The sequence below is a fragment of the Microlunatus speluncae genome (assembly GCF_009299835.1).
GTDB classification, from domain to species: domain Bacteria; phylum Actinomycetota; class Actinomycetes; order Propionibacteriales; family Propionibacteriaceae; genus Microlunatus; species Microlunatus speluncae.
Map to the genome: position 1 here is coordinate 171,605 of NZ_VKCZ01000020.1, position 112,844 is coordinate 284,448.

Here is a 112,844-nt window from a genome sequence, read left to right on the forward strand (position 1 = left end):
TCCACCGTGTGCAGCCAGCGTTCTCCCTAGTAGAAAGCGCTTTACCCAGGGGCTGGGGAAGTTGTCCCCAGATTCGTACCCAGGCTGCGCACAACGCTTCCGCGTGTCCTTCACAAGCATCCACCGGTTGTCCCCAGGGCCTGTGGATAACCGACTTTCCGGGTCACCCGGGTGGGGCGTACGGTTGCGCGAGTTGAGCGTGTTCGGGGGACGGTTCAGGTGCTGAGTCTGCGGGGATGTCAGTGCCTGGGCCTAGCGTCATCTGTCCAGCGGTCGTCGCCCTCCGGTGTGTTGTACCGGAACGGGCGGGCTGGCGGTGCGACCGTACTTGAGGAGGTTCCGCGACCCATGCCCGCCCGGATGGTTCCGGTCGGCATGACGTCGCGGACGGGACGGGAGGTGCGATGAGCGTTGCCGAGGTGATGCCGTCCTACAGTGACGGGCCGGCCCGAGGAGCCGACCGCACCCCACCGCAGGATCTGGCCGCCGAGCAGTGCGTGCTCGGCGCGATGCTGATGAGCAAGGACGCGATCGCCGACGTGGTCGAGGTCCTCCGCGGCGTTGACTTCTACCGGCCCGCCCATGAACTGATCTACGAGGCGGTGCTCGATCTGTACGGCCGCGGCGAACCGGCCGACGCGATCACCGTCTCCGACGAGCTGACCAAGCGGGGTGAGGCGACCCGGGTCGGTGGTGCTCCGTACCTGCACACGCTGCTGGCCAGCGTCCCGATCGCGGCCAACGCCGGCTACTACGCCGAGATCGTCCGGGAGAAGGCGATCCTGCGCCGGTTGGCCGACGCGGCGTTGCGGATCAGTCAGCTGTCGTACGCGGGCGAGGGCAACGCCGACGACATCGTGGACCGGGCGCAGGCCGAGGTCTATGCGGTGACCGATCGGCGGGCCAGCGAGGACTACAAGCCGCTGTCGGAGCTGATGCAGCCGACCCTGGACGAGATGGAGGCGATCTCCTCCCGCGGCGGCACCCTGGCCGGCGTGCCGACCGGCTTCGCCGAGGTCGACGAGCTGACCAACGGGCTGCACCCGGGGCAGATGGTGATCGTCGCCGCCCGACCGGGTTGCGGTAAGTCGACCCTGGCGCTCGACCTGGCCCGGGCCGCCTCGATCAAACACGGCCTGACCTCGGCGATCTTCTCGCTGGAGATGAGCCAGATCGAGATCACCATGCGGTTGCTCTCGGCCGAGGCGTCGATCCCGCTGTCGCACATCCGTGGCGGCCGGATGAGCGACGACGACTGGCAGCGGGTCGCCACCAAGATGGGTCAGGTGTCGGAGGCTCCGCTGTTCATCGACGACTCGCCCAACCTGACCATGATGGAGATCCGGGCCAAGGCCCGCCGGCTGAAGCAGCGCAACGATCTGAAGCTGGTGCTGATCGACTACATCCAGCTGATGTCGTCGGGCAAGAAGGTCGAGTCCCGCCAGCTCGAGGTGTCGGAGTTCTCCCGCCAGCTGAAGCTGCTGGCCAAGGAGCTCGAGATCCCGGTGGTCGCGCTGTCCCAGCTCAACCGTGGCCCCGAGCAGCGCACCGACAAGAAGCCGATGCTGTCCGACCTGCGTGAGTCCGGCTCGCTGGAGCAGGACGCCGACCTGGTCATGCTGCTCAACCGGCCCGACCTCTACGACAAGGAGTCCGAGCGGGCCGGCGAGGCCGACTTCGATGTCGCCAAGCACCGTAACGGCGCGACCAAGACGATCACCGTCGCCTTCCAGGGCCACTACTCCCGCTTCGTCGACATGCAGCACTGAGCGTCCGGGCCACGACCGATCCGGTCACGCGCCAGGCTCCGATTTCGGGCCGACCTCGGACAGCGCGGCGATCGCGGCCCGCGCGCCGTCGACCCAGGCGGGGTCGGAATCGTCGAACTCGACTCCCGGCCAGATCGCGTTGAGGTCGTCCGTGATGTTCGAACGAACCCCGGCGTCGTAGGCGCCGATCAGGCTGCGGCCGTGGCGGTTGGCTATCGGGAGGGCGGCGAGGCACTCCTTCAGTCGTTCGACGTAGTACGCGTCCAACCGACCGGCTGGGACGGACGTTGCCAGGGCTCGGCTGCGCTCGGCGAGCTGGGCGTTCACGGAGGCCGCGCGGTCTTGGTGTTGGACGAAGAGGTGTAGCCCGATGATCGCCACCGTCGCCGCCGTCAGGAGCAGGAAGTAGGCGACCCCCAGCGCGAGATCGAACCCCTCGGAGGTCGGCGACCGGTCCGGGGACGACGAGTCACCCCCGCCGGTGAACGGACTGCCGACCGAGGGTTCAGCCTGCACGCCGCCGCCGAGCACGTACGCCAGCAGGGCGGCAGTTGCGCCGACGAGGGCGAGCCAGCCGATCAGCATCCGGCCGCCGTAGGCCCGGATCACGCCCGGATAGGTCAGATGGAGCATGCGCGCACCGATGACCGCTCCGATGGCCAAGATCACGGTCAGTACGAGACTCGCCACGATGGACTGGAGCTCGCTGATCCCGGTCACCAGCCGCTGCCAGAGCCGTTGCCCGATCAGAGTCTCGAAGATCAGCACCAGGCCGATCAGGACGATCGTGAAGACGAGGTGGATCCAGCTGACCCGGTGCTTGATCTCCATCGGGGAGACGCGGCCGAGCTTGCCACTCCGGTAGGCCTTGCCGATCGAGGCAACGGCGCTGCCCAGGGCGATCCGGGGGATTTGCGCGATCTCGCGCACCGCGACCTGGTGCGGCAGGACAACGTCGACGCTGTCGGCGTCGCGATTGGGCTGGAGCCCGTCGGCGAGCCCGATTCGTTTCGCGTGATCGTAGGAGTCGGTGGCCGGGGACACCCGGATGGCCGAGCTCGCATCGCCGCGGATGACCGTGTCCTCGCTGAGGCGGAGCTTGCCGAGCAGGGTGTCCAGCTCGTCCGGCACCCGCGAGACGTGGACTCTGTGCTTCATGATCGACTCCTTCGGATCAGGTTGACTGGAATTCGATGGCTGCTCCGGTCCGCTGCCCCCACGATCTGTACACCGCGCGGAGCGTCGCGAGCTCGACCGGCGTGAGCACTGTGCCGCGGCCCAGTCCGACGAACACGATCCGAACGCCATCGAGGGCCGGGCAGAGAGCCGGGGGAAGACTGTCGACGAACCGGCCGGGAAACTCCGGATCGTTGAGTTGTTGGCGCCGGCATGTCCCGCTGGTCTCCCGGTTCGAGCAGCCGTCGGTGACGACCTGGATGAACCGGCTCCTCGGGAAGAGGGCATGCATCTCGGCGATCGCACCGAGGATGGCCGACCCTCCGCCTGAGGGTTCAGTGACGACGCACTCCTGATAGCGCGAGTAGCGGTCCGACAGAGCGCCGAGAAGATCTCGGCGGAACTCGGCGTCCTCCTCGGGGTTGGCCTGCTTCGCCAGTTGAATCTGAAGCGGAGCACACCTGGCGCCGGCGTTGACGCGGAAGAGATACACGATCACCTCGTCGCCGGGCGCGGCGTTCGCCACGGCCGTGAGGGTCCGCTGCCACCCGAGGTCGTCATGGCCTCCCTCGAGCGCCGAATCGGACACGTCGGTGATGATCAAGGACTGCTGTGCGCCGGCCGGTGGGTGGTCGGTCGATGGTCCGGATCCGGTCGACTGGATGGACGCGCAGCCGGAGATCACGAGGACGCACACGGCGACCAGGATCATGATCGACAGGAGGTGCTGGTTCATGGCCTTCTCCTTCGAAGTAAGGGAATGCGCTGCACTTGATCACCGGTCGCGGGATCGGGCGGCAGGTGACCTTCGAGGGGCTCCGGTAGCGGCGCGAGCCAGCCCAGCTCGGTCGCGGTCGCCCGGACGGCTCGGACGATCGTCAGCTGGCCCAGGTCGAGCGCGCGGGCCGGGACGGTGACCAGCGGGATCGCGACGTCGGTGAGGTGTTCGCGGTGTGGATGGTGCGACTTCCAGGCCGCCACCTGATTGTTGATCAACTGGTTGTACGCGGCCGCGATCGAGTGCAGCACGGCGGCGTGATCTTCGGCGGTGAGCTGGATCTGGGCCGAGGCCTGACGGACCCGTTGCCGAAGATCGGCGATGCGGCGGTGATCACGCTGCACCAGCTCCTCGGCTCGGTCCACCGGTCGGGTCATCGGCACCGGCTCGGTCTCGTACATGCGGGTCAGGTTGGCCAGCACGAACTCGACGCGGTCGCGCGAGGCCCGGATCCGTTCCGACTGTTTGCTGTACATCGCTTCCACAGCACGGATAGCGGTCGTGGTGATCGCCTCCGGCACCCGTGATGGTCTCAGCACGTCGGGATCGCCCCGGAGCCCAGCCTTGGCAGCGGCCCTGATCGCCTTCCGTACCGCCCTGTTGTTGATCTTCCAGACTTCGACGTGGTCCATGGCCGGCTCCTCACGTTTCGCTGTCATTTCCAGCGTTACCCTCGGCGGCTGGATCCCGAAGACGGCGTGAGGCAGCTGTGCACAATTGCGCCGATCTGTGCGTTTTTCTTGTTTCCCTGATCTTCAGGCACCGAGTCATTAGCATCGCGGTATGGCCGCAAGAGATCCTGCCTGGGCGAAATTCAAGGAGCTGCTGTCCACCGCCATGGTGGAACTGGGCTACACCGCCGGAAGCCTGTCGGGAGCACTGGGGGTCAAGCGGTACACGATCGAGAACTGGCGCCGGGGGAGCGCGAAGCCGAATCTCTCGCAACTGCGCGAGATCAGCCGGGCCCTCGGATCCGCTTCGGGCGACTATCGGGATGACCCGCTGCTGCTCCTGCGCGGCATGGGCATCCTCGGTCCGGCGCCGGAATCGGATGTCGTGATCGATACCGCGTTCCGGCTGATGAAGCTGCAGATGAAGATCGAAGAGGCCAGTGAACTCGCGGTGGCATCCGGCCGGAAGGGGGGAGCCGCACGGATCGTCCAAGCCGCTATGGATTCGGGAAAGTGGGCGGCGGCCTGCTGGCCCGCGACCGAGGGTCCACCGGACTGCCGGATGCGGGTCGCCGATCGGATCGACATCAGGCGCGTCGACGGAGCGGACATCGACAGCGACGACATCTGGGCGGATCCGACGATGAAGAAGGCGCTGCGATCGGCTCGTGCCTTCCCGCCCACCACGGCTCCGGCGAGCCCTCACTTGCGGCCCGAACGGTGGCCGAGCCCGGACGACCGGGCCAAGGTGTCGCAGTGGTTCATCAGCCATGTCGGAGCGACGAAGAGCCCCGTGGTGCCGAGTGCGAAGCCCGAGCTGCTGACGATTGCGTTCACCGCAACGACGGTGGACTCCTGGGTCAACGACGTCGCCAGCCTCACCGCGTTGCTGATCGGGTACGGGTTCACGAGCACGCGTGACATGGCCGTGGAGATCACCGGGACCACCTCCCACAGCGATGCCTCTCGGGCCAAGATCCATGAGCGGTATCTGCGTGAGATACCGCGCCGCCGGGTCTGGAGTCATGTGACGGGCACCGGGCCGACGCCGTTCGCCGACGCCGCCAAGGTCGTCAACGACCAGGTCTTCCGGGTCCACCTGGCTGAATCGGAGGACCTGCTCCGGGACAGCGCGACCGAACGCGACATCGACTTCGGCGAGCTTCGCGCGACCGCCGAAGCGGCCCGTCAACAGGCCCTGCGGCTGCAACACCGTGGCCGGCTGATGTTGATCAACACCCGCCTCTGCGAAGATCGGGATTCGCGGTGGCTCCAGGCCCTGAACACCGTGCGCATCGTTTACAAGGAGCTCGCCAAGCGCAGGCTGCTGCCGGACAACATCGCGGAGATCCACCAGACGCAGTGGTTGCGGGAACGGGACATCGTGGAGCCCTTGTTGGGCCATCTCGGCCTGCCCCGCCCGGCGATCACCGGGGTCGGGCCCGGCAGCTGACGCCGGCTACCGGCCACTACCGATCCCGGATCGCGATCAGGGCGGTCACCAGGGCGGCGGCTATCGGCACGATCATGATCAGGTAGGTGGCGCCGGTCGCCGGGCCGAGCGCGGAGAGCAGAGCCGTACGGGATTCTCGGTCGAGGACCAGCAGCGCGGCGATGCCGTCTCCGGCGAGCTCCGGTGCGCCGGCGTTGATCATGATCGTCAGGATGGTGGCGCTGGTCGCGATGCCGAGCGCGCTGGCGATCTGTTGCAGGGTGCCCATGATCGCGGCGCCGTGCGGGGTCTCGGCCGGGCTGAGGCGGCGCAGGGTGTCGGTCATCGCCGGCATGATCGCGGCGCCGGAGCCGACGCCGAGCAGCAGGTTGGCGATCATGATCACCGGGTACGACGCGTTGGCGGCGACGGCGGCGGCGAGGCCGGCCATCCCGACCAGACCGGTGACGATGCCGAACAGCACCACCCGGCGGGCGGAGACCCGGTCGATCAGCCGAGTCGCGACCTGCATGGTCAGCCCGGCGCCGAGGGCGGTGGCGATGCCGAGCGTGCCGGCCTGCAGGGCCGAGTCGCCGCGCACGGCCTGGACGTAGATCGGCAGCACCGTCCCGGTGCCGAAGTAGGCTGCGCCGAAGCCGAACAGCACGGCGGTGCCCGGTGCGAAGCCGGGGGAGCGGAGCAGGCGCAGTTGCAGCAGTGGGCGTTCGACCCGGAGCGAGCGGTGGGCGAAGCCGACCAGCAGGGCGGCGGCGACCAGCAGCGCGAGCAGCACCGGCCAGGACACCGCACCGCGGCTATCGCCGATCATGGTCGCCGCGAGCACCAGCAGGAGCACGCCTGGGACCAGCAGCAGCAATCCGGGCAGGTCCGGCCGCCGCCGTTCCGGAGCGGGCTGCCGGGGCAGCAGCCGGGCGGCGCAGATCGCGGCGATCAGGCCGATCGGCAGGTTGATCGCGAAGATCAGCCGCCAGGAGGCCGCGTCGACCAGCCAGCCGGCCAGGAACGGTCCGGCCAGCGGGCCGATCAGCACCGGCAGTCCGAGATAGCTCATCACCCGGCCACGGCGCTCCGGCGGCACGGCGCCGAGCGCGATCGTCTGCCCGACCGGGTTGAGCAGGCCGCCGCCGAGCCCCTGCAGCACCCGGAACGCGATCAGGGACTCGACGTTCCAGGCCAGCACACAGAGCCCGGAGGCTACGGTGAAGATGATCAAGCCGGCCAGGTAGACGGGCTTGGCGCCGAACCGGCCGATCAGCGCGGCCGAGGTCGGCAGCACCGCGACGATGGCCACGGTGTAGCCGGTGGTCACCCATTGCAGCACCGGCAGCGACGAGCCGAACTCGGCCACCATGGCCGGCAGCGCGATGATCGTCGCGACCATGTCGAGGACGACCAGCAGTCCGCCGAGGACCAGCACGACGGCCAGCCGGCGGACGCCGGTGGTGAGGCCGGGCGAGGTCCCGGTCCGGGGTGCGGCGCTGCTCACGGCTGCCACACGAACGGACTGGTCCGCCGCTGGTGCCGGAGCGCGGACGCCCACCAGCTGAGCTCGCGGATGCCGAGCCGGAGCGCGCGTACGGCCGTGGGGCCGGGCTGCAGCCGGCCGTGCTGATCGAGCAGCGACCATGGCTCGGCGACCCCGACCGCCTTCCGGGTGGTCACCGCGTGCAGCTCGGCGAACACGCTGCGCAGTTGCTCGGCCGCCAGCAGGCCACCGTAGACCCCGTAGGTCACCGGCAGCACCGGCTTGAACATCCACTCCAGGAAGTGACAGTCGATCGCGTGCTTCACCGTCGACGGGCAGCCACGGTTGTATTCCGGCGTGATGATCATGAATGCGTCGGCCGCCTCGAGGCGAGGCGAGATCTCACTCGGCTCACCCTTGCCACCCGGCCGGAGGTCGGTCGGGTCGGGCAGCGTGACCTTGGCCAGATCGATCACGTCGACCGCGAACTCCTCGCTCACCTCGAGCGGCTCGATCGCCCAGTCGGCTACCGCCGGCCCTACCCGCTCGGATCGGACGCTGCCCTGGAGGACGACGATCCGCAGCGGATCCGGCTGATCATGAGTTGGCATGATCAACACCGTAGAACTTCAATGGAGCTTTAAGTCAACAGCCGGTACGGCAGCCGGACCGTGACCGCGATCACCGCTGGTCAGGGCCGGTTACCGCGCGGCCCACCAGGCCCGGAAGCGGTCGAACTCGGCTCGTTCCGGATCGTCCAGGTCGGACCAGGGTTGCAGCTCCGGCAGCCGTCTGCTGGTCGCGGTCCAGTCGCCGCGGACGGCGGCGTCGGCCGTGATCAAGGAGCCGGGCATCGCTCCGCCGTGCACCAACCGGGCCTTGGCTTCGATCAGGCCGATCGAGGTGTCGCGGGAACAGAAGTAGACGTTGTCGAACTCGGGCAGCACGACGCTCGGCCGAGGTGACTGGTCGATGATCGGATCAACGTCGTAGGCCGCACCGGAGCGGCGGTCGGCGACCTCGGTCAGGACCGGTCCGAGCCGGGTCAGTCCGGACCAGTAGGTCGCGTCCGCGACGGTGCGGGGGCCGAACGCGCGGAGGAAGGATCGGATCAGGTCGGCGGTGCCGGCAGCGGCGTCGCCGAGGGGTTCGCCGATCGCCTGATCGGCCAACAGGTATCGGGTCCGGCCCGGGCTCCAGCAGGACTCGTCGGCCAGCTGCACGACCGGCAGCAGCAGCCGAATGGCGAACCCGAGCCGGCGCGGCTCCGGACCCGGGAACGACGGGCTGAGCGCGTCACCGATCTCGGCCCGGGTCAGGCCGGGCCGCTGCCTCAACAGCTCGGTCCCGGCGGCGAGCAGTCGATCATGGTCGACCTGCTGCCACAGGCCGGGACAGAAACCCCGGACCGTCCGCTCCAGCATCGGCTGCAGCGCCGGCCGCCAGGCCAGGTATTGCCGGCGGGTCACCAGGTGCACGGTGCCGCGGAGCAGATTCGCCTTGATTAGTCGGTAGTCCCGCAGGGCCTCGTCGAGCCTGGGCAGAGAAAGCCGAGCCAGCCGGGTCCACAGCCCGACGATCGGGCCGTGGGCGGTTTGGGCGTTGAGCCCGGCCACGGCCTCGACGAGATCCTCGGCCGTACGCCGGGACCGTTGTCCCAGCGCCTGTCGGCGGAGGAAGGATTCGGGTTCGTGCATCGGGCCCATTCTGGGCCACCGGCTGGCAGGATCGGGGTCATGCCGCAAGATCACGATCGGCCGAAACTGCAACGGGTCAGCTCCAGCAGCATTCGCGCCGTCGGATACGACGACGAGCACGGACGCCTGTTCCTGGAATACACCAACGGAGGCCGGTACGTCCATTTCGGCGTACCGGCCTCCGTGTATCGCGACCTGCTGGCGGCCGAGTCGATCGGCGCGTACGTCAACCGGGTGATCAAGCCGCGCTATCCGGTCGGCGACGCCGACTCCTGACCGGCCGGCGATCGGCGGGGTCAGGAGCCGGCCGAGATCACCGCAGCTCGGCGACCTCGGGCTCCGCGGCCGGTTCGCCCGGCTCCTCGGGCTCGATCTTGGTGGTGCGGAGGAAGGCCGCGAGCACGATCGCCGCGATTCCGATCAGCGCGGCGACCCCGAACGCCAGCTGGATGCCCTGGTTCTGGGCCGCCAGGTCGGCGGTCCCGGACGCGGCGGCGGTCTGGGCGCGGATGGTCATGATCGTCACCAGCAGCGCGACGCCGGCGGCGCCGGCGACCTGTTGCAGGGTGCTCAGGACGGCGCTGCCGTGCGAGTGCAGGTGCGGCGGCAGCGGGTTCAGGGCGGTGGTGAAGGCCGGGGTGAACATCGAGGCCAGGCCCAGCGACAGGATCAGGTGCAGTCCGAGGAGCTGCCAGATCGGGGTGTGTTGGTTGACCGTGGTCAGACCCCACAGGACCAGCACCATGACGGTGGCGCCGAACATGGCCAGCGCCTTCGGCCCGTACCGATCGAACAGTCGGCCCACGATCGGGGCCAGGACGCCCATCAGCACGCCGCCCGGCAGGACCAGCAGCCCGGTGGTCAGCGGGTCGAGGCCGCGGATGTTCTGCAGGTAGATGGGGAGCAGGATGATCGACCCGAACAGCGCCATCATCGCTACGCAGAGCAGTCCGACGCCGGCGCGGAACATGCCGTAGCGGAACACCCGCAGGTCGAGCAGCGGGTTCCCGGGCCGGTAGAGCCGGGTCTGGCGCCAGACGAAGATGATCAGCGAGATCACGCCGATGGCCAGCGCGGCCAGGGCGAGGGCCAGGCTGCCGCCGTGGCTGACCTCGCCGAGCTGGCTGAGGCCGAACACGATGCCGCCGAAGCCGGGCACGGAGACCGCGATGGAGAGGAAGTCCAGCCGTGGCTTGGACCGTTCGCCGACGTTGACCAGTTTGAGTGCCCCGTAGGTCAGCGCGATCAGCGCGATCGGCAGCACCAGCAGGAACATGAACCGCCAGGACAGGAATTGCAGGATCAGTCCGGACAGGGTCGGCCCGATCGCGGGGGCGACGGAGATCACGATGCTGACGTTGCCCATCACCACGCCGCGGCGGGCGACCGGGACCAGGCCGAGCACGGTCGTCATCAGCAGCGGCATCATGATCGCGGTGCCGGAGGCCTGGACGACGCGGGCGAAGAGGAGCAGCTCGAAGCCGGGCGACACCGCGGCCAACAGGGTGCCGGCGGAGAACAGTGACATGGCCAGGATGAACACCTGCCGGGTGGTCAGGCGTTGCAGCAGGAACCCGGTGGTCGGGATCACGATCGCCATGGTCAGCATGAACGCCGTCGACAACCACTGACCCAAACTGGCCGTGATGTGCAGCTCGCCCATCAGCTTGGGCAGGGCCACCCCCATGATCGTCTCGTTCAGGATCACGACGAACGCCGCAATCAACAGGGTGACGATGATCTTCGTGTGCGAGGCGGAGTTGCCGCTCGGTGTGGTCGCGTCGACGGGCTGGGTTGGCGCGGTCATCCGGTGGTCCTTCGTGACGTCTGGCTGGGTTGGGTCAGCAACGGCGCTGGTCATGCGTGGTGTGACTGGTCGTCGGACCGAAAGTCATCGGGTTGGAACGTCTTTCCACGGGGATTTAGTCCCGTCGTGGGCCCAGAAGATCTGAATCCGGCCGGCCGGACGTCCGGGCGCGTGACTTTCTCACATGGCGTCAACGATAGGTGCCCCCACCGACAACCGTCACGAGGTTTTCGAAGCCGTCTCCGTGACCCGCCTCACGGGCATCTCCCAGGGAGCCTGCGGCAGTGGCTTGCCGGTCTCGAGCAACGACTTGAGGTTGGCCAGCACGGCCGGCCAGCCGTTCGCGGCGCCCGCGGCGGGATCCATGTTCTCGTGGGTCACGGTGAGGCGCACGATGTCGCCGTACGGCTCGATCTCGAAGCCGACCCGCTCCGAGTCCGCGGTCTCCGGCGCCCCGTCCTCGACCCAGTTGAACAGCAGCCGTCGCGGCGGGTCGGACTCGATGATCGTGCCGCCGCCGTCGTTCAGGCCGCTGCCGTCGATCCGCCGGTGCTCCCAGCGCGAGCCGGCCTTCCAGTCGGTCGAGACGTTGCTGTGGCCCCAGTAGGAAGCGGACAGCTCGGGATCGGTGATCGCCTCCCAGACCCGCTCCGGGGTGCTCTCGATGTAGGTGACGTAGACGTAATCGGGCTTGTTCGTCATCTCGGCTCTCTCCTTCATGGACGCGAGCGCGGCCAGTCGCGGTTGCTCGAACCGGCCGATCCAGCGCTCCTGGATCTCGTTGATCGGCACCGGGTTGAGGTAGTGCAGCTTGTGCCGGCCCCGGCGCGTCGTGCTGATCAGGTTGGCCGCTTCGAGCAGAGCGAGGTGCTGCGTCGCGGCCTGCCGGGTCATCGCGACCCGTTCGCACAGCTCGCCGAGGGTCTGCCCGTTCCGCTCCCGCAGGCAGTCGAGCAGGAACCGGCGGGTCTCGTCCCCTAGCGCCTTGAACACCTGATCCATGGACACGCTTCGACCATAGGCAGGTAAATGCCTGCATGTCAATCAGCGACGCGGCCCCCTTCCCGGCCGAGTTGTCAGAACTGAGTTGTGCCCTGACACAGCTCAGTTCTGACAAGTCGGTGAGACTGGGAGTGGCACGTTTCAATCGGGGCGGGCAGGATGGTGCAGCATGACTCGCCGGCTCCGTGTCGATGATCAGCCCGCACCGCTCGCGGTGGCCGGGGACCAACCACGATTCAGCTGGGTCGGGCCGGCGGACGAGGGGCGGATCCGCGTCTGGCCCGCCGCGAATCCGGAGCACCCGGTCTGGGAGTCGGCGGTGGTCGGCGATCCGGCCACCGGCATCGCGTACGCGGGCGCGCCGCTCGAGCCGGGCACCCGGTATCGGTGGCGGGTCGAGGCCGGGACTTCGACCGGCGCGGCCGAGTTCCGGACCGCACCGGCCGACTTCCCGTCGGTCGGTCGCTGGATCGGTGCCCCGGCCGGTGCCGAGGTCGCCGAGCCGGTGCTGCGCCGCGCGATCCGGATCGACCGGCCGGTGGCCGAGGCGGTCTGGCACGTCTGTGGCCTGGGCCTGCAGCGGCCGGCGATCGACGGCCGGCCCGCCAACGATCACCGGCTGAGCCCGCCGTTCGCCGCGTTCGACCGGACCGTCTGGTACGTCAGCAGCGACGTCACCGGGCTGCTCGACGTGGGCGAGCACGAGCTCGAGATCACCCTCGGCAACGGCTTCTTCGCGCTGCCGACGCCGAACGTCTGGAACTGGCATCAGCCGCCCTGGCTCGGGCCACTGTGCGCCGTCGCCGAGCTCGAGTTGATCTTCGTCGACGGCAGCCGCGAGGTGATCGGCACCGACGACCGGTGGACCGTCAGCCGCGGCGGCACCACGCTGAACTGCTACTACGCCGGCGAATCCTTCGACGCCATGCCGCCGGCCGGTGACCCGCTGCCCGCCGCGGCCGCAGAACCGCCCGCGGGCCGGCTGCGGCCGCAGGCCCATCCGCCGGTCCGGGTGACCTGGACCGGGGCGCCGAGCTGGACCAGGGTCGGCGATTCCTGGGTCGCCGACTTCGGCCGGACCACCGCCGGCTGGGTCCGGCTGCACACCGATCAGGCTGCCGGGCAGGAGGTCATGATCACCTACGCCGAGACGCCGGACGATGACGGCCTGCTCCGGCCGCGGACCGGTCACGTCGAGGGCGACCGGTTCCAGGTCGACAGCTATCGCGGCAACGGCGAGCTTGATCAACAATGGGAGCCGCGCTATTCCTACAAGGGCTTCCGGTACGTGCAGCTGGACGGGCTCAGCCACCTTCCCGATGCCGGCACGCTGATCGCCTGCGAGGCGCACAACGACGTCGATCGGGTCGGTGCCTTCGAGTGTGGCGAGCCGCTGTTCGGGCGGTTCGCGGACGCGATGGCGCGGACGATCACCAACAACCTGCACCATCTGCCGACCGACACCCCCAAGTACGAGAAGAACGGCTGGACCGGCGACGCCCAGCTCGGCGCCCCGACCATGCTCGGCTTCTTCGATCTGCGCACCCTGCTGGGCAAGTGGCTCGATGATCTTCGGGACAGCATGACCGCTGAGGGCGCGTTGCCGGTGATCGCGCCGACCGCCGGCTGGGGTTACCACCAACTGGCGCCGTCGCCGGAGTGGACCACGGTGTATCCGTACCTGTTGCGCGAGTTGTACCGGCACTACGGTGACACCGGCCTGCTGGTTGATCACTGGCCGTCCATGATCAAATATCTGGACTGGGAGCTCGGCAAGCTGGTCGACGGCCTGCCGATCTCCGCCCTGGGCGACTATCTGGCGCCGGGCACCCACGGCGTCGGCCCCGACGACTCGGTGCTGACCGCCTCGGCCTTCCTGATCCGGGCGCTGCGGGCGGCGGTGGAGATCGGCGAGCTGATCGGCCGGCGCGATGAGGTCGTGCGGCTCGGGCATGCCGCTGACGATGTGCACGAGCGGCTGCTGGCCCGCTGCCTCGCGCCGGAGCGGGACGCCATCGTCGTCGGTGATCATTACAGCCAGACCGCGAACGCGACCGCGCTGGTGCTCGGCCTGATCCCCGACGATGCCGCGCCCGCCGTCGCGGCGCGGCTCGCCGCTGATGTGACCGAGCGCGGCAACCATCACAACGTCGGCTGCATCGGCGCCCAGACTCTGCTCAAGGCGCTGACCTGGCACGGCCACGGCGAGCTGGCCCTGGCAGTGGCCCGGCAGCGGACCCATCCGAGCTGGGGCTACTGGTTCGACCAGGGCGCCGACACGATGTGGGAGATGTGGGACGACGAGGTGCGCTCGCGTGATCACTACTTCCACGGCACCGTGGTGCAGTGGCTGATCGAGGACGTAGCCGGGCTGACCTGTGGTGATCATGGATGGCGTACGTTCCGGGTCCGACCCTGGCTGCTCGGCGATCTTGATCATGCCTCGCACGCGATCGACACCGTCCGCGGCCGGGTCGCCGTCCGCTGGTCCCGTGCCGGTGATCAACTCCGGCTCGACGTGACCGTGCCGACCGGCGCTACCGCCGCGGTCTCCGTGCCGGGGGTGGAGTTGACCGCCCCGGCCGGTGTCGAGCGCAACGCCGACGGCGAACAGGTGATCGGCACCGGGACGTGGACCTTCACCGCCACGCTGGGGTGATCATCGAGGTCGGGCTTCGCTCCGGTCACCACAGGTAGAAACGGCTGGGCGGGTCGGGGTTGGTGCGGAAGTCGCCACAGGTAGAGAAATGTGCCGGTCCCGGCTGTTTGGGGGTGCGGAAGTCGCCACAGGTAGAGAAATGTGCCGGTCCCGGCTGTTTGGGGGTGCGGATGTCGCCACAGGTAGAGAAACGTGCCGGTGCCGGCTGTGGGGTTGGTGCGGAAGTCGCCACAGGTAGAGAAACGTGCCGGTCCCGGTTGGTTGAGGGTGCGGAAGTCGCCACAGGTAGAGAAATGGTCCCGGGTCCCGTACGACTGCTTGGTGTCGGACCGGGTCGTGGCCGTCGGCGACCAGGCACGGATCGTCAGGGCGTCGCTCCCGTCGGCAGCGGGAAGGTGGCGCGGACCGACCAGCCGTGGGGGGCGCGGGGGCCGGCGACGAAGGCCCCACCGGCGCGGTGCACCCGTTGGGCCATGCCGGGGAGACCGTGGCCGGGAGTGATCGCGGTGCCCGGCCGGGCCGGGCCGTCGTCGTCGACGGTGAGGACGAGAGTGCCGCCGTCCCGGGCCAGCACGATCCGCGCCGTCGATGCGCCCGAGTGTCGGATCACGTTGGTCACCGACTCCTGGACAACCCGGAACGCATCGTGCGGGATCCGCTCCGGGCAGGCCGAGTCGACCTCGACGGTGATCGCCGGCAGCTGATCGCCGGCCTCGCGGGCCAGCGCCCGGAGTTCGGCCAGCGGCACCGGCGGTGCCGGCTCGTCGGCGCGCAGCAGCTCGAGCAGCCGCCGGATCTCGGCCAGCGCGACCGCCGAGGTGTCGGCGATCGACTGCAACGGCTCGGCGGCCGCGGACGATCGGTCGGCCAGGGCGCCGACCGCCCGCAGCCGGATCGAGCTGAGGTGATGGCCGACCGAGTCGTGCACCTCCCGGGCGATCCGGGTGTGGTCCTCCGCCCGGATCCGGCGATGCGTGGCCTCGCGCAACTGGGCCTGCTCCCGGGCGCGGTCCCGCTGCATCCGCAACACCCAGCCCAGGGTGACCGGCAGCAGTGCCGAGGCCAGCACCATGAACACGTCCGACGCGGCCGGGGTCAGGCGGCCGACCAGGCCGAACCACAGGAAGATCACGATCAGCGCGGCCAGCGCCGGCCGCCACCAGCCGCCGCGGTAGTAGGAGGCCGAGGTCGCGGCGACGAACCCGATCAGGACCGGCAGCCCGCCCCGGAACGTCGGGACGCCGAGCGTGCCGGCGAGCACCATCACCGCCCCGATCGTCACCGTGCTGAGGATCGGGAAGCGGCGCCGGACCAGCAACGGCGCGCACAGACAGGTGACCACCGCGATGTGCAGGCCGAGGTCGCCGGCCGTCCACGGCACCGGGTTCGGCGGACCGGCGTCGGTCAGCCTGTCCAGGGCCGGCAGCAGCACGATGATCAGCCAGGCGGTCGCCGCCAGGATCGCGTCCTGACCGAGCGCCGGCAGCCGGCGCCAGGCAGCCGGAACCCCCGGCCCGTCCCGCCGCCGCTGCCGGATCACCGACTCGCTCACGCCCACCTTCTCCCGATCGCCCCACCCAAGCCGACTTGTCAGAACTGAGTTGTGCCCTGGGGCTACTCAGTTCTGACAAGTCGGCCTTGAAAGTCGAGGATGCGGTCGATCGCGGCTGCGACTGCGGTGGGGCCGGCGGCCAGGGACAGGCGGATCCAGGAATCACCGTGGACGCCGTCGAAGTCGAGGCCGGGGGTGATCGCGACGCCGTGGTCTTCCAGCAGCGCGGCGGCCCAGTCGGCGCTGGTGCTGAACCGGCCCCGCAGTTGATCATGGATCCCGGCGTAGACGTAGAAGGCGCCGTCGACCGGGGCCAGGCCGGACCAGCCGAGGTCGTCGACCGCGTCCAAGATCACCCGCCGGGCTTCGGCAAACCCGGCGACGGCCGTCTCGGCTTCGGCGTACGAGGCGTCGGTGAAGGCGGCGATCGCCGCATGCTGAGCCGGGACCGGCGGGCAGAGGGCGATGTTGCCGGCCAACGCGTCGAAGCCCGGGACGAGATCGTCGGGCAGCACGGCCCAGCCGAGCCGCCAGCCGGTCATCCCCCAGTATTTCGAGAAGGAGGAGATGATCACCGACTGTTGATCATGGGCCAGGGCGCAACTGCCGACCGTGCCGGTGTAGCTGATCCCGTGATAGATCTCATCGCTGATCAGCCGCACCTCATGATCACGGCACCAGTGGGCCAGGGCGGCCAGGTGATCGTCGTCGATCATGGTGCCGGTCGGGTTGGCCGGTGACGCGACGACCAGGCCGGCCACCGGGCCGTCCCGCAGTGCCTGATCGAGTTGCTCGACGCTGGGCTGGAACCGCAGCTCGGGGCCGCAGTCGAGCTCGACCACGGTGCAGCCGAGCGAGGTCAGGATGTTCCGGTACGCCGGGTAGCCGGGCCGGGCCAGCAGCACCCGGTCGCCGGGGTCGAACGCGGCCAGGAAGGTGAGCAGGAACGCGCCGGAGGAGCCGGTGGTGATCGCGACCCGGGCCGGGTCGACTTCGAGGCCGTACCAGCGGCCGTAGTGCGCGGCCAGTTGCTCCCGCAACGGCCGGATGCCGAAGGTCTCGCTGTAGCCGAGCGGCAGCGGCTCGCTCATCAACTCGGCCAGCCGCCGCCGCACGTCGGCCGGCGCCCCCTGCGACGGCTCCCCGGCACAGAGCGAGATGACCTCCCGCCCGGCCGCCCGCAGCTCGGCCACCCGGGCCAGCACGGTCATCACCGTGAACGGCGGGACGCCGGAGCGTCGGGACGGGCCATGGGACTGCATGCCGCCAGCCAACCAGATGCGCCACCGGGCTCGACCATTGAGCGGGTGGTGTGTTGGTTCCGTTCCCTGAGCCTGTCGAAGGGGGGCAGACCACACTTCGCCGTGCTCCAGGGATTTCGGCCTGACGGCCGCGGAAAGACGCGCCAAAGAGACGGGTGGGGTTCGCGGTCGGCGGAGAATCGCGGCCGGGTGCCAGTTTCGATGCCGTTTCCGTGCGGCGGGAGCCGATTCCCGCCGCAAGGTTGCTCTGGGGTCATCGACTGTGACGTTCCCCGGCTTCAGATCGACGATCGGGCCGGGGAACGTCACAGTCGATGAACACCGAACCCCCGATTGACCTGCGAGGGCGCGGGCCCGGTGAATCCGACACGGGCCGCGGTCTGGCTTGCCCTTCGACAGGCTCAGGGAACGAACACGCGCCCGGCCGCTGTAGCCGGCCGACCGCAACAACCTGCCCGCCCCTTGGCGCGTCTTTCCGCGGCCGTCAGGCCGAAATCCGTGAGAACGGCCGCGGTCCGGCTTGCCCTTCGACAGGCTCAGGGAACGAAATCCCCGCTCAGCTCACCCTCGTAACCAGGACGGACCCGCGCAGCCCCCGCCAGCCACGTGCCACGGCGCCCTCCGGTGGATCCAGGGAAGCGAACGCTCCGGTCCGGTCGGCGGCGGACGACTCACCCGCGTCCGGACGCGGTTAGCCCGGGCGGGGGAGGTCCGGTGCGGCGGGTGGCGCGATCGTGAGGGGTATGACGTCGGTTTCGAGCGGTGAGTGGGCCGGATCCCGATCGGCCGAGCGGTTGACGATCGCCGCTGGGGTCGCGCTGGTGGTGATCGCGGCACTGCATCTGATCATGATGAGTCTGCACGGAGGGTGGGCCGGGTGGCTGGCCGGTGGGCTGCGCGGAGCTCCGCCGGGCGATCCCGAAGTCGGCGCGTTCTGGGCCGGGATCGGCGGGTTCGCGGTGCCGGTGGCGCTGCTCGGCGGCATGATCATCCGCACCGCTCGCCGTGGGCTGCGGTGCTCGCCGGTCCTGGGCTACGGACTGCTCGGGTGGGCCGGCTGCTGCGTCTATCTGCTGGGGCCGAGTGGATTCCTCACTTTCGGAGTCCCCGCGGCGTTGTTGATCATCGCCGACCTGCTCGCGCGGTCCGGCGATCGGCACCGCCCTGGAATTCGTCCCCGATCCAGCGATTCGGTCGCGACACGCCGGTGATCACCGGCCGCGGCGCCGACTGGCGGTCGAATTCCAGGGAGTCAGGCGACCACGGGTTGCGTGGCCGCCTCGACCGAACGCAGGGCGGCGAGAGCCGCGACGCGGCCGGCCCGATTGGCGCCGATGGTCGACGCCGACGGGCCGTAGCCGACGAACTGGATCCGCTGGTCCCGCGCGGCGGTGGTCGGGGTGTGCTGGTCCAGCCGGGCGATCAACCGGATCCCGCCGGACTCCTCGCGCAGGCGCAGCGGCGCCAGATGGCCGACCGACGGGCGGAAGCCGGTGGCCCAGATGATCACGTCGGCCGGCTCGAACCGGCCGTCGGCCCAGCGCACGCCGTCCGGCTCGATCGAGGCGAACATCGGCTCTCGTCGGTACGCCCCCAGCTCCTCCGCCCGCCGCTCCTGCGGCCGCAGTTGCAACCCGGTCACCGAGACCACGCTCTGCGGCGGCAGGCCGCGGCGAACCCGTTCCTCGACCAGGGCCACGGCCGCCCGCCCGGCCTCCGGATCGAACTCGGCGGTCCGCCACACCGGCGGCCGCCGGGTCACCCAGAGCGTGGAGGCCAGCGGCGCCAGCTCACCCAGGATCTGCACGGCCGAGGCGCCGCCGCCCACCACCACGACCCGCCGGCCGCGGAATGCCTCCGGGCCCTCGTAGTTGGCGGTGTGCAACTGCCGGCCGCGGAAGGTCTCCTGTCCCGGGTAGTACGGCAGGAACGGCGTCCGCCAGGTGCCGGTCGCGTTGATCAACGCGCGAGCCCGCCAACGGCCCAGATCCGTGTCCACCAAGAGATTCCCGGATGATTCGCCCGCGACCCGGTCGACCCGCACCGGCCTGATCACGGGCAGTCCGAACCGCTCCTCGTACCGGGTGAAATAGTCGGGCACGACATCGCGCGCCGGCACCCGTGGGTCGTGCTCGGGGAGCTCCATCCCGGGCAGTGATGCGACACCGTGCACGTCGGCCATGGTCAGCGTGTGCCACCGATGCTGCCACGCTCCGCCCGGCCGCTGGTCGGCGTCGAGCACCGCGAAGTCCGCGCCCAACCGCTTCAGGTGATAGGCCGCGGAGAGGCCGGCCTGGCCGGCCCCGATCACCAGCACGTCGACCTCGCGAACCTCCACGCCAGCGCAACAGCGCCCGGCCCCGGATTGTTCCGACTGGTTGATCAATCCGCCGGGCCGGGGTTATCGTTGCGGTGGCTGAACAGGCAGCCTCCGGTCCGTGGAAAGGGCGCAGCCCACCTGATTCCTTGATCATGAAAGACGGCTCTTCACGCCTCCTTTCGCCCGGTGACACGGACCTCGGGCACACCGAAAGGAGTCGGCATGCCGACCAAACACCTGCCCGACCGTCCCCAGCTCGATCACCTGCGGAACCAGGCGAAATCCTTGCAGCGCGCCGTTCGCGGCGGTGACACCGAAGCCAACCAGCGGGTCGAGGACTGCTATCCCGGCGGACTGCCCGCCGATCACACCGGTTTCGGCCTGAGCGAGGCCCAGCTCGTCGTGGCCCGCGAGTACGGCTTCTCCAGCTGGACCCGGCTGAAGCGCTACCTACAGACCGTCGCCGACTTCAGCTGGGAGCTCACGCCGCGGGCCGACGGCACACCGGCGGACGAGTTCTGCCGCCTGGCCTGTCTCACCTACAGCCACGAGGACGGCCCGGATCGGTGGGGCCAGGCCCGCGCCATCCTGGCCGAGCAGCCCGGGCTCACCGCCGATCATGTCTGGGCCGCCGCGGCCGCCGCCGATCTGACCGCGGTGCAGCGCCTGATCGAGGCCGAGCCGGCGCTGGCCGGCCGGCGCGGCGGGCCGCACCGGTGGACCCCGATGTTCTATCTGGCCTACTCCCGGTTGGATCCCGAGGTGCCGGCCGACCGGGTGCTCGGCATCGCCCGGCTGCTTCGTGATCATGGTGCGGATCCCAACGAGGGCTACCTGTGGAACGGCGGCCCGTACGCGTTCACCGTGCTCACCGGCGCCTTCGGCGAGGGCGAGCAGGGGCCGACGCGGCAGCCCCGGCACCCGCATTCGCTCCAACTGGCCCGGCTGCTGCTCGAGGCCGGCGCCGATCCGGTCGATGATCAAACTCTGTACAACCGGATGTTCCGGCCGGACGATGATCATCTCCAGCTGCTGTTCGAGTACGGTCTCGGCCGCGGTGATCAACCGGGCCCGTGGCGGGAGCGGATGACCGATCTGCACGCCGACCCGGCGACCAAGCTCCGGGTCCAGCTGCGCTGGGCGATCGAGCACGGGTTCGCCGACCGGGTCCGGCTGCTGGCCGGGCACGCGGTCGACGTGCAGAGCCCGTACGAGGACGGCCGGACTCCGCTGGCCATCGCCGAGCTGTACGGCGGGCCGGCGGTGATCGAGGCCTTGCGCGAGGCCGGGGCGGAGCGGCCGGTCCCGGACAACCCGGCGGATGCGCTGGTCGCCGCGGTGTTCCGCGCCGACCCGGCCGCCGTCCAGACCCTGGTCCGGGACCATCCGGACGCCGCCGAGGCGGTCCGGCGCGGCGGCCGGAACCTGCTGCCCTGGGCGGCGGCCGCGTCCGGCCGGGAGGAGACCATACGGCTGCTGGTCGAGCTCGGCCTCGACGTCAACGCCCTCGGCCGCTCCGACGTGCCGGTCGACGGCGGTTGGATCGAGACCGGCTGGGGCCAGGCCGGCGGCGAGCGGGGCGGCCACACCGCCCTGCACGAGGCGGCCTACCGGGGTGACGCCGGCTTGGTGCGGACCCTGCTCGACCTCGGCGCCGACGCCGGCCGGCACGACACCGACCACGACGCCACCCCGCTCGGCTGGGCGCAGTACGCCGAGCAGCAGGGCGAGGACCGGGAGGCGGTGATCGAGCTGCTCCGGCCGCTGACCACCGCCTGAGCCGAGCCAGGCGGACCGGCCGGGCCGACCGACTGCTGATCCGGCGGTTACAGGCCCGGCCGCTCCGCCTAAGCTTGTGTCCCGTGTCGAAGGTCTGCCAATGTGTTCGCGGCCACCAGCTGCGACCCCTCGGGTCGTTGCCGGCCTGCACTCGGGGAATGCGAACCTGAGGAGACGCCGACCACATGATGCGCACGATGTTCAAGTCGAAGATCCACCGGGCCACGGTGACGCAGGCCGAGCTGCACTACATCGGCTCGCTCACCGTGGACGTCGAGTTGCTCGAGGCTGCGGACCTGCTGCCCGGCGAACAGGTCTCGGTGGTCGACATCACCAACGGCGCGCGGCTGGAGACCTACCTGATTCCGGGCGAACGCGGCTCGGGCATCATCGGGGTCAACGGTGCGGCGGCCCACCTGATCAACGTCGGGGACCTGGTCATCGTCCTGTCCTACGCGGCGATGACGGACCAGGAGGCGCGGGCGTACAACCCGACCGTGGTGCACGTCGACGGCGACAACAAGATCATCACCGTGGGCTCCGATCCGGCCGAGGCCGCGCCGGGTCTGGTGCTGATCTCCAGCGACCGCAGCGGGACGGGTGATGGCTGAACCTGCCCCCTACGGCTCCGCGACCGGGCCGGCCCAGCGCCGGCTCCGGATCGGCGATCTGCAGCGCGCCAAGGAAGCCGGTGAACGCTGGGCGATGCTGACCAGCTACGACCAGTACACGGCGTCGATCTTCGAGGCCGCCGGCATCGAGGTGCTGCTGGTCGGGGATTCCGCCGCCAACAACGTGTACGGCTACGAGACCACGGTGCCGATCACGGCCGAGGAGCTGATCCCGCTGGCCCGGGCCGTGGTCCGGTCGACCCAGCGGGCGTTCGTCGTCGCGGACCTGCCGTTCGGATCGTACGAGAGCGGGCCGGAGCAGGCCCTGGCCACGGCGGTCCGGTTCATGAAGGAGACCGGCTGCCACGCGGTGAAGCTGGAGGGCGGCGTCCGGGTGGCCGCCCAGATCGCCGCGATCACCACCGCGGGCATCCCGGTGATGGCGCACATCGGCTTCACCCCACAGAGCGAGCACGCCCTCGGCGGCTATCGGGTCCAGGGCCGGGGCTCCGGCGCGGCCGCGCTGCTGGACGACGCCCGGGCGGTGGCCGAGGCCGGCGCCTTCTCGGTGGTGCTGGAGATGGTGCCCGGTGAGCTGGCCCGCCGGGTCACGACCGAGCTGGCCATCCCGACCATCGGCATCGGCGCCGGCCCGGACTGCGACGCCCAGGTGCTGGTCTGGCAGGACATGGCCGGGCTGCGGGACGGCCCGCTGCCGCGGTTCGTCAAGCAGTACGCCGACCTGGCCGGCGAGCTGCGACGGGCTGCCGAAACGTACGCCGCCGATGTCCGGGAGCAGCGGTTCCCGGCTGCCGAGCACACCTTCGGCGATCGCCGGATCACCGCCATCGATCGGAGCGCCGGATGAACTCACCGCGGGCCAGCACTGCACGTTTCCGGGGGCCGGCCGATGAATCGGGCCCCTGGAGGCGCTTCGCTCCGCTCAACGTTTCGGAGGGGACACCGATGAAGGTCGTGCACAGCATCCATGAGCTGGAGCTGATCCGGGCGCAACTCGGCGACGCCCAGGTCGGCCTGGTGCCGACGATGGGGGCGCTGCACCCGGGGCACATGTCGCTGGTCGACCTGGCCCGCAAGGTCTGCGACGTCGTGGTGGTGAGCATCTTCGTCAACCCGCTCCAGTTCGGCCCGGAGGAGGACTACGCGCGGTATCCGCGGCCGCTGCAGCACGACCTGGACATCTGCGAGCAGGCCGGGGTCGAGCTCGTCTTCAACCCCGGCGTCACCGATCTGTTCCCGGCGCAGCGCCAGGTCACGGTGCAGGCCGGCCCGCTCGGCTCGGTCTTCGAGGGCTCGGCCCGGCCCGGCCACTTCGACGGCATGCTGACCGTCGTGCTGAAGCTGCTCAACCTGGTGCAGCCGACGATGTCGATCTTCGGCCGGAAGGACGCCCAGCAGCTGGCCAGCGTGAAGCGGATGGTCACCGATCTCAATGTCGACGTCGAGATCGTCCAGGCGCCGATCATCCGGGAGCCGGACGGCCTGGCCATGTCCAGCCGCAACCAGTATCTGTCGCCGCCGGACCGGCAGTCGGCGACCGCGATCTGGCGGGCGCTGGAGGCCGCGAGCACCGAGGTGACGGCCTCGGCCGCGAAGCGGGCGGCGACCGAGGTGCTGGACGCAGCGGCGGCCGCGAACCCGAATTTCGTCCTCGACTATGCCGAGGTCGTCGATCCGGAGACCTTCGCGGTGCTCGACGACGAGGACAGCGGCCCGGCCCTGCTGGCCACCGCGGCGACGGTCGGCGCCACCCGGCTGATCGACAACACCGAGCTGACCCTGGCCGGCCCGCCACGGACCGATGAGGACGAGGACGCCGACGGCGACCGGATCGGCGCCTTCCGGGGCGCCCGGGCCTGAACAACGCCCGGGGGTCGCCGCGCGGCCCACTCCGCCCCGGTGTTCGGAATTCGACCAGGGTCGACTTTCGCGCGGTCGCTTGGCCGGTGGGGCGTACGGAATTCGACCAGGGTCGACTTTCGCGCGGTCGCTTGGCCGCTGGGGCGTACGCAACTCGACCGGGGTCGACTTTCGTGACGCAACGTTGACCTCCGGGCATGCAACCTCGCCGGGGTCGGCTGGCGTAACAGGGGTGTAGTCCGTAACGCTCGGGCAACGGTTGGGGCGGCGGATTCGCATTCCGCGGCCGACGCCGCTCCCGCGTGTTACTCCTGTGCTTTGTGTGACGCCTGAGTTTTCGGCGTCCCGGTCGAGGGGAGGCCGCAACGATGGCCGATCATTGGGTACGACTCCGTGGGCTGAAGCTCCTGTCGGGGCTGGCACTGGCCGGCGCGTTGCTGGTCGCCGGGTGCGGCGTCCCGCTGCACGTCGCCGACCCCCTGCCGCCCGCGGAACGACCGCCGGCCACGGCCGGTCCGACGCCGGATGAGACCGAGCCCTCGGCCACCCCGGCCCCCACCACCTCGCCCGCGTCGCCCACCCCGGAGCCGACCCCCACACCGACGCTCAAGCCGTCGGCGACCAAGCCGCCGGCCCGGCCGATCCTGTCCGAGGGCGACTCCGGCGCCAAGGTGAAGGAGTTGCAGGCGCGGTTGAAGCAGCTGGACTGGTTCGCCGATTCGATCACCGGAACGTACGGCAAGGTCACGGCCCGCGGGGTGAAGGGCTTCCAGGGAAAGCGGAAGCTGACGGCGACCGGCGCGGTGGACCAGCGGACCTGGGAGACCTTGATCGGGATGACCCGGACGCCGACCGAAGCCGAGCTGAGCAACCGCCCCGCGCTGCTCTCCCGCGGCGACTCCGGCCGCAAGGTGAAGGAACTGCAGGCGCGACTGAAGCAGCTTGATCATTTCGACGAGTCGATCACCGGCAGCTATGGTCCGGTCACGACGGCCGCGGTCCGGGACTTCCAGCGGGACCGGGGCCTCGGGGTGACCGGCGCGGTGGACCAGCAGACCTGGGACGCCCTGGTCGGGCGGACCCGGAAGCCGACCGCGGCCGAGCTCGCCGACGCGGTCCCGAGCAGCTCCACCGCCGGGCTGGACGAGCGCTGCCTGACCGGCCGCGCGGTCTGCATCAGCAAGCGCACCAACAAGCTGGTCTGGTTGATCAACGGCACCCCGAAGCTGCGGATGGACGTCCGGTTCGGCTCCGACGAGCTGCCCACCCGCGAGGGCACGTTTTCCGTGCTGCGCAAGAAGAAGGACGTGATCTCGAACATCTATCACACGCCGATGCCGTACTCGATGTTCTTCAGCGGCGGCCAGGCCGTGCACTACTCGGCCGACTTCGCCGCCCGCGGCTACAACGGCGCCTCGCACGGTTGTGTCAACGTCCGGAATTGGGACGCGATCGTCGCCCTCTATGCCCAGACCCGGGTCGGCGACAAGGTGATCGTCTACTCCTGATCATGATCGACAGATCCATGATCAGGAAGCCGGTTCAGGGAAGGTCGGCGTTGACCAGGTCGGCCAACACGGTCTGCCATTGATCATCGGTGAGCTCGCTCAGCATCCGGTCGGGCGGCGGCTCGCTGGTCGTCTTGGGGCATTCGGTGTCTTCGCCCTCGACGACGACCGATCGGATCTGCCGGTGGGTGCGGAGTTCATAGACGCGGACCCGGTAGGTCGCTCGTACCATCGGCACCGAGATCCCTGACCCGAGCCCGGTGGGGCTGTACGGACCGCAGGTCAGCTCATCGGACCGTTGTTCGCCCTCCAGCGAGCCGCAGGCAATCAGTTGCACGGCTTCCGGTTCGTCCGGATCGGCTACCGGCCAGACGGACCCGTTCGGCAGCCCCGGCGTCTCGATCAAGAGTTGACCGGTCTCGGACGGCATCTGGACGGTGACCGGATGCGGAGCGGGACCCGCATAGGGTGTGGCGTCGTCATAGGTGGTGCCGTCGCAGGCCCGGTCCAGCTCGTACACGTCATCGGGCAGGCCGCCGGGAAAGTTGACGACGATGAATGCGGTCCCGATGCCGAACGCCGCGACGAGAGCAATCACGGTGACGGCGATCCGATGCTTCTCCCGCCGGTCTGCCGGAAAGGCGACGGCCAGGCCGACGGCGAAGGCGACCAGGGCGATGCCCAAGATCATCATGATCACTGAGTCGGCCACGAGGTCGCCGTCCGGCCCGTCGTCGCTGCTGATCATGGTCTCGAGGGGAAACCAGACGGCCGCGAGGCCGCCGACCGCGAAAGCGAACACCACCAGCAGCACCAGGACCGACAGAGCGACCTCGCGCAACACCGCAGCCAACGACGACACCTCGCTTCGATCAAGTGTTTCGTTCGCAGCACTCTAAGGGTGCTGCCACCGCCGGTGAAACCTCATGATCACGCAGCCGGACTGGCTTCCAGTGCCGTGCGGATGCCGGCGGCAACCTCGGCCACCGCAACCGGGGACGAGGTGTCGACCCGCACCAACGGACCCATCGCCATCGGCTCCATCTGCTCGGCCAGCGCCCACCAGCCCTCCCGGGATTCCGGTCCCTGCGGATGGATCGCATGCCTGGCCCGGGCCAGATAGCGTGCCCAGGCGAGCTCGGTCGGCACGTCGCACCAGAGCTCGACCAGGTGGTCGACGCCGGCGATCTTCAGGCCACGCTCGAAGTGCCCCCGGTTCCGGGTGGGATTGGCGACGGTCTCGACCAGCACCAGGCCCGGCACCTCGGCGGCGAGCAGCCAGATGGTCTCGCCGGTGACCGCGCCGAGCCGCTGCGTCGGGATGGTCCCGACGCCGACGGCGTCGGCCAGGGCTTCCTTGATCCGGTCCTTGCTCAGCCAGGTGGCGCCGAGCTCGGGCGCCAGCGCTCGGGCCAGGGTGCTCTTCCCGGCGCCGGGAAGGCCGTTGATCAACACCATCGTGGTCGCCATGGTGCACGACGCTAGCGACTTGCTAGAAGCGGATGGTGACGAAGCGGGGCCGGTTGTTGTTGACGTTGTACGAGATCACCAGCTCGCCGGGCTGGCTGATGCCGGGATGGGCGGCGACGTTGTACGGCGCGTAGAGGTTGCCGACGCCGCCCTCGGGGGCGGTGTAGACCGCGGTCCGCGGGCCGAACGGGCCGGCCGGGGTCGGCGCGGTGGCCACGTACACGCGGTGGTCGGTGAAGATCGCCGCCGAGGTGGTGGTGAGCACGAACTGCCCGTTCATCGGGGTCACGCTGTAGGAGGCGCCGACGTCGGTGGTGATCGCGACCGTCGAATCCGGATCGGAGGTCCAGCGCGTGCCGTTCCAGAACTGCCAGTCCTGCCGGGTCAGGTGACCGGCCCGGGCGCGGGCGAGGTGGATGGAGCTGTCCTTGAGGCCGTAGATGTAGGTGAAGCGACCGCACTGCACCAGCTCGGTGCCCCAGCTGACGCCGCCCGCCTTGCCGTAGGTCGTGGTGACGTCCCGGACCTTGAAATCCTTGGTGTACGTGACGATGTCGGTGCTGATCCAGCCGAAGTTCCAGGGCGGCTCGCCGTCGGTCTTGCCGGTCCGGTACTCGAACACCTTCAGCTGGCCGCCGTCGACGATGCCGTCTCCGTTCCAGTACCAGGGGTCGCCGTCGACCGCGCCCGGCGGATCGGCGATCGAGTGCGGGTCGTGCTGGGTGCCGCCGGTGATCGTGGTGTCCGGCAGGCCGTCGGCGCCGCCGAGCACGATCGAGCCGTGGATGAAGCCGGGCTCGGTCATGCTCTCGTCGGCGTTGACCGGACCGAGGAAGGTGTCGTTCATCAGCCACACCACGCCGTAGCCGCGGACCGTCGTGGAATAGACCCCGTCCGACGCCGCCCAGCCACCCTGGTTCGGCCAGCCGCCGCCGCTGTTGCCGAAGGCGCGGAACGCCTCCGTCACCTCGGTGTTGGCGGTGGCCGTCGGGGCGCCGAGCGAGCCGCTGGAATGGTTCGGGGCGCCGGCCGAGCACTGGTCGGCCGGCGGCGTCGCGGGTACGGTCTCGGCCCGGGCCGCTGGGCCGAACAGGCCGAGCGCCGTGACACCGGCGAGCAGGGTGGCGCCGAGGGTGGTTCACGGTCCAGGTCTCATGGGAATCCCCTTCCGGCCCGATCGCGTCCACGGACGCCCCGGCCACGAAATGTCAACGTTGTCAATCGCGTTCGGACGACTCTAGGCAGGCTGGCCGCCGGGTGGCAACACCCCACCTACAATCCCGAGATGAGCACCGATCCGCCCGCCGCGCCGCCGCCTCGGCCGGGGTCGCCGCAGCCGGGGCCTCGGCGGCCGCGACTGCAGGAGGTGTCGGCCGCGACCGGGGTCAGCATCAAAACCGTCTCCCGGGCCCTGCGGGGTGACGCCGGGGTGCGCGAGTCGACCCGGCAGCGGATCGTCGCCGAGGCCGACCGGATCGGCTTCCGGCTGAACGACGTTGCCGCGGGGTTGCGCCGCAAGAGCCAGGCGATGACGACCATCGGGGTGACCCTCGGCGACAGCGCCAATCCGTTCTTCGCGCCGATCCTGCGCGGCATCCATTCCATCGCCGCCGAACACGGCTATCTGGTCCTGACCGCCGACGCCCAGAACGATCCCGGGTTGGAGCGACGTCAACTCCAGGCCTTCTTCGCCCAACGGGTCGCCGGGCTGATCATCGCTCCGGTCGGCGACGACCTGGGCTATCTCGCGCACGAGGCCGCGTACGGTTCCGCGATCGTGTTCGTCGACTCGCCTCCACCCGGGCTCGGCTCCGCGATGGACTCGGTCACCACGACCAACGAGGCCAGCACCCGGGCCGGGGTCGAGCACCTGCTGGCGGCCGGCCGGCGCCGGATCGCCTACCTCGGTCATCCGCGCCGGGGCAGCGGCGCGATGGAACGCTGGGCCGGCTATGTCGCCGCCCTGACCGGCGCCGGGCTGGCTGTTGATCATGAGCTGGTCCGCGACGAATTGGTGACCGAGGACGACGCGCATCGGGCCGCCGAGGATCTGCTGGGCCGCGCCCGGCCGGACGCGATCTTCGTCGACAACAATCGGCTCTGCACCGGCCTGCTCCAATCCCGGGCCTTCGCCGCGACCCGCCCCGACGTCGTCAGCTTCGACGACTTCCCGCTCGCCGCCGCCTTCGGCATCACGGTGATCGACAGCCGCCCGTACGAGGTCGGCCGAGCCGGCGCCGAACTTCTCTTCGCTCGCCTCGCCGACCCGACGGCCGCACCGCAGCGCCGCGAGCTCCCCGCTCAGTTGATCATCAACCGTGACCCGAGCTACTGACCTGGTGCGCTGAGTCCGATCCTCGTAATCTGAAGAGATGCGGCTCCCCTGGCATCGACATCGATCGCAGCCCGAGAGCAGGTCTGCGAGGTATCCGACGGTCGTCCACTGTGACCTTGCCAAGGATGACGCCGAGATCCCTTGGCTCGTCTCGTTCGTGCTCGAGCGCTTCGAGGAGGATCAGGCGGTGGTCGATCGTTATCGGCGCACGCGCGGCCGGGGCCCGCTGCCGCAGCCTCAGCAGAATGTCCTGAACAGCCCCGAGCATGGTCCACCCTCGGCTGACGGCCTCGAGCGCGTCCAGGTGCTCCTTGATCACCAGGCGAGGAGACGGGCTCGGTTCGAGGAGATCGAAGCCGCCATGGTGGCCGAGGGACGGATCACAGACCAGATGTTCGCCGATCTGATGGTCTACGCGGGGCACTTCCGTACTCACCCCGACTTCCTCCGTGCCTGGAGCGTGATCAATTACCTGAATCCGCCGGACGCCGGACGAGCGTGATCGCGGCGAAGGTCTGGCGGTCATCCGAGGGGACAGCGTCGCCGAGCGAGGACGCGATCGCCCGCCGGACCTGACTCCGGAGGGCGATCGCGATCCGGTCGCTAGTCCCGCGGGCCGCCGCAGGACGGGCCGTTGGCGCCGTCAAAGCGGAGGGAGCCGAAGAAGTCGCGGTAGGTGGAGAAGAAGTTGCCCTTGTCGCGCGGGCCGGTGACGGCTTCGCAGCCGGCGTAGTCGACCTCGGAATTGAGGTGGATCCAGGAGTCCGTCCGGTTCCAGTCGGACTTCCCGCGATCGTTCATCGCGCCCAGGTCGGAGACGTCGCCCTGCACGGCGAGGATTTCGCCGCCGCCGTCCAGCCCGGAAAACATGCAGTAGTGATTGTCGGGGCAACGGTCGTAGCCCGTCGCAGCCTGGGCCGGCAGGGCCGGCAAGAACGTCAATGCCGTGATCGCGCCCGCCGCCAGCAATGCCTGAAACTTTCTGCCCACGATTCCTCCTCGGCCGTAATTAATTGCCATCCTGAGGATTGTAAGCAGCAGTTGCGGCAGCCGGAAGCGATTCGGCCAACTCCGATCGTGGCGGTTTCTGCGACACAACCTCACCGGGCCTGCCCTCCGACAAGCTCCTCAGCCCAAGATCATCCGCGCGCTGCTCTTCGCCCACCTTTCGGTTGCTTCGCCCCCGCAACAGACGATGCGTTGGTCGAGTAGGTGGGGCGAAGAACGGTGGAACCAACACTCAAGCGCCCCGGATCAGGGCAGTCGGCCGGCCTCGTGCAGGGCGTCGAAGACCAGCGCATCCACGACCGACACCCGATCCCGATCGGCGTGCCGGAGCCATGCCTTCTCGGCGATCTCCCGCGACGGCACCAACTCGCCCTGATATGCCGCCGTGTAACAGATCATCCGGAACGGCCCGTGGGCCGGATGACCGGGCGGGATCTCCGCGGTGTGGACGTGTCGCATCGTGTCGGGGTCGATCACGACCTGCAGTTCCTCGTCGATCTCCCGGACCAGCGTTTGGCGGTCGGACTCGCCTTCTTCGCGCATGCCGCCGGGGAGATAGAAGAGTTCCCGGCCATGGACCCGGGTCACCAGAAGTTGATCATCCCGGATCAGGATCCAGGCGACCTTCTCCCGGACGCCATGATCATCGATCACGGTCGGAGCCCAAGGTGGTCACGTCCAGTTCGTCCTCCCGGTAGGACCGGCGGATCCGCTTCTTGTCGAACTTGCCGACGCTGGTCTTGGGGATCTCGGCCACCAGGGTCCAGCGCTCCGGGAGTTGCCAGCGGGCGACCTTGTCGGCCAGGAAGGCGCGCAGGTCGTCGAAGGTGATCTGCGCACCCTCACGGAGGACGACGGCGGCCAGCGGGCGTTCACCCCAGCGATCGTCCGGCACCCCGACGACGGAGGCCTCGACCACGTCCGGGTGGGCGATCAGGTGCCCCTCCAGCTCGACCGAGCTGATCCACTCGCCGCCGGATTTGATCACGTCCTTGGACCGGTCGGTCAGCCGCAGGTAGCCGTCGGGGCTGATCACGCCGACGTCGCCGGTCCGCAGCCAGCCGTCGTGGAACTTGTCCGGGTCGTCCGCGCCGTAGTAGGCGTCCGCGATCCAGGGTCCGCGCACCTCGAGCTCGCCGACCGACTCGTCGTCCCAGGGCAGTTCGTCGCCGTCCGGGCCGATCAGTCGCGCCTCGACCGACGGGACGAACCGGCCCTGGGTCAGCCGATAACGATCATGGTCGGCCTCGGCGGCGCCGGCCGGCGGCCGGGCCAGGGTGCCGAGCGGGCTCATCTCGGTCATCCCCCAGGCGTGCAGTGCGGTGATGCCGCGGGCGTCGAAGGCCTTCATCATCGCCTCGGGCAGCGCCGAGCCGCCGACGACCACCTCGGTCAGCGACGACACATCGGCGTCCGGGGCGGCCGCCAAGTGCTGCAACAGGCCGGCCCAGACCGTCGGCACGCCAGCGGCCTTGTTGGGCCGGGCCGCGGCGATGAACCGCGCCAGCGGTTCCGGCGCGAGGAACCGGTCCGGCATCGCCATCGAGCAGCCGGTGGCGAACGCCGTGTACGGCAGCCCCCAGGCGAGCACGTGGAACTGCGGCACCACGCCCAGCAGCAGGTCGCGGTAGGACAGGTCGAAGACGTCGGGCAGCGCCTCGGCCAGCGCGTGCAGATAGATCGAGCGGTGGCTGTAGACGACGCCCTTCGGGTCGCCGGTGGTGCCGGAGGTGTAGCACATCGCGGCCGCGCTGCGCTCGTCCACGTCCGGCCAGTCGTACGTCGTCGCCCGGCCCTCGAGCAGCGACTCGTAGGAGTGCACCGCGACGCCGGCGTCGTCGAGCACGGAGAGGTCGGCGTCGCCGGCCACGATCACGTGCTCGACCGAGGTCAGTGCCGGCAGCAGTTTCGCGAAGCCGGGCAGCAGCGAGTTGTCGACGATCACCACCCGGTCGGCGGCGTGGTTGGCGGTGAAGATCAACTGCTCCGGGAACAGCCGGATGTTCAGCGGGTGCACCACCGAGCCCATCGACGGCACAGCCAGATAGGCCTCGACGTGCCGGTCGTTGTTCCACTGGAAGGTGCCGACCCGATCGCCGGCCCCGATCCCGAGGTCTCGTAGCCCGTGTGCCAGCTGGGCCGCCCTGGCCCCGATCTCGGCGAACGTCCGCTCCCGGAGCCCGTCGTCGGTCGCGGTGATCACCCGGCTCGCTCCGTGCACCCGGGCCCCGTGATCAAGCAGTCGGCGGACCTGCAGCGGGATGTCCATCATGGTGCTGGCGAACCCAAGATCTTCGACCATCGAGGCCTCCTCGTCGAGTGCTACGGCTACCGCAACCATGCCGTACGAAATCGGCTGACGGAAGCACTCCGGGGAGCCGCATCGCGGGACCGTAGGCTGAAGCGATGCGAGTGCGCGCGATCGGTGTTGATCAACTGGTCGAGGAACTCGTGGCCCGGCTCGCCTCGTTCGAGCCGGACCGGTGGCTGCGGGTCGCGGTCGACGGCCAGCCGGCCACCGAGCCCGGCCGGCTCGCCGACGCCCTCGTCGCCCCGCTGCGCGTCCTCGGCCGGGACGTCCTGCGGGTGTCCGCGGCCGACTTCCTCCGGCCCGCCTCGCTCCGGTTCGAGCGCGGGAAGCAGGACGCGGAGGCGTTCTACGAGGACTGGCTGGATGCGAACGCGATCGCCCGCGAGCTGCTCGATCCGCTCGATCCCGGCGGCACCGGCCGGGTGCTGCCGAGCCTGTGGGACACCGAGCGCGACCGCGCGACCCGGGCCGACTACGTCGCCCTGCGGCCCGGCGCGGTCGTGATCCTCGACGGCACCCTGCTGCTCGGCCGCTGGCTCCCGTTCGAGTTCACCGTGCACCTCGCGCTGACCCCGGCGGCCCGCGAACGACGGCTGCCACCGGAGGAACGCTGGACCCTGCCCGCGTACGAGCGCTATGACGATGAGGTCGACCCCGAGACGACGGCCGATGTCGTCGTCCGGTGGAACAGCCCCGACCGACCCACCCTCCTCGACCCCACCTGAGATCCGACACCGTGACATCCGTCCAGGACCGGCTGCGTGATCTTGACGCCCAGCGAACGTTCGATTGGGATGATGTTGGGAGGCCTGCGGAATGTCGAAACCTAGCTACGTCGACTCAGTCGTCCTGGCCGTGATCGGCGTGGTGATCGGGTTCATGTTCGGCGCCTGGTTCGGAGCGCTGGTCGGCTGCTATTGCGGCTGGACGGCCGGGACGGCTTCGGCCAACGGTCGGCTCGTCATCCAGTTGGCTGGCCGCGATCGATGGCTGCGGTCCGAGGGCATGGCCGAAAGCGGCCGCGGTTACGGATCGGTGGCTGGGGCCCTGGCCGCCTTGGCCCTGGTCTCGACCTCGGTCGTGACGGCACCCCTGGGGCTTGCGACCCTCGTCGGCTACGCAGCCGGCGGCGCGCTCGTCGGCGTGCTCCTGTCCCGGAACTTCGGCCGCGCGATGTTCTCGATCGCGTTCATCGCCCTGCCGACGGCCGGCGCCGGGCTCGGTCTCTGGGTCGCCACCTCGCCGGCCGCCTCCCTGCCGTTGTGGTTGAGCATCGTGATCGGGCTGGCGGTCGGCTGCGTGGGAGCCGCGGCGGGCAAGTTCATCGCCGGCTTCCTCAGTGCCGCCGCCGGCTTCCGCGAACCGAGCCTGGTCAGGTACGAGCCGAGACCGTCCTACCTGGGCGACGTCGCCTACCGGACGGACTTCCTGAGCCCGGACGATGGCGATGGCCGCGACGCGTACCGGACGCCCTCCTCGCCAACGACTCCGGTGCCCCGGTCTGCGGCCCCGGTGCTACGCATGTCGGTGCTGCACCTGTCGACGGCGGAAGACCTGCCGCTGCAGTACGAATACGACGGCCTGGCCCGCTCCTTCCGGACCCTCGGCTTCGTCCGCGCGAGCGGCGCCATGATCACCGGGGTCGACCATCCCGGAGCGGACACCCCGGCGGAGCGGGACCGGTTCCTGCACAAGGTCCTCGCCGCACTGGGCGTGCCCGCCCAGCGCGCCCAGCGGATCGTCCGGACGGCCTCCCACCTCAGATAGGTCGACGGTCCAGGGGTCGAGTCGGTCCAGCCCACCTGGACCGACTCGACTCCGGTCAGTCCCCGCTGCCGCGCGGGTCGACCACGTCGGCCGCCCCGCCACCACCGCGGACGGTCTCGGCGGCGGCGGTCATCAGCTTGGGCTCCAGCGAGATGCCGGAGGCGTTGCCGATCCAGGTGGTCGATGACAGCTTGTGGCCGAGGTCGGTCAGGGCGGCGCCGGTCGCGGAGTCGGCCAGGCCCAGGTCGGCCTCCTCGGTGCCGTTGCGGGAGCTCAGCCGGGGGGCGGCGATGGCGTCGACCAGGGCCAGGTCGCGGCCCAGGTGGCCGGCGATGATCTGGGCGACCGAGGTGATGATCGTCGCGCCGCCCGGGGTGCCGGCGGTGAGCACCGGACGCTCGTCCTCGAACACGATGGTCGGGCTCATCGAGGAGCGCGGCCGCTTGCCCGGGCCGGGCAGGTTCGGGTCCGGGACGCCCGGCGTGACCGGCACGAAGTTGAAGTCGGTCAGCTCGTTGTTGAGCAGGAAGCCGTGCCCGGGGACGGTGATCCCGGAGCCGCCGGTCTGCTCGATGGTCAGCGTGTACGCGACCACGTTGCCCCAGCGGTCGACCGCGTTGAGATGGGTCGTCGAGCGGCCCTCGTACGGCTCGGCCTGGCCGTCGCCGGTGCCCGGCGGATCCTCGTAGTCGCCGTCCGGGAAGCCGAACGGGATCGGCCGCGGCTGCGCCTTCACGGGGTCGAACAGCTGTGACCGCTCGTGCGCGAATCCCTTGCTGAGCAGCTCTTTCACCGGTACGTCCGCGATGTCGCCGACGTAGCGGTTGCGATCGGCGAAGGCGGTCGCCGAGGCCTCGGAGAACTGGTGCAGATATTCCAGCTCGCTCAGGTCGGCCAAGGTGCGGCCGGAGATCTCGATGTAGGCGTCGAGCAGGTTGAGGATGGCGCCGACCGCGATCCCGCCCGAGCTGGGCACGCTCATCCCGTACACGTCGAAGTAGCGGAACTTGCTCCGGGTCGGCTGCTGCACCGGCGCCTGGTAGCGGCCCAGGTCCTTCAGGGTCAGCTCACCCGGCAGCACCTCGACGCCGGCCACCGTGGTCGGCTGGCGCGCCTCCTTGATCAACGCCCGGCCGATCTTGCCGCGGTAGAACTCGTTGATGCCGCGCCGCCGGAGCAGCCGGTAGGTGTCGGCCAGGTCGGGGTTGCGCATCGCGGCGCCGACCGCGGGCACCTCACCGCCGGGCAGGAACACCTTGGCGGTCTCCGGGAACTGGGCGAACCGCTCGGCGTTGGACGCGGTGTGGTCGTGGTAGTTCTGGTCGACCACGAAGCCCTTGCGGGCGATCAGCTCTGCGGGCAGCAGCAGGTCGGCCAGCCGCCGGGTGCCGAACTTCCGGGCCGCGACGGCCCAGGTGGCGAGCGTGCCGGGCACGCCGATCGACTGGCCGGAGTTGACCACCGCGTCGAAGTCGAGGGCGTTGCCGTCGCCGTCGGTGAACTGGTCCTCGGTGTAGCTCTGCGGCGCGGTCTCCCGGCCGTTGATCGTCCAGGTCTGGCGCTTCTTGGCCTGGTGATAGACGAAGAAGCCGCCGCCGCCGATGCCGGCGGAGAACGGCTCGGTGACGCCGAGGGTAGCCGCCATCGCGATCGCCGCGTCGACGGCGTTGCCGCCCCAGCGGAGCACCCGGATGCCGACCTCGCTCGCGTACGGGTCGACCGAGGCGACGGCGCCACCGCGGCCGATCGCCTCCGGCACCTTGATCGGCTCCGGGAATGGTCGGCCGCGATCGGCTCGCGCGCTCGGCACCCCCACCACGCCGGCGGCGGCCGTGCCGAGCGCGGCCGAGGCTCCGGCCGCGAGGAGGGTTCGTCGGGAAACTGGATCGGTCATCGCCGGTCTCCTTTGTTCGCAGGCACCCCATTCTTCGCAGACCGGGCGGCCGCTGCCAAGCGAGGGTCCACGCGTTGTCACCCTCGCTCCCTCAGAAATCCCGCTTCCGCGCCGACCGGAGCCGGCCGATGACCGAGATCAACAGGGCGATGATCAACAGCGCCAGGATGGCGACCGCGATCGGGCTGGAGACGAAGACGGCGTAGTCGCCGCCGGAGCTGAGCAGTGCGTCGCGCAGGCTGGTCTCCGCCAGCGGGCCGAGCACCATTCCGATCAACAGCGGCGCGACCGGGAACTCGTAGCGGCGCATCACGAAGCCGAGCAGCCCGATCCCCAGCAGCAGAAAGAGATCGAACACCGACGCCGACGTCGCGTAGACGCCGAGCGCGCAGAAGACGGCGATGCCGGCATAGAGGTACGGCCGCGGGATCAGCAACAGCTTGGCCCACACCTGGGCGAACGGCAGGTTCAGGATCAGCAGCACGATCATGGCCAGGAAGAAGCTGGCCAGCAGCCCCCAGACCAGCTCCGGCGCCCGCTCGAACAGCAGCGGGCCGGGCTGCAGACCGTACTGGCGGAAGGCGGCCAGCATGATCGCCGCGGTCGCCGAGACCGGCAGGCCGAGCGCCAGCAGGGCGCCCATCGCGGTGCCGGTGGTGGCGTTGCCGGCCGCCTCCGGCGCGGCCAGGCCGCGGATCGCGCCCTTGCCGAACTGGGGCTCCGGGCGTCGCCGGTCCAGGGCCCGTTCGGCCCCGTACGCGATGAAGGTCGGCACGTCGGCGCCGCCGACCGGGATCACGCCGAACGGCAGCCCGATGCCGGTGCCGCGGAGCCAGGCCGGCAGCGCCTCACGGAATTCGCGCAGCGACAGGAACGGCCGGCCGGACCGCCGGATCGTGTTCGACGCCGGATCGCGGCGGATCCGGGAAGCGATGTGGAACACCTCGCCCAACGCCAGCAGCGCCACGGTGACGGTGACCAGCGAGACGCCGTCGAACAGGTCGGGGACGCCGAAGCTGAGCCGCTCGGTGCCGGTCACCGAGTCGATCCCGATGGTGGCGATGCCGAGGCCGAGGACCAGCGAGGTCAGTCCCTTGATCACCGAGTCGGCGACCACCGACGAGGTGGCCAGGAACGCGAACAGGGCCAGCGCGAAATACTCCGCCGGGCCGAAGCTGGTGGAGATGTCGGCCAGCACGGGGGCGAGGAAGACGACGACGATGCAGGAGACCATGCCGCCGATGAAGGCGCCGATCGCCGCCGTCGCCAGGGCCTGCGGAGCGCGTCCGGCCCGGGCCATCTTGTGTCCCTCGTAGGTCGACGCGATCGCCGACGCCTGGCCCGGCGTGTTCATCAGGATCGCCATCGTCGAGTCGCCGAACAGCCCGCCGAAGTAGACGCCGGCGAACATGATGAAGGCCGCGGTCGGGTCGAGCGCGAACGTCATCGGCAGCAGCAGCGCGACCGCCATCGACGAGCCGAGGCCGGGCAGCACGCCGACCGCGGTGCCGAGCAGGCAGCCGACCACGACGAACAGCAGGTTCATCGGGGTGAAGGCGTGGCCGAAGCCTTCGAGCAGTAGCCCCAGGGCCTCCATCAGAAACCACCTCCGAGGATCCCGGACGGAAGATTGAGCCCCAGCGCGACGCCGAAGGCGAGGTAGACCAGACTGCTCACGGTCAGCGCCAGGGTCAGGTCGAACAGCGGCCGGCGGCTGCCCATGGCGCGGGCCACGCACCAGAACAGCAGCGCGGCGGCGATGATCCAGCCGGCGAACTCCAGCACCGCGGCGAACGCGGCGAAACCGCCGACGGCCCAGGCGATCGAGCGCCAGTCGGAGAAGGCTCGATAGGGCACCTTGGCCGCCTCCTCGGCCTCCCGGCGCTGCTCCTCCGGCACGTCGTCGTCCTCGGCGAAGGTGGCCGGCCGGGCCGGGGTCGGCGTCCGCAGCCAGCTCACCGCCAGCAACACCGCGACCACGTAGCCGGCGATCGCGATGATCATCGGGAACACCTCAGGCCCGGGCGGATCGGTGCCCTCGGGCACCTCCATCACCGCCACGCCGATGATCAAGTAGGTGGCGAACGCGGCCAGGATGCCCGCCATGATCAGCCCGGAACGTCCCTCGCCCCACGGCCGTACGCTCGCCGCGGTCACAGGCCCAGCTCCTTGATCAGGTCGGCGATCCGTTGTTGATCTTGGGTGATGAACTCGGCGAACTCGTCGTCGGTCAGATAGGAGTCGATCCACTTGTTGCGGCTCAGCGCGTCCTGCCACTCGGCCGAGTTCCGGGTCTCCTCGATGATCGCCTTGAGCTCGGCCAGCTCCTCGTCGGTGATGCCGGGCGGGGCCAGCACCCCGCGCCAGTTGACCAGATCGACCCCGTAGTCGAGCTCGGTCAGTGTGGGCAGGTCGACCCCCGGCAGGCGTTCCGGCGCCGAGATGGCCAGCGCCCGGACCCGGCCGGACTCGACCTGATCGGCGATCTCGTTGTAGCCGGTGACCGCGACGTCGGAGGTGCCGTTCAGCACGGTCTGCATCGCCTCGCCGCCGCCCGACTTGGGGATGAACGTCATCGCCGCCGGATCGACGCCGACCTCCAGCGCCAGCGCCGCGATGATCAGATGGTCGATCGAGCCGGCCGAGCCGCCGGTCCAGGTCACCGCCTTCGGATCCTGCTTCCAGGCCGCGACGATGTCGTCGATGCTCCGGTACGGGGAGTCGGCCGCGACCACCACGGCGTCGTAGTCCTCGGCCACCCGGGCGATCGGCCGGACGTCGCTCAGGTCGACCGGGGAGTCGTTGAGCTCGATCCCGCCGAGCATCGCCGTCCCGGTGGCCATCACGTTGGTCGCCTGCCCGGTCATGGTGCTGAACCGGCTCAGCCCGATCGTCCCGCCCGCGCCGGGGATGTTGACCACCTGGACGTTGTTGACCACCCCGCCGGACCGCATCGCCTGCTGCTGCTCCCGGGCGAAGGAGTCCCAGCCACCGCCGACGCCCGCCGGCGCGATGTAGGTGAGGTTGGACCGCAGGTCGGTGCCCGAGCTCGCCGCCCGGACCGAGAAGACGACGGCCGTCGTGGTGACGGTCACGAAGACGACCGCATAGATGATCATGCCGATCAGCTTCGACCTGGTGCGCGGTGGAGACATGGGACCTACTCAGCGTCGGGTGGGCTCGGCCCCGAGGCCCGGTCGCAGCATCCGCAGTGAACCCCGAGTTCCCGGCAGGCTACCGCGCGCCGCGCGACCGATACCAGCCGACGCGACCACTGCAGCGGTCGCGTCGGCCGACACGGGTCGCGCCGTCTCGACTAACCATATGGTAAGTTGACTGACCACAAGGTTAGGAGCTGCAGATGTCGAAACGTCGAGGCCGGGTCCTGGTGCCTGTGCTGGTGGTGATCGTGGTGCTGATCGGGGCGGTGACCTTCGTGCTGCGGGAGCCGTCACCGGTCGGGCACTTCCGCTCGGCCGAGGGGTACGACAGGTTTGCGGCCGCCTACGATCGGGCGATGGCCGAGCTGCCGGAGCCGGAGCGGACGCTGGAGCTGCGGACGAGCTACGGCGTGGTCCGGCTCTATCGCTGGTCCGGGGCCGAGACGGGGGTCCCGCCGGTGGTGCTGCTGCCCGGCACGTCCGCCTCGACGCCGATGTGGGCCGACAACCTGCCGTCCCTGCTCCGGGTGAGCGACGTCTACTCGGTGGACATGATCGGCGAGCCGGGCCGCAGCGTGCAGGAGCGGCCGATCGTCTCGGGGGAGGATCAGGCGCGCTGGCTGGACGAGGCGTTGGGCCAGTTGCCCGAGGAGAAGCTGCTGCTGTTCGGCTCCTCGCTGGGCGGCTGGAACGTGATGAACCACGTCGTGCACCGCACCGGGAAGGTGGCCGGCGCGGTCGTCCTCGACCCGGCGACGACCTTCAACGACCTGCCGCTGTCGGTGATCCTGCGGTCCATCCCGGTGGCGTTGCCGTTCGCGCCGAAGAGCTGGCGGGACGACTTCAACAGCTGGACGGCCAACGGGGCGCCGGTCGAGGACGTACCGGTCGCCGACCTGATCGAGGTCGGCATGCAGAGCTACGCCAAGCAGTTGCCGTCACCGACCCGGTTCCCGGCCGAGCAACTCGCCGCGATCGACGTGCCGATCCTGGTGATCATGGCCGGGCGCTCGGTCATGCACGACTCGGCCGCGGCCGCCGCCTTCGCCGAGCAGACCCTGCGGCGCGGCACGGTCAAGGTCTATCCCGAGGCCTCGCACGCGATCAACGGCGAATATCCGGACGAGATCGCCGCCGACGTCGCCGAGTTCGCGAATAGTCTGGCCTGATGCCATCACGGAAAGGCTCCGCTCGGGGGGCCGGACGGCAGGCGACCTTCACCGAACAGGCTCGCCGGGCGCAGCTGATCGAGGTGACGATCGAGCTGGTCGCGGCCCACGGTTACGCCCGCTGTTCGCTGCAACGGATCGCCGACGCCGCCGGCATCACCAAGGCCGCGGTGATCTATCACTACGCCAGCAAGGCCGCGGTGATCAAGGCCGCGTACGACTCCGTGATCACCGCGATGATCGAGCACGTCACCGAGCGGATCCTGGCAGCGGAGTCGGCCGAGGGCCGGGTCGAGGCCTACCTGACCGCCATGATCGACTACGTCGCCCGGCACCCGACGCACGCCCGGATGATCACCGAGGCGATCGTCGAGAGCGACGAGACCGGCGTCGCGGACCGCCCGGAATCGCCCGCCCGGCACCAGGAACTTGCCCAGTTGATCGCCGCGGCCAAGACCGAGGGCAGCTACCGCCCCGACCTCGACCCGACGTCCCTGGCGATCATCCTCGGCGGCGCCGTAGACGGCATCGCCAACTCCGCCCTGGCCGACCCCACCCTCGACCTCGCCCCCGCCACCACCCAACTCCTCGACCTCCTCCACCACGGCGCCCGCAACCCCGCCACCTGAACGCCGACTTGTCAGAACTGAGTAGCCCTATGGCACAACTCAGTTCTGACAACTCGGTGGAGATCAGGCGGTGATCAGGTGGTCGGCGGCAGGGCCGGTCGTCCGGTTGTCGTAGCGGTCGCGGGCGTCGAGCACTCGCTCGATGTGTTGCTCGGCCCAACGGCCCAGGGCACCGAGCGGTTCGTGCAGGGTCCGGCCGAGTTCGGTCAGTTCGTACTCGACGCGGGGTGGCATCTCGTTGTACGCCGAGCGGAGGACGATCCCGTCCCGCTCCAGGTCGCGCAGGGTGTCGGCCAGCACCTTGCCGCTGATCCCGTCGACGGCCTGCCGGATCGCGCCGAAGCGCAGCGGCCCGTCGCTGAGCGCGATGACGATCATCGCCGTCCACTTGTTCGCGATCCGGGCCAGCGAGGTGCGGGACGGACAGGTCGCCAGCATCACGTTCCAGTCGGGCGTGGCCATCGAAATCTCCTCGAGCTCGGGCCTTTAGTTACGTTGAGGTAACAGGTAACCGATTGTAATCATTGGATCTGACAAGGGAAATTCGACACCGGAAAGTGAGATCAGGATGTCAGATCAGACTCCGGCTGCGGTGGTCGCCGGCTACTTCGAGGCCCTCGGCCGTGGCGATGTCCCGGCGGCGCTCGCGAGGTTCAGCCCGGCGGTGCTCTGGCGCCAGCCGGGCGCCAACCGGTTCTCCGGTGATCATCGCGGCGCCGAGGAAGTGGCCGCGTTGCTGGGCGGCATGATGGAGGTCAGCGAAGGGACATTCCAGCTCGCGGTCACCGGTCCGGCGATGACCAACGGCGAGCTGGTCGCGGTGCCGGTGCGCTTCTCCGGCCGAACCGCGACCGCGGCGATGGACATGGCCGGAGTCGACCTGTTGACAGTTCGCGACGGTCGGATCGTCGAGGTGCACCTGTTCTCCGCCGACGGTCCCGCCGAGGACACCTTCTGGGGCTGAAGCCGACTTGTCAGAACTGAGTTGCCCTCTGGCACAACTCAGTTCTGACAACTCGGTGGGGGTCAGCCCTTGGTGGCGCCGGCGGTCATGCCGGCGACGATGTAGCGCTGGGTGAACAGGGCGATGATCATGATCGGTACGGTGATGATCACCGAGGCCGCCATCAGGCCGCCCCAGTCGATGCTGGCGTACGCGATGAAGTTGAAGATCGCCACCGGCAGGGTGCGGGTGTTCTCGCCGGACAGCACCAGGGCGAACATGAAGTTGTTCCAGGAGAAGATGAAGGCCAGGATGCTCGCTGTCGCGATGCCCGGCGTGGACAGCGGCAGGGTGATCCGGGCGAACGCGGCCAACGGGGTCAGCCCGTCGACCTGGGCCGACTCCTCCAGTTCCTCGGGGATCTGGTCGTAGTAGCCGATCATGATCCAGACGATCAGCGGCAACGCGACGAACATGTGCGACAGCACCAGCGCCGAGTAGTTGCCGACCAGCCGAAGGTTGGCGAAGACGTAGAACCACGGCACCAGCAGGCTGACACCGGGGATGATCCGGGCCAGCAGCACCACCCCGGCCGAGCCGCCCATCCGGAATCGGCTCATCGCATACGCGGCGGGCACGCCGAGCACCAGCGACAGCAACGTGGACAGGGCGCCGACGATCAGGCTGTTGCCGATGAACGGCAGGAAGTTCTGTTGCCCGAACACGGTGCCGTAGTTGGCCAGGGTCGGGGTGAAGACCAGGGTCCGGGTCGGGTCGGTGATGTCCAGACTGGTCTTGAAGGAGGCCAGCACCATCCAGATCAGCGGGACGGCGAAGCCGATCACGATCGCCGCCAACGCGATCACGCGGCCGACCCGGAGCCACTGTCGCCGAGTCCGGCCCGGCCGCTTCCGCCCGCGGTTCACGGTGCCGCCTTTCCCCGACGCAGGACGAGCACGGCGACCACCGCCACGATCATCAGGAAGAAGATGATCAATACGGCCGAGGACAACCCGTACTCGTTGTAGTCGAAGCTCAGCCCGTAGGCGTAGATGTTCAGGGTCTCCACCTCATGCGCCGAGCCACCGCCCTTGCCCTTGGTCGCGTACAGGATGTCGAAGGTCTTCAACGCATCGATGCTGCGCAGCAGTACGGCGGCGATCACGGTCGGCGCCAGCAGCGGCAGGGTGACGAACCAGAACCGCTGCCAGCTCGACGCTCCGTCCACCCGGGCCGCCTCGTCCGGCTCGCCCGGCAGGGCGGTCAGCCCGGCCATCAGGATCAGCGTGACCATCGGGGTCCACTGCCAGACGTCGATGAAGATCAGCGTCGGCAGTGCCTGGTCGGGATCGGAGATCCAGCCCTGGGCCGGGATCCGGACCAGCTCCAGCAGCTGGTTGGCCGCACCGATCGTCGGCTCGAAGATCAACAGCCACATCATCCCGACCGCGACCGGGGTCGCGACCAGCGGCAGCAGGATCGCCAACCGGACCAGCCCTTGACCACGGAACGGCCGCCACAGCAGCAGCGCGATGATCATCCCGAAGATCAACTCCAGCACGATCGCGCCCACCGTGAACACGGCGGTCCGGCCGACCGCAGGCCAGAACCGCTCCACATCGGTCAGGATCTCGACATAGTTGTCCAGCCCGACGAAGATCTTGTCCGCCCGGACCGAACCCGAGGCGTTGGTGACGCTCAGATAGACGGTCCAGGCCACCGGGAAGGCGATCATGGCGACGACGAAGATCATCGCCGGGCCGGCCAGCACCCACTTCCGGTGCCGGTTGAGATACGTCCCGACGGAACTCATCGGCGCTCCTTGGCCAGCAGTTCGTTGTATTCCTCGGCTGCCTTGGCCGCGGCCGCCGCGATGTCGCCGCCCTCCTGGCCGGTGACCAGCGGACCGCCGACGATGTCACGGGCCTGTGGCACCTTCATCAACCGCGGCCGATCATGGCCGACCGAGCCGGAGAAGCTGTCCTTGATCACCCGGACCAGCTCGGGCGGCAGGTTCGCGGTGCTGGACGGGTCGGCCCAGACGGAGTCCCGGGCACTCGGAGTCCCGGCTTGCTGCATCCGCAACGTGACCTCCGGCGAGGTCGCCCACTGGACGAAGCGCCAGGCGTTGTCCTGGTGGGTCGAGACGTCGTTGATCGCCAGCCCCCACGAGGTCACGTTGTACGGCTTCGAACCGGCGCTGCCGGCCGGGAAGCGGGCGAAGCCGACCTGATCGGCGACCCGCGACTTCTCCGGATCGGTCAGGTTGGCGAACAGGCTGTCCGCGTCGGTCAGGAATGCCGCGCGGCCTTGCTGGAACACCGCGAAGGCGTCCGGCCAGTTCATGTTCGAGGTGCCCGGCGGGCCCACCTCGCGGAGCAGCTCGGTATAGATCTCGTACGCCCGGATCGCCTCCGGCGTGTTCAGGGTCGACCTGGTGCCGTCGTCGAAGTCGCCGCCGCAGGAGAACAGGTAGCTGGAGAACTGGGTCACCGCGGGCGAGCGCTGGCCGCGGGCGACGAAGCCGAACGTGTCCGGCACCCGCTCCTTGACCTGCCGCGCCGCGGTGATCAGGTCGTCCAGCGTCTCCGGCGGTCCGTCGATCCCGGCCCGCCGCAGCAGGTCGGCGTTGTAATAGAGGATCTCCCGCTCGGTGATCAACGGCACCCCGTACACCCGGTCGCCGTCGCTGACCGCGCCCCGGGCCGACTCCATGAAGTCGTCCCAGCGATAGGCCGCGTCCCCGGTCCGGTCGGTCAGGTCGGCCAGCCACTTGTTGTGGATGAACTGGCGACCCTCCTGCAACGGCCGGAACATCATCACGTCGATGTCGTCCGTGCCGGCGTTGAGCTTCACGTTGTACTGGTCGGACAGCTGGTTCTCGCCCAGCGTCGAGACCGTCACGTCCAGCCCGGTCTCGGCCTCGAACTCCGGGATCAGCTTCTGGATCGCCGTGCTCCAGACGTGGTTGGCCAGCGTCACCTTGACCTCGTTGGCGCGGGCGGCCGGATCGCCGCAGCCGGCCAGCGCGGTCACCAGCAGCAGCGCGGCGAGCAGCGCGACCCCTCGGACGTCGGTTCGGCCCACAGTCCCCTCCGATCGGCATCGACCTCAAGAAAATTCCGCCGACTGTACGGAATTTATTTCAGGTTGCTTGCGTTCAGCACCCTAGCGACCCTTGAATCGTCGGGTACGCTCACGCCCGCGCCGAGTCCGGCGCTCACCCACGGCACGCAGGAGCGATCCATCCGTATGAGTGTTCCGTCCGCTCAGTCAGAGATCACCGCCGAACAGAACTACGTCGACACCATCTACGCCCGCCTCGACCACCTCCGCGCGGAGGCCGAGCGCCAGCTCACCAGCACCATCCGCGACTCCACCACCGAAACCGACCAGGGGGTACGGGAGCGGCAGCATCTCGCCGAACGCCTGGCCCAGCGCGCCGCCGGCCTGACCGCGGCCGAACGGGGCCTGGTGATCGGCCGCCTCGACACCGACGACGGTGACCGGCTCTATCTGGGCCGCACCGGCATCGCCGACGACAACCGCGATCCGATGTTGATCGACTGGCGGGCCCCGGTTGCCGCCGCCTTCTATCGGGCCACCCCGGCCGAGCGGCTCGGCATTCGGCTGCGCCGGCACATCCATCTCCGCAACCGGCAGGTGGTCGGGGTCGACGACGACGTCCTCGACTTCACCGGCGTCGACGGCGATGATCAACTGACCGGCGAGGCCGCGCTGCTGAACGCGCTGCGGCAGGCCCGGACCGGCCGGATGGCCGACATCGTCGCCACCATCCAGGGCGAGCAGGACACGATCATCCGCTCAGGCCTGTCCGGGATCCTCGTGGTGGAAGGAGGTCCGGGCACCGGCAAGACCGTGGTCGCCCTGCACCGCGCCGCGTACCTGCTCTACACCCACCGGGATCGCCTGCAGGACAAGGGAATCCTGGTGATCGGCCCGAACCGTACCTTCCTCCGCTACGTCGAGCAGGTGCTGCCCGGCCTGGGTGAGACCGACGTCGTGCTCAGCTCCGTCGGTGATCTCTACCCGCCGCTGCGGACCACGACGATCGATCCGCCGGAGACGGCGATGATCAAGGGCGATCCGCGGATGGCGGGCCTGCTCAGCGCCGCGGTCGCGGATTATCAGCGGGCGCCCGAGGGTGGCCTGCACGTCGTCGTCGGTGAGGACGAGCACGAGCTGGACGCGGACTTCTGCCGCGGCGTCCGGGACCGGGCCCGGGAACGGGCCGGCCACCTGCAGCTCACCCACAACCGGGTCCGGCCGTACGTCGTCGGCCTCCTGCTGGACGAGCTGGTCGGCCGCGAGATGGATCGGCTGGAGCGGATGATCGACGAGGTCGAGGTGCCCGACCTGATCGAGGGCGAGGAGGACAAGAGCCTCAAGGACATGCTCGACCCGGTCGGCACTCGGGCCCTGCTGGCCGCCTCGGACGGTTTCGCGCGAGCGGCCGATCAGGTGTGGCCCGAGCTCACCCCGGAGCGCGTCCTGACCGATCTCTTCTCCGACGCTGAGCTGCGCCGGCGGGTCGGCGCCGACCTGACCGAGGCCGAACGCGCCGCCCTCGCCGATGACCCGACAGCGCCCAGCCGCTTCGAAGGGCAAGCCGGATCCGCGTCGGGTCCGTTCCCTGAGCCTGTCGAAGGGCAGGCCCGATCGACTTCGTCCCCTGAGCCTGTCGAAGGGCAGGCCCGATTCACCTCCGAACCATCCCCCGACCACCGAGCTTGGACCGTCTCCGACGTACCCCTGCTCGACGAACTGGCCGAGCTCCTGGGCCCGGCCCAGGAGCTGCTCGACGCCGAAGCGGCCCACCGGCGGCGGACGGAGTCGATCCGGGAGACCGAGGGGCACGAGCTCGACCTGGCCGCCGAGGAGGCGGCCGAGCTGGCCCTGGAGTACGCCGACGAGGACTACGGCGAGATCCGGATCGAGGGCTCGGAGGTGCTGGCCCGCTACTACGACGCCGGCGTGATCGAACCGCTGGCCGACCGGGCCCGCCGGGACCGGGAGTGGGCCTACGGCCACGTGATCATCGACGAGGCCCAGGAGCTGTCGCCGATGGCCTGGCGGGTGCTCGCCCGCCGCTGTCCGACCGGCTCGATGACCGCCGTGGGTGACCTCGCCCAGGCCTCGTCTCCGGACAGCCCGCATTCCTGGGCCGGCGCGCTCGATCCCGTGGCGGCCGGGCGGTGGCGGCGCGAGGCGCTGACCGTCAGCTATCGCTCCACCGGACCGATTCTGGAGTTCGCCGGCCGGATCCTGGCCGCGAGCGGCTCGGACGGCACGGTGCCGCGGGCCGCCCGGCCCGACGGGGACGAGCCGTGGACCAAGCCGACCACGGCCGAGGCGCTGGCCCGGGATCTGCCGGAACTGCTGACCGCGGAGCGCGACCTGCTCGGCGCCGGGATCGTTGCCGTGATCACGACGGCGGATCGGGTCGAGGCCTGCCGCGAGTTGGTCCGCACCGTCTGTCCGGAGGCGACCACCTTCGCCGAGAAGGGGTTTCTCGACGCCCCGGTCGCCGTGCTCACCCCGGAGGAGTCGAAGGGCCTGGAATTCGACGGCGTGATCATCGTCGCGCCGGAGGAGATCCTCGCCGCCGGCCGCCGCGGCGAGCATCCACCAGGGCCGCTTCGCGGCCACGCCGACCTCTACGTCGCCGCCACCCGCCCCACCCGCCGCCTAGGCCTGATCCCCCTATCCGACTTCACCCTCTGACCCTGCGCCGTCAGTCGCTGCGCCCGACCAGCGCAAACGCGGCAGTTACGCGCATCCGCGGCCGTTGCAACTGCCGCGGATAGCTGTAACTGACGCGTTCGCGGCACTTGTTGGTTAGCAGCTAACCTGTCGGTACGTACTTCTGAAAGGTTAGCTTTGACACTATCGTCGTGATCATGCTGATCGAGGTGTTCTCGGATCCCGTCTGCCCGTGGTGCTACATCGCCAAACGCCGGCTCGACCAGGCGCTGGCCGTGGTCGACCTGCCGGCGGAGGTGGTCTGGCGGTCCTTCCAGCTCGACCCGACCTATCCGGACGATCTCGATTGGACGCTGCCGGAGTTTCATCTGCAGCGGCTCGGCATCGGCTCGGTCGAGAACGATCGCCGGCTGGCGCTGGTCACCGCGCAGGCGCGGGAGGCCGGGCTCGACTATCGGCTGGACCGGGCCCGGCCGGCGAATACGTACGAGGCCCATCGGTTGATCAAGCACGCGAGCGCGCACGGCCGGGGGCTGGAGGTCGCGGAGGCCCTGATGCGCGCCTACACGGTCGAGGGTCGCTGGATCGGTGACCCCGAGGTGCGGCGGGAGATCGCCGCGGCGGCCGGGCTGGAGGTGCCGGCGCCGGATGCGTACCGGGACGCGATCGCCGCCGACCGGGAGCTCGCCGACCGCTACGGGATCCGGGCGGTGCCGACCCTGGTGCTCGACCGGCGGGTCGGCCTGGTCGCGGCCGGGCTGGACGACTTGATCAACGCGCTGGCCGCCGCCTGACGATCACTGGCCGGACGATCACTGGGCCGCGCTGCGGGCCTGTGCGGCGACGATCCGGTCCGACCGCCGGATCACCCAGTCCACCAGGCCCTGGATGTGGACCGACAGCTCCTGCCCCAGCTCGGTCAGCTCGTACGACACCTGGGGCGGGCTGGTCGGCACCACCTCGCGCTCGACCAGTCCGTCGGCGGCCAACTGGCGGAGGTTCTGCGACAGCATCTTCTCGCTGATCCCGCCGACCTGGCCGCGCAGCTCGGAGAAGCGCCGCGGCCCACCCCGCAGCGAGCAGATGATCAAGATGCCCCAGCGGCTGGCCACGTGGTTGAGCGCCATCCGGCTCGGGCAGTCCTGATCGAACGGGTCATCCCGGGACGCTCGCGCCATCATGATCAACTTTCCATCGGAGAGCTACCTGCCGTGAAGTTAGCTCTGCTCGGATTACCGGTCAAACCCGCCGGGCGCCGTTGTCAGTCCCCGGTCCTACGCTTGGCCTCCCGAATCGCGGAAGGGATGGACCGTTGCCCACCATCGAAGACAAGATCAACACCCTGCGGGAGCTGCACGAATCCGGCTGCTTCGTGATCCCCAACCCGTGGGATCCGGGCAGCGCGAAATACCTGGAGTCCGTGGGATTCCGGGCGCTGGCGACGACCAGCGCCGGGTTCGCCTTCACCCGCGGCCGGCCCGACGGCGGCGTGTCCCGGGACGAGATGCTGGCCCACCTGGCCGACATCGCCGCGGCCACCGACCTCCCGGTCAGCGCCGACTTCCTGAACGGGTACGGCGAGGATGCCGATCAGGTCGCCGAAAACGTACGGCTGGCGTTGGCGACCGGCATCGCCGGGCTGTCGATCGAGGACTCCACCGGTGATCCGGAGCAGGCCCAGTTCGACCTCGAGACCGCGACCGAGCGGATCCGGGCTGCCCGGCGCGCGATCGACGAGAGCGGCAGCGGCGCGGTGCTGACCGCCCGGGCCGAGAACTTCTTCGTCGGCAATCCGGATCTCGACGACACGATCACCCGGTTGCAGGCGTACGCGGAGGCCGGCGCGGACTGCCTCTACGCCCCGGCGATCCAGACCGACGAGCAGATCGCCGCCGTGGTGTCGGCCGTCGCGCCCAAGCCGGTCAACGTGCTCCATTTCCGGCCGGACCTGACTGTCGCCGACTACGCCGAGCGGGGTGTGCGACGGATCAGCATCGGCGGCGGCCTGGCCTTCGCGGCCTGGGCGGGTGTCTTCCAGGCGGCCTCGCGGCTGGCCGAGTCCGGATCCTTCGACGGCTTCCCGACCGAGCGCCCGCCGGTGAACCTCAACGCCCTGTTCGGCTGACCGGAACGCCGGCCGCTGGCCGTACGGAATGGAAATAGTCTCTTTCTCATGTCCGAACAGCCCGTCAATCCGGTGATCGCGATCCAGGTCGGTGCCATCTCGTTCGTCGACGAGGGCATCGAACCGGTTCTTGATCAATTCCAGACCCGGGCGGGGGTGAACAACCTGTTCCTGGCCACCCCGACCTGGACCCGCGGCACCGGCGGCCGCGCCGTGCCCGGGCACCCTATCCCGGACCACGGCGGGCAGGCGTACGACCACGACTTCGTCGGCGGCAACTACGCCACCACCCATCCCGAGTACTACCGCAACACCAGCCTGCCGCCGGTGCCGAAGAACCCCGAGCACCCCGACTTCGACCTGCTCGGCGAGGTGATCGCCGAGGCGAAGAAGCGCGGCATCCAGTCCTACGCCTGGATGGAGGAGAGCAGCTACATCCAGGCGGTGCGGGACATTCCGGGCATGCCGGCGACGATGGAGGTCGACGTCTGGGGCCGGCCGTCGTCGCGGCCGTGTTTCAACAATCCGGACTACCGCAACTGGCACCTCGGCATCGTCGAGGACTACGTGCAGAGCTACGACCTGGACGGGCTGGCCTGGTGCTCCGAACGGCCCGGCCCGCTGAACACGACCCTGCAGGGACCGATGTCGGCCACCGGGATCACCTGCTTCTGCCGGCACTGCAGCGCGATTGCGCGGGACCGCGGGCTCGATCCGGAACGGGCCCGGCAGGGCTATCAGGAGTTGCTCGACTGGAACCAGAAACTGCAGGCGGGGGAGCGGCCGAGCGACGGGGCGTTCACCGCGTTCTGGCGGGTGCTGTTGCGCTATCCCGAGGTGCTCGGCTGGCAGAACCTGTGGACCGAGAGCCAGCGCCAGCTCTACCGCGACATCTACGGGGTGGCCAAGGCCGCGAACCGGCAGGTGCAGGTCGGCTGGCACGTCTTCCACGACATCTCGTTCAGCCCGTTCTACCGGGCCGACCAGGACTACGCCGAGCTGGGCAAGCTGTCCGACTTCATCAAGGTGGTCGCCTACAACAACTGCGCCGGCCCGCGCTTCCATCACTGGGTGCACTCGATCTCCCGGTTCCTGTTCGCCGATCTCGGCCCGGAGAAGTCGTACGGGGTGCTGCAGGGGCTGCTCAACTACGACGAGGCCGATCTTGATCAACTTCCGCAGGTCGGCTTCACCGCCGACTACGTGAAACGGGAGACCGAGCGGGCGCTGGCCAGTGTCGGCCCGGACACCAAGATCTTTCCGGGGATCGACATCGACATCCCGGTCGGCTCCGCGCCCGCCGCCGTGGCCGACCGGAAGAAGCGGAACGAGAGCGTCACCGGCCTCGCCCTCAACATCGATGTATCGACCGGCGACGACCTGACCCAGTGCACCCGGGCCAGCGTGAAGGACGCCGTCCTCGCCGCCTTCAACGGCGGCGCCCACGGCGTGGTGCTGAGCCGCAAATACTCCGAGATGTTCCTGGAGAACCTGTCCGGGGCCGGCGATGCCCTGGACGAACTCGGCCTGCGTTAGTGCTCTGTGCCCGGAGCCTGGTGGAGAGAGCGGGGAGAGTTGGTGTGGAGGTCTGGGTCTACGTTCCCTGAGCCTGTCGAAGGGCAAGCAAGATCATCCAAGATCATTTCGATTGGCCCAGGTAACGAACAAGTCGTGCGATCCCTCGGCCCCTTCGACAGGCTCAGGGAACGACACTAGTCTCCGCACTCGAGGTTCCGGGTTCGGCGGCGGCCGCAGCGAGAGCTGCGTCGTCGAGCTCGATCATGGTCTTCATGCCTTGATTGAAGAACAACGCAGGCCGAGCCGCAAGACTTTGTGCGTCAGAAAAGTGGCGACTGATGGACGGGCGGCTCGGGTTCGGCGGGCACGATCAGGCGGCTGCGGGCGGAGCGGTCGAAGCCGTGGCGACGGCGGAGCGGAGCAACGGTGGTGGCCAGCTCCTCCCGGTAGGACTTCGGGGCGTAGGAACCACGGCCGTACAGGGTCCGGTAGCGCGGGACCAGGCCCGGGTGGGTCCGCGCCAGCCAGCCGAGATACCACTCCCGGACGCCGGGCTTCAGGTGCAGGGCGCCGACGTGCACGTTGGTCGCGCCGGCCTCGCTCAGCTGCCCGAGGGCGGCGTCGAGGTGATCATGATCATCGGTGAGGTACGGCAGCACCGGCATCAGCAGCACGGTGCAGTCGAAACCATGATCACGAATCGCCCGGACCAGGCCGAGCCGGGCCTTGGTGGTCGCGGTGTGTGGCTCGGCCGAGGCGCGGAGCTCGTCGTCGCCGTAGACCGCGATCGACACGGCCAGGCTGACCGGCGTCCGGTCGGCGACGTCGGCCAGCAGCGGAAGATCACGTTGCAGCAGGGTGCCCTTGGTCAGGATCGACACCGGCTTGCCGTGGTCGGCGAGTGCGCCGATGATCCCCGGCATCAGCCGGTAGCGACCCTCGGCCCGCTGGTACGGATCCGTATTGGTGCCGAGGTTCACCCCCTCCACCCGGTCGCCCTTGCGGCGCAGCTCCTGCCGCAGCCGGTCGACGATGTTGATCTTGACCACGATCTGGGTGTCGAAGTCGGTGCCGGTGTCGAGGTCGAGATAGCTGTGGGTCGGCCGGGCGAAGCAGTAGACACAGCCGTGCTGGCAGCCGCGATAGGGGTTGATCGTCCAGGCCCCGGGCATGATCGCGCTCTGCGCCGACACCTGGTTGAGCGCCGACTTGGCCATCACCTCATGGAAGGTGATCCCGGCGAACTCCGGCGTCCGGACGCTACGGACCAGCCCACTGAACTGCCCCAGGCCGGGAAGCGCGGAGTCGTCGACCGCATCGACTCGTCGTCCCTCCCAGCGCACCGGACCACCTCACGACCCTCGTCTCCTCCGCGAGATTGAGTCGAACACAAGTTCGAATCGATGTCAATCACGGCCGGGCTCTGGCCGGGGCTCTGGTCCCCCGTCGAGCCAGCCGGCGAAAGTCGGCGCCTCGTCGTCGCCAACCGGCCAGTGCGCCGGCGCCTGCCAGATCACCCGGGCCACGCCGTGCCGTCGCGGTCCTTCGTAGAGCACGAGCTGGGCGCCGGCCGGCGCCCGATCCCGCCACAGCGGGACCTGCTCGGCGAAGGGGACGACGATCACCGCCTTCGCCGGATGACCGCCGGGATGAATCACCTCCCGGTCGAAGCCGAACACCGGGGCCCCGGTCTGATCCGGCGGGGTCATCCCGGCCAGGCACCAGTTCGGCCGATAGCGGAACCGGTCCGTGCGGTGGCTGACGATCGACCGGAGCCGGCCGCCCTCGCCGGCCGAGTGCAGCCAGAGCAGCAGCCCCAACGCGACCGTAGGCGTCATGCCCCGATCGTGCCATGGCCGTGCGGTCTGTCCCTTAGCCCGCCGAAGTGCGGGCCGGGCCGCGCGCTTGTTCTTTTCCCCGAGCCTGACGAAGGGGAGACCAGCGGGTGGCGCGTCGACGCTCTGGTCGCACCATCGAGCGCCGCTGGATGACGAAAGGCGCGCCAGGGACGGGCGGGTTGGGCAGGATCGAGCCTCCACTGCCGACCGTCGGCTGGTTGCCGGAGTCGCCCTTCGCCCTTCGGCGCAGTTCGCTCACCGAGTGGACGCGTTGACCAGCCTCGCGGCAGAAACTCGCGGCCAAAGCGTCCACTCGCGTGCTTCGGAGACCCTCCCGGAGCTGCCGCCACCCGTACCGAACCGGAGGTAGGCGGGATCGGCTCCGTCTGACCGGCCCGCCGTCCTCGGCGCGTCCTTCCCATCCGGCGCACAAGCGCCGGAGGAGCGGGTTGGATCCGGTTCCCTGGCACAGTCCGACGAGTTGATCAGCACCCGTCATCTCCGTGTCGTAGCGGCCGTACGCCCCGGAACGTACCCGAAAGTCGCGATCCGGCGGACGACACACGCCGGCGCCAGGACGATGCTCGGGGGTGATCATCCGTCTGCGCTGGAAGGGGCCCACATGGCGGTCAACGAACCGTTGCATCTGGAGGAGACCGAGGTCGTACGACGATCGCGCTGGCCCTGGCAGCTGTTCCGGGTGATGGTCCTGCTCGAGCTGCTGTCGCTGCTGCTGCAGACGGTGACCGCGGGCCAGTTGCTCGGCCGCGGCACGCTGGGATCCTTGCACGGTGCCGGCGCCACGTTCGTGCACCTCTTCGCCCTGTTACTGGTGGTCGCGGCGATCTTGCTGTTCCGCCCGGGTCGCGGGCCGGCCTGGCCGATCGCGGCGGCCGCGGTGATCTTGGTCGGCGGCATGGTGCAGAGCGCACTCGGTGGCGGTGGCACGATCATGGTCCATGTGCCGCTCGGGGTCTCGCTCATCGTGATCACCACCTGGCTGCTGTTCCGGCCAGGCAGCCCGGCTCCGCTGATCGCGCGGGCCGGCGGGTGACGATCGCCGCCGAGGACGAAGTGCTGGAGTCGCTGCGGCGACGTGGCCAGGAGATCATCGACGCCGAGCTCGGCCGCCTCCGCCGAGCTGCCCCGACCCTCACTGAGCCGATCGTGATCGAGGTCGACCGCACCCTGCAACGACTGCTGGACGGCTGGCTGCTCACCCCGGTGCGGCTCCATCCTGACCGGCTGCGCGACGTCTCGGTCCTGTTCGGTCTGATGCCGCAACAGCCGGGAGAAGATCGGCTGTCTAGAGTGGCCTGACCATGACGACTCTGACCGATCCCTGGCCGCATCCGGGCACCCCCGGACCGGCGATCACCCTGGTCCAGCTCCCGGTCCCGCTGCTGCACGAACTGGCCCGCGGCGACGGCGGGCCGGAGGCCGAAGGGAGCGACCTGCTGACCCCGTACCTGATCGGCGAGGAGTGTGCCTGGCTGTGGCGGTTCCGCAGCGGGCAGGTCGAGACCGAGCCGGCCGACGCGCCGTGGATCAGCCGACTCGCGGTCGTGCCGGGGATCACCGGCGCGGTCGGGATCGCCGGGTTCCACGGCCGGCCGGACGCGCGCGGCATGGTCGAGATCGGCTACCGGATCGACCCGCAGCACCGCCGGAACGGCTACGCCCGTGCCTCACTGGAGACGCTGCTCGCGGTCGCCCGGGACCAGCCGGACGTGGCCGTCGTGCGGGCCACGATCAGCCCCGACAACGTCGCCTCCCGGACGCTGGTCGAGCAGTACGGCTTCGTCGAGGTCGGCGAGCAGTGGGACGAGGAGGACGGGCGCGAGATCATCTTCGAGGTCCCGGCTCGACCCTGAGCGTCGGTCCAGGCTCAGGCTCAGGCCGGAAGCTGGACGGCCAGCGCGGCGATCCAGTGATCACCGAACATCGTCGGTCGCTCCTCCTCGCGCAGGAACAACTGCACCGCGACGAGTACGGCCAGGTCGGGGTGATGGTTCCGCTCGGGATGATCATCCGGTTCCGGGTCCTTGATCATGATCGGCAGATCGAGGGCGGCGGCCATCGCGGCATAGCCGGCCGCGGTCGGATGAAGATGATCACCCGGGTCGAAGGCCGCCCGGAGTCGTGCCGGATCGTTCGGGTCGCGGAGCAGCCGGTCGAAGTCGATCACCGCGTCGAAGACGCCGCTCGACCGGATCCACCGGTTGACCGTACGCCGATCCTGCTCGCCGGCCGCGGTGAAGCCGCCGGAGCCGCCGAACGGGGTCAGCGTCGCCCCGACCACCCTCAAGCCACGGGCGCGGGCCCGGCGGACGAGCTCGGCCTGGGCCCGGATCAGCTGCTCCGGCCGGACGGCGCCGCGGCTGTGGATGATGTCGTTGATCCCCTCCAGGATGATCACCGTCCGCACCCCGGTCTGGCCGAGGACGTCCCGGTCGAAGCGGGTGAGCGCGCTCAGTCCGGCGCCGTCGGAGAGCAGGGCGTTGCCGCTGATGCCGGCGTTGAGCACGGCCGGCCGGTCGGGGAACCGGTCGCGGAGCCGCGCCGCCAGCCGATCCGGATAGCTGGCGTCGGCATCGATCGATCCCGCCTCACAGCAGCCCTCGGTGATCGAATCCCCGAACGCCACCACGGCCCCGGCCGAACGGGTCAGCACGTCGACCCCGGCCAGGAAATAGAAGGACGGCCCGATCGCGGTGAACCGGCCGGACCGCGCATCGGCGCTGGCGTCACCGGCGGCCCGATAGCTGGTCGCCCAGCCGTGCCGGTGCCAGGTGGCGCGGCCGGTCGGGACCGGCAGATACAGGCTGATCACCAGGTGGCTGCCGTCCGGCACCGGCAGCGCGACGGGGTCGGACAGCGCCTCGGCGCCGACCGGGATCGTCGTCGCCGTCGCGCCGTGGAAGGTGAGCCGCAGCGGCTGTCCGGCGGTGCCCGCCCCGGCCGCTCCTCGGCGCAGGGCGACCGTCGCGGCACCGATCCGCAGGTCGCGGTCGCCGAAGACGTTGCTCAGCCGGACCCGGATCCGGTCGCCGCCGAGGGACAGATCGACGACCTGTCGCAGCGTCTGATCGGTGAAACCCGAGGCGGCCGGCTCGGATCGCCCGGCGCGGTCGACCGCGGTCATCCAACTGCCGACCCAGCCCGCCCGCTGCCCGTTCAAACCTTCAACGGGTACGTCATCGACGGCAAGACCGAACGCCTGGGCGGTGGGGATCGCGCCGAACAGGATCACGCTGAACGCGAGGGTGGCCACCGCGACCCGCGGTGACCGGCGGCCGATCCGGGCGAGGTTCCGCAGCAGGGCCGGGCCGTGGAAACGCCGCAGCGACGCGAGAACCGCAGCGAATCGAGCCATCGTGACTCCCCCGTCGGACCAACGGAATCAAGCAGAACCTTAAGCGCTGTTCGGCCGGGTTCCAATCCCCCGAAGCAGGTTCGTTCGCTCCCCGAGCCTGTCGAAGCATGTCCTGAGCCTGTCGAAGGGGGCAAGCCCGATCTGCTACGCCTTCCGCTCCACCGGCATCCGGAACGAGAATCCGGCCGCCACGAAGATCAACACCGCGCCGACCCCGAACGCCACCGGATAGGAGACGTGGTCGGCCAGCACCCCGGCGACCAGCGGCCCGACGATCGCACCGAAGTCGGCGCACATCGAGAACACCGCGACCCCGCGCCCGGCCCGGCCACCGGCGGCATCGCCGACCGCCGCGGCCGGGGCGGTGCCGAGGAAGGCGGCGGCGACGCCGTAACCGCAGAGGATGATCACCAGCAGCACGATGTTCGACGCGAACGGGATCGCCACCACGGTCGCGCCGGCCAGCAGGCAGCCGATGATCATGGCCGGGCGACGGCCGACGGTGTCGGTGATCCGGGCCGCCGGCGCGACCGCGATGGTCTGCACCACCGCGGCGACGGCGAAGGCGATCCCGGTCCAGGCGGGCTCGCCGTGCAGCACGTCGACGATCAACACCGGCACCAGCGAGCTGCGGACGCCGAACGATGTCCACCCCTGGGCCAGGTTGGTCACACAGGCGGCCTGGAACCGGCGGTCGGCGAGCAGGGTCCGCAGCGGCACGGGCTGGATGGCCGCGTCGGTCGACCCCGGTCCGGGCGAGCGGAGCAAGATCAACCCGACCGTCCCGGCGACCACCAACGCCCCGGCGTAGAAGAAGAAGGGAGCGTTCAGCGAGATCGTCGACAGCCCGCCGCCGATCGCCGGCCCGGCCATGCTGCCGATCAGGAAGCCGCCCTGGAAGAAGCCCGTCGCCCGGCCCCGCCGATCCGGCGCGACCGAGGCCAGCAGCAACGTCATCGCCGACACCGTGAACATCGCCGACCCGATGCCGCCGACCGCCCGCAAGATCAACAACTGCGGGTAGGTCTCGGCCAGCCCGGACACGCCGGCCGACGCCGCGACCAGATACATCCCGACGCCGAGCACCAGCCGCTCGCCGAACCGGGTGATCAACCGGGCACAGAGCGGTGCGCTGAGCAGCCGCATCAGCGCGAACGCCGAGATCACCGCGCCGACCTCGAAGTTGCCGACCCCGAACGAGCGCGCGAACACCGGCAGCACCGGCACCAACACCCCGAACCCGACCGCCACGCAGAACGAGATGACGCCGAGCACAACCACAGCCCGCGGCAGACCTCGGCCGATCACCCGTACCCGTGCCTCCTCTTGACTGCCACAAACGCGGCAGTTACAGCGATCCGCGGCAGTTGCAACTGCCGCGAACGAGCGGAACTGCCGCGTTTGGTGTGGTGGAGTGCGGGTTTAGGTACGGGCGGTCAGGATCAGGGGGCCGTCGTCGGTGATTGCAATGGTGTGCTCGGAGTGGGCGCCGCGGGAGCCGTCCTGGCTGCGCAGGGTCCAGCCGTCCTTGTCGGTGAAGATCTTGTCCGTCGTCTCCAGGAACCACGGCTCGATCGCGATCACCAGGCCGGCCTTGAGCGGCAGCCCGCGGCCGCGGCGGCCGTTGTTGGGCACGTGCGGATCGCCGTGCATGGTGCGGCCGACACCGTGGCCGCCGAAGTCGGTGTTGATCTTGTAGCCGGCCTTGCCCGCGATCTGGGCGATCGCGTACGAGATGTCGCCGAGCTTGTGACCCACCCGGGCCGCCTCGATTCCGGCGGCGAGCGCGACCTCGGTCGTCTCGATCAGCTTCAGGTCCGCCGCCCGTGGCTCGCCGACCACGAAGGAGATCGCCGAGTCCGACACCCAGCCGTCGACCTCGCAGGCGAAGTCGACGCTGACCAGGTCGCTCTCTTCCAGCCGATAGTCGTGCGGCAGGCCGTGCAGCACGGCGTCGTTGATCGACGTGCAGAGCACCTTGCCGAACGGGCTGGCCCCGAAGGACGGGTGATAGTCGATGTAGCACGAGGTCGCGCCGCGATCCTTGATCATCTCGTGCGCGATCTCGTCCAACTCCAGCAGATTCGTGCCGACATCGGCCTGGTTGCGCAGCTCGGTCAACACGGACGCGACGAAGCTCCCCGCGGCTCGCATCTGCTCGATCTCTGCCGGCGTTCGGTACTCGATCACACGACGATTCTGCCTTGTCCCGCGCTCGGCGAAGCTTCCGGGGCCTTTCCGGTCGGGGTCGGTCGGGAACGGGTTCCGCCCCGGCCAGGGGTCGACGGCGCCCGAGGTGGTTGTTCGTTCCCTGAGCCCGTCGAAGGGCTGACATGGTCGAGTCCGGCCGCCTGGCTCAGAGAACGAACGTGCATCAGGTCCATTCCCGGCAGCTTACCGCGGCCTTCTTCCTAGACTGGTGCCTCGTGACAGCCGAGACCGTGCTCTGGTCGAAGACCATCCCGGAGATCACCGTCCCGCACCGGATCGACCTCGTCCGCTCCGCCGCCCATCCGCCAGCTGAACTGATCACCTGCGGCTTCGTCGTCGCCACGGAGCTGGGCGGCCGGATCGCGATGACGTTCATCGACCGCCCGGGCCGCGGCTGGGACATCCCCGGCGGGCACCTGGATCCGGGCGAGTCCGCGGCGGAGGCGGCGCTGCGTGAGTTGGCGGAGGAAACCGGGCTGCGCCTCGATCTCGCGGCCCTGCGGCTGCTCGGTTGGACCCGGATCACCCGCGAGCAGCGCCCGCCCGAGGACCGCTACCCGTACCCGGTCAGCTTCATGGTCTTCTTCGCCGCCGCGGTGCCGCAGCCGCTCCCGCTCGGCCCGGAGCCGGGTCACGAGAGCACGGACGCCGCCTGGCTGACCCGCGCCGAGATCCAGTCCCGCTGCACCAACCCGGACTGGCTGCCGCTCCTCCCGGCCTGATGCGGCGCAGCGGAGAGTCGGTTAGAAGAAGAGACGGGAGGCGCCCCAGGCCTTGCGGTGCGGCCAGCCGCGCGGCACCGGCTCGATCGGCGGCGCTTCCGGGCACGGCTCTTGGGTGGAGCGCCAGAACTCCTCGTCTCGCTGCAGGATCCGCCAGGCCCCACAGGCGCAGCGCTGGTAGCTCCGATCGCCTGGCTCGAACGTCGACCCGGCCGACCATCCGTGCGATCCGGCGGGGCGTGGAAACTGATGCGGCGGGAACACACCCCTATCCTCCGGTCACGCCCTTACCCCTAACAACCCTTACATCGGCCCCTGACCTGTGCCTCCGCCAACTCCGCCGGGGTCGGCGCGCGCTGCGGGGAAATTCCTGCCGGTCAGTCACCGGTCAGTCCCGGCGGGATCTTCCCCGATCTCCGGACGACCACGGTTCAGCGGCGACGACACCGCTCAGCTTGGGGTCGCCGGTCGCCGAGGCCGAGGCCGGGACCGGGGTGCGACGGATCCGGGGCTTCTCACCGCGGGTTGTCAGGGGGTGAGCGTCGCCAGGTAGGCCAGGCTGCGCGGCACCTGGGGGGCGACCGAGGGGCTCTCGTCCTCGATGTAGTAGTGGCTGATCGACGAGCGGGCGGCCGCCTGCAGGATCCCCGGCAGGTCGAGTTGTCCGTCGCCCAGGGCGACGTCGTTCTCCTGCGCCGTCTTGCCGGTCAGATCGCCGACCACGCCGCGGCGCAGGTCCTTCAGATGCATCAGGTGGAACCGCTCCGAGTACGTGCGCAGGAGTTGCGCCGGATCGGCACCCGGGAAGTGGGCCCACAGGATGTCCAGCTCGAAGCCGACGGTCTCGGGATCGGTGCTCTGCACCATCAGGTCGAAGAGCGTCTGCCCGTCGTGCGGGGCGAACTCGTAGCCGTGATTGTGATAGCAGAACGTCAGCCCGTGATCATGCAGCGATGCTCCGATCCGGTTGAAGATCGCGATCGCGTTCTCGGCGTCGGCCGGTCCGAACGGGGCCTCGTGCGGGATCCACGCGACCCGCACGAAGTCCGCGCCCAGCACCTTCGCCTCGGCGATGATCTCCGCCGTCCGGCTCTGCAGCTCGGCGAAGCCGACGCCGTACGAGGAGCACTGCAACCCCCGCGCGTCCAGCAGCCGCCGGAGGTCCTCGGCCGAGTGATCGAACAGGCTGGAGAACTCGAGGTCGGTGATCCCGAGACCCTGGACGAGGTCCAGCGTCGCGCCGACATCCTGCTGGAACTCGTTGCGGTACGTGTAGGAGACCAGACCCGGCGTGCCGGTCGGTGACGTCGTCATGGATGCACTCCGAGCTCGTGGTGTCGTCGGCCGAACGGCCGGATCCCAGTCTGCCCCGGGCTTGATCGTCACCGAGGCCGGGGCGCCGGCAAGATCATCGTTCGAGACGGCATACGGCCGGAGACGTGATCACCCGCCGGCTCGGTCAGCGGTCCACGGTCGGGCGGATGTCGATCACGTCGTTCAGCACCTGCTCCCGGTTGGTCTCGTTGAAGATCTCATGCCGGGCCTCGGGTTAGCCGATCTGGCGCAGCGCGGTGCCGCGGATCCGTTCGATCCCGGCCCGGCTCGGCCCGATCGGGACCAGGGTGTCGGCCTCGCCGTGCACCCACAGGGTCGGCAGGTCGCCGAGATCGCCGTTGTCGATCACGGCCAGAGTGCCCGATCATGATCACCGGCCGATCGGGTTGGTGGTGGTGCAGGGCAAGATCGACTGTCGCGTCGAGATCATCGACCACGGCCTCGTAGTCGGTGATCAGCACCCGGTCGCCGGCCGACAACCCGTGCCCTCATGATCGGGACCGGTCACCACCGCGCCGGCCGCTGAGCCAGTCCGCGACGTGCGGATAGCGCCCGCGGCCCGCGTGGGCCGGCCCGGACATCCCGCAGAACGTGACTTCTCCGCCCGGGCCGGCGACACGCACCTGGTCCGCAGTCTCGACCGGCACGACGGCAGCACCACCGTCGCACCCCGAAGTATGGACCAACCCGGCGCCGGAGGTGCTGACGGCCGTCTCTGTGTCCCAGGGGTGTCGAGTTGGCGCGGGCGCGTTTCCGCGTCGATGATCACGGGCACGGGCACGGGCACCCGGCCACCGCCCGCATCGGGTCGGGACGAGGACGGAGTCCCGGACAATGATCGGATGCGGCAGGGAGCGGTGGGTCACGTCCGGCTGGTCGAGCACGACGGGCGATCGGTGGTCGAGAAGCGGATGGCGGATCCGGCGCGCCATGACACCGAGGTGCTGGCCCTGCGGGCTCTGGCGCCCACCGGCCTGCCGGTGCCCGAGTTGATCCGGGTCGAGCCGGGTTCGATCCTGATGACGCTGCTGCCGGGTCGACGGTTGGACGGCGACGAGCCCGACATACGCCTCGCCGGTCTCCGCGCGTCGATGACGTTGCTGCGCGAGGTGCACGGGCTGCAGCCGCCACCGGGACTGCCGAGTGCCCCGGACGATGCGTTGATCATCCGGCGCTACCGCGAGGCCGGCGGGCCGCCCCTGCCGCTGGCCATCCCGCCGGCCGGCCCGGCGGTGTTCTGCCATGGCGACTGGACGGACGCGAATCTGCTGGCGATCGACGGCAGGATCACGGCCGTCGTCGACTGGGAGGCCGCGCACCGCGGCGACCCCCTTCGCGAGCTGGCCCGGGCCGCCTGGGGTGCCGCGCAGAAGGATCCGCGGGCCTTCGACGTGATCGTTGACGAGTACGGCGCCGACCGGGCCGCCGTACGGGCCTGGTCGGCGATCCATGCCGCCGAGCTCTGGCTGTGGTTCGCCGAGGCCGGACCGGCCGACTATCTCGAGCAGCTGACCGTCACCTTGCGGCGCTGGCCCGAGACGCCCGGCACGACGTAGCGAGGATCGGGTCGGGCGCCTCCGGTGCGGCCCGTCGTCAGGGATCAGGCGTCGGCGAGGATGAGGTCGGCCGCGCGCCAGGCCAGCGCCGAGACGGGCCCGTTGAGGTTGCCGGACACCATGATCGGCAGCACCGAGGCGTCGACCACCCGCAGGCCGGCCACGCCACGGACCCGCAGTCGCGCATCGACCACATCGTCGTCGTCGGGCCCCATCGCGCAGGTCCCGACGGCGTGGTAGCCGCAGGTGCCGTGGTCGAGTCCGGCGCCGATGATGGCGTCGTCGGTGTCGACGGCGGGCCCGGGTACGGTCTCGTGGCCGATCCGCTGGGCGAGTGGCTCGGCGGCGAACAGCCGGCGCATGGCGCGGAAGACCCCCACGGCGACCGTCCGGTCGTGATCGGTCGCGAGGTAGTTGGGGTCGATGTCCAGAGGGGCGTCCGGATCCGCCGAGGTGAGACGAAGGCTGCCCTCGCTGTCGGGCCGCAGCAGATAGCCGATGCAAAGCATCCCCGGTTCGGTCTCGAGGCGCAGCGCCTGCCCGGGCTCCAACGGCGCCATGGAGAAGGGCGCGATCTGGAGCTGGGCGTCGGGACGGTCGAGCCCGGCCCGGGTCTTGAGGAAGGCCACCAGGTCGAACCCCGGCGCTGCCAGCGGACCCCGCCGCGTGGCTTCGTACTCCGCTGCCGACTCCCGCCGGCCGGCCTCGGTGCCGAGCAGCCGGTTGTAGCCGAGGTCTTCGGCCAGCCGGACCTGCAGGGACCAGACGAGGTGCTCGTGCAACCGGGCACCGACGGCCGGGCGGTCCACCGCGACGCCGAGCCCCACGGCGCGAAGCACCTCGGCGGGCCCGATGCCGGAGAGTTGGAGGAGCTTCGGAGTGCCGAGAGCGCCCGCGGCGAGGATCACCTCCCGGCCCGCGAGGTGCTCGATCACCTGACCGCGGTGCCGGCCGAGGACCCCGACCGCCCGATCTCCGCGGAGGAGCACCCGGTCGACGGTCGTGTCCGGGGCGACCGTCAGGTTGGGGCGGTGCTCGACGGGATGGAGGAAGGCGTCGGCCGCGCTGACCCGGCGGCCGTCGCGGATGGTGGCCATGGCGTAGCCGATGCGTTCGTCGTCGGTCTCGTTGAGATCCGCGACGCGCCGCCAGCCGAGCCCGGTGCCGGCGGCGATCACGTCCTCGAGCAGCGGGTCGGTCCCGGTGGTGGTCGAGACCTGCAGAGGGCCGCCGGCACCGCGGACCGCCGAGGCGCCGAGCGAGTTGTCCTCGATGGCGCGGAAGGCGGGCAGCAGGTCGTCCCAGCCCCATCCGGGATTTCCCCGCTGCTCCAGGGCATCCCAGTCGGCGCGGCTGCCGCGGTTGTAGATCATGCCGTTGACCGAGCTGGAGCCGCCGAGGGTCCGGCCGCGCACCCAGGTCTCGACCCGCTGCGCCGGGCCGATCGGGCGGGTCGGGAACTGCCAGGTGATGCTCGGATCGCCGATCAACTGGCCGAACCCTCTCGGCACGGCGATCAGCGGGTTGGTGTCCGCCGCGCCGGCCTCGATCAGCAACACGGTGGTCCCCGGGTCGGCGGAGAGCCGGTGGGCGAGCACACAGCCGCCGGGTCCGGCGCCGACGATGACGTAGTCGTACATGGTCATCGGGGTCCGTCCTCCTCGTGCCTGGCGGCCGCCGAACCGGGCCCCTCGCCCGACGGTGGTGCCGCCCGGTGGGTCGGGGGCGCGTCGGTGCGAGCGAGTCGGATGAGGTCGGCCACCGGGCCGGCGGACTCGCGGTGCTGGACGCGGAGTGGCGTCTGCCCGATGGCCGCGGTCAGCGATCGGGTGAGGCTGGCGCCGCCGATGGCGGTCAGGACGCGGCTCAGGGCCCGGCGGGCGGGGCCGGGTGGGGTCTCGTAGAACCGGCCGAGGACCCAGATACTGCCCCGCGGCGCGAGCACCCGGGCCGCCTCGGCCAGCGCTCGGCCGGGGTCGCCGACGACGCTGAGTACGAAGCTGAACACCACCACGTCGAAGGAGCCGTCGGGGAAGTCGAGATCCTCGGCGGCCATCTGCAGCAGCGTCGCGCCGGGCCGGCGGGCACGGGCACGGGCACGGGCCAGCATCGCGGGCGACAGGTCGACACCGGTCACCTCCGCCCCGGCCGGCAGGTGGACCAGGTCCTGACCGGTGCCCACCCCGACCAGGAGGACGCGCTGACCGGGTCGGATGGCGGCGAGAGTGAACAGCCGCCGCCGCAGGCGCGCGATGAAGGGCAGTCCGGCGGCGAGGTCGTAGCCCACGGCCAATCGCCGGTACAGGGCGTGGACGTCACCGTTCCCCGCCTTCTTCGCCGACGCTCCGGCCCCGGCCGACCGGCCCCGGCCGGTCGCGGCCAGCGTTCGGCCGCCGACCACCACCAGCCACGCCCCGCAGCGACAGCGGACATAGCCGACGGTGCCCGAAGCTGTCAGATGCGTGGACCGCGTCTGCCCATCCGCGGGGTCGTGGTGGTCACACGTCGGCTGCGGGAGCTCCCGCCATCCGCCGCCCGCGGGCGACCCCGGAGAGCTGCGGCGGGCGGGCGATTTCATGGATTCCCCTCGGGTGGTCGGGTGCGTTGCCGACCCCGACTCTTCCGCCCGAGCTCCGCCCGCGACAGGTCGCCGACCGGTCAGTCGGCGGACACCTTCCGGACCCGTCAGGTGGGTACGACGACAACCGCAGCGCCTCGTGGTCCGCGCACAAGCTGTGATCACCCGGTGACACCTAGCCTGAGGTCATGGCGGAACAGCGCATCGCACTGGTCACCGGCGCGAACAAGGGGATCGGGTTGGCCGTGGCCCGCGGCCTGCTCGCGCTGGGTCTGGTGGTGTATCTGGGTTGCCGCGACCCGGAGAACGGACGGCGGGCCGCCGCCAGTCTCGAAGACCTCGCGCCGGGTGCCCGTTCCGTGCGGCTCGACGTGACCGAGGCGGCGTCGATCACCGCCGCGTTCGATCGGCTCGATCGCGAGGAAGGTGTCCTGGACATCCTGGTCAACAACGCCGGCATCGTCGGTCCGCTCGACCCGCCGAGTGCGTCGTCGATGCAGGGCCTGCGGGAGACGTACGAGACGAATGTCTTCGGGGTGGTCGCCGTGACCAATGCGATGCTGCCGCTGCTCCGGAGATCACCGGCCGGTCGGATCGTCAATCTCACCAGCGATCTCGGATCGCTGACCCTGGCCTCGGCCGACCCGTCGTTTCCCCAGCTGCTGGCCTACAACTCGTCCAAGACGGCTCTCAACGCGATCACCGTGACCTACGCCAACGAGCTCCGCAGCGACGGCATCCTCGTCAACGCCGTTTCGCCCGGCTCGGTGGCCACCGACCAGAACGGGCATCGCGGGGAGCTCACGCCCGACCAAGGAGCGCGGCTGCCGATCAGGTTCGCGACGCTGCCCCAGCACGGTCCGACGGGCACCGCGGTCACGGCCGGTTCCGACCTCGAGGAGCGCCCGCTTCCCTGGTAGCGCCGGGGCGACGGCCGGCGGCGGTCAGCAGGAGCCGTCGTACTCGCCGATGGCGGTGACCTTGGCGGCCGAGGCGGAGCCGGGGTCGAAGGTGTAGCCGAGCCATTCCCGGGCCAACCGGCGGGCCAGCTCGATGCCGACGACACGTTGACCGAAGCAGAGCACCTGGGCGTCGTTGCTGAGCACGGAGCGTTCCACCGAGAACGAATCGTGCGCGGTCACGGCCCGGATCCCGGGGACCTTGTTGGCGCTGATCGCGACGCCGAGCCCGGTGCCGCAGACGAGCAGCGCCCGGTCGGCCTGGCCGTCGGCGATCAGCCGGGCCGCGGCGACGGCGACGTGCGGATAGGCGGTGTGCTCGTCCGCGCTCACCCCGACGTCGATCACCTCGGTGACCCGGTCGTCGCCGGCCAGGTCGGACTTCAGGATCTCCTTGTACTGCAGGCCGGCGTCGTCGCAGCCGACGACCACCCGCCAGGTCTGCTGGTCACTCATCTCAGTCCTTCCTCACGACTCCGGTAAAGCTCTCCCACCACGGTGACACAGCGCGCGAACGAGACCGCGCCCGCGTCCGGGGTGCCGACGCTGCGCTCGGCCAGCGGGCGGGCCCGGCCGACCTTGGGCCGTAGTCCGGCGGTCCGCGCGGCCGCGTCGGTGGCGGCGACGGCACCGGCGGTCCAGGCGTCGAGCCAGCCGTCACCGCGGGCCACGCCGGCCTCGACGGTCTCGGTGAACGGTAGCCAGGCGTCGAGCATGGTCTTGTCGCCCGGTTCGGCGCCACCCAGCTCGATCAAGGCTTGGTACGAGGCGCGGACCGCGGCCGCCACCGTGCCGGCGTCCGGCGCCCCGAGGTCGCCCAGCCCGTCACCGAACGCGGTCAGCGCCGCACCCCAGAGGACGCCCGAGGTGCCGCCGGCCTTGGCGGCCCACTGCTCCCCGGCGGCGCGGAGTGCACTCCCGGCGCCGGCCCCGGCGGCGACCGCCGACCGCGCGGCCTCGCTCGCGGCGCTGGATCCCTTCACCATGCCGCGACCATGATCACCGTCTCCGGCGACGGCGTCGATCCGGCCGAGCTCCTCCTCGTCGGCGACCATCGCCTCGGCGATCGCCTCGATCGCCGTCGCGACCCCGCCGGCGATCACTCGGGACGCCTCGTCCGCGTCGCGCGGGTCCGGCCCGGGCGCCACGGCCGCGCCAGCGGCCTGCTCGGGGGTCCGCCTCGCGCCACCCGCTCCGGCGGCGATGCCGCGCCGGAAGGTGGGCGTGTCGGCCGGGGCGAGCCAGAGCCGCTCCAATTCCTCGTCCAGCCAGGTGATCGTCAACGAGCAGCCGGCCATGTCGAGGCTGGTCACCAACTCGCCGACCTCCGGCCGGACCAGCTCGAAGCCGGCCTGCCGGAGCAGCCGCGCCGCGTCGCCCCAGAGCACGAACAGCTCCTCGTACTTGGTCCGGCCGAGCCCGTTCAAGATCACCGCGAGCCGCTTCGGCGCGCCGTCCGGGACCTCGGCCAGCACCCCGTCGACCAGCAGCTTGGCCAGGTCGGCGGCCAGGAATTGATCTTGCTCGTCGACGCCGGGCTCGCCGTGGATGCCGAGCCCGACGCCCATCCGGCCCTCCGGCACGGTGAACAGGGGATGATCGGCGCCGGGCAGGGTGCAGCCGTCGAACGCGACGCCCAGGGTCCGGGTGGCAGCGTTGCTCGCCTCGCCGACGCGGACCACGTCGTCGAGGCCGTACCCCTCCTCGGCGGCGGCCGACATGATCTTGAAGACGGTGAAGTCACCGGCGATGCCGCGCCGCTTGGCGAGCTCGTCCGGTCCGGCGCTGGCGATGTCGTCGGTGATCGCGACGTAGCGGGCGTCGATCCCCTCGGACTGCAGCTGTTGGACGGCGAGGCCGAAGTTGAGCACGTCGCCGGCGTAGTTGCCGGTGGTCAAGATCACCCCGGCGTCGCCGTGCGCGGCCCGGGCCACCGAGGCCGCCTCGGAGGCCGAGGGTGAGGTGAAGACGTTGCCGACCACGGCCCCGTCGGCGAAGCCCGGCCCGACCGTCCCGCAGAACGCCGGATAGTGCCCCGACCCGCCGCCGGTGACGACGGCGACCTTCCCCGGCCGGGTCGTCGTCGCCCGCACCACACCCCCGGGAACCCCGATCACATACTCGGCATTCGCATCCAGGAACCCCACCAGCATGTCCTCGGCAAACAACGCCGGATCATTCCAAACCCTCGTCATACCCCTACCCTCCTAACCCGCCGAGACGGCACTAACGCACGCGGTTCTGCGGCGTGTCGGTGCACAAGTGACGTCTCGGCGATCAATGAATCCGTTCGCCCGACTCCGGATCGAACAGGTAGACCCGCCCGGGCGAGGCGGTCAGCCGGGCCGAGTCGCCCGAGGCGTACGTCTCCGCCGCCGGCGTCTGGACCACGATGTCGGCCGACCCGCCGGTCAGATCGAGGGTGGCCTGGCCGAACTCCATCAGGTGCTCGAAGTACTGCACCGTCACCGCAATCCCGGAGCCGGGCACTGTGGCTTGCCCTTCGACAGGCTCAGGGATCGTGGGGGAGTGGGCCGGATCAGGGATCGTGGGGGAGTGGGCCGGATCAGCGATCCTGGAAGAGTGGACCGGCTCCGGGACCGTTGGGGTCAGCCGGGCGTCCTGCGGCCGGATGCCGACCTTGACCCGATCGCCGTCCCGACCGCCCGTGGCGGCGACGGCCAGTTCACCGTCGCCGATCCGGACCCGGCGTTGATCACCGTCGACGACCAGGGTGCCGTCGATCACGTTGATCTGCGGTTCGCCGACGAACTGCGCGACGAACAGGTTGGCCGGGTCGTCGAAGACCTCGTCCGGGGTGCCGAACTGCCGGATCACGCCGCCGTCCATCACCGCCAACCGGTCGGCCAGGCTCAGCGCCTCCACTTGATCATGAGTGACCACGATCGTGGTGTAGCCGAACTCGCGTTGCAGCAACTTCAACTCGCGGCGCACCCGGTCCCGGGCCGAGGCGTCCAGGTGCGACAGCGGCTCGTCCAGCAACAGCACCGGCGGATTGCGGACCAGCGCCCGGGCCAGGGCGACCCGCTGCTTCTGACCGCTGGACAGGGCGGACGGGCGCAGCCCGAGCAGGTCGGTCATCTCCAACCGGTGCGCGATGCCGTCGACCAGGCCGGCGGCGCCGGCGACCTTGCGCGCCTTGAGCCCGTACGCGAGGTTCTCCCGCACCGACAGCGGCGGATAGAGCGCGTACGACTCGAAGCCGACGCCGATGCCGCGCTTCCCGGGCGGCAGTTGGCTGATCTCCCGGTCGCCGATCTTGATCGAGCCGCTGGTCACCGTCTCCAGCCCGGCGATCATCCGCAACGTGGTGGTCTTGCCGCAGCCGGACGGCCCGAGCAGGGCGATCAACTCGCCGGGCTCGATCTCCAGCTCGATCCCCTTCACGGCATGGAACTCGTGCCGGCCGCCGGGGTTGTAGACCTTGTTCAACTCGGTCAGGGTGAGGCTCTGCGCAACCTCGGTCGCCGTCGTCGTGGTCATGGCCGTGCCTCCCGCTGATCTTCATCGGATCCGCCGCGATCTTGGTCCGGCCGGCTCTGATCTTGATCCGGCTCCCGCGGGGCGGCGCTGCCGATCCGCGCCGTGTCGCCGTCCCCGGCCGCGAACAGGTGCAGGTGGTCGAGCCGGACCAGCGCGGTCACCTCGGCGCCCTCCGCGGCCAGTGGACCACCGGTGGTCAGTCCGATCAAGGTCGTGCCGCCGAGGTCGAGCGAGACCTCGATGTTGCGGCCCAGCCGCTCGGCCAGCTCGACCCGCGCCGGGACGGCTGCGTGACCGGGCCGCGTCGTCCGCGGCTCGGCCAACTCGAGGTCGCTGGGCCGGATCCCGACCCGCAGCCGATCACCGCGGGACAGTCCGAGCCGGGCCGGCACCGGGATCCGCAGCCGGCTGCCCGGCACGGTCAGCCGGCCGTCGTCGATCAGCGCGTCGAGCAGGTTCATCTCCGGCTGACCGAGGGAGCGGGCCACGAACGTGTCGGCCGGGTGATGCCAGATCTCCGCCGGAGTGTCGACCTGGACCAGCCGGCCGTTTCTGATCACCGCGATCCGGGTGCCCAGCGCGAGGGCCTCCTGATAGTCGTGGGTGACGTAGATCGTGGTCGTGTTCGACATCGCGCCGAGGCTCTTCAGCTCGGCCCGCATCTCGGCTCGGAGCTTCGCGTCGAGGTGACTCAGCGGTTCGTCCAGCAGATAGACGTCGGCCGGCCGGACCAGCACCCGGCCGAGGGCCACCCGCTGCCGCTGCCCGTTCGACAGCTCCCGCGGAAAACGATCTTGCAACTGATGGATGCCGAGGGTGGTGGTGACCTGGTCGATCCGCTCCTGCTGCTGGGCCGCCGTGTACTTGCCGGTGCGACCCGACTTCAGCGGCGAGGCGAGATTCTGCCGGAGCGTCTTCTGCGGATAGAGCGCGTACGACTCGAACGCCATCGCCACGTTGCGGTGGTACGGCTCCACCCGGGTCATGTCGATGCCGCCGATGGCGACCGACCCGGCGTCGATGTCGAGCAGCCCGGCGATCGACTTCAGCGTGGTCGTCTTGCCGGCGCCGGACGGCCCCAAGATCACGAAAAACTCGCCGTCGCCGATCTGCAGCGAAAGATCATCGACACCGACGGTCTTCCCGTAGTGCTTGGTCAGGTTGGAGACTTCGACTGTAGCCATTACGCCTTCACCGCCCCGAACGAAAGGCCCTGCACCAGGTAGCGCTGGATGGTCAACGCCAGCACCAGCGGCGGCAGGGCGCCGATCACCGCGGCTGCCGCGGTGAGGTTGTAGTAGGCCTGGCCGCCGCCGCCGAGGAACTTGGTGATCGCCACCGTGACCGTGCTGGCCGCGGTGTCGGACAAGATCAACGGGAAGACGTAGTTGTTCCAGGCGAAGATGAACGCCAGCAGGGCGGCCGCGGCGATGCCGGGCCGGACCAGCGGCAGCGCCACCATGACGAAGGCCTGCCGCCGGGTGTAGCCGTCCAGCAGTGCGGCCTGCTCCAGATCCTCGGGAAGATCTTGGAAGTACGACCGCAGGATCCACACCACCAGCGGCATGGTGACCAGTTGCAGCACCCAGATCATGCCGACCTGGGTGTCGAACAGGCCGACCTGGTTGTAGATCACGAACAGCGGCACGATCACCATCAACTCCGGCGCGAACCGGAACGACAGCATCTGGAACATCAGGTCGTTCGAACCCTTGTATCTCCACCGGCCCGCCGCATAGGCCGCGGGGATGCCGATCAGCAGCGAGACGATCACCGCGCCACCGCAGTTGATCAAGCTGGTCAGCAGCGCCGCCTTGTAGTCGACGCTGGTCAGGTCGGTGCCGCGCTGGGACAGCACGGTGGCGAAATTCTCCAGGGTGGGGGAGAAGACGAAGAACGTCGTGGTCTGCTCCGCCCCGGTCTTCAGCGACAGCAGCACCATCCAGATGATCGGGAACAACGAGAAGATGAACCAGCCGATCAGGATCAGGTCGCCGCCGACACTGGCCGGGGTGAACCGGCGCTGCCCGGGCAGCAGTTCGCGAGCCGACATGGCTCAGCCCTCCGATCCGGCGGCGCGGGCCTGGGCCTTGCCCAGCACGCCGACCAGGTAGCGAGCGGTGATGAACACGATGATCCACAAGATCAACATGTACGTCGAGCCGCGGGAGTAGTCCATGTTGGTGATCGAGTCCTCGAAGGCGCCGATCTGCAGCGTCCGGGTGGCCACGCCGGGACCGCCGGCGGTGAGCACGTAGATGTGATCGAACACCTTGAGGTTGTCCATGAACCGGAAGATCACCGCCACGAGAATGTAGGGCCAGATCATCGGCAGCATCAGCCGACGGAACATGTAGAACCAGCTCGCGCCGTCCACGTCGGAGGCCTCGAACGGCTCCTTCGGCAGCGACCGGATCCCCGCCAGCACCAGGATCGCCACGAACGGCGTGAAGATCCAGATGTCGACCAGGATCACCGAGGCCAGCGCGTTCTGCCGGCTCAGCCAGTCGAAGGTCGCGCCGAGGCCGAAGATGTGGTTGAGGATGCCGAATTGCGGGTTGAACATCAGCTTCCAGATCACGCCGGCGATCACCGGGGCGATCATCAGCGGCAGGATCAGCACCTTCTCGAAGATCCGGCCGATCAGGCTGGACCGGTTCAACAGCAGCGCGATGATCAGCCCGATCACCGTCTCCAGCGCGGTCGCCGCCACCGCGAAGATCAAGGTCACCCCGACGCTGCCCCAGAACTTGGAGTCACCGAGCACGGAGGCGAAGTTGGCGAACCAGACGAAGCGTGGGTTCGGGTTCACCGCTGCATAGTTGAGGAAGGTGTAGATGGCGCCGATCGCGAACGGGTAGAGGATCCCGATGATGATCGCCACGGCGGGCACCGAGAGCAGATAGGGCCGCAGCTTGCGACGCCAGGTCGGCACCTCGGGCGGCGCGCTCCGGCCTGCTCGTTCCGTGGTATCGGATCCGGGTGGGGTCTGAGTGGTCGTCATTGATCAGCCCTCCTCAGAGATTGATCTTGGAGGTGTTGGTCCGAGCCAGGCTGTCCAGCCGGCTACGCGCGTCTTCGCCGCCGTAGATGTCCTGCAGCGCGACGGCCCAGTCCTCGGTGGTGCCGAAGAACTTCTTCTGCGGCGAGAACTGGATCTTGGAGTCCTTGATCACGGTCTCGAACGCCTCGAGATAGCCGGGCTGATCACTCAGCTGGCTCTTGAACACGGTGTCGAAGACCGAGGCCCGCACCGGGTCGGCGTACGTCCCGCTGCTCACCGCCTTGCTCAGTGCCTCCTTGCCGGTCGCCCACTGGATGAACAGCCAGGCAGCGAGCTTGTTCTTGGCTTGGGAGTTCATCGCCCAGGACCAGGTCCACAGATTGGTCTTGTAGTTGCCGTCCGGCCCGGCCGGACCCGCATACCAGCCAAGGTTGCCGGACTCCTTGGAGACGCCGGGCCGGTTCTTCGGATAGGTGGCCGAGTCGGCGTCGTAGCACATCATCGCGACGCCGTCACCAAGATCACCGGTCGCCTGCGGATACTCGTACGTGGTCCACGAGGTCGGCCCGGCCCGCTGCATCAGCTCGATCCACTTCTGGTGGAAGGCGACCGAGCCGTCGGAGTTCATCTGCGCCTTGAACTGGCCGTCCTCGAAGACGTAGTCGACCCCGCCCTCGCGGCTGAACTGGGTCATGAATCCCGGATGGATGGTGGCCCAGGACTTGGAGCCGCGGGCGGCGACGCCGTAGCGGTTCTCGGTCCGGTCGGTCAGCTCGATCGCCAACTGGATGAAGTCGTCGAACCGGTCCGGCAGCGTGATCCCGCGAGAATCGAAGATCTTCTTGTTGTAGGTGACGACGTTGTTCTCGAAGCCCCAGGGGATCGACCACTGGCCGCCGGTGCCGAGCGGGCTGCCGGTGTTGAAGTCCCACTGGGTCGACTGCCGCAGGCCGGGGTAGATGTCCTCGAAGTCGTACTCGTCATTGGTCGCCGAGGAGTTCTCGATCCACGGCTTGAGGTCCTCCAGCCAGCTCGGCGGGCCGTACTGCCAGATGAAGTAGGCGCCGAGCATGAACGCGTCGTGCTTGCCGGTGCCGCCGGCCAGCTCGGTGTTGAGCTTGGTGAAGTAGCTGCCCTCCGGCACCAGGTCGGTGATCACCTCGATGCCGGTCAGCTCGCTGAATTCCTTCAGCAGCGGCTGAAACGCCTGTTGGTACGGATGCGGGGTCTGCAGCAACTTGAGCGTCGTACCGGCGGCCTTCTTCCAGTCGAAGCCGCCGCTCACCGCCGACGCCCCGTTGATCGCCGGCGGGGCGCCGCCGATGCCGCAGGCGCTGAGCAGTGGTGCCGCAACGCCCGCCGCGCCGAGCCCGAGCGCCGCGCGCCGGGACAGTCTGTGTTCAGCCATCGCTACCTCTCCGTTGAGTGCCTCGCTTGTTCCGTTCCCTGAGCTTGTCGAAGGGCAAGCCCGATCTGGTCTGCGCTTCGACAGGCTCAGCGAACGAAGATCAAGGGATCAGGGAGACCTTGATCGACTTCGTGCCGTCGGAGACCAGTTCCAGGCCCTGCTGGAAGTCGGCCAGCGGCAGTTGGTGGGTGCAGATCTTGTCCATCGGCAGCCGGCCGGACTCGATCAGCCGGATGGCCGCGGGCCAGCAGTTGGGCCCGAGGTGGGCGCCGAGCACGTCCAGCTCCTTGTCGTCGCTGATGATCGACCAGTCGACGGTGACGTCGTCGCGGAAGACGCCGTACTCGACGTACGTGCCGAGCTTGCGCAGCAGCTTCAGCCCCTGCGGTACGGCAGCCGGGTGGCCCGTGCCCTCCAGGTAGACGTCGGCGCCGTAGCCGTCGGTGAGGTCCTTGACGATCGTGTCGGCGTCCTCCTCGGCGATGTTGATCACCAGGTCGGCGCCGCACTCCTTGGCGATCTCCAGCTTGTGCGGCGCCATGTCCAACGCGATCACCGTGGCCGGGTTCTTCGACTTGGCGCCGGCCACCATGCCCAGGCCGATCGGGCCGCAGCCGGCGACCACGACGACGTCGTCGAAGCCGATCCCGGCCCGCTCGACCGCGTGCAATGAGCAGGACAGCGGCTCGGCGAACGCGGCGTGATGGGCCGGGATCTCCTTCGGCACCTTGTGCACCAGCGCGTCGACGTTGTAGATCATGTATTCCGCCATCGCGCCCGGCGTCCGGCGCTTGAACCCGTAAAGATCATGCGGACCGCACATCCAGTACTGCCCGCGGAGGCAGTAGCGGCACTTCCAGCACGGCACGATCTGTTCGCTCACCACCTGGTCGCCGGCGGCGATCTTCCACTTCTCGGCCGCCACGTCGTCCAGCTGAACAACGGTTCCGGCGAACTCGTGACCGGGGATCACTTCGGTCTCGGCCCAGGCCGGTCGGGTGGCGTCGCCCCAGAACTTCGCGGCCCCGTGGTAGCACTTCAGATCACTGGCGCAGATGCCCACCGCGTCGACCTTGACCAGGGCCTCGCCCGGCCCCGGCTTGGGCACCGGAACCTCTTCCAGCGTGTAATTCTCGGGGCCGTGACAGATGACGGCCTGCATCGTCTGCGGAATCTCCGCGGGGTTCGACATCGAGCTCCTCCAAGTGATCCACGTCGTCCGATCCGCGCGATCGGGGGATGGCTGCACTCTAACCAGCGGCTCGTACATATGTCCAGAACAAAGTTGCAGGCACGGGACAGTTGTGCACATCTGCTCACGTGAGCACCGACGTGGGTCATACTGTCCCCATGGCAATGACCAGCCGACCCGACTCGCCGCCGGAGCGCCCGGCCGATCTCGGACGACGCGGCCGGGCTGCGGAGGCCGGTCACTTCGCCGCGTCGCTGCTCTACACCGCGGCCAAGATGTACTACGACGAGGAGGCGACGCAGGCCGACGTCGCCAACCGGCTCGGCACCAGCCGGGCCACCGTCTCCCGGATCCTCGCCGAGGCGCGCCGCCGGGGCATCGTCAAGATCGAGATCGTTCCGCCGGACGAGCACGCCGACGCCGGGCTGGCCGAGCGGGTCGCCGCCCTGCTCGGCCTGGAGCGGGTCTATCTCTCCGCCCCGCTGCGGAACGGCCAGCGCGGCGGCGACGGCCTGGGGCCGGTCCTGGCTCCGGCGGTGAGTACGGCACTGACCGAGGCCGGCCTGGCCTCCGGCGACGTGCTGCTGGTCTCGTCGGGGCGGACGATCTATGAGGTGGCGCGCTATGACCTGCCGCCGCTGCCCGGGGTGGTCGTGGCGCCGACGGTCGGCGGTCAAGATCAACCCGAGGGTTGGTATCAGACCAACGAGATCACCCGGATGGTCGCCGCCCGGATCGGCGGCCGGGCCACCTATCTGTTCGCGCCGGCGCTGCCCGGGCCCGATCTCTACAAGACGTTGATCAAGGACCCGTCGATCCAGCGGGTGCTGCACCTGTGGCCGCGGGCCCGGTGCGTGCTCAGCGGTGTCGGTGCGCCGCCGATGGTCCGCTCCGACATGCCGCACTTCGTGCCCGCCGGCGAGGCGTCACTGGTCGACGCGGTCGGCGACGTCTGCTCCCGGTTCTACGACCGCCAGGGCCGGCCGGTTTCCTACGCGGGCAGCGAACGGTTGATCGCCCTCTCCCTGGCCGAGTTGAAACGGATCCCGATCACCATCGCCGTCGCGTCGGGCCCGGACAAGATCAACTCCATCCTGGCCGCCGCCCAGGCCGGCTACTTCAAACGTCTGGTCACCGACCCGGCCACCGCCGAACGGCTGCTCGAGGTCGCCGCCTGAGCTGCCCGGGCGGAGTGAGTGCGTACGGATTCGGACGGGTCGTCGCGCGCTTGCGCGGCGTTCGGCCACCGGACCCCGACTTCGCCGATGACCTGGTCGAGGTGCTCGACTCGGTGAGTGAAGGTCCCGCGGATCCATGGGCATGATCGTCGATACCCCGGTCTTCATCAACCTGGAACGGGCATCGGGAACAGATCGGAACGCGGATCTGTTCCGGCGATCGATGTCGATCTGTACACGGCCAGAGCGCGCGCCGGATTGTGGGCGGACCTAGCCGGCAATCTCCGCCATTTCGATCGGGTGCCGGGCCACGAAATCGTTGCGGTCGGTTAGCCGGGGCCCCGACCTCAGCGCGGGCGATCCCGACCGGACAGGCGTTGCAGCAGTTGCTTGAGCCGGCGCTGGTTCTCCGGCTTGCTGAGCTCGTGGCGCCCACGGTCCATCACCTGCCGGCCGCGCGGGGTGTCGAGGAAACGGCGGATCCGGTCGAGCAACGTCATCTCTGGCTCCTGATTGGGGTCGGAGGCTGGCCAGCCTAGCTCCGCGGCGGTAATGGGGCGGAGGTTGCGCCGTCGCCTGGCCCGGCTGAGAAAATCTCCCCGTGACCAAGTTGCTGCTCGATGTCGACACCGGGATCGACGACTCGATCGCCCTGCTCTATCTGCTGGGCTCGCCGGAGGCCGAGATCCTCGGCATCTCCTGTACGGCGGGCAATGTGTCGGCCCGGCAGGTGGCGATCAACAACCTGGCCTGGCTCGAGCTGTGCGGTGCGGGGCCGATCGAGGTCTGCCTCGGGTCGGAGATCCCACTGATCCAGCCGCTCAAGACCTCGCCGGAGACCCACGGGCCGCAGGGGATCGGCTGGGCCGAGTTGCCGGCGCCGAGCCGGGAGATCTCGGCGCGGCACGCGGTCAACCTGTGGAGCGAGGTCGCGCGGCGGCAGCCGGGTGAGGTCGTTGGCCTGGTCACCGGCCCGCTGACCAACCTGGCGCTCGCCGTACGCACCGATCCGGAGCTGCCCCGGCTGCTGCGGCGCCTGGTGGTGATGGGCGGATCGTTCGATCATCCCGGCAACACCACGCCGACCGCGGAATGGAACATCGCGGTCGATCCGGATGCGGCCAAGATCGTCTTCGACGCGTTCAGCGGGTTGCCGGCCGATCAACAGCCGATCATCTGCGGCCTCAACATCACCGAGACGATCGCGCTGGCACCGGCCCAGTTGGCCCGGCTGGCCGAGGCCGCGGGATCGACCCCGGTCGAGACGCCGAGCCCCGACGAGCCGGTCGGGGCCCGGTCCGCGGCGAGCAATCCGCTGGTCCGGCACGTGGTCGACGCGATGCGGTTCTACTTCGAGTTCCACCGGGACTGGAACTGGGGCTGGTTCGCCCACCTGCACGATCCGTTCGCCGCGGCGGTCGCGCTGGACCCGGACTGGGCCGAGCTGCGGCCGGCCACGGTCGATGTCGAGCTGGCCGGAGCGCTGACCCGCGGCACCACGATCGCCGACTGGGGCGGCAAATGGGGCCGTGAACCCAACGCCTGGGTGGCGATCCGGACCGATCCGGAACGGTTCTTCGATCAGTTGATCGACCGGATCGGCGGGCTCGCCCGCCGGCTTCCGGGCGCCACCACGGAGACGGCAGACTGATCCCGTGACCGAGCCCGCGCACTACGCCCGCCTGTCCCGCAGCTACTACCCGATCATCACCGCCCTGTTCACCGCGACCTTGATCATCTCCAACGTCGCGGCCAGCAAGGGAGTCAGCTTCCTCGGTGATCAGTCGCTCATGCTGGGGCCGCTGCAGATCCTGCCGATCAACACCGACGGCGCGTTCTTCCTGTTCCCGTTGGCCTACGTCCTCGGCGACGTGCTGAGCGAGGTGTACGGATTCCGGGCGGCCCGCCGTGCGGTGATCACCGGCTTCGTCGCCCTGCTGCTCGCCGCGGCCTGTTTCTGGATCACGATCCAGCTGCCGGCGGCGGCGTTCTACGAGAACCAGGCGTCGTTGGAGGCCGTGATCGGGGTCGTGCCGCGCCTCGTGCTGGCCGGCCTGATCGCCTATCTGGCGGGGCAACTGCTCAACTCCGCGGTGCTGGTCTGGATCAAGAACCGGTGGGGCGAGAAGCGGCTGTGGGTCCGGCTGATCAGCTCGACCGTGGTCGGTGAGTTCGCCGACACGTTGATCTTCTGCAGCATCGCGGCCGGGGCGATCGGCATCACCACCGGCGCCGACTTCGTCAACTACGTGATCGTCGGCTTCCTCTGGAAGACCCTGGTCGAGATCCTGGTGCTGCCGATCACCTACCGGGTGATCGCGATCTTGAAGAAGCGCGAGCCCGGCTACGCCGAGGAAGCTCCGGCCGCGGAGCCCGCCCGTACTTCCTAGGTGCCGATGGTGCTCCGGACGTCCAGCAGTTCCGGGAAGAAGGTGAGGTCCAGGGCCCGGCGCAGGAAGGCGACGCCGCTCGAGCCGCCGGTGCCGCGTTTGAAGCCGATCACTCGCTCCACAGTCTTCAGGTGCCGGAAGCGCCAGAGCTGGAAGCCCTCTTCGACGTCGACGAGTTCCTCGCAGGTCTCGTACGCCGCCCAGTGCCGCTCCGGGTCGTCGTAGATCACCTTGAAGACCGCGGTCACGGCCGGGCTGGCCTGGTACGGTTCCGCGAAGTCCCGGTCCGCGATCTCGTCCGGCACGGCGAATCCCCGCCGCCGGAGATGACGCAGGAAGCTGTCGTACAGCGACGGCGCCCGCAGGTCGGCGGTCAGCTGCGCGTGCGCCGCCGGATCGTGCCGGAACACCTGGGTCATCCCCGGCGTCTTGTTGCCCAGCAGGAATTCGACGGTCCGGTACTGCAGCGACTGGAAGCCGGAGGCGTGGCCGAGCACGTCCCGGAACTGGGCGTACTCGATCGGTGTCAGGGTCGCCAGCACGGCCCAGGCGTCGAACAGCTGCTTCTGCACGTGCTTGATCCGCGCCGTGCGCTTCAGTGCCGGAGCAAGATCATCAGCGTCGAGCAGCGCGATCGCCGACCGCAGCTCATGGATGATCAACTTCAGCCAGAGCTCGGTGACCTGGTGCTGGATGATGAAGAGCAACTCGTCGTGGTGATCGGACCGCGGCCGTTGCGCGTCCAGCAGCCGGCCGAGGTCGAGATAGTCGGCATAGCTGAGCTGCCGGCCCAGATCGGTCTCCATCCCCTCCTCGATCGGCCGGTACGTCATCGCGCCACCCCGGTCAGCAGCTCTGCCCGGATCCGGGTCGCCGACTGCTCCGGCGACAGCTCGGTCACGTCCAGCACCAGGTCGTCGATCGCCGCCCGATCCAGGATCGCGTCCAACTCGCCCGAGCGGTGCAGGTGCCAGTCCCGGACAGCCGAGTCCCGCTCATGCCGGCGCTGCAGTCGCCGCCGGATCAGCGCCAGATCCGCCGTCAATCGGACCAGGCCGACCGGTCCGCCGACGGCCTCGGCGTGCTGTCGCCGCTGCTCCGCCGTCTCGATCACGCCGGCCATGATCAACACCCGGGCTCCGGCGGCCCGGAAGTTGGCGGCGACATCGCGCAGGTTGGTCAGCGTGATCGCTAGGTTGAACGGGTCCCCGGGCGGGCTGGGCCAACATTCGCGGAGCCGGTCCAGGTCGATCAGGGCGCCCGGGATCCCTTCCCGGTGCAGGATCTCGGACAGCCTCTGAGCCACCGTCGTCTTGCCCGAGCCGACGGTGCCGTTGATCAACACGGCTTGAAAGTCCTCGCTCATGGTCCCGAGATTAACGACATCCGACAGCAGGGGCTCCGTCGACGTCGTCCGCCGGCTGGTCGATGGAGACGTTGGGGAACGTCTTGTCGACCGGACCGCGCCGGGTCAGTCGGGTGTCCGCTCGGGCCGGAAGCCGCGGGCGCGTTGCAGGGCCAGCGCGAGCAGGCCGGTGATCGCACCCCAGGCAGCGTTGCTGAGCAGCACCGCGATGATCGCCCCCGGCATCGCCAGCGGGCCCTGCAGTCGGCCGGTGACGATCGGCGAGGCGATCGCGCTGAACACGGTCGAGAAGACGGCGTAGGCCAGGGCGGCGAACACCAGGGTGAGCACCGGATGGCGGACTCGGGTCAGGCCGACCACCCCGATCCAGGCCGCGGAGATCAGGATCGTCAGCGTGATCGCCACGGCCGGCGGCCGGTCACCGCCGACGGCCGCCACGACGGTGCTGACCAGAGGGCGCACCATGGCCAGGACCCCCAGTCCGAGGATCAGTGGCCAATGCAGTCTGGTGATTATGCCCATGTGATCAAACCTAGGCAGCGGCCCGGCCGGCGCCATCCGCCCGAAAGCGTCAGCGGGGGTCGCTTCTCGACGATCCGTGGGCCAGAGCAGAATCGGGCTCATGGGGACCGAAGAGTTGCTGCGCCGGATCACGACCGTGCTTGACGAAGACCCACGGGTCCGCGCGGCCTGGCTGGTCGGCAGCTACGGCCGCGGCACGCAGGACGAGTTCAGCGACATCGACGTGTGGCTGGTGGCCGACGATCGGGACGGGCTGGCCACTGACTGGGCGGACCTGGGTGACCGGATCGCGCCGTCGATCTATCGCGAGCGCCGCGACTTCGGTCCGGTGACGCTGTTCAACCACGTAACGCCGGAGTGGTACCGGCTGGATTTCACGATCACCGGACCGGACGCCGTCCCGGGCCGGGCGCGCAACCTGGTCCGGCCGCTGCTGGACCGCGATGATCTTGCCGCCCGACTCGGCCCGCCCGCCGAGCCGCTGCAGCCCGACCCCGGCAATGTCGAGCGGTTGATCAAGGAATTCTTCCGGGTCCTCGGCCTGACGCCCGTTGTGCTGGGCCGGGCCGATCTGATCACCGCGGCCTCCGGGGCCGGCCTACTCCGGGACTTGTTGATCAACCTGATGCTGGAGGACGTCGCAGTACCGGATCGAGGCGGGGCACTGCACACCTCGGCCCTGTTGCCGCCGGACCGGCGGGAGCAGGTGGAGCGACTGCCCGCGATCGAGGCGACCCGAGAGTCGGCCGTCGCGGTGCACCGGGCCTGCACCGAGCTGTTCCTGCCCCTGGCCCGCGACCTCGCTGCGCGCACCGGCGTGACCTGGCCCGATGAGTTCGCCCGGGCTGCGTTGGCTCGGGTCCGGCCGCTCGGCGCGGATCCGACGGTCGCGCAGGACTGATCGGGTCACCGCCGACCGGTCCGTGCCCGTACTCCCTGGAATTCGACCGGCAGCGGGCCAGAGTCAGCGGTCCGACCGGCGTGTCGCGGATCGGAGTCGCGACTGGCGGTTGAGTTCCAGGGACGGACCTCAGGACCGGCGCAGGTCGGCGCCCGGATCGAGGGAGCGGGCCGTGAGCGCGTCCCGGAGCTGATCGACCGTGGGCAGCGGTGAAGTCCGGCCCCGGTGGTCCCGGAAGAGCCGGCAGCTCAGCCCGCCCGCTCGCCGGTCCTCCTCGCTCGGCGGGAAGGCGTCCGTATCCTCGACCAGCAGCGTCGGTGATCCGGTCATCCCGCGGCTGGCCGCGAGCTCGATGGAATCGATCATGGTCGTCGTCACCGGCAGGTGGGTCACCCGCTCCAACAGCTTCAGCAGCGGCGACACCTGCGGGCAGTCCGGCACGTGCAGAATCTCCAGTTGCACCACGCCCTCCTTCCGGTCGCACCCCTACCTCTCCGGGTGCCCCCACATCGTGGACGGACTCCCTCCCGGCCACCAAGGCAGGTTACCCTCACCTAATCAGCTGGGATCGGAGGACCGGTGGGGAAGAAGGACAAGCAACGCGCGCCGCGCAGCCCGGCCGCCACCGTCAAGAAGCTGATCAAGGCCGGCAAGGTGAAGGGCCGGTGCTGCCGCTCCTCCTCGCGGTGCAAGAAGTGCCCCGTGCTCGCGCTGCGCAAGGCCAAATCCAAGTTCGCGGCCGCCGCTTGATCCGATCGCGCGGCCCGGTCATCGGCAACGACTCGGCCACCGATCCGGGCCGGGAAGAACCGAACCGGACGATCCGTACGGAGCGCCGCAGGCCGAGGTGATCACCCGGCCGCTGGCCGGACGGCGCCGGCTCGAGCCCCCGTCGGCACGCCGTAGGCCGGGTCGCGGAGGTCGATCAGCCGATCGCAACGGGCGATGGCTCGGGGGGCGTGGGTGATGATCAACACGGCGGCGTCGGCCGTGATCCGGCCGAGGTCGTCCAGCAGCCCCTCGGCCGTGGGCGCGTCCAGGTGTTCGGTCGGCTCGTCCAAGATCAGGATCGGATGCTCGCCGAGCAGGACCCGGGCCAGGGCGAGCCGGCGGGCCTCGCCGCCGGAGAGCCGGCTGCCGTGCAGTCCGACCAGGCGATCGAGGGCCAGGTCGAGGCCGACCCGGTGCAGCGCGGCGGTGAGCTCGTCGTCGGTCGCGTCGCGGCGACCGAGGCGGAGATTCTCGGCGACGGTCGTATCGAACAGGTACGCGTCCTGGGCGAGATAGCCGACCGATCCGCGGACGTCGACCCGGCCGGCCCGGGCCGGGATCAGGTCCATGATCGTCGCCGCGATCGTGGTCTTGCCGCTGCCACTGGGCCCGATCAGCCCGACCCGGTCGCCGGGCCGGAGATCGAGGTCGAGCCCGGTCGCGACGGCCGGCCCGTCCGGCCAACCCGCGGTGACCTGCCGCAGCCGCACCCCGGGCTGACCGGTCGGCTCGGCCGGCGGTCGGTCGCCGGAGCCGATCGGCGGCGCGTCGATCACCTGTCGGACCCGAGCCAGGGCGGTCCGGGTCCGGGCTCGCACCTGGAGCGCCGCCGGGATCGCGGCGGCCACCTCGGCCAGGGCCAGCGGGGTCAGCACCAGCACGGCCAGCTGCACCGGCGGAACGTTCCCGGCGACCACCGCGGCGGCGCCGAACAACAGGGCGGCGATCACGGCGGCGCCGATGCCCAGCGTCTGCCCGGCCGCGGCTACGCCCTGGGCCAGGGCGGCCCGGCTCTCGGCCCGGCGCAGGGCGGTGTCGGCTCCCCGGATCCGGTCCAGGGCCACCGTGCGGTCGTAGGCGATCAGGTCCGGCGCCGCCTCGGCCGCTTCGGCGACGGCACCGGCCAGGTCGCCGCGGAGGTGCGCCACCGCGCGGTCCAGCCGGGCCGACAGCCGGGGAGCGAGCGCCGGCACCAACCCCGCGGCCACGGCCACGCCGGCCAGCGTGGCCAGGCCGGTGACGGGTGCCAACACGGTGATCATCAACTGGCCGCCGATGATCACCACCGCGGCCGAGACGACCGGCACGATCACCCGGACGATCACGTCCTGCACCGCTTCGACGTCGTTGATCATCCGGGACAACAGGTCGCCGCCGCGCCGGCCCAGCCAGGTGGTCCGGGCCAGGGCCCGGAAGCTGTCCAGTCGCAGTGCCGCCTGCGCCCGCAGCGCGACGTCGTGCCCGACCAGCCGCTCCAGATAACGGAACACACCCCGCCCGAGACCCAGCGCTCGCACCGAGACCACGGCCACCAGCAGATAGAGCACCGGCGGGTGCTCGGCCGCCCGGGACAGCAGCCAGGCCGAGGTGGCCAGCAGGCCGACCGACGCTGCTTGGGCCAGCACGCCGAGCCCGACCGCCCCGACCAACCGGGATCGATCGACGGTGATCATCGCCCGCTCCTCGGTCCACGCTCCGCGGCGGCACGTCCGTTGAGCCGGCTGCCCCGTCGCCGCCGGAGCTCGGCGGAGCCCTTCGGCGCCTCAACCGTCCTAGGGCCGCCGAATTCGAGGAATCTGGCCTGCCCTTCGACAGGCTCAGGGAACGAACGGGCCGCCGGCTCGGGGATCGAAGGGGCGGCTGGCTCGGGGATCGAAGGGGCGGCTGGCTCGGGGAACGTACGGGCGGCCGGCTCGGGGAGCGTACGGGCCGCCGGCTCAGCGGGTGAAGGGGTCGGGCGGAGGGGCACGATCCGGTCGGTGGCGTTGAGGACGGCGGGCCGGTGGCTGACGACGAGCCCGCCGACGCCCAGCGCCCGGACGCCGGAGATGGCGGCCAGCTCGGTCTCCGGGTCCAGGCCGGCGGTCGGCTCGTCGAGCAGCAGCCAGCGGGCACCCCCGCAGTCGATCTTGAGCAGCGCCCGCGCCAGCGCGACCCGGCGCAGTTCACCGGCCGAGAGCTCGGCCCCGGCTGCGGGCAACGGTCGGTCGGGATCAAGCTCACCGGCGCCGGCCCGGGTCAGGGCCGACCGGATCCGGGCCGGCGGAGCGCCGGCAGCGCCGAGGGCCACGTTGTCGCCGATCGTGCCGCTGATCAGGGCCGGCTGCTGCGGCACCCACGCCAGCAGCGAGCGCCAGCGCTCCGGGTCGAGCTCGCTCAGCGGAGTGCCGCCGACCAGCACTCGGCCGCGGGTCGGCTCGCGGAAGCCGAGCAGCAACTGCAGCAGGGTCGACTTCCCGGCGCCGCTCGGCCCGGCCAGCCCGACCAGCTCACCGGGCCCGAGCACCAGATCGACGTCGCGGACCGCCTCGCTCGCCGCCTCGGGGAACCGGACCGCGATCCCGGTGAGTTCGATCGTCGACCGGGCGGGGTCGGGCGGGTCGAGGGTGCCGCGGGGTGCGGTCCCGGGCTCGTCGATCACGGCGAAGGCCCGCTCGACGGCGGCGACCCCGTCCGCGGAGTCGTGGTAGTGGGCGCCGACCAACCGCAGCGGCAGGTACGCCTCCGGCGCCAAGATCAACACGAACAGCCCGACGGTGAGCGTCAGGTCGCCCTCGACCACCCGCAGCCCGATCCCGACCGCCACCAGCGCGACCGACAACGACGCGAGCAGCTCGAGCACCAGGGCCGACAGCAGCGCGATCCGCAGGGTGCGCAGAGTCTCCCGGCGGTGCAGCTCACCGGACCGGCGAAGTCCCTCCGCCTGGGCCCGGGCGCGGCCGAACACCTGCAGCGTCGGCAGCCCCGCGACCAGGTCGGCGAAGTGCTGCGCCAGCCGCGACTGGGCGGCGAACCGGCGCCGGGTCAGGGCAGTGGTCATCCAGCCGACCAAGATCATGAAGATTGGGATCAGCGGCAGGGTGAGGGCGACGATCAGGGCGGACAGTGGATCGGCGAGCAGGATCGCGGCGCCGATGATCAACGGCACCGTGACCGCCAGCACCAGCTGCGGCAGATAGCGGGCGAAGTAGCCGTCCAGGGCGTCCAGGCCACTGGTGATCATGGTCACCAGCCGGCCGGCGGGGATCGCCGGGGTGCCGGGCGCGGACAGCCGCGCGGTCATGATCTCGGTGCGCAACTGGGACTTCACCGCCGCCGCCGCGCGGGCGCCGACCGTGCTGTTCAACCAGCCGAGCCCGGCGCGCAGCGCGACCGCCGCCGCCAGCCAGGGCAGCGCGGTGACGACCGGCTCCAGCCGCGGCTGCGCGAACACGGCGCCGACCGTGCTGGCGATCAGCCACGCCTGCCCGACGATCACCGCGGCGGTGGCCGAGCCGATCAGCACCGCCACGACCAGGAAGCGCCGGACCGGCGCCGCCCGGCGCAGCAGCCGCGGATCCACCGGTCCCCGGCGACGACCGGCCACGGATCCGGGGTCAGTGCGCATGCTGATCATCCGGGATCGAAGCGAGGGTGATCCGCTTCCGGAACACCCAGTAGGTCCAACCCTGATAGCCGAGCACCACCGGGGTGGCGACCAGGGCCGCCCAGCTCATGATCGTCAACGTGTACGGGGTCGACGCCGCGTTCGTCACGGTCAGGCTCCAGGCCGGATCCAGGTTGCTCGGCATCACGTCCGGGAACAAGATCACGAACAGGTTGGTGAAGGCGGCGGCGATCGCCAGCGCGGTGCCGATGAAGGCCCAGCCCTCCCGGCCGAGGCGGTTGGCCAGCAGCCCGCCCATCAGGCCGAGAGCGGCGACTCCGCCGAGGCCCCAGGCGACCGTCGAACCGCCGTCCAGGTTGAGCCAGACCAGCAGCGTGACCGCGAGCGCGGTGGCGACCAGCCCGACCCGGCCGGCGAACCGGCGCGCCCGGTGCCGGATCTCGCCGTCGGTCTTCAGCGCCAGGAACACCGCCCCGTGGGTGAGGAACACGGTCAGCGTGACCAGGCCGGTCAGCACCGCGAACGGGGTGAACAGGTCGAGCAGCCCGCCGACGTACTCGCCGTTGGCGTCGATCGGCATGCCGTGCACGATGTTGCCGAACGCGAGGCCCCAGACCAGGGCCGGCACGGCCGAGCCGCCGATGATGCACCAGTCCCAGCGTCGGCGCCAGGCCGGGTCGGTCCGCTTGCCGCGGAAGTCGAATGCGACGTTGCGCAGGATCAGCGCGACCAAGATCAACAACAGTGGTAGGTAGAAGCCGGAGAACAAGGTGGCGTACCACTCCGGGAAGGCGGCGAAGGTGGCGCCGGCGGCGACGATCACCCAGACCTCGTTGCCGTCCCAGACCGGCCCGATGGTGTTGATCACCACCCGGCGCTCGCGATCGTTGCGCCCCAGGATCCCGACCAGCATGCCGACGCCGAAGTCGAACCCTTCGAGCACGAAGTAGCCGATCCACAGGAAGGCGATCAGGCAGAACCAGAGCGTGGTGAGTTCCATGATCGTCTTTCCTCAGTAGGCGAAGGTCAGCGGCGCTTCCGCGCCGTCCTTGGGCTCCGGCGGCGTCACGTCGGGCAGGCCGGCGCGGATGTACTTCAGCAGCAGCCGGACCTCGATCACCGCGAGCGTGCCGTAGATCAGCGTGAACGTGCCGAGTGAGATCGCCACCTCGACCACCGTGGTGCCGGGGGAGACCCCGGCGGCGGTGGGCAGCAGCCCGAACACCAACCAGGGTTGGCGGCCGGTCTCGGTGAAGATCCAGCCGAAACTGTTGGCGAACAGGGGTAGCAGCGGCAATCCGACCAGCACCGGCGTCCACCAACGGCCGGCCAGGGTCCGGTCACGCCGGGTCATCCAGAGCAGCAGCGCGCCGACCGCGACCGAGCCCAGCCCGAGACCGATCATCAACCGGAAGGTCCAGTAGGTGGTCGGGATGATCGGCGCGTAGCTGCCGGGACCGTACGTCTCCTCGTACGTCCGCTGCAGTTCCCGGATCCCCTTGACCTCACCCTGCGGATCGCCGGTGCTGAGGAACGACAGCAGGTAAGGGATCCGGATCGAGAAGAGCTCGTGCTGGCCGTCCAGGCTGCCGATCGTCAGCACCGAGAACGCGGCCGGCTGCTCGGTCTCGTACAGCGCCTCGGCGGCGGCCATCTTCATCGGCTGCACCTCGACCATCACCTTGCTCTGCGCGTCGCCGCTGATCGCCACTCCGGCGCCGGAGATCAACATCACCACGGCGCCCAGCCGCAACGCGGTGCGGAAGGCGGAATGATCATCCCCCTGCGCCACACCGTCCTCGACCCTCTCGGGCTCGGGGCGCGGTCGACGGAGGTGCCAGCCGGCGACGGCCACCAAGAAGGCGCCGGCGACCAGATAGCAGGCGAAGATCTGGTGCGGGAAGGTGACCAGCACCACCGGATTGGTCAGCACGGCGACGAAGTCGGTCAGCTCGGCCCGCTCGGTCACCGGGTTGTAGCGGAAGCCGACCGGGTTCTGCATGAAGGAGTTGGCGGCCAGGATGAAGTAGGCGCTGAACACGGTGCCGATCGAGGCGATCCAGATCGTGGCCAGATGGACCTTCCGCGGCAGCCGGTCCCAGCCGAAGATCCACAGGCCGAGGAAGGTGGACTCGAGGAAGAAGGCGAGCAGGCCCTCCAGCGCCAGCGGGGCGCCGAAGATGTCGCCGACGAACCGCGAGTACGAGCTCCAGTTCATCCCGAACTGGAACTCCTGCACGATCCCGGTGACGATCCCCAGCGCGAAGTTGATCAAGAACAGCTTGCCGAAGAACTTGGTCAGCTTGAGGAACGATTCGTTGCCGGTGCGGACCCAGATCGTCTGCAGGATCGCCACCAGTCCGGACAATCCGACGGTCAGCGGCACGAAGAAGAAGTGGTAGACGGTGGTGATCCCGAACTGCCACCGGGCCAGGGTCAGCGCGTCCATCTCTCATCCTCGTCTCGTCGTCCCGCTCTCGTTCTCAATCTACTACGGAGCGTCGTACTAGGCAAAGTAGTACGAGGCCGGGTAGTAGACTCGCCACGTGGCCCTCGGAGAGCTGGAACGCAAGGTGATGGAGCGGCTGTGGGATGCCCCGGACCCGCAGTCGGTCCGCGACGTGCACCAGACGCTCAGCCAGGATCGCGAACTCGCCTACACAACGGTGATGACCGTGCTCGACCGGCTGGCGAAGAAGGGCGTGGTGCGCCGCGAGCGCGACGGCCGGGCCTACCGCTACGCGCCGGTGCAGAGTCGCGAGGAGCTGGTCGCCGAACTGATGCACACCGCGTTGGAGACCGGCGCCGACCGGACCGCGGCGCTGGTGGCGTTCGTCGGCCGGGTCAGCGACAACGAGGCGGCCGCGATGCGCGCCGCCCTGGATCGGTTGGAGGCGGAGCCCGGCACCCCGGAGCCGGCCGGTCGCCGGCGGAAGTCGTCGAGTCGAGCCAAGGGCTGACGCGTGCTGTCCGAGCCGGGCCGCGACGCGCGGGTGCGCGCCCGACCGGCCGTCCGCGGCGGACCTGCGGTCGGCGGCGGTCCTGCGGTCGGCGGCGGTCCTGCGGTCGGCGGCGGACCGGCGCCGTTCGGGTCGGTCCGGAGGTGCGGATGACGACCGTCACGACCGCGGCGGCGGCACTCGGCCTGCTGGCCGTGATCTTGGTCGGGCCCGGTCCGCTCTGGGTGGGCCGGTGGACGTTCCTGCACCAGGTGCCGCGAGCGGCGGTGGTGCTCTGGCAGGCCGGGACGGTGGCCGCGCTGGTCTCGGTGATCGGCGCCGGCGTGCTGATCGCGCTGCCGATCATGGGCGATCCGGGGCTGGTGCTGCGGCTGCCGCCGGCCGAGGCGATGATCACGGTGCTGGTCGCCGCGTTCACGGCGATCGTGATCGGCCGGCTGATCTGGTCGTTGATCATGGTCGGGGCCGACACCAGCGCCCGGCGTCGGCGGCACCGGGTGGCGGTCGATCTGCTCGGCCGGACCGACGAGACCAGATCGATCCGGGGGCTGCGGATCCTGGCCGAGAAGCTGCCGATGGCGTACTGCCTGCCGGGCCTGCGCGAGTCCCGGGTGGTGCTCAGTGCCGGCGCGCTGGACCGGCTCAGCGAGGATGAGGTGACGGCCGTGCTGGAGCACGAGGCGGCCCATGTCCGGGCGCGTCATGATCTGGTGCTGGACGCGTTCCAGGCGCTGCACCGCGCCTTCCCGGTGATGGTCCGCAGTGAGATGCCGTGGCTCCGGTCGCAGTTGCTGGTCGAGATGCTCGCCGACGACGCGGCCCGCCGCCGGACCGGTCCGCTGCCGTTGGCCCGGGCCCTGGTGGCGATGGCCGGAGCCCCCAGCCCGTCCGCCGCCCTGGCCGCCGGCGACCGCGACATCGCCCTCCGGGTCGCCCGCCTGGCCCATCCGGACCCGCCCCCGAAACGCCGCCACGCCCTGGCCGCCCTGGTCTACCTCCTGTCCACCACCCTGCTCCTCCTCCCCCTCCTCCCGCTCGCCCTCGCCCCCTGGACCCCCTAAGAATTCCGCCGACCCGTCACTTGTGCACCGGCTTTTGCGGCGTGTCGGTGCACAAGTGACGGGTCGATGAGAAATGGGCAGGCGTGGCGACCGGGATCAACGGGGTGCCGCCGGGCGAGGACGAGCCCGGTCGGCGTGGCGGTCAGGCGGTCGGGTCGACGATCAGCTCGTACAGCACGGTCGAGCTCTCCGCCCCGCGCCCGGCGGCGACGGCGCGGCGATAGAGATCGCGGACGGCGGCGGGCAGTCCGGGGTCGATCCCGGCCTCGATGCTGGCGTCGGTGATGTGCTCCATCCCGGCCGCCATCATCGCCGTGTTGCCGCCGGGATCGGGATAGCTCCGCTCGCTGATCTCGGTCTCCATCCCCTGCATGAAGTACGGCATCTGCCCGATCAACTCCTCCGCGTACGGGAAGAAGTCCTTGGCCGGCACCCCGGCGGAGCCGAGCAGTGCGGCCGCATGGGTGGTGCTGGCCAAGATCGTCATGAACAGGTCGAGCATCGCCTGATACCAGACCTGCGCCAGCTCCGGCGCCTCGCCGCGGTAGTTGACCCGGCCGAGCACCGCGAGCGTTTCGCGATGGCGCTCGACCACCTCGGACGGCCCGCTGTAGAAGACGTACGAGCCCTCCTGGCCGACCAGCGGCGGATTGACCATCACGCCGCCGGTGAGGAAGGTGGCGCCGTGTTCGGCCGCCCAGGCCGCGGCCTTGATCGACGCGCTAGGGGTGTCGGAGCTGAGGTTGACCAAGATCTTTCCGGCCAGCCGATCGGTCTCGGCTCCGAGCAGGTCGTACATCGCCTGGTAGTGGGTCAGGCTGATGATCACGATCGGGCTGGCGGCGAGCGCGGCCGCTGCCGACTCGGCTCGGACCGCTCCGGCCGCGACCAGGGCGTCGGCCCGGCTCGCGGTGCGGTTGAAGACCGTGGTCGGGTGGCCGCGGTCGAGGTAGCTGCGGGCCATCGCCTGGCCCATCGGACCCAGTCCGATGACGGTGACGGGAGTGAGGTCTGGCATCAGGTCTCTTTCATGATCATTGCGGAGTTACGGACACGGCGCCGTGTCGATCAACCTTCACCCGGGTTCCGGAGCCCTTCAAGTACGCACTTCAAAGTGGGTCACCTACCCCGAAGTCAGTAAGGGAGTGGCCTTGACTCCGATACCCGGTCGGGGTATACAGTGAGTCACGAAGGTACCCCTAGGGGGTATAAATCGCGAGGGAAGGATCCGAAATGACTGTCGCCGAGTACCAGGTCACCGGGATGTCGTGCGCGCACTGCGAGGCGGCGATCCGGTCCGAGGTCGGGCGGATCGACGGGGTCGAGTCGATCGAGGTCAGCGCGGACACCGGTCGGTTGGTGATCACCTCGGCCGCGGACGTCGCGACGGACCAGGTCCTGGCCGCGGTGGACGAGGCCGGCTACACGGCCCAGCCGAAGCCATGAATCCGGGTCTGAAGTTCGGCGGCTACGCGGTCGCGCTGGTGCTGCTGCTGGCCGGCGGTTTCGTCGCCGGCCGGGTCCTGCTGCCGGGCAGTTCGGCGGGACCGGTGGCCCAGCCGGAGCCGTCGGCGACGCCGGGCGGGCACGGTGGCGGCGAGGAGCACGGCGGCGCCGACCCGAATCCGTCGGGCGAGCCGGAGGAGGGTGAGCACGGCGGCCACGAGGCGGCCGACCCGGTGCGCGGCCTCGCCCTGGAGCAGGACGGGTTCCGGCTGTCGGGTCCCGCCGCCCCGACCCGGATCGATCGCGACGGCACTCTGTCGTTCAAGATCATCGGGCCGAACGGGAAGCCGGTCACGGATTTCCAAGTCTCGCACGAGAAGCGGCTACACCTGATCGTGGTCCGCACCGACGGCACCCGGTTCCGGCACGTGCATCCGATCATGGCGAAGGACGGCACCTGGTCGCTGCCGTGGCGCTGGACGGAGCCCGGCAGCTATCGGATGTTCGCCGACTTCGTCCCCACGGCGACCGGCGATCCGACCACGCTCGGCTACGGATTCGACGTGCCGGGTGAGGTTCGCCCGGCCAAGGCGAGCAAGATCAGCACCACCAGCACGGTCGACGGCTACCGGCTCACGCTGGCCGGAGAGCTCAAGGCGTCCGGCGAGTCGGCGCTGACCGTCACGGTCACCCGGAACGGGAAGCCGGTGACCACGCTGCAGCCCTACCTGGGCGCGTACGGCCACCTGGTGATCCTGCGGCAAGGCGATCTCGGCTATCTGCACGTTCATCCCGAGGGCGCCGAACCGAAGCCCGGAGCGACGTCGGGGCCGGAGGTGGCCTTCATCGCGCAGGCGCCGACCCCGAGCCGCTACCTGCTCTACTTCGACTTCCAGGTGGACGGGGTCGTCCGGACCGCGGAGTTCGTGCTCGGCTCCGATCCCAACGATCAAGCCGGCCACGAAGCCAGTGATCACGAACACGAATCAGGGGAACAGGAAGAGCGATGACCACCACCGAGCCGGAGCCGACGAGAGCCGTCGAGCTCGAGATCAGCGGCATGACCTGCGCCTCGTGCGCAGTCCGGATCGAGAACAAGCTCAACCGCCTCGAGGGCGTCACCGCCACCGTCAACTACGCCACCGAGAAGGCGACGATCACCGCCCCGGTCGAGCTGGCACCGGCGTCGTTGATCAACGTGGTGGAGCAGACCGGTTACACCGCGACGGTGCCGGCAAGCCCGGCCGACCGGGATGAGCCCGACCGACCGGATCCGGCGGAGTCGGAGCTGACCTCGCTGCGGCAGCGGCTGATCGGCGCCATCGTGCTCGGCGTCCCGGTGATCATCCTGGCGATGATCCCGGCGCTGCAGTTCAACTACTGGCAGTGGGCCTCGCTGGCGCTGGCCGCCCCCGCGGTGATCTGGGCCGGTTGGCCGTTCCACCGCGCCGCGCTGCTCAACCTGCGGCACGGCGCCGCAACCATGGACACGCTGATCTCGATCGGCACCCTGGCCGCATTCGGCTGGTCGCTGTACGCCCTCTTCCTCGGTACGGCAGGGATGCCGGGCATGCGGCACCCGTTCCGACTGACCATCGAACCGTCGGACGGCGCCGGCAGCCTCTATCTCGAGGTCGCCGCCGGCGTGATCATGTTCGTGCTCGCCGGCCGCTATCTGGAGAAGCGCTCGAAGCGGCAGGCCGGCGCGGCACTGCGGGCCCTGCTCGATCTCGGCGCCAAGCGCGTCGCGGTGCTGCGCGGCGGCGCCGAGACCATGATCGACGTCGCCGAGCTCGCCGTGGGGATGCGCTTCGTGGTCCGGCCCGGCGAGAAGATCGCCACCGACGGAGTGATCACCGAAGGCCGGTCGGCCGTGGACGCGAGCATGCTGACCGGCGAGTCGGTGCCGGTCGAGGTGGGCGAGGGCGACCCGGTGATCGGCGCGACGGTGAACGCCGGCGGCCGGCTGGTGGTCCGCGCGACCCGGGTCGGCGCGGACACCCAGCTGGCCCAGATGGCCCGCCTGGTGGAGGAGGCGCAGTCCGGGAAGTCGGCCGTCCAGCGGCTGGCCGACCGGGTCTCGGGCGTCTTCGTACCGATCGTGATCGCGATCGCCGTGGCCACGCTCGGCTTCTGGCTCGGCACCGGCGCCGGCCCGGCCGGCGCGATCACGGCGGCAGTCGCGGTGTTGATCATCGCCTGCCCCTGCGCCCTGGGCCTGGCCACGCCGACGGCCCTGCTGGTCGGCACCGGCCGCGGCGCCCAGCTCGGCATTCTGATCAAGGGCCCCGAGGTGCTGGAGGCCACCCGGGAGATCGACACCATCGTGCTGGACAAGACCGGCACGGTGACCACCGGCACCATGACGCTGCACCAGGTCGTGGCGGCCGACGGCACCGAAACCGAGGAGGCGCTGCGGCTGGCCGGGGCGGTGGAGCACGCCTCCGAGCACCCGATCGCCAAGGCCATCGCCAAGGCCGCGGCGGAGGCCGGTGAACTGCCGGCTGTCACGGACTTCGCCAATCTGGAGGGCCGCGGCGTCCGCGGCACCGTCGCGGGCCGGGAGATCCTGGTGGGCCGGCCATCCTTCCTGGCCGAACGCGACGTGGCCGTCGATGATCAACTGACGACGGCCCGGGCGAAGGCAGAGGACGACGGTCGGACCGCGGTCCTGGTGGCCTGGGACGGCCGGGCGCGCGCGGTGTTGAGCGTCGGCGACGCGATCAAGCCGACCAGCGCCGAAGCGATCCGCCGCTTCACCGCCCTGGGCCTGACTCCGGTGCTGCTGACCGGTGACAACCGGGCGGTGGCCGAGCGGGTCGCGGCGGAGGTCGGCATCGAGCGGGTGATCGCCGAAGTGCTGCCGCAGGACAAGGTGGAGGTGATCACCAAGCTGCAGGCCGAGGGCCGGGTGGTCGCGATGGTCGGCGACGGCGTCAACGACGCGGCCGCCTTGGCGGCGGCCGATCTCGGGCTGGCCATGGGCACCGGGACCGACGCGGCGATCGAGGCCGCCGACCTGACCCTGGTCCGCGGCGATCTCCGGGTCGCGGCGGACGCCATCCGGCTCGCCCGCCGGACCCTGGGCACGATCAAGATCAACTTGTTCTGGGCCTTCGCCTACAACACGGCGGCGATCCCGTTGGCCGCGGCCGGCCTGCTCAACCCGATGCTGGCCGGGGCCGCGATGGCGGTGTCCAGCCTGTTCGTGGTCGGCAACAGCCTGAGACTGAGGAGCTTCCGGTGACCGAGGTGCAGCACCAGCACGACGCGGGGCACGACGCCGGACACCGTGATCATCACCAAGGTCACGGAGCGGGTCACCACGGCCACGGTGATCATGCCGGCCAGTTCCGGCGGCTGTTCTGGGTGATGCTCGTGCTGGCGCTGCCGGTGATCGGCGCGTCGCCGATGTTCGCGATGCTCCTCGGCTACGACCTGCCGGCCTGGCCGTGGCTGGGCTGGGTGTCGCCGGTGCTCGGCACGGTGATGTACGTGACCGGCGGTCGGCCGTTCCTGACCGGGGCGGTCGGCGAGCTCCGGGCCCGCAAGCCGGGGATGATGCTGCTGATCGCGCTGGCGATCACGGTGGCCTTCCTCGCCTCCTGGGGTGCCAGCCTCGGCCTGCTGCACCACGAGCTCGACTTCTGGTGGGAGCTCGCGCTGCTGATCGTGATCATGCTGCTCGGGCACTGGGTGGAGATGCGCTCGCTGGCCCGGACCACCTCAGCCCTGGACTCGCTGGCCGCGCTGCTGCCCGACCGGGCCGAACGGGTCGAGGGCGACGAGATCGTCGAGGTCGCGCCGACCGAGCTGCGGGTCGGCGACCTGGTCGTGGTCCGGCCCGGCGGCAGCGTACCGGCGGACGGCCGGATCACCAGCGGGACCGCCGACCTGGACGAATCCATGATCACCGGCGAGTCCCGGCCGGTCCGGCGAGCACCCGGTGACCCGGTGGTGGCCGGCACGGTCGCCACCGATTCCGGGCTGCGGGTCGAGGTCACCGCGGTCGGCGACGACACCGCCCTGGCCGGCATCGGCCGGCTGGTGTCCGAGGCGCAGAACTCCTCCTCGCGGGCGCAGCGGATCGCCGACACGGCGGCCGGCTGGCTGTTCTGGTTCGCCCTCGGCGCCGGCGTGATCACGGCCATCGCCTGGACCGTGGCCGGGCTGCCGGACCAGGCCGTGGTGCGGACGATCACGGTGTTGGTGATCGCCTGCCCGCACGCGCTGGGCCTGGCGATCCCGCTGGTGGTGTCGATCGCCACCGAACGCGCGGCCCGGGCCGGCGTCCTGATCAAGGACCGGCTGGCGCTGGAGACGATGCGTACGGTCGACGCGATCATGTTCGACAAGACGGGCACGCTGACCAAGGGTGAGCCGGAGCTCGGCGCGGTGGCCACGGCCGGTGATCATGATCAGGACCAGGTGCTGGCTCTGGCCGCCGCGGCCGAGGCGGACAGCGAGCATCCGTTGGCCGGGGCGATCGTCGCCGCCGCGGCCGCCCGCGGCCTCGAGGTCTCCCCGGCGACCGAGTTCAGCTCAGCGCCCGCGGTCGGCGTCACGGCCCTGGTGGCCGGGCAGCGGATCCGGGTCGGCGGCCCGCGGCTACTGACCGACGAGGGACAGCGCGAGTTGCCCGAGGTCGAGGCCTGGCGGGCCGACGGCGCGATCATCCTGCACGTGATCGCCGACGGGACGGTGATCGGCGCGCTGAAGCTCGCCGACGCGATCCGGCCCGAGTCGACCGACGCGGTCCGTGGCCTGCGCGACCGGGGCATCGAGGTGGTGATGATCACCGGCGATGCGGAATCGGTGGCCCACGCGGTGGCCGCCGAGCTCGGCATCGACCGGGTCTACGCCGGGGTCCGGCCCGAGGACAAGGCGGCCATCGTCGCCGAGTTGCGCGGCGAGGGACGTCGGGTGGCCATGGTCGGCGACGGGGTGAACGACGCCCCGGCGCTGGCCGGTGCCGACGTCGGGATCGCGATCGGCGCCGGCACCGACGTGGCGATCGGCTCCGCCGGCGTGATCCTGGCCGGTTCGGATCCGCGCACGGTGCTGTCGGTGATCGAGCTCTCCCGAGCCTCGTACCGGAAGATGAAGCAGAACCTGTGGTGGGCCGCCGGCTACAACCTGCTCTCGGTCCCGCTGGCCGCCGGCGTCCTGGCCCCGATCGGCTTCGTCCTGCCGATGGCCGTCGGCGCCATCCTGATGTCCCTCTCCACGATCATCGTCGCCCTCAACGCCCAACTCCTCCGCCGCTTCTCCGCCGACCCGTCACAAACGCACCGGGTTTGACGGCGTGTCGGTGCACAAGTGACGTCTCGATGAGAGCGTAAGGGGGCGTGGTGGAGCGAGATCGCGGCACGCCGGCCGAGCAGGTCGGCCTCGCCGTGCAGCGCTGGGGCGCAGACTGGGTGATCCGGGTCTGCGCCGAGACGCTGGCGCTCGACCCGGACTCGGTCGCCGACGGCGACCCGCTCCGGCTGGCGGCGATGCTGACCGGTCGGACCGAGCTGGACGATGCCGCGATCGAGGAGACCCGGGCCTGGCTGGCCGGCGGGAAGCCGCCGGGACATCGTTACTGGGCTCGGGTCTGGGCCTGCCGCGCGCTGCTCTACGTCTGGCACGACTCCACCGGCCCGGCCGTCGCCGCGGCCCTGGCCGATGATCATTGGCGGGTACGAGAGCTGGCCGGCAAGGTGATCACCAAGCGCGAGATCCCGGACACCGCCGACACCCTGGCGACCTTGATCAACAACGATCCGGTGCCCCGGGTCCGAGCCGCCGCCTGCCGCGCCCTGGCCGTCGTCGGTGAAGGCGAACACCTGCGCGCTCTGGCTGCCGCGACCGATGATCACGAGTCCCTCGTCGTGATCGCCGCGGACCGCGCCCTCGACCGGCTCCAGGACCGCCTCGATCGCCGTACCGGCGGGTGACGCGGTCCGCTGGGGATCGAATCACGTCGTGGTTGGGTTGGACACCACGGGGTCGGGCTTGCCCTTCGACAGGCTCAGGGAACGAAGACTCCAACCTACGTACCCCCTCCCGTGGCGCCGTGGCAGCAATGCCGCATATCGCCGAGACGTCACTTGTGCACCGACACGCCGCAAAAGTGCGTGCACAAGTGACGGGTCGGCGGGGTTTAGAGCCAGCCTTTGAGTTCGGCTAGGCGGGCGGCTTCGACGCGGTTCTTGGTGGCGAGCTTGCGGATGGCGTTGGAGAGGTAGTTGCGGACGGTGCCGGGGGAGAGGTGCAGGAGGTCGGCGACGGTCTCGATCGAGGCGCCGCCGGCGGAGGCACGGAGGACATCACGTTCCCGGTCGGTGAGGGGGTTCTCGCCCTCGCGGAGGGCGGTGATCGCGAGGTCGGGGTCGATCACCCGCTCGCCGGCGAAGGCGCGGCGGACCGCGTCGGCCAGCTCGGTGGCCGGGGCGTCCTTGAGCAGGAAGCCGACCGCGCCGGCGGTCATCGCCCGGCGCAGATAGCCGGCCCGGCCGAAGGTGGTCAGCATGATGATCTTGATCGTCGGCACCCGCCGGGTCAGCTCGGCGGCAGACTCCAGACCGTTGCCGCCGGGCATCTCGATGTCCAGCAGCGCGACGTCGGGCAGCGCGTCCAAGGCGGCCGGCAGCACCTCGTCGCCACGCGCCGCCTCGGCCACGATCTCGATGTCGGGCTCCAGCGCCAGCAGGGCCGACAGGGCGCCGCGGACCATGGCCTGATCCTCGGCGATCAACACGCGGATGCTCATCCGGCTCCTCCGGTTTCGGTCGGCACACAGACCCGCAGCCGGAAGCCCGGCTCGAGATTCTCGGTGGTCAGGGTCGCGCCGGCAACCTGACGGACCCGTTCGGCGAGACCGACCAGCCCGCTGCCGCGGCTGCTCGGACCGTTCCAACCAAGATCACGTGCGGCCGCTTGGTCCGTGACCGATCCCGGGTCGAGGACCGGTGCCGGACCACCTCGGCCGTCGTCGGAGACGGCGAGGCAGATCGTCTCCTCGTCCCACCGCAGCTCGATGGCGCAGGTCTGCGCCCCGCTGTGCCGGACGACGTTGGTCACGGCCTCGCGGACCGCCCAGGCCAGCAGCACTCCGTGCTGCACCGGCCGGCCGTTCAGTTGATCATCGATCCGGGCGGCGACCCCGGCCGATTCGAGCATCTCGGCGGCACCGTCCAGTTCCGAGGACAGGGTCGGCTGCCGGTAGCCGGCCACCGCCTCCCGGACCTCGCGCAGTGATCGCCGGGCGACCTCGTGCGCGTCGTGGATCTCGGTCCGGGCCCGGGCCGGGTCGGCGTCGATCAGCCGTTCGCCCAGCTCGGTCTTCAAGCTGATCAAGGACAGGCTGTGGCCGAGCAGATCGTGCAGATCCCGGGCGAACCGGAGCCGCTCCTCGGCGACCGCGAGCTCGGCCAGTCGCCGCCGGGCGTTGGTCAGCTCGGCCACGGTCGCGGTCTGGCCGACCGTCGCCGCGGCCCAGAGCCCGAGCACCCCGGCCGGCAGGCCGATGAAGCTCAGCCCGTACGGCCAGCCGACGATCAAGATCACCAGGGCCAGCCCGACCAGCCCGGGATACGCCTCCCGGGCCGGCAACATCACGCCCATGGCCACCCCGACGTGGAAGAACAGCGACAACCAGCTCGGACTCGCGAACTGGACCATCAGCACCACCAGCACGACCAGGGCGATGATCAGTCCGCGGCGCAGCCAACCGCCGGCGGTGGAGACCCGGCCGACGACCAGCCGGGCCGGCCGGATCCAGCACATCAGCACCAGGAAGGCCGCGGCGAAGGCGATCGCGCCGCCGTAACTGAGCAGCGATTCCGGTGCCCAGGGCCCCGACTGGATGGCAAGCCGGAGTGGATAGCCGAGGAAGATCAGGCTGATCGGCGCCAGCACCTGCCACCACTGCCGGAACACCCGGTCGAACAGACCGTGCACCCCACCCATGGGACTCACCTCCTCGGATCGGATCGTCCCACGGACGCGCGGCCGGCGAAACCGGCGACCCGGGTCAGCGCCGGCGCTTGATCAACAGCACCACGCAGATGCAGATCGCCCAGGCGAAGTGGCTGAACCGGCCCAGCGGGATCAGCGGCGTGGCGTAATAGATGGCCAGCGACAGCAGCGACAGGATCGAGAGCACCCCGGACACCAGGCCGAACCAGGAGAAGCCGCGGGCCCACGGCCGGGCCCGGAGGGCGATCAGGCAGCTGGCGACCGCGAACACGCCGAGCAGCGCGACGTGGATCGTGCCGCCGGTGTAGAAGTTGGTCAGCCGCAGGGCCTGCGCCGCCCCCTCGCTCAGCCCGGTGGCGGACAGCGTGGCGTACACGTTGACCCCGGCCGAGATGATCAAGGCGACGGCGGCACCGATCCCGCCGGCCACGGCGACCAGGCGCAGTGTGGCCCGGGCCGGCGCGACCCGGGCGAGCACCTGGCCGACGGTGAGCACGAAGCCGATCAGCAACAGCGCGGACACCGCATGGAATGCCGCGTGGGCGGTGATCGCCGTACCGCTCTGCAGGTAGTACGTCAGCATGGCGGCGGGCGGATCGGTCGGTAGGGTGGCCGGCGCCTGTTGCAGCGGCCGGGTGATCGTGTCGGAGAGCAGGAAGAGCACGGCGAACGCGGCGCCGCAGCTGGCACCCACTGGATTCGTCGTGCGGGCCGGCGAAGCGGTCGAGGTGGACATGGTCCGGGCTCCTTGGGTCTGAATATCGGGACAGTTCGAAGCTAAAGCCGCGAGCCCGGCGGCGGCAGTGAGACCGGTCCCCACCTGGGCATGACAAATGTCCCTGTCACCCCTGAGCAGGGAGACCAGCCGACCACTTCGTGCACTGGACGCGCACCCGGACATCCCTTCCCTTGTTGGCCTCGGCCGCGCCGCCGCACCGTCATGATCATGAACCGCGATCATGCTTCCCTGCCGGCCCATCCGATCTCCCGGCGCCGCGTCCTGGCCGCGACAGCGGCGGCTGTCACCGGTGGTGCCGCCGTGGCCACCGGCCTGCCCACAGTGGCCTGGGCGGCCGACGACCTGGTCATCGACCTGCGCGAGTACGGGGCCAAGGGCGACGGGGTCACCGACGACACGGCCGTGTTCAACCGGGCCCTGGACGCCATCGAGGAGGCCGGTGGCGGGACGATCGTCATTCCCGCCGGCCGCTACCCGGTCGGCAACGCGGAACGCCCACGGCTGCGGGACAACCTGAAGATCGTCGGCCAGGACGCGACCCTGCTCAAGGCCGGCCCCAACGGTGCGCTGTTCGTCGCGCTGTCCCGGGGCCGCACCGGCTACGGTTCCGGCGTCCGGAACGTCCGGATCTCCGGCCTGCGGTTCCTCGGCTCGTACCCGAACAACCGGCTGGTCTGCCCGTTCGCGTTGCACCACGCGAGCAACGTGCTGATCGAGGACTGCGTCTTCGAGCAGGTCCAGGGCTCCCGGCACTGCGTCGATCTGAACGGCTGCGAGGACATCGTGATCCGCAACTGCCGCTGGCTCGGCTACAACAACAACGAGGGCGCGGCCTATCTCGGCGCGGAGTGCATCCAGGTCGACTACAGCTACAACGGTGCCTTGTCCTACAACGACTCCGCCGGCTCGCACGACGGGCTGATGAGCCGGCGGATCACCGTGCAGGACTGTGAGTTCCGGCCGATCACGGTGAACGGCGTCGAGTATCCCTGCCCGAACCCGTTCGGCAGCCACGGTCTCAAGGAGGGCGCGCGGTTCAGTGATCTACGGTTCGTCGGCAACCTGGTCGTGGACCCGATCCAGGGCCCGTCGCTGGACGACAGCACCGACACCGGGATGGCCCGCGGCGCCGTGCATCTGCCCGCTTCGTCCCGGGTGTTGATCGCGGACAACCGCTTCGTCCAGACCAAGGGCCGGATGATCCGGGCGGTCTCCTTCGGTGCCGGCGCGGTGGCGATCACCGAGGAGTCCGACCCCAACGCGTCGCCGCCGATCAAGAAGGTGCTCGACGAGCCGCTCGGCTGCAACGACATCACCATCCGTGACAACCGCTTCGAGGGCTTCGTGTCGCCGGACGACGACACCCCGATCCAGCAGGTGATCTTCCTGCGCGGGCTGCCGAACGGCGGCGAGATCCGCGACGTCCGGATCAGCGGCAACACCTTCGTCGGCCTCGACCTGGCCGATCATCCCAGCACTCCGGCGATCGAGGCGCGGCACACCACCGGCCTGACGATCACCGGCAACACGCTCGAGCGGGCGAGCAAGATCGCGATCATCGACCCGTCCTGCTCCGACGTGATCATCGAAGCGACCAAGGCCACCAAGATCACCGGCAGCGGCCCGGCCGTCGACGTCGCCGCCGAGCGCTACCGGATCGAGGGCAACACGCTCACCGCCGGCAGCCCGAAGCCGGGCTGCGCGATCGAGCTCGGCGACGGGACGCCCGGCCGGGTGGTGCGCAACAGGCTCACCGGCTTCACCGAGCCGATCCGGCACCCCGATCCGCTGCCGCGCGGCGTCACGGTCCGGGGCAATCACCTGGGCTGAGCCGACCCGGAGCCGCGCACCGGAGCGCTGCTCCGGCCCGTCGCCCGCCCGGCGAGCTCGGCGTCGAGGGTCTCCTGCGCGATCCGCATGCCGTCGGCGTACACCGGATCCTGCAACCGCTGCCACATCACGTCCTCCGGCACCTCCTCGACCTGGCTCAGCACCCACCAGATGTTGCCGAACGGGTCCTTGATCCGGCCGCCGCGCTGACCGAACGCGCTGTCTCCCAGCGCGGTCACGACCGTGGCGCCGGCCGCCAGCGCCTTGGCGAAGGCCCGGTCGGCGTCGGGGACGAAGACCCGCAGCAGGCTCGGCAGCGCGGGCCAGTCGGTGCGCCGGTCGAAGGCGAGCAACACCGTGTCGCCCACCCGGATCTCACCGTGACCGATCGAACCGTCCTCGACCGCCACCCGGGCCAGCTCTTCCCCGTCGAAGACCTCGGCGACGAAGTCCAGCAGGGCGCCGGTGTCGTCGGTGACGACCCATGGGGCGATGGTGCTGTAGCCGGCCGGGGTGGTGCTCAGGTTGTTCATGATCAAACTCCTCGTTCCGTCGGGTGCTGCTGAACGGTTCGAACGCTAATCCGAAACTAGGATTGATCCGGTCCTAGTTAACGACGAGGATGGGCACCGTGCCCGGACCGACCTCCCGCCTGCTGGCGCTGCTCTCGCTGTTGCAGACGCCGCGCAGCTGGCCCGGCAGCGAACTGGCCGAACGGCTCGGCGTCACGGATCGCACGATCCGCCGCGACATCGAGCGGCTGCGCGAGCTGGACTATCCGATCGCTGCTGAGGAAGGGATCCACGGCGGCTACCGGTTGATCGCGGGGTCGGCGCTGCCGCCGCTGCTGCTGCAGGACGACGAGGCGGTGGCGGTCGCGCTCGGCTTGCGTACGGTCGCCTCCCGCGGGTTGCCCGGGCTCGACGACGCCGGCGTACGGGCACTGACCAAGCTCAGCAACGCCCTGCCGGCCAAGCTGAAGCGCCGCGTCGCCGTGCTCGCCTCGAGCACCACCACCTGGGGCTGGCCGGCGGCGACGACCGAGGCCGACCCGGACACCCTGACCCTGCTCGCCGGCGCGATCGCCAACACGGAACGGATCCGGATGCGCTACACCGGCCGCGACGGTTCCACCGGCCGCCGGCACACCGAGCCGCAGAAGTTGATCAGCTCGGGACCCCGGTGGTATCTCCTCGGGTACGACCTCGACCGCGACGACTGGCGCAGCTATCGGGTCGACCGGATCGCCGCCGCTGAGCCGACCGGGGCCCGGGTCACGCACCGCCTGCCCGATGATCAGATCCCGCGTCACCTCACCGAATCCGCCGCCCAGTTGGGCACCACACACTCGGCCCGGATCACCCTGCGGCTGCCGTACGCGGAAGCGAGGACCCGGCTCGGTGATCATCTCGGCCGCGGCAGCCTGGCCGCCGACGGCACCGCCACGACCTGGACGACGCACCCCGACTCCGTCGAATGGATCGCCTGGCGGTTGCTCGGTCTCGACTGTGCCTTCGTCGTGCACGACCCGCCCGAGTTGATCACCTTCCTGACCAAGATCAACGACCGGACGTCAGGCCTGCCAGCGGCGGCGGCGCCACTCGCTGGGCGGCAGGCCGTACCGGCGGGCGAAGACGCGGGCGAAGTAGTGCGAGTCCGCAAAGCCCAGCCGGCGGGCGATCTGGGTGATCCCGAGCAGGGACTCGGTGAGCAGTTCGGTGGAGCGCTCGAGCCGGATCCGCTGCACCCAGAGCAGCGGCGATGAGTCGAGATGGCTGCGGAACTGCCGGCGCAGGGTGGACGGGCTGACGTCGGCGGCGGCGCAGAGATCGGCAACCGTGATCGGCCGGTAGAGATGCCCGCGGGCCCAGGCCATCGCCCGCCGCAGCCGGGGCGGCAGGGCTTCGTCGTCGTGCGGCTCGGTGTGCTGTTCGCCGGAGTTCAGCTCGAAGACCAAGATCGATCCGAGCCGGAGCGCCAGGCCGATCGGCGGCCGGCCGCGCCGCCAGGTCCGGCCGAGGTAGTCGATCAAGGAAGCGAGACCGGGCCGGGCCCGGCCGTCGCTGAGGAAGGGCCGGTCCGGGATCAGCAGCGGGCCGTCGGCCCGCCACGGCACGTCGGCCAGCGGCTCGTCCGGCTCGTGCGGGACGGCCAGCTCGATCGGATGACCGAGATGATGCCGCGGGATCAGGTGGACGGTGCTGATCAGCAGCGGATCCCCGCGGCTGGGCCGGTAGCGGACCGCGTGCAGCCAGGGCATCCCGACGATGTCGTGCGGCCGGACCTCGAACGCCTGCCCGTTGACCTCGACCCGGCCGGTGCCGGCCAGAACGTGCAGAAACATCCGGGAGGCGACCCGGGTGAAGCCGAGCCGTTCGGCGTGACTGAGCCGGGTGATGTGGGCGGTCGCGATCACCGGCGCCCACCGGTCGGTCAGCGGCCGGGCCCGGGGCACCGGACCGGGCGGCGGGTGGCTTCGCGGCGGCGATCTCTCCGGATCGCCGCGATCCTCCGGCATACCGACAGCTATGGCGCTCACCGCAACGCCCTCCCCCGGGTCTCCCCTACACCTTCGATAGTGACTCAAAGGCGGGAAAGTTGCGATGGACAAACGCTCAAACGGTCGGTGAATCTCGCCCCAACCCCGACCTGTCAGAACGAGGGCACGCTATAGCGTCCCCTCGTTCTGACAAGTCGGGGTTGGGGGTCAGTGGGGGCGGGGTTTGCGGATGCGGGACCAGGGTTTGAAGACGGCCAGGATCATCGCGATGGTCAGCGCGGTCGGCGAGACGATCGGCGGGTAGATGATGCCCTGCAGGTCGGCGGTCGCGGTGGGGTCCTGCGCCAGTACGGCCCCGAACGCACCGACCGCCTGGACGCCGCTGCGCAGCGCGACCAGCACCAGGGCGGTCAGGATCAGGTTCAAGATCAGCTTGATCAGGACCCACCAGTAGCGGACGACGCCGTACTTCGATCCCCAGCCGAGGAACAGCCCGGTGATCAGGCAGACGATGCCGGTGGTCAGCAGCGGCAGCACGGTGATCGTCTCCAACGCCTGGAACAGCGCGGCCGCCAACTGGGGGTCGTCGGTGTTCAGCCCGGTGAAGATCGCGACGGCCATCGCCACGTCCAGGCCGAGCCAGGCCCCGGCCGACATGATGTGCAGCAGCAGCACCAGCTTGCGCACGCCCGGCCGCAGTCGCAGCCGGATCGGCGACGGGGCCGTCGTGGTCGACATCTCGATCACCCTCCTCGGGTCGTACGGCCTCCAGCAGTGGCGCCGCCCGGAACTCCGGACGACCCTGCCACAATGCCCGTGGCGAAAGGGCCCGACCAGTGATTTGTGTCATCGCGGCCCCGGAGTGCGGACCCCGAGGCCATGTGGCTGAGCAACTAGCGTGTTACAGATCGTGTAAATCCTTGACATGGCCAGTTGCCGGACCCTACGGTCTCTCAATACCCTGCCGGCAGGCTGCGGCGATGAGGAGAAACTAGGCCATGACACGACGGCCCTCGGCCCGACGATTCAGGATGCTTCACCTTCGCGCGGCCGCGGTGGTGTGCGCCGCCGCGATGTTGATCACCGGCTGCAACGCCGGCGGTCAGCAGGCTCCGGGGCAGGACGGTGGCGAACAGCCGGTGCTGAACGTCCACGCGAGCTCGACCCCGACCTATCAGGCCAACTTCAACCCGATCTCGGTCACGTTCCTGCCGGGCACCCGCGGATTGATCTACGAGCCGCTGATGGCGTACACGCCGATGAAGCCGGGCGAAGGCCAGCCCTGGCTGGCCGAGAAGGCCGACTTCAACGACGACGGCACCGAGCTGACCCTGAGCCTGCGGCCGGGCGTCACCTGGTCCGACGGTGAGGCGTTCGACGCCGACGACGTCGCCTTCACCTTCAACCTGTTCGTCGAGCAGCCCGCCGCCAACACCGGCGCCCTGCCGGTGAAGGGTGCGAAGAAGGTCGATGATCACACGGTCACCGTGTCGTTCACCGAGCCGGTGTTCGCGCGGATGCCGAGCATCGGCAACACGACGCCGCTGCCCGAGCACATCTTCGCCGAACAGAACCCGATGGAATACACCAACGACAAGCCGATCGGCACCGGGCCGTACACGCTGAAGTCGTTCAGTGATCAGGTCTACACGCTGCAGAAGAACCCGAAGTACTGGGACGCGCAGTCGATCAAGGTCGAGCAGATCGCCTTCCCGGCGTCGACCACGCAGACGTTCACCACCAGCCTGCAGCAGGGCAAGCTCGACTGGTCCGGCGGCTTCGTCGCCAACATCGACCAGATCTTCGTGGCCAAGGACAAGGAACACAACAAGTACTGGTATCCGGGCGACGGCATGGTCAGCCTGCTGGTCAACCAGCGCAAGGCGCCGTTCGATGATCTTGAACTGCGCAAGGCGCTCAGCCTCGCCGTCGACCGCGACGTGCTGTCCAAGACCGCGATGCAGGGCTACACGCCGCCGGCGCACCCGACCGGTCTGGTGCTGCCCGCCTTCGAGTCGGCGATGGCGGCGGACTACAAGGACGCGAAGTTCACCCGAGACGTGGCGCAGGCCAACCAACTGCTCGACCAGGGCGGGTACAAGCTCGGCGAAGACGGCATCCGGACCTCCCCCGACGGCAAGAAGCTCAGCTTCGACCTGACCATCCCGTCCGGCTACGTGGACTGGGTGGCGATGAGCAAGCTGCTGCAGGAGCAGCTCAAAGAGGTCGGGATCGAGCTCAAACCGCAGGGCGTCGCGACCCAGAACTGGGCCGAGAACCGCAACGGCGGCAAGTACGACATCACGATCGCCTCGCAGGCCGGCGGCACCGCGCCGTACTTCCTCTACCGCTCCTTCATGAGCTCGGAGTTCAAGGTCGCCGATGACAAGCCGGCCGCCTCCAACTACAACCGTTGGTACGACCCCGAGACGGACAAGCTGTTCGACGCTTACGAGGCGAGCGACGACCCGGCCGAGCAGCAGCAGGCGATCGCCGGGCTGGAGAAGATCGTGGTCGAGGAGCTGCCGGTGATCCCGCTGCTGCAGAGCCCGAACTGGTTCCAGTCGCGCACGGTCAACTTCGACGGCTGGCCGTCGAAGGAGGACCCGTACGCGCTGCCGGCGCCGTTCTCCTACCCGGACAATCTGTTGGTGATCAAGCGACTGCACCCGACCCGCTGATCGGAGCGTCGACACCTTCCGATGCGCTATCTGCTACGCAAGGTCGCCCTCTATCTGTTCATTGCGTGGTCGGCGATCACCCTCAACTTCCTCATCCCGAGGTTGATGCCGGGTGATCCGATCGACCTGCTGACCGAACGGATCGAGGGGACCCTCGACCCGGCCGCCCTGGCCGCGCTCCGTGAGGCGTACGGGCTGACCGAGACCAACCTGCTGCTGCAGTACCGGGACTATCTCGGCTCACTGTTCAGTGGTGATCTCGGGCTGTCGATCGCCTACTATCCGGTGCCGGTGGCCAAGATCGTGGCCGACGCCATGCCGTGGACGATCGGCCTGATCGGCATCACCACAGTGATCAGCTTCATCATCGGCACCTTGATCGGCGTGCTGCTGGCCTGGCGGCGCGGCAGCTGGACCGACCACCTGTTGCCGATCCTGACCTTCCTCAACGCCATTCCGTACTTCTGGCTGGCGCTGATCCTGGTGTTGATCTTCGGCGTGAACCTCGGCTGGTTCGAGATCGCCGGCGGCTACGACCCGGCGCTGACCCCGGGATGGAGCGCCGACTTCATCGGGTCGGTGCTCTACTACGCGGCGCTGCCGGCGGTGACCATCGTGCTGGCCTCGTTCGCCGGCTGGGTGATGGGGATGCGGAACATGACCGTGACCATCCTCGGCGAGGACTACGTGACGCTGGCCGAGGCGAAGGGTCTGCCGAAGCGGATGGTGATGTTCGGTTACGCCGCCCGGAACGCGATCCTGCCGTCGGTGACCTCGTTCGCGCTGTCCCTCGGCGCGGTGGTCGGCGGCTCGATGCTGACCGAGGTGATCTTCAACTATCCGGGCATCGGGTATGCGCTGTTCACCGCCGTGCAGAACCAGGACTTCCCGCTGATGCAGGGCATGTTCCTGGTGATCTCGTTCGCGGTGATCATCGCCAACCTCGCGGCCGACGTGATCTACGTCTTCCTCGACCCGCGGACCCGGCAGGAGCAGGCATGACCGGCAGCAGCGGCGCCGCCCGCGTGATCGGGCGACTGGTGCCCGAGTCCGGCAAGGTCCGGGCGGGGATTCTGATCGCACTCTTCTTCGTCCTGCTCGCCCTGCTCGGGCCGCTGCTGGCGCAGTATTCGCCGGACGCGACCGGGCCGGACGTGCTCGCGCCGCCGTCCGGGCAGCACTGGCTCGGCACCACCCAGCTCGGCGAGGACGTCTACGCCCAGTTCGTCTACGGCGCCCGGGTCTCGCTGGCGGTCGGCGTCTTCGCCGCGATCATCTCCAAGATCATCGCGGTGCTGATCGGCGTGATCGGCGGCTACATCCGCGGGGTCACCGACGACCTGCTCTACATCCTGACCGCCGTCTTCCTGGTCATCCCGGGGATGCCGCTGCTGATCGTGCTCACCGGCTATCTGCCCAACCGCGGCATCCAGGCGGTGGCCGTGGTGATCGCGATCACCTCCTGGGCCGGCTCGGCCCGGGTGCTGCGAGCGCAGACGATGTCCTTGCGCAGCAGGGATTTCGTCGAGGCGGCCCGGGCCACCGGTGAGTCGCGCTGGCGGATCATCTTCACCGAGGTGATCCCGAACGAGCTGCCGCTGATCGCCTCCGGCTTCCTGTTCATGGTGATCGGCGGCGTGATGGCCGAGGCCGGGTTGTCGTTCCTCGGCCTCGGCTCGCTGACCACGGTCAGCTGGGGCTCGATGCTCTACTTCGCCCAGAGCCAACAGGCCTTCCTGTTCGGCGCCTGGTGGTGGTTCGTGCCGCCGGGCCTGGCCATCGCCCTGCTCGGCGCCGGCCTGGCCTTGATCAACTTCGGCATCGACGAGTACGCCAACCCGCGACTGCGGACCGGCCGGAAGCAGCGCCGATCGGGCGTCGGCCGGCGGGCGGCGGCGCTGGATCTGACCGCGGCCAGCACTCCGGTGGGCGCTCCGGCGGCCACCGGCGGCGGCCTGGCCGAGGTCGTCGAGAGCGAACCGGCGGTCGAGTCGGCCCGGGCGGCCGGTCGGCGGACCTTCGACGAGGCGGTGCCGGTGATCCGTGATCATGGCGGCCGCGACGGCGACCCGGTGATCGAGATCAGCCACGTCTCGGTCGACTACCCGACCGATCATGGCGTGGTGCACGCCGTGCAGGACGTGTCGCTGACCCTGCACCGGGGCGAGATCCTCGGCCTGGCCGGCGAGTCCGGCAGCGGCAAGACCACCCTGACCAACACCGTGACCCGGCTGCTTCGGGCCCCGGCCCGGGTGGCCGGGGGCGAGGTCACCTATCACCGTCGGGCCAGTCGATCCGCTGCTCCCGGGCCGGGGTCTTCGTTCCCTGAGCCCGTCGAAGGGAAAGCAAGATCGGCCGTTCCTCCCGTCGACACGCGGCCGATCGACATCCTCGGCCTGTCGACGCCGGCGCTGCGCGCCCTGCGCTGGTCCGAGATCGCGATCGTCTTCCAGTCGGCGATGAACGCGCTCAACCCGGTGACCACGATCCGGGCCCAGTTCGACGACGTGCTGCGGGTGCACCGGCCGGGAATGACGCGGGCCGAGCGGACCGCCCTGGCCCAACAGATGTTGATCAAGGTCGGGATCGAGCCGGACCGGGTGCACAGCTATCCGCACGAGCTGTCCGGCGGGATGAAGCAGCGGGTGGCGATCGCGCTGGCCCTGGTGCTCGACCCGGACGTGATCATCATGGACGAGCCGACCACCGCGCTGGACCTGCTGGTGCAGCGCGAGGTGCTGGATCAGATCATGGCGTTGCGCGACGAGTTCGGCTTCGCGATCATCTTCACCACCCACGATCTGGCCCTGCTGCTGGAGATCAGCGACTCGATCGCGATCATGCGCGGCGGCGTGCTGGTCGAGTACGGTCCGTCGGTCGAGGTCTACGCCGAGCCGGGGCACCCGTACACCCGATCGTTGCTGTCCTCGCTGGCCGACCTGGGAGCGCGACTGTGAGCGACTACATCCTCGAGGCCCGGAACCTGACCAAGGAGTTCCGCCAGCCCGGCCGGCGGATCGGGTCCAAGGCCCGGTTCCGGGCCGTGGACGACGTCTCGGTCGGTCTGTCCGCCGGCCGGGTGACGGCACTGGTCGGCCAGAGCGGCTCGGGCAAGAGCACCGTGGCCCGGCTGCTGGCCCAGCTCTACCCGTACACCTCGGGTGAGATCCTGCTCGACGGTGCCCCGGTCCGGGCCCTGCGCGGCCGCGCCTTCACCCGCTACTGCGGCTCGGTGCAGATGATCTTGCAGGACCCGTTCGCCTCGCTCAACCCGCTGCACCGGATCGGCCACGTGCTGGGCCGGGTGCTGCGGATCCACGGCAAGACGACGACCGCGGAGCAGACCCGGCAGCGTTCGCTGGAGCTGTTGCGCCGGGTCAACCTGGAGCCCGCCGAGCGCTACCTGGACCGGTTTCCGCACGAGCTGTCCGGCGGCGAGCGGCAGCGGGTGTCGGTCGCCCGCGCGCTGGCCGCGGAGCCCCGGGTGCTGCTGGCCGACGAGCCGGTGTCGATGCTGGATGTGAGCATCCGCAAGGAGGTGCTCGACCTGCTCGACGCCCTGCGCCGCGAGGAGAACCTCGCCATCCTCTACATCACCCACGACCTCGGCAGCGCCGAGGCCTACTCGGACGAGACCCTGGTGATGTATCGCGGCGCCGTCGTCGAACGCGGCCCCAGCCGCGAGGTCATCGCCAACCCGCAACACGACTACACCCAACGCCTCCTAGCCGCCGCCCCCGACCCCCGCCGCCGCCTCCCCACCTAAACCCCGCCGACCCGTCACACCCGCGGGCATTTTTGCGGCGTGTCGGCGCACTTGTGACGACTCGATCGGATGGTCGGGGCTGAGGAGTACGGACAGCAGCGAGTCGAACAGCTCACCTCGGACGATCAGGCCGACGACCATCACCAGGGCCAGCGCCGCGCCGAGATAGCTGATCGGGAAGACGATCAATCGGGCCAGCCAGAAGCGCGACCGGACCAACCAGGCGATCGCCACGCCGAAGATCAACATCCAGGTCCCGGTGCCGCGTTGGGTGGCGTACCAGACCTCACCGCCGGTGGCGAACGACGCGGAGGCGAGCGGTGCCAGTTGGCCGAGCAGTGGGTCGGCGGCTCCGCGGCCGAACTCCGGCAGCCAGTAGGCGACGAAGAAGGCGACGTTGGTGATCACCGTGATCAACATCGGCTGCCACAGGCTCCGCCAGGCCGTGACCACGGCCGAGCCGGCCTCGATGGAGGGTCACGCGACCGTTGTCGGCTCGCGCGAATGGTGTGGTGGTCGCGTCGACCGATAGCAGTCGCGCAGCCAACGACCGAGATCGCCTTGAGCCGGTTCGGTGGGTGTGGCGGCCACTGACGCGACTGATATCGGCTCGCGCGACCACCACAGCGGTCTCGTCGACCGATAGCGGTCGCGCCGGCGAGGCTGCCGCGTGATCTTGGTTCGGCCGCGGTAGGACGATGGCCGCCCTGAAATCGTGCCGGCAGTTCAGCGTCCGGTCCGCCGAATGCGGCGTGTCGGTCGGTCCATGATCGGCTGGTGGTCGAGTTCCAGGGATGCGCCGGCGAACGGGTCCCGGTCGGAAGTCGGTCCGATTGCCTGGATCGTCACACTCGGTTGCGGCGGAACCGCCCGACGCCGCCGGTCCGGATCCGATCCCGACGACCGCGGCCCTGCACGCCGGACGCGACGACGCGACCTGCCCGCGGTGATTCGGTTGCCATCGCTCGGAGCTCGTTACTCATCGGTCCCACGCCGTTGACGGTCGAGCAGGCTGCCGACCTCGGCCGCCGCGGTACGGCACAGTGATCTCCTTCAGACCGCCCATCCCACCTCTCCGGCGCAGCTCTTCCTCCAGCCCCGCCGGCAGGTCGCCAGGGCACCGGCACGCCGCCATAAGCGCGGGCACTCGTGCCGTCTCGGCCGGGTTGGGAAGCGTTGACCGGGGTGGAGAAGGCGTGGAAGGGTTGGAATGGAAATCAGTTTCTGAGGTGTGGAGCCAATGATGGCGAAGATGACGCGGCGTGGGGTGCTCGGGCTGGCCGGTGGGGTCGCGGCGGTGGGGCTGGTGGGCTGCGGACGCAACAGCGGGCAGCCCGAGTCGGGCGGGGCGAAGCTTCGGATGGCCTGGTGGGGCAATGATCTGCGCAACGCCCAGACGACTCAGGCCCTGGACACCTACCTGAAGCAGCATGCCGGGCTGGCGATCGACCCGCAGCCGGCCGAGTTCAGCACGTACTGGGATCGGCTGGCGACCCAGACCGCCGCGAACGATGCGCCGGACCTGATTCAGATGTCCGACTGGTATCTCGGTGACTACGGGGTCAAGGGCGCGCTGCTCGACCTGACCGACCACGTCGACGTGTCCAAGTTTGCGCCCGGGACGCTGGACACCGGCCGGGTCGACGGCAAGCTGGTGGGGATCAACGCCGGCTTCAATACGCCGGTGATCATGGCGCATCCCAAGGTGCTCGAGTCGGCCGGCGTCGAGTTGCCGGACGACCAGACCTGGACCTGGGACGACTATCGCGCGCTGGCGGTGGAGATCACCGCGAACTCGCCGGACGGCACGTTCGGCACCGGGAGCCCGTTCAGCGACAAGGCGTTCCAGACCTGGCTGCGCCAGCACGAGGCCGACGTGTTCCTGGCCGAGGGCGGGCTCGGGTTCGCCGCGGCCGAAGCCGAGTCCTATTTCGCCCTGCTGGCGGATTTCCTTCGGGACAAGGCGATGCCGCCGGCCGAGGCGATCGTCGAGAACGAGGGCAAGTCGCTGGAACAGTCGGCGCTGGCGCAGGG

General features: G+C 69.9%; 104 protein-coding genes and 3 pseudogenes (1 of these 107 cut by a window edge). 46 read left to right on the plus strand and 61 right to left on the minus strand.

Translation table 11 applies throughout. The features are described 5' to 3' along the window. Nucleotides 1-422: 422 nt before the first annotated feature. Nucleotides 423-1,769: a replicative DNA helicase gene (dnaB, locus tag FNH24_RS26280; protein WP_425486917.1), complete on the plus strand. Its 1,347-nt coding sequence runs from the start codon at nt 423-425 to the stop codon at nt 1,767-1,769. A 24-nt stretch (nt 1,770-1,793) separates the two neighbouring features. Here the strand turns inward: dnaB and FNH24_RS26285 are convergent, their stop codons facing one another. The 3 genes from FNH24_RS26285 to FNH24_RS26295 are packed head-to-tail and all read right to left on the minus strand — an operon-like array spanning nt 1,794 to nt 4,355. After that, nucleotides 1,794-2,927 (minus strand): hypothetical protein, encoded by a 1,134-nt coding sequence (locus FNH24_RS26285; RefSeq protein WP_152365213.1) that lies wholly within the window; start codon nt 2,925-2,927, stop codon nt 1,794-1,796. A gap of 16 nt (nt 2,928-2,943) precedes the next feature. Then, entirely contained in the window at nt 2,944-3,657 is a 714-nt protein-coding gene (locus FNH24_RS26290; RefSeq protein WP_152365214.1) for a hypothetical protein, read from the minus strand. A gap of 20 nt (nt 3,658-3,677) precedes the next feature. Continuing rightward, entirely contained in the window at nt 3,678-4,355 is a 678-nt protein-coding gene (locus FNH24_RS26295; RefSeq protein WP_152365215.1) for a hypothetical protein, read from the minus strand. 151 nt (nt 4,356-4,506) lie between these two features. On the opposite strand from FNH24_RS26295, the gene FNH24_RS26300 reads away from it, so the two are divergent. Further along, nucleotides 4,507-5,847: a helix-turn-helix domain-containing protein gene (locus FNH24_RS26300; RefSeq protein WP_152365216.1), complete on the plus strand. Its 1,341-nt coding sequence runs from the start codon at nt 4,507-4,509 to the stop codon at nt 5,845-5,847. A gap of 16 nt (nt 5,848-5,863) precedes the next feature. Here the strand turns inward: FNH24_RS26300 and FNH24_RS26305 are convergent, their stop codons facing one another. The 3 genes from FNH24_RS26305 to FNH24_RS26315 form a co-directional block, all read right to left on the minus strand. Continuing rightward, nucleotides 5,864-7,333, minus strand: coding sequence for a DHA2 family efflux MFS transporter permease subunit (locus tag FNH24_RS26305; protein ID WP_161606321.1), 1,470 nt, complete (start codon nt 7,331-7,333; stop codon nt 5,864-5,866). After that, entirely contained in the window at nt 7,330-7,923 is a 594-nt protein-coding gene (locus tag FNH24_RS26310) for an NADPH-dependent FMN reductase (protein ID WP_152365218.1), read from the minus strand. The genes FNH24_RS26305 and FNH24_RS26310 overlap by 4 nt, the downstream gene beginning before the upstream one ends. 90 nt (nt 7,924-8,013) lie before the next feature. Continuing rightward, entirely contained in the window at nt 8,014-9,009 is a 996-nt protein-coding gene (locus tag FNH24_RS26315; protein WP_161606322.1) for a DNA glycosylase AlkZ-like family protein, read from the minus strand. Nucleotides 9,010-9,048: 39 nt separating this feature from the next. Here FNH24_RS26315 and FNH24_RS26320 point away from each other — a divergent pair, with 39 nt between their 5' ends. Next, entirely contained in the window at nt 9,049-9,285 is a 237-nt protein-coding gene (locus FNH24_RS26320; RefSeq protein WP_152365220.1) for a KTSC domain-containing protein, read from the plus strand. Between the two features lie 37 nt (nt 9,286-9,322). On the opposite strand, the gene FNH24_RS26325 is transcribed toward FNH24_RS26320, so the two are convergent. Then, nucleotides 9,323-10,816, minus strand: a complete 1,494-nt coding sequence (locus FNH24_RS26325) for an MDR family MFS transporter (protein WP_152365221.1) — start codon at nt 10,814-10,816, stop codon at nt 9,323-9,325. A gap of 219 nt (nt 10,817-11,035) precedes the next feature. Continuing rightward, on the minus strand, nt 11,036-11,818 hold the full coding sequence (locus FNH24_RS26330; protein WP_152365801.1) for an ArsR/SmtB family transcription factor: 783 nt from the start codon (nt 11,816-11,818) through the stop codon (nt 11,036-11,038). 169 nt (nt 11,819-11,987) lie between these two features. Between FNH24_RS26330 and FNH24_RS26335 the strand changes: the two genes are divergently transcribed. Continuing rightward, nucleotides 11,988-14,477 carry a family 78 glycoside hydrolase catalytic domain gene (locus FNH24_RS26335; RefSeq protein ID WP_152365222.1) on the plus strand — a complete coding sequence of 830 codons (2,490 nt, stop codon included), beginning with the start codon at nt 11,988-11,990 and terminating at the stop codon, nt 14,475-14,477. A gap of 364 nt (nt 14,478-14,841) precedes the next feature. Here the strand turns inward: FNH24_RS26335 and FNH24_RS26340 are convergent, their stop codons facing one another. Together FNH24_RS26340 and FNH24_RS26345 are read right to left on the minus strand one after the other, a co-directional pair. Beyond that, the gene (locus tag FNH24_RS26340; protein WP_152365223.1) at nt 14,842-16,029 is read right to left on the minus strand and encodes a sensor histidine kinase; all 1,188 of its coding nucleotides are present in this window, start codon (nt 16,027-16,029) and stop codon (nt 14,842-14,844) included. A gap of 62 nt (nt 16,030-16,091) precedes the next feature. Continuing rightward, entirely contained in the window at nt 16,092-17,291 is a 1,200-nt protein-coding gene (locus tag FNH24_RS26345) for a pyridoxal phosphate-dependent aminotransferase (RefSeq protein WP_152365224.1), read from the minus strand. 743 nt (nt 17,292-18,034) lie between these two features. Between FNH24_RS26345 and FNH24_RS26350 the strand changes: the two genes are divergently transcribed. Next, nucleotides 18,035-18,502 (plus strand): hypothetical protein, encoded by a 468-nt coding sequence (locus FNH24_RS26350; protein ID WP_152365225.1) that lies wholly within the window; start codon nt 18,035-18,037, stop codon nt 18,500-18,502. 41 nt (nt 18,503-18,543) lie between these two features. Here FNH24_RS26350 and FNH24_RS26355 read toward each other — a convergent pair whose 3' ends face one another. Continuing rightward, nucleotides 18,544-19,677 (minus strand): FAD-dependent oxidoreductase, encoded by a 1,134-nt coding sequence (locus tag FNH24_RS26355; protein ID WP_343031913.1) that lies wholly within the window; start codon nt 19,675-19,677, stop codon nt 18,544-18,546. Nucleotides 19,678-19,833: 156 nt separating this feature from the next. Here FNH24_RS26355 and FNH24_RS26360 point away from each other — a divergent pair, with 156 nt between their 5' ends. The 5 genes from FNH24_RS26360 (at nt 19,834) to FNH24_RS26380 (ending at nt 25,390) form a co-directional block, all read left to right on the plus strand. Beyond that, entirely contained in the window at nt 19,834-21,390 is a 1,557-nt protein-coding gene (locus FNH24_RS26360; protein ID WP_152365226.1) for an ankyrin repeat domain-containing protein, read from the plus strand. Between the two features lie 197 nt (nt 21,391-21,587). Beyond that, nucleotides 21,588-22,001: an aspartate 1-decarboxylase gene (panD, locus tag FNH24_RS26365; RefSeq protein ID WP_343031914.1), complete on the plus strand. Its 414-nt coding sequence runs from the start codon at nt 21,588-21,590 to the stop codon at nt 21,999-22,001. Beyond that, nucleotides 21,994-22,869: a 3-methyl-2-oxobutanoate hydroxymethyltransferase gene (panB, locus tag FNH24_RS26370; protein WP_152365228.1), complete on the plus strand. Its 876-nt coding sequence runs from the start codon at nt 21,994-21,996 to the stop codon at nt 22,867-22,869. The genes panD and panB overlap by 8 nt, the downstream gene beginning before the upstream one ends. A 98-nt stretch (nt 22,870-22,967) precedes the next feature. Continuing rightward, nucleotides 22,968-23,882 (plus strand): pantoate--beta-alanine ligase, encoded by a 915-nt coding sequence (panC, locus tag FNH24_RS26375; protein WP_152365229.1) that lies wholly within the window; start codon nt 22,968-22,970, stop codon nt 23,880-23,882. 368 nt (nt 23,883-24,250) lie between these two features. Further along, the gene (locus FNH24_RS26380) at nt 24,251-25,390 is read left to right on the plus strand and encodes a L,D-transpeptidase family protein (RefSeq protein ID WP_152365230.1); all 1,140 of its coding nucleotides are present in this window, start codon (nt 24,251-24,253) and stop codon (nt 25,388-25,390) included. A gap of 34 nt (nt 25,391-25,424) precedes the next feature. Here FNH24_RS26380 and FNH24_RS26385 read toward each other — a convergent pair whose 3' ends face one another. The 3 genes from FNH24_RS26385 to FNH24_RS31610 all read right to left on the minus strand — a co-directional run bounded on the left by FNH24_RS26385 (nt 25,425) and on the right by FNH24_RS31610 (nt 27,827). After that, on the minus strand, nt 25,425-26,243 hold the full coding sequence (locus FNH24_RS26385) for a hypothetical protein (RefSeq protein ID WP_152365231.1): 819 nt from the start codon (nt 26,241-26,243) through the stop codon (nt 25,425-25,427). Nucleotides 26,244-26,320: 77 nt separating this feature from the next. Continuing rightward, the gene (locus tag FNH24_RS26390; protein ID WP_152365232.1) at nt 26,321-26,860 is read right to left on the minus strand and encodes a P-loop nucleotide/nucleoside kinase family protein; all 540 of its coding nucleotides are present in this window, start codon (nt 26,858-26,860) and stop codon (nt 26,321-26,323) included. A 22-nt stretch (nt 26,861-26,882) separates the two neighbouring features. Then, complete coding sequence (locus FNH24_RS31610; RefSeq protein ID WP_161606323.1) at nt 26,883-27,827, minus strand: DUF4185 domain-containing protein; 945 nt, start codon at nt 27,825-27,827, stop codon at nt 26,883-26,885. Between the two features lie 318 nt (nt 27,828-28,145). Here FNH24_RS31610 and FNH24_RS26400 point away from each other — a divergent pair, with 318 nt between their 5' ends. Further along, nucleotides 28,146-29,195: a LacI family DNA-binding transcriptional regulator gene (locus FNH24_RS26400; protein WP_161606324.1), complete on the plus strand. Its 1,050-nt coding sequence runs from the start codon at nt 28,146-28,148 to the stop codon at nt 29,193-29,195. A 37-nt stretch (nt 29,196-29,232) separates the two neighbouring features. Then, the gene (locus tag FNH24_RS26405) at nt 29,233-29,697 is read left to right on the plus strand and encodes a hypothetical protein (RefSeq protein WP_161606325.1); all 465 of its coding nucleotides are present in this window, start codon (nt 29,233-29,235) and stop codon (nt 29,695-29,697) included. Nucleotides 29,698-29,798: 101 nt separating this feature from the next. On the opposite strand, the gene FNH24_RS26410 is transcribed toward FNH24_RS26405, so the two are convergent. The 3 genes from FNH24_RS26410 to FNH24_RS26420 all read right to left on the minus strand — a co-directional run bounded on the left by FNH24_RS26410 (nt 29,799) and on the right by FNH24_RS26420 (nt 32,505). After that, entirely contained in the window at nt 29,799-30,185 is a 387-nt protein-coding gene (locus FNH24_RS26410) for a peptidase inhibitor family I36 protein (protein ID WP_217428550.1), read from the minus strand. Nucleotides 30,186-30,449: 264 nt separating this feature from the next. Further along, nucleotides 30,450-30,857, minus strand: a complete 408-nt coding sequence (locus FNH24_RS26415) for an NUDIX hydrolase (protein WP_152365235.1) — start codon at nt 30,855-30,857, stop codon at nt 30,450-30,452. Beyond that, a complete protein-coding gene (locus FNH24_RS26420) occupies nt 30,847-32,505 on the minus strand; it encodes a long-chain fatty acid--CoA ligase (protein WP_217428551.1) in 1,659 nt (552 codons plus the stop codon). Before FNH24_RS26420 ends, FNH24_RS26415 begins: the two co-directional genes overlap by 11 nt. 104 nt (nt 32,506-32,609) lie before the next feature. Between FNH24_RS26420 and FNH24_RS26425 the strand changes: the two genes are divergently transcribed. After that, a complete protein-coding gene (locus tag FNH24_RS26425) occupies nt 32,610-33,239 on the plus strand; it encodes a nucleoside/nucleotide kinase family protein (protein ID WP_152365236.1) in 630 nt (209 codons plus the stop codon). Nucleotides 33,240-33,330: 91 nt separating this feature from the next. After that, complete coding sequence (locus FNH24_RS26430; RefSeq protein ID WP_152365237.1) at nt 33,331-34,281, plus strand: hypothetical protein; 951 nt, start codon at nt 33,331-33,333, stop codon at nt 34,279-34,281. Nucleotides 34,282-34,336: 55 nt separating this feature from the next. Here FNH24_RS26430 and ggt read toward each other — a convergent pair whose 3' ends face one another. The 4 genes from ggt to FNH24_RS26450 all read right to left on the minus strand — a co-directional run bounded on the left by ggt (nt 34,337) and on the right by FNH24_RS26450 (nt 39,330). After that, nucleotides 34,337-36,175 (minus strand): gamma-glutamyltransferase, encoded by a 1,839-nt coding sequence (gene ggt, locus FNH24_RS26435; RefSeq protein ID WP_152365238.1) that lies wholly within the window; start codon nt 36,173-36,175, stop codon nt 34,337-34,339. Nucleotides 36,176-36,266: 91 nt separating this feature from the next. After that, entirely contained in the window at nt 36,267-37,772 is a 1,506-nt protein-coding gene (locus tag FNH24_RS26440) for a tripartite tricarboxylate transporter permease (RefSeq protein ID WP_152365239.1), read from the minus strand. Further along, nucleotides 37,772-38,332: a tripartite tricarboxylate transporter TctB family protein gene (locus tag FNH24_RS26445; protein ID WP_217428552.1), complete on the minus strand. Its 561-nt coding sequence runs from the start codon at nt 38,330-38,332 to the stop codon at nt 37,772-37,774. The genes FNH24_RS26440 and FNH24_RS26445 overlap by 1 nt, the downstream gene beginning before the upstream one ends. Beyond that, a complete protein-coding gene (locus FNH24_RS26450; protein ID WP_217428553.1) occupies nt 38,329-39,330 on the minus strand; it encodes a Bug family tripartite tricarboxylate transporter substrate binding protein in 1,002 nt (333 codons plus the stop codon). Before FNH24_RS26450 ends, FNH24_RS26445 begins: the two co-directional genes overlap by 4 nt. Before the next feature lie 206 nt (nt 39,331-39,536). On the opposite strand from FNH24_RS26450, the gene FNH24_RS26455 reads away from it, so the two are divergent. Both FNH24_RS26455 and FNH24_RS26460 read left to right on the plus strand, forming a co-directional pair. After that, entirely contained in the window at nt 39,537-40,505 is a 969-nt protein-coding gene (locus FNH24_RS26455) for an alpha/beta fold hydrolase (protein WP_152365240.1), read from the plus strand. Further along, nucleotides 40,505-41,134, plus strand: coding sequence for a TetR/AcrR family transcriptional regulator (locus tag FNH24_RS26460; RefSeq protein WP_152365241.1), 630 nt, complete (start codon nt 40,505-40,507; stop codon nt 41,132-41,134). Before FNH24_RS26455 ends, FNH24_RS26460 begins: the two co-directional genes overlap by 1 nt. Before the next feature lie 63 nt (nt 41,135-41,197). On the opposite strand, the gene FNH24_RS26465 is transcribed toward FNH24_RS26460, so the two are convergent. Next, a complete protein-coding gene (locus FNH24_RS26465; RefSeq protein WP_152365242.1) occupies nt 41,198-41,596 on the minus strand; it encodes a winged helix-turn-helix transcriptional regulator in 399 nt (132 codons plus the stop codon). A gap of 106 nt (nt 41,597-41,702) precedes the next feature. Here FNH24_RS26465 and FNH24_RS26470 point away from each other — a divergent pair, with 106 nt between their 5' ends. Then, nucleotides 41,703-42,098, plus strand: a complete 396-nt coding sequence (locus FNH24_RS26470) for a nuclear transport factor 2 family protein (RefSeq protein WP_152365243.1) — start codon at nt 41,703-41,705, stop codon at nt 42,096-42,098. A gap of 62 nt (nt 42,099-42,160) precedes the next feature. Here FNH24_RS26470 and FNH24_RS26475 read toward each other — a convergent pair whose 3' ends face one another. Genes FNH24_RS26475 through FNH24_RS26485 form a run of 3 tightly spaced genes read right to left on the minus strand, consistent with a single transcriptional unit; the run spans nt 42,161 to nt 45,164 of the window. Continuing rightward, entirely contained in the window at nt 42,161-43,003 is an 843-nt protein-coding gene (locus FNH24_RS26475) for a carbohydrate ABC transporter permease (protein WP_217428554.1), read from the minus strand. Beyond that, a complete protein-coding gene (locus FNH24_RS26480) occupies nt 43,000-43,890 on the minus strand; it encodes a carbohydrate ABC transporter permease (protein ID WP_217428555.1) in 891 nt (296 codons plus the stop codon). Before FNH24_RS26480 ends, FNH24_RS26475 begins: the two co-directional genes overlap by 4 nt. Next, a complete protein-coding gene (locus FNH24_RS26485) occupies nt 43,887-45,164 on the minus strand; it encodes an ABC transporter substrate-binding protein (protein ID WP_217428556.1) in 1,278 nt (425 codons plus the stop codon). Before FNH24_RS26485 ends, FNH24_RS26480 begins: the two co-directional genes overlap by 4 nt. A 165-nt stretch (nt 45,165-45,329) precedes the next feature. Here FNH24_RS26485 and FNH24_RS26490 point away from each other — a divergent pair, with 165 nt between their 5' ends. After that, the gene (locus FNH24_RS26490) at nt 45,330-47,822 is read left to right on the plus strand and encodes a HelD family protein (RefSeq protein WP_152365244.1); all 2,493 of its coding nucleotides are present in this window, start codon (nt 45,330-45,332) and stop codon (nt 47,820-47,822) included. A 176-nt stretch (nt 47,823-47,998) separates the two neighbouring features. Beyond that, nucleotides 47,999-48,595, plus strand: coding sequence for a DsbA family oxidoreductase (locus tag FNH24_RS26495; protein ID WP_246187127.1), 597 nt, complete (start codon nt 47,999-48,001; stop codon nt 48,593-48,595). 18 nt (nt 48,596-48,613) lie between these two features. Here FNH24_RS26495 and FNH24_RS26500 read toward each other — a convergent pair whose 3' ends face one another. Further along, a complete protein-coding gene (locus FNH24_RS26500; RefSeq protein ID WP_152365246.1) occupies nt 48,614-48,982 on the minus strand; it encodes a winged helix-turn-helix transcriptional regulator in 369 nt (122 codons plus the stop codon). A gap of 131 nt (nt 48,983-49,113) precedes the next feature. On the opposite strand from FNH24_RS26500, the gene FNH24_RS26505 reads away from it, so the two are divergent. Together FNH24_RS26505 and FNH24_RS26510 are read left to right on the plus strand one after the other, a co-directional pair. Further along, a complete protein-coding gene (locus FNH24_RS26505; RefSeq protein ID WP_152365247.1) occupies nt 49,114-49,926 on the plus strand; it encodes an isocitrate lyase/PEP mutase family protein in 813 nt (270 codons plus the stop codon). A 48-nt stretch (nt 49,927-49,974) separates the two neighbouring features. Next, nucleotides 49,975-51,462: an alpha-amylase family protein gene (locus FNH24_RS26510; protein ID WP_152365248.1), complete on the plus strand. Its 1,488-nt coding sequence runs from the start codon at nt 49,975-49,977 to the stop codon at nt 51,460-51,462. Nucleotides 51,463-51,764: 302 nt separating this feature from the next. On the opposite strand, the gene FNH24_RS26515 is transcribed toward FNH24_RS26510, so the two are convergent. Further along, nucleotides 51,765-52,787, minus strand: coding sequence for an Rv2578c family radical SAM protein (locus FNH24_RS26515; protein ID WP_152365249.1), 1,023 nt, complete (start codon nt 52,785-52,787; stop codon nt 51,765-51,767). 63 nt (nt 52,788-52,850) lie between these two features. Then, nucleotides 52,851-53,282 (minus strand): hypothetical protein, encoded by a 432-nt coding sequence (locus tag FNH24_RS26520; RefSeq protein WP_152365250.1) that lies wholly within the window; start codon nt 53,280-53,282, stop codon nt 52,851-52,853. 622 nt (nt 53,283-53,904) lie between these two features. Here FNH24_RS26520 and FNH24_RS26525 point away from each other — a divergent pair. The 3 genes from FNH24_RS26525 to FNH24_RS26535 are packed head-to-tail and all read left to right on the plus strand — an operon-like array spanning nt 53,905 to nt 55,156. Next, nucleotides 53,905-54,336, plus strand: a complete 432-nt coding sequence (locus FNH24_RS26525) for a hypothetical protein (protein WP_152365251.1) — start codon at nt 53,905-53,907, stop codon at nt 54,334-54,336. Further along, nucleotides 54,333-54,602 (plus strand): hypothetical protein, encoded by a 270-nt coding sequence (locus FNH24_RS26530; protein ID WP_152365252.1) that lies wholly within the window; start codon nt 54,333-54,335, stop codon nt 54,600-54,602. Before FNH24_RS26525 ends, FNH24_RS26530 begins: the two co-directional genes overlap by 4 nt. Before the next feature lie 2 nt (nt 54,603-54,604). Beyond that, nucleotides 54,605-55,156 (plus strand): GNAT family N-acetyltransferase, encoded by a 552-nt coding sequence (locus FNH24_RS26535; RefSeq protein ID WP_152365253.1) that lies wholly within the window; start codon nt 54,605-54,607, stop codon nt 55,154-55,156. Between the two features lie 20 nt (nt 55,157-55,176). On the opposite strand, the gene FNH24_RS26540 is transcribed toward FNH24_RS26535, so the two are convergent. The 3 genes from FNH24_RS26540 to map form a co-directional block, all read right to left on the minus strand. Beyond that, nucleotides 55,177-56,658: an SGNH/GDSL hydrolase family protein gene (locus FNH24_RS26540; RefSeq protein WP_152365254.1), complete on the minus strand. Its 1,482-nt coding sequence runs from the start codon at nt 56,656-56,658 to the stop codon at nt 55,177-55,179. Nucleotides 56,659-56,802: 144 nt separating this feature from the next. Beyond that, complete coding sequence (locus FNH24_RS26545; protein ID WP_246187082.1) at nt 56,803-57,966, minus strand: MFS transporter; 1,164 nt, start codon at nt 57,964-57,966, stop codon at nt 56,803-56,805. A 114-nt stretch (nt 57,967-58,080) separates the two neighbouring features. Next, nucleotides 58,081-58,848, minus strand: a complete 768-nt coding sequence (gene map, locus FNH24_RS26550) for a type I methionyl aminopeptidase (protein WP_152365255.1) — start codon at nt 58,846-58,848, stop codon at nt 58,081-58,083. Nucleotides 58,849-59,084: 236 nt separating this feature from the next. Here map and FNH24_RS26555 point away from each other — a divergent pair, with 236 nt between their 5' ends. Beyond that, a complete protein-coding gene (locus tag FNH24_RS26555; RefSeq protein WP_161606326.1) occupies nt 59,085-59,591 on the plus strand; it encodes an NUDIX domain-containing protein in 507 nt (168 codons plus the stop codon). Nucleotides 59,592-60,119: 528 nt separating this feature from the next. Here FNH24_RS26555 and FNH24_RS26560 read toward each other — a convergent pair. The 3 genes and pseudogenes from FNH24_RS26560 to FNH24_RS32735 all read right to left on the minus strand — a co-directional run. Further along, a complete protein-coding gene (locus tag FNH24_RS26560) occupies nt 60,120-60,905 on the minus strand; it encodes a sugar phosphate isomerase/epimerase family protein (protein WP_152365257.1) in 786 nt (261 codons plus the stop codon). A gap of 235 nt (nt 60,906-61,140) precedes the next feature. Continuing rightward, on the minus strand, nt 61,141-61,275 hold the full coding sequence (locus FNH24_RS32350; RefSeq protein ID WP_246187083.1) for a lysophospholipase: 135 nt from the start codon (nt 61,273-61,275) through the stop codon (nt 61,141-61,143). A gap of 16 nt (nt 61,276-61,291) precedes the next feature. Beyond that, nucleotides 61,292-61,405 (minus strand): annotated as a pseudogene (locus FNH24_RS32735) (hypothetical protein); the annotation flags it as partial. A gap of 363 nt (nt 61,406-61,768) precedes the next feature. Here FNH24_RS32735 and FNH24_RS26570 point away from each other — a divergent pair. Beyond that, nucleotides 61,769-62,482: a phosphotransferase family protein gene (locus tag FNH24_RS26570; protein WP_161606327.1), complete on the plus strand. Its 714-nt coding sequence runs from the start codon at nt 61,769-61,771 to the stop codon at nt 62,480-62,482. Between the two features lie 44 nt (nt 62,483-62,526). Here the strand turns inward: FNH24_RS26570 and FNH24_RS26575 are convergent, their stop codons facing one another. Together FNH24_RS26575 and FNH24_RS26580 are read right to left on the minus strand one after the other, a co-directional pair. After that, nucleotides 62,527-64,128, minus strand: a complete 1,602-nt coding sequence (locus FNH24_RS26575; RefSeq protein ID WP_152365260.1) for a GMC family oxidoreductase — start codon at nt 64,126-64,128, stop codon at nt 62,527-62,529. Further along, on the minus strand, nt 64,125-64,886 hold the full coding sequence (locus FNH24_RS26580; protein ID WP_161606328.1) for a class I SAM-dependent methyltransferase: 762 nt from the start codon (nt 64,884-64,886) through the stop codon (nt 64,125-64,127). The genes FNH24_RS26575 and FNH24_RS26580 overlap by 4 nt, the downstream gene beginning before the upstream one ends. Nucleotides 64,887-65,248: 362 nt before the next feature. On the opposite strand from FNH24_RS26580, the gene FNH24_RS26585 reads away from it, so the two are divergent. Then, nucleotides 65,249-65,980 carry an SDR family oxidoreductase gene (locus FNH24_RS26585; RefSeq protein ID WP_152365262.1) on the plus strand — a complete coding sequence of 244 codons (732 nt, stop codon included), beginning with the start codon at nt 65,249-65,251 and terminating at the stop codon, nt 65,978-65,980. A gap of 24 nt (nt 65,981-66,004) precedes the next feature. Here the strand turns inward: FNH24_RS26585 and FNH24_RS26590 are convergent, their stop codons facing one another. The 8 genes from FNH24_RS26590 to FNH24_RS26625 all read right to left on the minus strand — a co-directional run bounded on the left by FNH24_RS26590 (nt 66,005) and on the right by FNH24_RS26625 (nt 75,127). Next, nucleotides 66,005-66,475 (minus strand): ribose-5-phosphate isomerase, encoded by a 471-nt coding sequence (locus FNH24_RS26590; RefSeq protein ID WP_152365263.1) that lies wholly within the window; start codon nt 66,473-66,475, stop codon nt 66,005-66,007. Further along, nucleotides 66,472-68,214 carry a dihydroxyacetone kinase family protein gene (locus FNH24_RS26595; protein ID WP_152365264.1) on the minus strand — a complete coding sequence of 581 codons (1,743 nt, stop codon included), beginning with the start codon at nt 68,212-68,214 and terminating at the stop codon, nt 66,472-66,474. Before FNH24_RS26595 ends, FNH24_RS26590 begins: the two co-directional genes overlap by 4 nt. Before the next feature lie 82 nt (nt 68,215-68,296). Further along, on the minus strand, nt 68,297-69,523 hold the full coding sequence (locus FNH24_RS26600) for an ABC transporter ATP-binding protein (RefSeq protein WP_152365265.1): 1,227 nt from the start codon (nt 69,521-69,523) through the stop codon (nt 68,297-68,299). Then, nucleotides 69,520-70,707, minus strand: coding sequence for an ABC transporter ATP-binding protein (locus FNH24_RS26605; protein WP_152365266.1), 1,188 nt, complete (start codon nt 70,705-70,707; stop codon nt 69,520-69,522). The genes FNH24_RS26600 and FNH24_RS26605 overlap by 4 nt, the downstream gene beginning before the upstream one ends. Next, on the minus strand, nt 70,707-71,576 hold the full coding sequence (locus FNH24_RS26610; protein ID WP_152365267.1) for a carbohydrate ABC transporter permease: 870 nt from the start codon (nt 71,574-71,576) through the stop codon (nt 70,707-70,709). Before FNH24_RS26610 ends, FNH24_RS26605 begins: the two co-directional genes overlap by 1 nt. A gap of 3 nt (nt 71,577-71,579) precedes the next feature. After that, nucleotides 71,580-72,527: a carbohydrate ABC transporter permease gene (locus FNH24_RS26615; RefSeq protein ID WP_152365268.1), complete on the minus strand. Its 948-nt coding sequence runs from the start codon at nt 72,525-72,527 to the stop codon at nt 71,580-71,582. Between the two features lie 13 nt (nt 72,528-72,540). Continuing rightward, on the minus strand, nt 72,541-73,935 hold the full coding sequence (locus FNH24_RS26620) for an ABC transporter substrate-binding protein (protein ID WP_152365269.1): 1,395 nt from the start codon (nt 73,933-73,935) through the stop codon (nt 72,541-72,543). A 100-nt stretch (nt 73,936-74,035) separates the two neighbouring features. After that, on the minus strand, nt 74,036-75,127 hold the full coding sequence (locus FNH24_RS26625) for a zinc-binding dehydrogenase (protein WP_152365270.1): 1,092 nt from the start codon (nt 75,125-75,127) through the stop codon (nt 74,036-74,038). A 158-nt stretch (nt 75,128-75,285) separates the two neighbouring features. On the opposite strand from FNH24_RS26625, the gene FNH24_RS26630 reads away from it, so the two are divergent. Next, a complete protein-coding gene (locus FNH24_RS26630; protein WP_217428557.1) occupies nt 75,286-76,305 on the plus strand; it encodes a sugar-binding transcriptional regulator in 1,020 nt (339 codons plus the stop codon). A gap of 347 nt (nt 76,306-76,652) precedes the next feature. Here the strand turns inward: FNH24_RS26630 and FNH24_RS31755 are convergent, their stop codons facing one another. Continuing rightward, nucleotides 76,653-76,805 (minus strand): hypothetical protein, encoded by a 153-nt coding sequence (locus FNH24_RS31755; protein ID WP_170304530.1) that lies wholly within the window; start codon nt 76,803-76,805, stop codon nt 76,653-76,655. Nucleotides 76,806-76,906: 101 nt separating this feature from the next. On the opposite strand from FNH24_RS31755, the gene FNH24_RS26635 reads away from it, so the two are divergent. Together FNH24_RS26635 and FNH24_RS26640 are read left to right on the plus strand one after the other, a co-directional pair. Then, complete coding sequence (locus FNH24_RS26635; protein WP_152365271.1) at nt 76,907-77,956, plus strand: nucleoside hydrolase; 1,050 nt, start codon at nt 76,907-76,909, stop codon at nt 77,954-77,956. Nucleotides 77,957-77,960: 4 nt separating this feature from the next. Beyond that, a complete protein-coding gene (locus tag FNH24_RS26640) occupies nt 77,961-78,695 on the plus strand; it encodes a queuosine precursor transporter (RefSeq protein WP_152365272.1) in 735 nt (244 codons plus the stop codon). Here FNH24_RS26640 and FNH24_RS26645 read toward each other — a convergent pair. The 3 genes from FNH24_RS26645 to FNH24_RS26655 all read right to left on the minus strand — a co-directional run bounded on the left by FNH24_RS26645 (nt 78,692) and on the right by FNH24_RS26655 (nt 80,526). After that, nucleotides 78,692-79,528 (minus strand): tryptophan 2,3-dioxygenase, encoded by an 837-nt coding sequence (locus tag FNH24_RS26645; RefSeq protein WP_152365273.1) that lies wholly within the window; start codon nt 79,526-79,528, stop codon nt 78,692-78,694. The two genes, FNH24_RS26640 and FNH24_RS26645, sit on opposite strands and share 4 nt — an antisense overlap. Beyond that, nucleotides 79,525-80,061, minus strand: coding sequence for an AAA family ATPase (locus tag FNH24_RS26650; protein WP_152365274.1), 537 nt, complete (start codon nt 80,059-80,061; stop codon nt 79,525-79,527). Before FNH24_RS26650 ends, FNH24_RS26645 begins: the two co-directional genes overlap by 4 nt. 105 nt (nt 80,062-80,166) lie before the next feature. Continuing rightward, entirely contained in the window at nt 80,167-80,526 is a 360-nt protein-coding gene (locus FNH24_RS26655) for a hypothetical protein (protein WP_217428558.1), read from the minus strand. A 157-nt stretch (nt 80,527-80,683) separates the two neighbouring features. On the opposite strand from FNH24_RS26655, the gene FNH24_RS26660 reads away from it, so the two are divergent. Then, nucleotides 80,684-81,484 carry an aminoglycoside 6-adenylyltransferase gene (locus tag FNH24_RS26660; protein ID WP_152365276.1) on the plus strand — a complete coding sequence of 267 codons (801 nt, stop codon included), beginning with the start codon at nt 80,684-80,686 and terminating at the stop codon, nt 81,482-81,484. Nucleotides 81,485-81,613: 129 nt separating this feature from the next. On the opposite strand, the gene FNH24_RS26665 is transcribed toward FNH24_RS26660, so the two are convergent. Continuing rightward, nucleotides 81,614-81,946: an alkylmercury lyase gene (locus tag FNH24_RS26665; protein WP_152365277.1), complete on the minus strand. Its 333-nt coding sequence runs from the start codon at nt 81,944-81,946 to the stop codon at nt 81,614-81,616. Nucleotides 81,947-82,063: 117 nt separating this feature from the next. Between FNH24_RS26665 and FNH24_RS31760 the strand changes: the two genes are divergently transcribed. Further along, nucleotides 82,064-82,234: a hypothetical protein gene (locus tag FNH24_RS31760; protein WP_170304531.1), complete on the plus strand. Its 171-nt coding sequence runs from the start codon at nt 82,064-82,066 to the stop codon at nt 82,232-82,234. A 101-nt stretch (nt 82,235-82,335) separates the two neighbouring features. On the opposite strand, the gene cydC is transcribed toward FNH24_RS31760, so the two are convergent. The 4 genes and pseudogenes from cydC to FNH24_RS26685 all read right to left on the minus strand — a co-directional run bounded on the left by cydC (nt 82,336) and on the right by FNH24_RS26685 (nt 88,311). Then, the gene (gene cydC, locus FNH24_RS26670; protein WP_152365278.1) at nt 82,336-83,928 is read right to left on the minus strand and encodes a thiol reductant ABC exporter subunit CydC; all 1,593 of its coding nucleotides are present in this window, start codon (nt 83,926-83,928) and stop codon (nt 82,336-82,338) included. A 287-nt stretch (nt 83,929-84,215) separates the two neighbouring features. Next, nucleotides 84,216-85,862 (minus strand): annotated as a pseudogene (cydD, locus tag FNH24_RS26675) (thiol reductant ABC exporter subunit CydD); the annotation flags it as partial. Further along, a complete protein-coding gene (gene cydB / locus FNH24_RS26680) occupies nt 85,852-86,862 on the minus strand; it encodes a cytochrome d ubiquinol oxidase subunit II (RefSeq protein ID WP_152365280.1) in 1,011 nt (336 codons plus the stop codon). The gene cydB and the pseudogene cydD, both read right to left, overlap by 11 nt. 12 nt (nt 86,863-86,874) lie before the next feature. Then, complete coding sequence (locus FNH24_RS26685; RefSeq protein WP_152365281.1) at nt 86,875-88,311, minus strand: cytochrome ubiquinol oxidase subunit I; 1,437 nt, start codon at nt 88,309-88,311, stop codon at nt 86,875-86,877. Nucleotides 88,312-88,408: 97 nt separating this feature from the next. Here FNH24_RS26685 and FNH24_RS26690 point away from each other — a divergent pair, with 97 nt between their 5' ends. Both FNH24_RS26690 and FNH24_RS26695 read left to right on the plus strand, forming a co-directional pair. Next, nucleotides 88,409-88,822, plus strand: a complete 414-nt coding sequence (locus tag FNH24_RS26690; protein ID WP_152365282.1) for a BlaI/MecI/CopY family transcriptional regulator — start codon at nt 88,409-88,411, stop codon at nt 88,820-88,822. A 149-nt stretch (nt 88,823-88,971) separates the two neighbouring features. Then, a complete protein-coding gene (locus FNH24_RS26695) occupies nt 88,972-89,883 on the plus strand; it encodes a M56 family metallopeptidase (RefSeq protein ID WP_152365283.1) in 912 nt (303 codons plus the stop codon). A gap of 142 nt (nt 89,884-90,025) precedes the next feature. Here FNH24_RS26695 and FNH24_RS26700 read toward each other — a convergent pair whose 3' ends face one another. Then, nucleotides 90,026-90,901: an NAD(P)-dependent oxidoreductase gene (locus FNH24_RS26700; RefSeq protein WP_152365284.1), complete on the minus strand. Its 876-nt coding sequence runs from the start codon at nt 90,899-90,901 to the stop codon at nt 90,026-90,028. Nucleotides 90,902-91,116: 215 nt separating this feature from the next. Here FNH24_RS26700 and FNH24_RS26705 point away from each other — a divergent pair, with 215 nt between their 5' ends. From FNH24_RS26705 to FNH24_RS26725, 5 genes are read left to right on the plus strand one after another with little or no spacing between them, the layout of a single operon-like run. Continuing rightward, nucleotides 91,117-91,329, plus strand: coding sequence for a heavy-metal-associated domain-containing protein (locus tag FNH24_RS26705; protein WP_152365285.1), 213 nt, complete (start codon nt 91,117-91,119; stop codon nt 91,327-91,329). Beyond that, nucleotides 91,326-92,339 (plus strand): heavy-metal-associated domain-containing protein, encoded by a 1,014-nt coding sequence (locus FNH24_RS26710; protein ID WP_152365286.1) that lies wholly within the window; start codon nt 91,326-91,328, stop codon nt 92,337-92,339. Before FNH24_RS26705 ends, FNH24_RS26710 begins: the two co-directional genes overlap by 4 nt. Continuing rightward, on the plus strand, nt 92,336-94,576 hold the full coding sequence (locus FNH24_RS26715) for a heavy metal translocating P-type ATPase (protein WP_152365287.1): 2,241 nt from the start codon (nt 92,336-92,338) through the stop codon (nt 94,574-94,576). Before FNH24_RS26710 ends, FNH24_RS26715 begins: the two co-directional genes overlap by 4 nt. Then, entirely contained in the window at nt 94,573-96,630 is a 2,058-nt protein-coding gene (locus FNH24_RS26720; protein ID WP_425486915.1) for a heavy metal translocating P-type ATPase, read from the plus strand. Before FNH24_RS26715 ends, FNH24_RS26720 begins: the two co-directional genes overlap by 4 nt. Before the next feature lie 50 nt (nt 96,631-96,680). Next, nucleotides 96,681-97,271: a HEAT repeat domain-containing protein gene (locus FNH24_RS26725; protein WP_152365288.1), complete on the plus strand. Its 591-nt coding sequence runs from the start codon at nt 96,681-96,683 to the stop codon at nt 97,269-97,271. Nucleotides 97,272-97,477: 206 nt separating this feature from the next. Here FNH24_RS26725 and FNH24_RS26730 read toward each other — a convergent pair whose 3' ends face one another. The 3 genes from FNH24_RS26730 to FNH24_RS26740 form a co-directional block, all read right to left on the minus strand. Beyond that, nucleotides 97,478-98,086: a response regulator transcription factor gene (locus FNH24_RS26730; RefSeq protein WP_152365289.1), complete on the minus strand. Its 609-nt coding sequence runs from the start codon at nt 98,084-98,086 to the stop codon at nt 97,478-97,480. Continuing rightward, nucleotides 98,083-99,285 carry a sensor histidine kinase gene (locus tag FNH24_RS26735; protein WP_152365290.1) on the minus strand — a complete coding sequence of 401 codons (1,203 nt, stop codon included), beginning with the start codon at nt 99,283-99,285 and terminating at the stop codon, nt 98,083-98,085. Before FNH24_RS26735 ends, FNH24_RS26730 begins: the two co-directional genes overlap by 4 nt. A 64-nt stretch (nt 99,286-99,349) precedes the next feature. Beyond that, a complete protein-coding gene (locus FNH24_RS26740; protein WP_152365291.1) occupies nt 99,350-100,030 on the minus strand; it encodes a DUF4386 family protein in 681 nt (226 codons plus the stop codon). 210 nt (nt 100,031-100,240) lie between these two features. Here FNH24_RS26740 and FNH24_RS26745 point away from each other — a divergent pair, with 210 nt between their 5' ends. Beyond that, nucleotides 100,241-101,863 carry a glycosyl hydrolase family 28-related protein gene (locus FNH24_RS26745; protein WP_161606330.1) on the plus strand — a complete coding sequence of 541 codons (1,623 nt, stop codon included), beginning with the start codon at nt 100,241-100,243 and terminating at the stop codon, nt 101,861-101,863. Here FNH24_RS26745 and FNH24_RS26750 read toward each other — a convergent pair. Next, the gene (locus FNH24_RS26750) at nt 101,851-102,396 is read right to left on the minus strand and encodes a VOC family protein (RefSeq protein ID WP_152365293.1); all 546 of its coding nucleotides are present in this window, start codon (nt 102,394-102,396) and stop codon (nt 101,851-101,853) included. The genes FNH24_RS26745 and FNH24_RS26750 overlap by 13 nt on opposite strands. Before the next feature lie 89 nt (nt 102,397-102,485). Here FNH24_RS26750 and FNH24_RS26755 point away from each other — a divergent pair. After that, nucleotides 102,486-103,109, plus strand: a pseudogene (locus FNH24_RS26755) (helix-turn-helix transcriptional regulator); the annotation flags it as partial. Nucleotides 103,110-103,436: 327 nt separating this feature from the next. Here FNH24_RS26755 and FNH24_RS32355 read toward each other — a convergent pair. Both FNH24_RS32355 and FNH24_RS26765 read right to left on the minus strand, forming a co-directional pair. Then, nucleotides 103,437-104,402 (minus strand): helix-turn-helix domain-containing protein, encoded by a 966-nt coding sequence (locus FNH24_RS32355; protein WP_152365294.1) that lies wholly within the window; start codon nt 104,400-104,402, stop codon nt 103,437-103,439. A 168-nt stretch (nt 104,403-104,570) separates the two neighbouring features. After that, nucleotides 104,571-105,101: a hypothetical protein gene (locus FNH24_RS26765; protein WP_152365295.1), complete on the minus strand. Its 531-nt coding sequence runs from the start codon at nt 105,099-105,101 to the stop codon at nt 104,571-104,573. Nucleotides 105,102-105,394: 293 nt separating this feature from the next. Here FNH24_RS26765 and FNH24_RS26770 point away from each other — a divergent pair, with 293 nt between their 5' ends. From FNH24_RS26770 to FNH24_RS26785, 4 genes are read left to right on the plus strand one after another with little or no spacing between them, the layout of a single operon-like run. After that, complete coding sequence (locus FNH24_RS26770) at nt 105,395-107,044, plus strand: ABC transporter substrate-binding protein (RefSeq protein ID WP_161606331.1); 1,650 nt, start codon at nt 105,395-105,397, stop codon at nt 107,042-107,044. Between the two features lie 21 nt (nt 107,045-107,065). Further along, on the plus strand, nt 107,066-108,046 hold the full coding sequence (locus tag FNH24_RS26775) for an ABC transporter permease (protein WP_152365297.1): 981 nt from the start codon (nt 107,066-107,068) through the stop codon (nt 108,044-108,046). Beyond that, on the plus strand, nt 108,043-110,001 hold the full coding sequence (locus tag FNH24_RS26780; protein ID WP_152365298.1) for a dipeptide/oligopeptide/nickel ABC transporter permease/ATP-binding protein: 1,959 nt from the start codon (nt 108,043-108,045) through the stop codon (nt 109,999-110,001). The genes FNH24_RS26775 and FNH24_RS26780 overlap by 4 nt, the downstream gene beginning before the upstream one ends. Beyond that, nucleotides 109,998-110,810, plus strand: a complete 813-nt coding sequence (locus FNH24_RS26785) for an ABC transporter ATP-binding protein (RefSeq protein ID WP_246187084.1) — start codon at nt 109,998-110,000, stop codon at nt 110,808-110,810. Before FNH24_RS26780 ends, FNH24_RS26785 begins: the two co-directional genes overlap by 4 nt. Here the strand turns inward: FNH24_RS26785 and FNH24_RS26790 are convergent. Continuing rightward, nucleotides 110,769-111,263, minus strand: coding sequence for a hypothetical protein (locus tag FNH24_RS26790; RefSeq protein ID WP_152365300.1), 495 nt, complete (start codon nt 111,261-111,263; stop codon nt 110,769-110,771). The two genes, FNH24_RS26785 and FNH24_RS26790, sit on opposite strands and share 42 nt — an antisense overlap. A 799-nt stretch (nt 111,264-112,062) precedes the next feature. On the opposite strand from FNH24_RS26790, the gene FNH24_RS26795 reads away from it, so the two are divergent. Beyond that, nucleotides 112,063-112,844, plus strand: the 5' portion of a protein-coding gene (locus FNH24_RS26795; protein WP_161606332.1) for an ABC transporter substrate-binding protein. 496 nt of this gene lie beyond the right edge of the window; 782 of the gene's 1,278 nt are visible here — the first part of the coding sequence; its start codon is at nt 112,063-112,065; the stop codon falls past the right edge of the window.

Bases quoted from the DNA above. Each gene is read 5' to 3' on its own strand.
- ggt (WP_152365238.1), bottom strand. From the start codon at position 36,175: ATGACCGATCCAGTTTCCCGACGAACCCTCCTCGCGGCCGGAGCCTCG.
- FNH24_RS26480 (WP_217428555.1), bottom strand. From the start codon at position 43,890: ATGAGTTCCGTCGGGACGTATCTCAACCGGCACCGGAAGTGGGTGCTG.
- FNH24_RS26780 (WP_152365298.1), top strand. From the start codon at position 108,043: ATGACCGGCAGCAGCGGCGCCGCCCGCGTGATCGGGCGACTGGTGCCC.
- FNH24_RS26620 (WP_152365269.1), bottom strand. From the start codon at position 73,935: ATGGCTGAACACAGACTGTCCCGGCGCGCGGCGCTCGGGCTCGGCGCG.
- FNH24_RS26775 (WP_152365297.1), top strand. From the start codon at position 107,066: ATGCGCTATCTGCTACGCAAGGTCGCCCTCTATCTGTTCATTGCGTGG.
- FNH24_RS26450 (WP_217428553.1), bottom strand. From the start codon at position 39,330: ATGTCTCCACCGCGCACCAGGTCGAAGCTGATCGGCATGATCATCTAT.
- FNH24_RS26310 (WP_152365218.1), bottom strand. From the start codon at position 7,923: ATGCCAACTCATGATCAGCCGGATCCGCTGCGGATCGTCGTCCTCCAG.
- FNH24_RS26535 (WP_152365253.1), top strand. From the start codon at position 54,605: ATGACGACTCTGACCGATCCCTGGCCGCATCCGGGCACCCCCGGACCG.
- FNH24_RS26740 (WP_152365291.1), bottom strand. From the start codon at position 100,030: ATGTCCACCTCGACCGCTTCGCCGGCCCGCACGACGAATCCAGTGGGT.
- FNH24_RS26765 (WP_152365295.1), bottom strand. From the start codon at position 105,101: ATGTCGACCACGACGGCCCCGTCGCCGATCCGGCTGCGACTGCGGCCG.
- FNH24_RS26495 (WP_246187127.1), top strand. From the start codon at position 47,999: ATGCTGATCGAGGTGTTCTCGGATCCCGTCTGCCCGTGGTGCTACATC.
- FNH24_RS26465 (WP_152365242.1), bottom strand. From the start codon at position 41,596: ATGGCCACGCCCGACTGGAACGTGATGCTGGCGACCTGTCCGTCCCGC.
- FNH24_RS26695 (WP_152365283.1), top strand. From the start codon at position 88,972: ATGACGACCGTCACGACCGCGGCGGCGGCACTCGGCCTGCTGGCCGTG.
- cydC (WP_152365278.1), bottom strand. From the start codon at position 83,928: ATGATCACCGTCGATCGATCCCGGTTGGTCGGGGCGGTCGGGCTCGGC.
- FNH24_RS26285 (WP_152365213.1), bottom strand. From the start codon at position 2,927: ATGAAGCACAGAGTCCACGTCTCGCGGGTGCCGGACGAGCTGGACACC.
- FNH24_RS26590 (WP_152365263.1), bottom strand. From the start codon at position 66,475: ATGAGTGACCAGCAGACCTGGCGGGTGGTCGTCGGCTGCGACGACGCC.
- FNH24_RS26315 (WP_161606322.1), bottom strand. From the start codon at position 9,009: ATGCACGAACCCGAATCCTTCCTCCGCCGACAGGCGCTGGGACAACGG.
- FNH24_RS26730 (WP_152365289.1), bottom strand. From the start codon at position 98,086: ATGAGCATCCGCGTGTTGATCGCCGAGGATCAGGCCATGGTCCGCGGC.
- FNH24_RS26470 (WP_152365243.1), top strand. From the start codon at position 41,703: ATGTCAGATCAGACTCCGGCTGCGGTGGTCGCCGGCTACTTCGAGGCC.
- FNH24_RS26525 (WP_152365251.1), top strand. From the start codon at position 53,905: ATGGCGGTCAACGAACCGTTGCATCTGGAGGAGACCGAGGTCGTACGA.
- dnaB (WP_425486917.1), top strand. From the start codon at position 423: ATGCCGTCCTACAGTGACGGGCCGGCCCGAGGAGCCGACCGCACCCCA.
- FNH24_RS26510 (WP_152365248.1), top strand. From the start codon at position 49,975: ATGTCCGAACAGCCCGTCAATCCGGTGATCGCGATCCAGGTCGGTGCC.
- FNH24_RS26655 (WP_217428558.1), bottom strand. From the start codon at position 80,526: ATGGTGCGCCCTCTGGTCAGCACCGTCGTGGCGGCCGTCGGCGGTGAC.
- FNH24_RS26745 (WP_161606330.1), top strand. From the start codon at position 100,241: ATGAACCGCGATCATGCTTCCCTGCCGGCCCATCCGATCTCCCGGCGC.
- FNH24_RS26290 (WP_152365214.1), bottom strand. From the start codon at position 3,657: ATGATCCTGGTCGCCGTGTGCGTCCTCGTGATCTCCGGCTGCGCGTCC.
- FNH24_RS26705 (WP_152365285.1), top strand. From the start codon at position 91,117: ATGACTGTCGCCGAGTACCAGGTCACCGGGATGTCGTGCGCGCACTGC.
- FNH24_RS26390 (WP_152365232.1), bottom strand. From the start codon at position 26,860: ATGGCGACCACGATGGTGTTGATCAACGGCCTTCCCGGCGCCGGGAAG.
- FNH24_RS26645 (WP_152365273.1), bottom strand. From the start codon at position 79,528: ATGACGTACCGGCCGATCGAGGAGGGGATGGAGACCGATCTGGGCCGG.
- FNH24_RS26425 (WP_152365236.1), top strand. From the start codon at position 32,610: ATGCGAGTGCGCGCGATCGGTGTTGATCAACTGGTCGAGGAACTCGTG.
- FNH24_RS26750 (WP_152365293.1), bottom strand. From the start codon at position 102,396: ATGAACAACCTGAGCACCACCCCGGCCGGCTACAGCACCATCGCCCCA.
- FNH24_RS26400 (WP_161606324.1), top strand. From the start codon at position 28,146: ATGAGCACCGATCCGCCCGCCGCGCCGCCGCCTCGGCCGGGGTCGCCG.
- cydB (WP_152365280.1), bottom strand. From the start codon at position 86,862: ATGGAACTCACCACGCTCTGGTTCTGCCTGATCGCCTTCCTGTGGATC.
- FNH24_RS26630 (WP_217428557.1), top strand. From the start codon at position 75,286: ATGGCAATGACCAGCCGACCCGACTCGCCGCCGGAGCGCCCGGCCGAT.
- FNH24_RS26320 (WP_152365220.1), top strand. From the start codon at position 9,049: ATGCCGCAAGATCACGATCGGCCGAAACTGCAACGGGTCAGCTCCAGC.
- FNH24_RS26660 (WP_152365276.1), top strand. From the start codon at position 80,684: ATGGGGACCGAAGAGTTGCTGCGCCGGATCACGACCGTGCTTGACGAA.
- FNH24_RS26685 (WP_152365281.1), bottom strand. From the start codon at position 88,311: ATGGACGCGCTGACCCTGGCCCGGTGGCAGTTCGGGATCACCACCGTC.
- panC (WP_152365229.1), top strand. From the start codon at position 22,968: ATGAAGGTCGTGCACAGCATCCATGAGCTGGAGCTGATCCGGGCGCAA.
- FNH24_RS26360 (WP_152365226.1), top strand. From the start codon at position 19,834: ATGCCGACCAAACACCTGCCCGACCGTCCCCAGCTCGATCACCTGCGG.
- FNH24_RS26585 (WP_152365262.1), top strand. From the start codon at position 65,249: ATGGCGGAACAGCGCATCGCACTGGTCACCGGCGCGAACAAGGGGATC.
- FNH24_RS26420 (WP_217428551.1), bottom strand. From the start codon at position 32,505: ATGGTCGAAGATCTTGGGTTCGCCAGCACCATGATGGACATCCCGCTG.
- FNH24_RS26610 (WP_152365267.1), bottom strand. From the start codon at position 71,576: ATGTCGGCTCGCGAACTGCTGCCCGGGCAGCGCCGGTTCACCCCGGCC.
- FNH24_RS26350 (WP_152365225.1), top strand. From the start codon at position 18,035: ATGACGTCGGTTTCGAGCGGTGAGTGGGCCGGATCCCGATCGGCCGAG.
- FNH24_RS26770 (WP_161606331.1), top strand. From the start codon at position 105,395: ATGCTTCACCTTCGCGCGGCCGCGGTGGTGTGCGCCGCCGCGATGTTG.
- FNH24_RS26490 (WP_152365244.1), top strand. From the start codon at position 45,330: ATGAGTGTTCCGTCCGCTCAGTCAGAGATCACCGCCGAACAGAACTAC.
- FNH24_RS26570 (WP_161606327.1), top strand. From the start codon at position 61,769: ATGCGGCAGGGAGCGGTGGGTCACGTCCGGCTGGTCGAGCACGACGGG.
- FNH24_RS26345 (WP_152365224.1), bottom strand. From the start codon at position 17,291: ATGCAGTCCCATGGCCCGTCCCGACGCTCCGGCGTCCCGCCGTTCACG.
- FNH24_RS26430 (WP_152365237.1), top strand. From the start codon at position 33,331: ATGTCGAAACCTAGCTACGTCGACTCAGTCGTCCTGGCCGTGATCGGC.
- FNH24_RS26600 (WP_152365265.1), bottom strand. From the start codon at position 69,523: ATGACCACGACGACGGCGACCGAGGTTGCGCAGAGCCTCACCCTGACC.
- FNH24_RS26440 (WP_152365239.1), bottom strand. From the start codon at position 37,772: ATGGAGGCCCTGGGGCTACTGCTCGAAGGCTTCGGCCACGCCTTCACC.
- FNH24_RS26735 (WP_152365290.1), bottom strand. From the start codon at position 99,285: ATGGGTGGGGTGCACGGTCTGTTCGACCGGGTGTTCCGGCAGTGGTGG.
- FNH24_RS26460 (WP_152365241.1), top strand. From the start codon at position 40,505: ATGCCATCACGGAAAGGCTCCGCTCGGGGGGCCGGACGGCAGGCGACC.
- FNH24_RS26710 (WP_152365286.1), top strand. From the start codon at position 91,326: ATGAATCCGGGTCTGAAGTTCGGCGGCTACGCGGTCGCGCTGGTGCTG.
- FNH24_RS26595 (WP_152365264.1), bottom strand. From the start codon at position 68,214: ATGACGAGGGTTTGGAATGATCCGGCGTTGTTTGCCGAGGACATGCTG.
- FNH24_RS26300 (WP_152365216.1), top strand. From the start codon at position 4,507: ATGGCCGCAAGAGATCCTGCCTGGGCGAAATTCAAGGAGCTGCTGTCC.
- FNH24_RS26540 (WP_152365254.1), bottom strand. From the start codon at position 56,658: ATGGCTCGATTCGCTGCGGTTCTCGCGTCGCTGCGGCGTTTCCACGGC.
- FNH24_RS26605 (WP_152365266.1), bottom strand. From the start codon at position 70,707: ATGGCTACAGTCGAAGTCTCCAACCTGACCAAGCACTACGGGAAGACC.
- panD (WP_343031914.1), top strand. From the start codon at position 21,588: ATGTTCAAGTCGAAGATCCACCGGGCCACGGTGACGCAGGCCGAGCTG.
- FNH24_RS31755 (WP_170304530.1), bottom strand. From the start codon at position 76,805: ATGACGTTGCTCGACCGGATCCGCCGTTTCCTCGACACCCCGCGCGGC.
- FNH24_RS26330 (WP_152365801.1), bottom strand. From the start codon at position 11,818: ATGGATCAGGTGTTCAAGGCGCTAGGGGACGAGACCCGCCGGTTCCTG.
- FNH24_RS26295 (WP_152365215.1), bottom strand. From the start codon at position 4,355: ATGGACCACGTCGAAGTCTGGAAGATCAACAACAGGGCGGTACGGAAG.
- FNH24_RS26625 (WP_152365270.1), bottom strand. From the start codon at position 75,127: ATGTCGAACCCCGCGGAGATTCCGCAGACGATGCAGGCCGTCATCTGT.
- FNH24_RS26325 (WP_152365221.1), bottom strand. From the start codon at position 10,816: ATGACCGCGCCAACCCAGCCCGTCGACGCGACCACACCGAGCGGCAAC.
- FNH24_RS26455 (WP_152365240.1), top strand. From the start codon at position 39,537: ATGTCGAAACGTCGAGGCCGGGTCCTGGTGCCTGTGCTGGTGGTGATC.
- FNH24_RS26380 (WP_152365230.1), top strand. From the start codon at position 24,251: ATGGCCGATCATTGGGTACGACTCCGTGGGCTGAAGCTCCTGTCGGGG.
- FNH24_RS26405 (WP_161606325.1), top strand. From the start codon at position 29,233: ATGCGGCTCCCCTGGCATCGACATCGATCGCAGCCCGAGAGCAGGTCT.
- FNH24_RS26575 (WP_152365260.1), bottom strand. From the start codon at position 64,128: ATGACCATGTACGACTACGTCATCGTCGGCGCCGGACCCGGCGGCTGT.
- FNH24_RS26615 (WP_152365268.1), bottom strand. From the start codon at position 72,527: ATGACGACCACTCAGACCCCACCCGGATCCGATACCACGGAACGAGCA.
- FNH24_RS26700 (WP_152365284.1), bottom strand. From the start codon at position 90,901: ATGCCAGACCTCACTCCCGTCACCGTCATCGGACTGGGTCCGATGGGC.
- FNH24_RS26650 (WP_152365274.1), bottom strand. From the start codon at position 80,061: ATGAGCGAGGACTTTCAAGCCGTGTTGATCAACGGCACCGTCGGCTCG.
- FNH24_RS26560 (WP_152365257.1), bottom strand. From the start codon at position 60,905: ATGACGACGTCACCGACCGGCACGCCGGGTCTGGTCTCCTACACGTAC.
- FNH24_RS26335 (WP_152365222.1), top strand. From the start codon at position 11,988: ATGACTCGCCGGCTCCGTGTCGATGATCAGCCCGCACCGCTCGCGGTG.
- FNH24_RS26520 (WP_152365250.1), bottom strand. From the start codon at position 53,282: ATGACGCCTACGGTCGCGTTGGGGCTGCTGCTCTGGCTGCACTCGGCC.
- FNH24_RS26715 (WP_152365287.1), top strand. From the start codon at position 92,336: ATGACCACCACCGAGCCGGAGCCGACGAGAGCCGTCGAGCTCGAGATC.
- panB (WP_152365228.1), top strand. From the start codon at position 21,994: ATGGCTGAACCTGCCCCCTACGGCTCCGCGACCGGGCCGGCCCAGCGC.
- FNH24_RS26500 (WP_152365246.1), bottom strand. From the start codon at position 48,982: ATGATGGCGCGAGCGTCCCGGGATGACCCGTTCGATCAGGACTGCCCG.